At 57.8% G+C, this 114,479-nt stretch carries 110 protein-coding genes (2 of these 110 cut by a window edge); 62 read left to right on the plus strand and 48 right to left on the minus strand.

Annotation, left to right across the window (positions count from 1 at the left end; translation table 11 throughout):
- The 3 genes from LA5095_RS12425 to dnaQ all read left to right on the plus strand — a co-directional run.
- On the plus strand, positions 1–71 hold the 3' portion of the coding sequence (locus tag LA5095_RS12425) for a shikimate dehydrogenase (RefSeq protein ID WP_186009626.1). It extends 778 nt beyond the left edge of the window; 71 of the gene's 849 nt are visible here — the last part of the coding sequence; its start codon lies off the left edge, out of view; its stop codon occupies positions 69–71.
- Complete coding sequence (gene coaE, locus LA5095_RS12430) at positions 68–655, plus strand: dephospho-CoA kinase (RefSeq protein ID WP_055115279.1); 588 nt, start codon at positions 68–70, stop codon at positions 653–655. Before LA5095_RS12425 ends, coaE begins: the two co-directional genes overlap by 4 nt.
- Positions 656–744: 89 nt before the next feature.
- Entirely contained in the window at positions 745–1,458 is a 714-nt protein-coding gene (dnaQ, locus tag LA5095_RS12435) for a DNA polymerase III subunit epsilon (protein WP_055115685.1), read from the plus strand.
- A 3-nt stretch (positions 1,459–1,461) separates the two neighbouring features.
- Here dnaQ and LA5095_RS12440 read toward each other — a convergent pair whose 3' ends face one another.
- Together LA5095_RS12440 and LA5095_RS12445 are read right to left on the minus strand one after the other, a co-directional pair.
- Positions 1,462–2,349 carry an aminoglycoside phosphotransferase family protein gene (locus LA5095_RS12440; protein ID WP_055115281.1) on the minus strand — a complete coding sequence of 296 codons (888 nt, stop codon included), beginning with the start codon at positions 2,347–2,349 and terminating at the stop codon, positions 1,462–1,464.
- 21 nt (positions 2,350–2,370) lie between these two features.
- Positions 2,371–3,357 carry a 2-hydroxyacid dehydrogenase gene (locus LA5095_RS12445; protein WP_029060688.1) on the minus strand — a complete coding sequence of 329 codons (987 nt, stop codon included), beginning with the start codon at positions 3,355–3,357 and terminating at the stop codon, positions 2,371–2,373.
- Positions 3,358–3,604: 247 nt separating this feature from the next.
- Between LA5095_RS12445 and LA5095_RS12450 the strand changes: the two genes are divergently transcribed.
- The 3 genes from LA5095_RS12450 (at position 3,605) to LA5095_RS12460 (ending at position 5,407) form a co-directional block, all read left to right on the plus strand.
- Positions 3,605–4,144: an SH3 domain-containing protein gene (locus tag LA5095_RS12450; RefSeq protein WP_055115283.1), complete on the plus strand. Its 540-nt coding sequence runs from the start codon at positions 3,605–3,607 to the stop codon at positions 4,142–4,144.
- Between the two features lie 182 nt (positions 4,145–4,326).
- Positions 4,327–4,713, plus strand: coding sequence for a RidA family protein (locus LA5095_RS12455; protein ID WP_055115285.1), 387 nt, complete (start codon positions 4,327–4,329; stop codon positions 4,711–4,713).
- Between the two features lie 4 nt (positions 4,714–4,717).
- Positions 4,718–5,407, plus strand: a complete 690-nt coding sequence (locus LA5095_RS12460) for an alpha/beta fold hydrolase (protein ID WP_055115287.1) — start codon at positions 4,718–4,720, stop codon at positions 5,405–5,407.
- A 148-nt stretch (positions 5,408–5,555) separates the two neighbouring features.
- On the opposite strand, the gene fabI is transcribed toward LA5095_RS12460, so the two are convergent.
- The 3 genes from fabI to fabA all read right to left on the minus strand — a co-directional run bounded on the left by fabI (position 5,556) and on the right by fabA (position 8,242).
- Positions 5,556–6,368, minus strand: a complete 813-nt coding sequence (gene fabI, locus LA5095_RS12465; protein WP_055115289.1) for an enoyl-ACP reductase FabI — start codon at positions 6,366–6,368, stop codon at positions 5,556–5,558.
- Positions 6,369–6,378: 10 nt separating this feature from the next.
- Positions 6,379–7,602, minus strand: coding sequence for a beta-ketoacyl-ACP synthase I (gene fabB, locus LA5095_RS12470; protein ID WP_055115291.1), 1,224 nt, complete (start codon positions 7,600–7,602; stop codon positions 6,379–6,381).
- A 133-nt stretch (positions 7,603–7,735) separates the two neighbouring features.
- Positions 7,736–8,242 (minus strand): 3-hydroxyacyl-[acyl-carrier-protein] dehydratase FabA, encoded by a 507-nt coding sequence (fabA, locus tag LA5095_RS12475; protein ID WP_029060682.1) that lies wholly within the window; start codon positions 8,240–8,242, stop codon positions 7,736–7,738.
- Between the two features lie 338 nt (positions 8,243–8,580).
- Here fabA and irrA point away from each other — a divergent pair, with 338 nt between their 5' ends.
- Entirely contained in the window at positions 8,581–9,012 is a 432-nt protein-coding gene (gene irrA / locus LA5095_RS12480; protein WP_055115293.1) for an iron response transcriptional regulator IrrA, read from the plus strand.
- Here the strand turns inward: irrA and LA5095_RS12485 are convergent, their stop codons facing one another.
- Both LA5095_RS12485 and nth read right to left on the minus strand, forming a co-directional pair.
- Positions 9,013–9,561 carry a GNAT family N-acetyltransferase gene (locus LA5095_RS12485; RefSeq protein WP_082442513.1) on the minus strand — a complete coding sequence of 183 codons (549 nt, stop codon included), beginning with the start codon at positions 9,559–9,561 and terminating at the stop codon, positions 9,013–9,015. It abuts the gene before it with no gap.
- Complete coding sequence (nth, locus tag LA5095_RS12490; RefSeq protein ID WP_082442514.1) at positions 9,558–10,373, minus strand: endonuclease III; 816 nt, start codon at positions 10,371–10,373, stop codon at positions 9,558–9,560. The genes LA5095_RS12485 and nth overlap by 4 nt, the downstream gene beginning before the upstream one ends.
- A 22-nt stretch (positions 10,374–10,395) precedes the next feature.
- Between nth and LA5095_RS12495 the strand changes: the two genes are divergently transcribed.
- On the plus strand, positions 10,396–10,911 hold the full coding sequence (locus tag LA5095_RS12495) for a DUF2244 domain-containing protein (RefSeq protein WP_055115295.1): 516 nt from the start codon (positions 10,396–10,398) through the stop codon (positions 10,909–10,911).
- Positions 10,912–10,913: 2 nt separating this feature from the next.
- On the opposite strand, the gene LA5095_RS12500 is transcribed toward LA5095_RS12495, so the two are convergent.
- Together LA5095_RS12500 and mutS are read right to left on the minus strand one after the other, a co-directional pair.
- Complete coding sequence (locus tag LA5095_RS12500; RefSeq protein WP_208992654.1) at positions 10,914–12,059, minus strand: MFS transporter; 1,146 nt, start codon at positions 12,057–12,059, stop codon at positions 10,914–10,916.
- Between the two features lie 127 nt (positions 12,060–12,186).
- Positions 12,187–14,907 (minus strand): DNA mismatch repair protein MutS, encoded by a 2,721-nt coding sequence (gene mutS / locus LA5095_RS12505; protein WP_055115688.1) that lies wholly within the window; start codon positions 14,905–14,907, stop codon positions 12,187–12,189.
- A 135-nt stretch (positions 14,908–15,042) separates the two neighbouring features.
- Here mutS and LA5095_RS12510 point away from each other — a divergent pair, with 135 nt between their 5' ends.
- Positions 15,043–17,325 carry an NADP-dependent malic enzyme gene (locus tag LA5095_RS12510; protein WP_055115690.1) on the plus strand — a complete coding sequence of 761 codons (2,283 nt, stop codon included), beginning with the start codon at positions 15,043–15,045 and terminating at the stop codon, positions 17,323–17,325.
- 81 nt (positions 17,326–17,406) lie between these two features.
- Here the strand turns inward: LA5095_RS12510 and LA5095_RS12515 are convergent, their stop codons facing one another.
- Complete coding sequence (locus LA5095_RS12515) at positions 17,407–18,183, minus strand: alpha/beta fold hydrolase (RefSeq protein ID WP_055115299.1); 777 nt, start codon at positions 18,181–18,183, stop codon at positions 17,407–17,409.
- Positions 18,184–18,334: 151 nt separating this feature from the next.
- Here LA5095_RS12515 and LA5095_RS12520 point away from each other — a divergent pair, with 151 nt between their 5' ends.
- Complete coding sequence (locus LA5095_RS12520; RefSeq protein ID WP_082442515.1) at positions 18,335–18,979, plus strand: phosphoribosylanthranilate isomerase; 645 nt, start codon at positions 18,335–18,337, stop codon at positions 18,977–18,979.
- Between the two features lie 41 nt (positions 18,980–19,020).
- Positions 19,021–20,226 carry a tryptophan synthase subunit beta gene (trpB, locus tag LA5095_RS12525; protein ID WP_144435977.1) on the plus strand — a complete coding sequence of 402 codons (1,206 nt, stop codon included), beginning with the start codon at positions 19,021–19,023 and terminating at the stop codon, positions 20,224–20,226.
- Positions 20,227–20,262: 36 nt separating this feature from the next.
- Here trpB and LA5095_RS12530 read toward each other — a convergent pair whose 3' ends face one another.
- Entirely contained in the window at positions 20,263–20,499 is a 237-nt protein-coding gene (locus LA5095_RS12530; protein WP_055115304.1) for a hypothetical protein, read from the minus strand.
- 255 nt (positions 20,500–20,754) lie between these two features.
- Here LA5095_RS12530 and LA5095_RS32705 point away from each other — a divergent pair, with 255 nt between their 5' ends.
- From LA5095_RS32705 to LA5095_RS12555, 5 genes are all read left to right on the plus strand, one after another.
- Positions 20,755–20,925, plus strand: a complete 171-nt coding sequence (locus LA5095_RS32705) for a hypothetical protein (RefSeq protein ID WP_156958551.1) — start codon at positions 20,755–20,757, stop codon at positions 20,923–20,925.
- Positions 20,926–21,096: 171 nt separating this feature from the next.
- Positions 21,097–21,930, plus strand: a complete 834-nt coding sequence (gene trpA, locus LA5095_RS12540) for a tryptophan synthase subunit alpha (RefSeq protein ID WP_055115308.1) — start codon at positions 21,097–21,099, stop codon at positions 21,928–21,930.
- Between the two features lie 82 nt (positions 21,931–22,012).
- The gene (gene accD / locus LA5095_RS12545; RefSeq protein ID WP_055115310.1) at positions 22,013–22,987 is read left to right on the plus strand and encodes an acetyl-CoA carboxylase, carboxyltransferase subunit beta; all 975 of its coding nucleotides are present in this window, start codon (positions 22,013–22,015) and stop codon (positions 22,985–22,987) included.
- A gap of 254 nt (positions 22,988–23,241) precedes the next feature.
- Entirely contained in the window at positions 23,242–24,558 is a 1,317-nt protein-coding gene (locus LA5095_RS12550; protein WP_055115692.1) for a bifunctional folylpolyglutamate synthase/dihydrofolate synthase, read from the plus strand.
- Between the two features lie 40 nt (positions 24,559–24,598).
- Entirely contained in the window at positions 24,599–25,855 is a 1,257-nt protein-coding gene (locus LA5095_RS12555; protein ID WP_055115312.1) for a hypothetical protein, read from the plus strand.
- A gap of 138 nt (positions 25,856–25,993) precedes the next feature.
- Here the strand turns inward: LA5095_RS12555 and LA5095_RS12560 are convergent, their stop codons facing one another.
- The gene (locus LA5095_RS12560) at positions 25,994–26,911 is read right to left on the minus strand and encodes a methylated-DNA--[protein]-cysteine S-methyltransferase (RefSeq protein ID WP_055115314.1); all 918 of its coding nucleotides are present in this window, start codon (positions 26,909–26,911) and stop codon (positions 25,994–25,996) included.
- A gap of 81 nt (positions 26,912–26,992) precedes the next feature.
- Positions 26,993–27,436 carry an Lrp/AsnC family transcriptional regulator gene (locus LA5095_RS12565; protein WP_055115315.1) on the minus strand — a complete coding sequence of 148 codons (444 nt, stop codon included), beginning with the start codon at positions 27,434–27,436 and terminating at the stop codon, positions 26,993–26,995.
- Between the two features lie 126 nt (positions 27,437–27,562).
- Here LA5095_RS12565 and rocF point away from each other — a divergent pair, with 126 nt between their 5' ends.
- Together rocF and ocd are read left to right on the plus strand one after the other, a co-directional pair.
- Positions 27,563–28,504 carry an arginase gene (gene rocF, locus LA5095_RS12570; protein WP_055115694.1) on the plus strand — a complete coding sequence of 314 codons (942 nt, stop codon included), beginning with the start codon at positions 27,563–27,565 and terminating at the stop codon, positions 28,502–28,504.
- Positions 28,505–28,619: 115 nt separating this feature from the next.
- Positions 28,620–29,705: an ornithine cyclodeaminase gene (gene ocd, locus LA5095_RS12575; RefSeq protein WP_055115316.1), complete on the plus strand. Its 1,086-nt coding sequence runs from the start codon at positions 28,620–28,622 to the stop codon at positions 29,703–29,705.
- Between the two features lie 162 nt (positions 29,706–29,867).
- Here ocd and pyrF read toward each other — a convergent pair whose 3' ends face one another.
- Positions 29,868–30,596, minus strand: a complete 729-nt coding sequence (gene pyrF / locus LA5095_RS12580; protein ID WP_055115318.1) for an orotidine-5'-phosphate decarboxylase — start codon at positions 30,594–30,596, stop codon at positions 29,868–29,870.
- A gap of 69 nt (positions 30,597–30,665) precedes the next feature.
- Positions 30,666–31,514: an SDR family NAD(P)-dependent oxidoreductase gene (locus LA5095_RS12585; RefSeq protein ID WP_055115320.1), complete on the minus strand. Its 849-nt coding sequence runs from the start codon at positions 31,512–31,514 to the stop codon at positions 30,666–30,668.
- A gap of 316 nt (positions 31,515–31,830) precedes the next feature.
- On the opposite strand from LA5095_RS12585, the gene hisB reads away from it, so the two are divergent.
- Genes hisB through coaA form a run of 8 tightly spaced genes read left to right on the plus strand, consistent with a single transcriptional unit; the run spans position 31,831 to position 36,797 of the window.
- Complete coding sequence (hisB, locus tag LA5095_RS12590) at positions 31,831–32,424, plus strand: imidazoleglycerol-phosphate dehydratase HisB (protein WP_055115322.1); 594 nt, start codon at positions 31,831–31,833, stop codon at positions 32,422–32,424.
- Between the two features lie 14 nt (positions 32,425–32,438).
- Positions 32,439–32,960: a DUF2628 domain-containing protein gene (locus LA5095_RS12595; protein WP_055115324.1), complete on the plus strand. Its 522-nt coding sequence runs from the start codon at positions 32,439–32,441 to the stop codon at positions 32,958–32,960.
- Complete coding sequence (hisH, locus tag LA5095_RS12600) at positions 32,957–33,610, plus strand: imidazole glycerol phosphate synthase subunit HisH (protein WP_055115325.1); 654 nt, start codon at positions 32,957–32,959, stop codon at positions 33,608–33,610. Before LA5095_RS12595 ends, hisH begins: the two co-directional genes overlap by 4 nt.
- Positions 33,611–33,632: 22 nt before the next feature.
- A complete protein-coding gene (locus LA5095_RS12605) occupies positions 33,633–33,920 on the plus strand; it encodes a DUF1330 domain-containing protein (RefSeq protein ID WP_055115327.1) in 288 nt (95 codons plus the stop codon).
- Between the two features lie 5 nt (positions 33,921–33,925).
- Entirely contained in the window at positions 33,926–34,669 is a 744-nt protein-coding gene (gene hisA / locus LA5095_RS12610; protein ID WP_029063379.1) for a 1-(5-phosphoribosyl)-5-[(5-phosphoribosylamino)methylideneamino]imidazole-4-carboxamide isomerase, read from the plus strand.
- Entirely contained in the window at positions 34,666–35,445 is a 780-nt protein-coding gene (gene hisF, locus LA5095_RS12615; RefSeq protein WP_055115330.1) for an imidazole glycerol phosphate synthase subunit HisF, read from the plus strand. The genes hisA and hisF overlap by 4 nt, the downstream gene beginning before the upstream one ends.
- A 22-nt stretch (positions 35,446–35,467) precedes the next feature.
- On the plus strand, positions 35,468–35,791 hold the full coding sequence (locus LA5095_RS12620; protein ID WP_055115331.1) for a phosphoribosyl-ATP diphosphatase: 324 nt from the start codon (positions 35,468–35,470) through the stop codon (positions 35,789–35,791).
- Positions 35,792–35,831: 40 nt separating this feature from the next.
- A complete protein-coding gene (coaA, locus tag LA5095_RS12625) occupies positions 35,832–36,797 on the plus strand; it encodes a type I pantothenate kinase (RefSeq protein WP_029063382.1) in 966 nt (321 codons plus the stop codon).
- A gap of 81 nt (positions 36,798–36,878) precedes the next feature.
- Here the strand turns inward: coaA and LA5095_RS12630 are convergent, their stop codons facing one another.
- The 4 genes from LA5095_RS12630 to LA5095_RS12645 all read right to left on the minus strand — a co-directional run bounded on the left by LA5095_RS12630 (position 36,879) and on the right by LA5095_RS12645 (position 42,682).
- Positions 36,879–38,570, minus strand: a complete 1,692-nt coding sequence (locus LA5095_RS12630) for a methyl-accepting chemotaxis protein (RefSeq protein WP_055115333.1) — start codon at positions 38,568–38,570, stop codon at positions 36,879–36,881.
- 201 nt (positions 38,571–38,771) lie between these two features.
- Positions 38,772–40,598 carry a VHL beta domain-containing protein gene (locus LA5095_RS12635; RefSeq protein ID WP_055115335.1) on the minus strand — a complete coding sequence of 609 codons (1,827 nt, stop codon included), beginning with the start codon at positions 40,596–40,598 and terminating at the stop codon, positions 38,772–38,774.
- A gap of 102 nt (positions 40,599–40,700) precedes the next feature.
- Positions 40,701–41,258, minus strand: a complete 558-nt coding sequence (locus LA5095_RS12640; RefSeq protein WP_029063385.1) for an ActR/PrrA/RegA family redox response regulator transcription factor — start codon at positions 41,256–41,258, stop codon at positions 40,701–40,703.
- Positions 41,259–41,356: 98 nt separating this feature from the next.
- Positions 41,357–42,682: an ActS/PrrB/RegB family redox-sensitive histidine kinase gene (locus LA5095_RS12645; protein WP_055115698.1), complete on the minus strand. Its 1,326-nt coding sequence runs from the start codon at positions 42,680–42,682 to the stop codon at positions 41,357–41,359.
- A 236-nt stretch (positions 42,683–42,918) separates the two neighbouring features.
- Between LA5095_RS12645 and secB the strand changes: the two genes are divergently transcribed.
- The gene (gene secB, locus LA5095_RS12650; protein ID WP_055115337.1) at positions 42,919–43,428 is read left to right on the plus strand and encodes a protein-export chaperone SecB; all 510 of its coding nucleotides are present in this window, start codon (positions 42,919–42,921) and stop codon (positions 43,426–43,428) included.
- A gap of 89 nt (positions 43,429–43,517) precedes the next feature.
- Here the strand turns inward: secB and LA5095_RS12655 are convergent, their stop codons facing one another.
- Genes LA5095_RS12655 through hrcA form a run of 4 tightly spaced genes read right to left on the minus strand, consistent with a single transcriptional unit; the run spans position 43,518 to position 46,156 of the window.
- On the minus strand, positions 43,518–43,925 hold the full coding sequence (locus tag LA5095_RS12655; RefSeq protein WP_055115339.1) for a carboxymuconolactone decarboxylase family protein: 408 nt from the start codon (positions 43,923–43,925) through the stop codon (positions 43,518–43,520).
- Between the two features lie 55 nt (positions 43,926–43,980).
- On the minus strand, positions 43,981–44,784 hold the full coding sequence (locus LA5095_RS12660) for a HesA/MoeB/ThiF family protein (RefSeq protein WP_055115341.1): 804 nt from the start codon (positions 44,782–44,784) through the stop codon (positions 43,981–43,983).
- 19 nt (positions 44,785–44,803) lie between these two features.
- A complete protein-coding gene (locus LA5095_RS33515; protein WP_082442517.1) occupies positions 44,804–45,061 on the minus strand; it encodes a CPCC family cysteine-rich protein in 258 nt (85 codons plus the stop codon).
- A gap of 12 nt (positions 45,062–45,073) precedes the next feature.
- Complete coding sequence (gene hrcA, locus LA5095_RS12665; protein WP_055115343.1) at positions 45,074–46,156, minus strand: heat-inducible transcriptional repressor HrcA; 1,083 nt, start codon at positions 46,154–46,156, stop codon at positions 45,074–45,076.
- Between the two features lie 166 nt (positions 46,157–46,322).
- On the opposite strand from hrcA, the gene rph reads away from it, so the two are divergent.
- The 7 genes from rph (at position 46,323) to LA5095_RS12705 (ending at position 52,934) form a co-directional block, all read left to right on the plus strand.
- On the plus strand, positions 46,323–47,036 hold the full coding sequence (rph, locus tag LA5095_RS12670; RefSeq protein ID WP_055115345.1) for a ribonuclease PH: 714 nt from the start codon (positions 46,323–46,325) through the stop codon (positions 47,034–47,036).
- Positions 47,037–47,048: 12 nt separating this feature from the next.
- Positions 47,049–47,687 carry an RdgB/HAM1 family non-canonical purine NTP pyrophosphatase gene (gene rdgB, locus LA5095_RS12675; protein WP_055115347.1) on the plus strand — a complete coding sequence of 213 codons (639 nt, stop codon included), beginning with the start codon at positions 47,049–47,051 and terminating at the stop codon, positions 47,685–47,687.
- A 5-nt stretch (positions 47,688–47,692) separates the two neighbouring features.
- Positions 47,693–48,856, plus strand: a complete 1,164-nt coding sequence (gene hemW, locus LA5095_RS12680; protein WP_104703159.1) for a radical SAM family heme chaperone HemW — start codon at positions 47,693–47,695, stop codon at positions 48,854–48,856.
- Between the two features lie 279 nt (positions 48,857–49,135).
- Positions 49,136–50,707, plus strand: a complete 1,572-nt coding sequence (locus tag LA5095_RS12685) for a polyhydroxyalkanoate depolymerase (protein ID WP_055115351.1) — start codon at positions 49,136–49,138, stop codon at positions 50,705–50,707.
- A gap of 278 nt (positions 50,708–50,985) precedes the next feature.
- Positions 50,986–51,414 carry a DUF2852 domain-containing protein gene (locus tag LA5095_RS12690; RefSeq protein WP_055115700.1) on the plus strand — a complete coding sequence of 143 codons (429 nt, stop codon included), beginning with the start codon at positions 50,986–50,988 and terminating at the stop codon, positions 51,412–51,414.
- A gap of 131 nt (positions 51,415–51,545) precedes the next feature.
- Positions 51,546–52,283 (plus strand): M48 family metallopeptidase, encoded by a 738-nt coding sequence (locus tag LA5095_RS12695; RefSeq protein WP_055115353.1) that lies wholly within the window; start codon positions 51,546–51,548, stop codon positions 52,281–52,283.
- Between the two features lie 216 nt (positions 52,284–52,499).
- Complete coding sequence (locus LA5095_RS12705; RefSeq protein ID WP_055115357.1) at positions 52,500–52,934, plus strand: hypothetical protein; 435 nt, start codon at positions 52,500–52,502, stop codon at positions 52,932–52,934.
- A 34-nt stretch (positions 52,935–52,968) separates the two neighbouring features.
- Here the strand turns inward: LA5095_RS12705 and LA5095_RS12710 are convergent, their stop codons facing one another.
- The 10 genes from LA5095_RS12710 to LA5095_RS12755 all read right to left on the minus strand — a co-directional run bounded on the left by LA5095_RS12710 (position 52,969) and on the right by LA5095_RS12755 (position 68,192).
- Positions 52,969–55,245 (minus strand): transglycosylase domain-containing protein, encoded by a 2,277-nt coding sequence (locus tag LA5095_RS12710; protein WP_055115360.1) that lies wholly within the window; start codon positions 55,243–55,245, stop codon positions 52,969–52,971.
- Positions 55,246–55,411: 166 nt separating this feature from the next.
- A complete protein-coding gene (gene olsB / locus LA5095_RS12715) occupies positions 55,412–56,350 on the minus strand; it encodes a l-ornithine N(alpha)-acyltransferase (protein WP_082442536.1) in 939 nt (312 codons plus the stop codon).
- 315 nt (positions 56,351–56,665) lie between these two features.
- Positions 56,666–59,080, minus strand: a complete 2,415-nt coding sequence (locus LA5095_RS12720) for a PAS domain-containing hybrid sensor histidine kinase/response regulator (protein WP_208992657.1) — start codon at positions 59,078–59,080, stop codon at positions 56,666–56,668.
- A 335-nt stretch (positions 59,081–59,415) separates the two neighbouring features.
- Entirely contained in the window at positions 59,416–60,495 is a 1,080-nt protein-coding gene (trpS, locus tag LA5095_RS12725; RefSeq protein WP_055115361.1) for a tryptophan--tRNA ligase, read from the minus strand.
- Between the two features lie 120 nt (positions 60,496–60,615).
- Positions 60,616–62,178, minus strand: coding sequence for a murein biosynthesis integral membrane protein MurJ (murJ, locus tag LA5095_RS12730; protein ID WP_055115363.1), 1,563 nt, complete (start codon positions 62,176–62,178; stop codon positions 60,616–60,618).
- Positions 62,179–62,210: 32 nt separating this feature from the next.
- Positions 62,211–65,045 carry a [protein-PII] uridylyltransferase gene (locus LA5095_RS12735; protein WP_055115364.1) on the minus strand — a complete coding sequence of 945 codons (2,835 nt, stop codon included), beginning with the start codon at positions 65,043–65,045 and terminating at the stop codon, positions 62,211–62,213.
- Between the two features lie 243 nt (positions 65,046–65,288).
- Positions 65,289–65,660 carry a helix-turn-helix domain-containing protein gene (locus tag LA5095_RS12740; protein ID WP_055115366.1) on the minus strand — a complete coding sequence of 124 codons (372 nt, stop codon included), beginning with the start codon at positions 65,658–65,660 and terminating at the stop codon, positions 65,289–65,291.
- 4 nt (positions 65,661–65,664) lie between these two features.
- Positions 65,665–66,234 carry a Smr/MutS family protein gene (locus tag LA5095_RS12745; protein WP_055115368.1) on the minus strand — a complete coding sequence of 190 codons (570 nt, stop codon included), beginning with the start codon at positions 66,232–66,234 and terminating at the stop codon, positions 65,665–65,667.
- Positions 66,235–66,237: 3 nt separating this feature from the next.
- Complete coding sequence (gene mltA, locus LA5095_RS12750; RefSeq protein WP_208992658.1) at positions 66,238–67,467, minus strand: murein transglycosylase A; 1,230 nt, start codon at positions 67,465–67,467, stop codon at positions 66,238–66,240.
- Between the two features lie 2 nt (positions 67,468–67,469).
- Complete coding sequence (locus LA5095_RS12755) at positions 67,470–68,192, minus strand: Tim44/TimA family putative adaptor protein (protein WP_055115370.1); 723 nt, start codon at positions 68,190–68,192, stop codon at positions 67,470–67,472.
- Between the two features lie 238 nt (positions 68,193–68,430).
- Between LA5095_RS12755 and LA5095_RS12760 the strand changes: the two genes are divergently transcribed.
- The 3 genes from LA5095_RS12760 to polA all read left to right on the plus strand — a co-directional run bounded on the left by LA5095_RS12760 (position 68,431) and on the right by polA (position 74,320).
- Positions 68,431–68,961, plus strand: a complete 531-nt coding sequence (locus tag LA5095_RS12760) for an FxsA family protein (RefSeq protein WP_173937330.1) — start codon at positions 68,431–68,433, stop codon at positions 68,959–68,961.
- Positions 68,962–69,077: 116 nt separating this feature from the next.
- Positions 69,078–70,109 (plus strand): acyltransferase family protein, encoded by a 1,032-nt coding sequence (locus tag LA5095_RS12765; RefSeq protein ID WP_055115708.1) that lies wholly within the window; start codon positions 69,078–69,080, stop codon positions 70,107–70,109.
- 1,235 nt (positions 70,110–71,344) lie between these two features.
- Entirely contained in the window at positions 71,345–74,320 is a 2,976-nt protein-coding gene (polA, locus tag LA5095_RS12775; protein WP_055115375.1) for a DNA polymerase I, read from the plus strand.
- Positions 74,321–74,343: 23 nt separating this feature from the next.
- Here the strand turns inward: polA and LA5095_RS12780 are convergent, their stop codons facing one another.
- Entirely contained in the window at positions 74,344–75,417 is a 1,074-nt protein-coding gene (locus tag LA5095_RS12780; RefSeq protein ID WP_055115376.1) for a linear amide C-N hydrolase, read from the minus strand.
- A gap of 81 nt (positions 75,418–75,498) precedes the next feature.
- Between LA5095_RS12780 and LA5095_RS12785 the strand changes: the two genes are divergently transcribed.
- Entirely contained in the window at positions 75,499–76,290 is a 792-nt protein-coding gene (locus LA5095_RS12785; RefSeq protein WP_055115378.1) for a LytTR family DNA-binding domain-containing protein, read from the plus strand.
- A 16-nt stretch (positions 76,291–76,306) separates the two neighbouring features.
- Here the strand turns inward: LA5095_RS12785 and LA5095_RS12790 are convergent, their stop codons facing one another.
- On the minus strand, positions 76,307–77,128 hold the full coding sequence (locus LA5095_RS12790) for a cyclase family protein (RefSeq protein WP_055115380.1): 822 nt from the start codon (positions 77,126–77,128) through the stop codon (positions 76,307–76,309).
- A 137-nt stretch (positions 77,129–77,265) separates the two neighbouring features.
- Positions 77,266–78,174, minus strand: a complete 909-nt coding sequence (locus tag LA5095_RS12795) for a LysR family transcriptional regulator (protein WP_055115382.1) — start codon at positions 78,172–78,174, stop codon at positions 77,266–77,268.
- A gap of 172 nt (positions 78,175–78,346) precedes the next feature.
- Between LA5095_RS12795 and LA5095_RS12800 the strand changes: the two genes are divergently transcribed.
- From LA5095_RS12800 to LA5095_RS12840, 9 genes are all read left to right on the plus strand, one after another.
- Positions 78,347–79,381: an L-histidine N(alpha)-methyltransferase gene (locus LA5095_RS12800; protein WP_108875751.1), complete on the plus strand. Its 1,035-nt coding sequence runs from the start codon at positions 78,347–78,349 to the stop codon at positions 79,379–79,381.
- A gap of 7 nt (positions 79,382–79,388) precedes the next feature.
- Entirely contained in the window at positions 79,389–80,537 is a 1,149-nt protein-coding gene (locus LA5095_RS12805; protein WP_055115386.1) for an MFS transporter, read from the plus strand.
- A 111-nt stretch (positions 80,538–80,648) separates the two neighbouring features.
- A complete protein-coding gene (locus tag LA5095_RS12810) occupies positions 80,649–80,879 on the plus strand; it encodes a hypothetical protein (RefSeq protein ID WP_055115388.1) in 231 nt (76 codons plus the stop codon).
- A 169-nt stretch (positions 80,880–81,048) separates the two neighbouring features.
- Complete coding sequence (locus LA5095_RS12815; protein WP_055115390.1) at positions 81,049–82,575, plus strand: YifB family Mg chelatase-like AAA ATPase; 1,527 nt, start codon at positions 81,049–81,051, stop codon at positions 82,573–82,575.
- A gap of 119 nt (positions 82,576–82,694) precedes the next feature.
- Positions 82,695–83,678, plus strand: a complete 984-nt coding sequence (locus tag LA5095_RS12820) for an ADP-ribosylglycohydrolase family protein (protein WP_055115392.1) — start codon at positions 82,695–82,697, stop codon at positions 83,676–83,678.
- 117 nt (positions 83,679–83,795) lie between these two features.
- Entirely contained in the window at positions 83,796–84,113 is a 318-nt protein-coding gene (locus LA5095_RS12825) for a heavy metal-binding domain-containing protein (RefSeq protein ID WP_055115394.1), read from the plus strand.
- Between the two features lie 8 nt (positions 84,114–84,121).
- Positions 84,122–84,724, plus strand: a complete 603-nt coding sequence (locus LA5095_RS12830; RefSeq protein WP_055115396.1) for a GNAT family N-acetyltransferase — start codon at positions 84,122–84,124, stop codon at positions 84,722–84,724.
- 108 nt (positions 84,725–84,832) lie between these two features.
- Positions 84,833–86,581, plus strand: coding sequence for a sigma-54-dependent Fis family transcriptional regulator (locus tag LA5095_RS12835; RefSeq protein ID WP_055115710.1), 1,749 nt, complete (start codon positions 84,833–84,835; stop codon positions 86,579–86,581).
- Between the two features lie 171 nt (positions 86,582–86,752).
- Positions 86,753–88,552 (plus strand): NAD(P)/FAD-dependent oxidoreductase, encoded by a 1,800-nt coding sequence (locus LA5095_RS12840; protein WP_055115398.1) that lies wholly within the window; start codon positions 86,753–86,755, stop codon positions 88,550–88,552.
- A gap of 126 nt (positions 88,553–88,678) precedes the next feature.
- Here the strand turns inward: LA5095_RS12840 and cysK are convergent, their stop codons facing one another.
- The 3 genes from cysK to dut form a co-directional block, all read right to left on the minus strand.
- On the minus strand, positions 88,679–89,638 hold the full coding sequence (gene cysK, locus LA5095_RS12845; RefSeq protein ID WP_055115400.1) for a cysteine synthase A: 960 nt from the start codon (positions 89,636–89,638) through the stop codon (positions 88,679–88,681).
- A gap of 106 nt (positions 89,639–89,744) precedes the next feature.
- A complete protein-coding gene (locus LA5095_RS12850) occupies positions 89,745–90,404 on the minus strand; it encodes an HAD family hydrolase (protein WP_055115402.1) in 660 nt (219 codons plus the stop codon).
- Between the two features lie 15 nt (positions 90,405–90,419).
- On the minus strand, positions 90,420–90,869 hold the full coding sequence (gene dut / locus LA5095_RS12855; RefSeq protein ID WP_055115712.1) for a dUTP diphosphatase: 450 nt from the start codon (positions 90,867–90,869) through the stop codon (positions 90,420–90,422).
- Positions 90,870–91,043: 174 nt separating this feature from the next.
- Here dut and LA5095_RS12860 point away from each other — a divergent pair, with 174 nt between their 5' ends.
- The 3 genes from LA5095_RS12860 (at position 91,044) to LA5095_RS12870 (ending at position 93,033) form a co-directional block, all read left to right on the plus strand.
- A complete protein-coding gene (locus LA5095_RS12860; RefSeq protein ID WP_051644919.1) occupies positions 91,044–91,463 on the plus strand; it encodes a hypothetical protein in 420 nt (139 codons plus the stop codon).
- Positions 91,464–91,483: 20 nt separating this feature from the next.
- Positions 91,484–92,065: an OmpA family protein gene (locus tag LA5095_RS12865; RefSeq protein WP_055115404.1), complete on the plus strand. Its 582-nt coding sequence runs from the start codon at positions 91,484–91,486 to the stop codon at positions 92,063–92,065.
- A 170-nt stretch (positions 92,066–92,235) separates the two neighbouring features.
- Positions 92,236–93,033: a DODA-type extradiol aromatic ring-opening family dioxygenase gene (locus tag LA5095_RS12870; protein ID WP_055115406.1), complete on the plus strand. Its 798-nt coding sequence runs from the start codon at positions 92,236–92,238 to the stop codon at positions 93,031–93,033.
- 192 nt (positions 93,034–93,225) lie between these two features.
- On the opposite strand, the gene coaBC is transcribed toward LA5095_RS12870, so the two are convergent.
- Together coaBC and LA5095_RS12880 are read right to left on the minus strand one after the other, a co-directional pair.
- Positions 93,226–94,449: a bifunctional phosphopantothenoylcysteine decarboxylase/phosphopantothenate--cysteine ligase CoaBC gene (coaBC, locus tag LA5095_RS12875; protein WP_055115408.1), complete on the minus strand. Its 1,224-nt coding sequence runs from the start codon at positions 94,447–94,449 to the stop codon at positions 93,226–93,228.
- Positions 94,450–94,490: 41 nt separating this feature from the next.
- Entirely contained in the window at positions 94,491–95,714 is a 1,224-nt protein-coding gene (locus tag LA5095_RS12880) for a penicillin-binding protein activator (RefSeq protein WP_055115410.1), read from the minus strand.
- A gap of 175 nt (positions 95,715–95,889) precedes the next feature.
- Here LA5095_RS12880 and rsmI point away from each other — a divergent pair, with 175 nt between their 5' ends.
- From rsmI to gshB, 3 genes are all read left to right on the plus strand, one after another.
- Positions 95,890–96,804 carry a 16S rRNA (cytidine(1402)-2'-O)-methyltransferase gene (gene rsmI / locus LA5095_RS12885; RefSeq protein WP_055115412.1) on the plus strand — a complete coding sequence of 305 codons (915 nt, stop codon included), beginning with the start codon at positions 95,890–95,892 and terminating at the stop codon, positions 96,802–96,804.
- 2 nt (positions 96,805–96,806) lie between these two features.
- Positions 96,807–97,193 (plus strand): YraN family protein, encoded by a 387-nt coding sequence (locus LA5095_RS12890; protein WP_055115414.1) that lies wholly within the window; start codon positions 96,807–96,809, stop codon positions 97,191–97,193.
- A gap of 293 nt (positions 97,194–97,486) precedes the next feature.
- Positions 97,487–98,431 carry a glutathione synthase gene (gshB, locus tag LA5095_RS12895; protein WP_055115416.1) on the plus strand — a complete coding sequence of 315 codons (945 nt, stop codon included), beginning with the start codon at positions 97,487–97,489 and terminating at the stop codon, positions 98,429–98,431.
- A 520-nt stretch (positions 98,432–98,951) separates the two neighbouring features.
- On the opposite strand, the gene hppD is transcribed toward gshB, so the two are convergent.
- Complete coding sequence (gene hppD, locus LA5095_RS12900) at positions 98,952–100,064, minus strand: 4-hydroxyphenylpyruvate dioxygenase (protein ID WP_055115417.1); 1,113 nt, start codon at positions 100,062–100,064, stop codon at positions 98,952–98,954.
- Positions 100,065–100,193: 129 nt separating this feature from the next.
- Here hppD and LA5095_RS12905 point away from each other — a divergent pair, with 129 nt between their 5' ends.
- Positions 100,194–100,664 (plus strand): Lrp/AsnC family transcriptional regulator, encoded by a 471-nt coding sequence (locus tag LA5095_RS12905; RefSeq protein ID WP_055115419.1) that lies wholly within the window; start codon positions 100,194–100,196, stop codon positions 100,662–100,664.
- A gap of 97 nt (positions 100,665–100,761) precedes the next feature.
- Here LA5095_RS12905 and LA5095_RS12910 read toward each other — a convergent pair whose 3' ends face one another.
- Entirely contained in the window at positions 100,762–101,286 is a 525-nt protein-coding gene (locus LA5095_RS12910; RefSeq protein WP_055115420.1) for a hypothetical protein, read from the minus strand.
- A gap of 138 nt (positions 101,287–101,424) precedes the next feature.
- On the opposite strand from LA5095_RS12910, the gene LA5095_RS12915 reads away from it, so the two are divergent.
- Positions 101,425–102,186: a tellurite resistance TerB family protein gene (locus tag LA5095_RS12915; RefSeq protein ID WP_055115422.1), complete on the plus strand. Its 762-nt coding sequence runs from the start codon at positions 101,425–101,427 to the stop codon at positions 102,184–102,186.
- 120 nt (positions 102,187–102,306) lie between these two features.
- On the opposite strand, the gene LA5095_RS12920 is transcribed toward LA5095_RS12915, so the two are convergent.
- Positions 102,307–103,428 (minus strand): citrate synthase/methylcitrate synthase, encoded by a 1,122-nt coding sequence (locus LA5095_RS12920; RefSeq protein WP_055115424.1) that lies wholly within the window; start codon positions 103,426–103,428, stop codon positions 102,307–102,309.
- Positions 103,429–103,507: 79 nt separating this feature from the next.
- Between LA5095_RS12920 and LA5095_RS12925 the strand changes: the two genes are divergently transcribed.
- The 3 genes from LA5095_RS12925 to LA5095_RS12935 all read left to right on the plus strand — a co-directional run bounded on the left by LA5095_RS12925 (position 103,508) and on the right by LA5095_RS12935 (position 107,034).
- Positions 103,508–104,677 carry a citrate/2-methylcitrate synthase gene (locus LA5095_RS12925; protein WP_055115426.1) on the plus strand — a complete coding sequence of 390 codons (1,170 nt, stop codon included), beginning with the start codon at positions 103,508–103,510 and terminating at the stop codon, positions 104,675–104,677.
- 210 nt (positions 104,678–104,887) lie between these two features.
- Entirely contained in the window at positions 104,888–105,982 is a 1,095-nt protein-coding gene (gene rsgA / locus LA5095_RS12930) for a ribosome small subunit-dependent GTPase A (protein ID WP_055115427.1), read from the plus strand.
- A gap of 158 nt (positions 105,983–106,140) precedes the next feature.
- Complete coding sequence (locus LA5095_RS12935) at positions 106,141–107,034, plus strand: AEC family transporter (RefSeq protein ID WP_208992660.1); 894 nt, start codon at positions 106,141–106,143, stop codon at positions 107,032–107,034.
- A 122-nt stretch (positions 107,035–107,156) separates the two neighbouring features.
- Here the strand turns inward: LA5095_RS12935 and LA5095_RS12940 are convergent, their stop codons facing one another.
- The 4 genes from LA5095_RS12940 to LA5095_RS12955 form a co-directional block, all read right to left on the minus strand.
- Positions 107,157–107,990: an isocitrate lyase/PEP mutase family protein gene (locus tag LA5095_RS12940; protein WP_055115429.1), complete on the minus strand. Its 834-nt coding sequence runs from the start codon at positions 107,988–107,990 to the stop codon at positions 107,157–107,159.
- Positions 107,991–108,226: 236 nt separating this feature from the next.
- Positions 108,227–108,691, minus strand: coding sequence for a DUF1203 domain-containing protein (locus LA5095_RS12945; protein WP_055115431.1), 465 nt, complete (start codon positions 108,689–108,691; stop codon positions 108,227–108,229).
- A 74-nt stretch (positions 108,692–108,765) separates the two neighbouring features.
- Positions 108,766–109,935 (minus strand): hypothetical protein, encoded by a 1,170-nt coding sequence (locus LA5095_RS12950; RefSeq protein ID WP_055115433.1) that lies wholly within the window; start codon positions 109,933–109,935, stop codon positions 108,766–108,768.
- A gap of 67 nt (positions 109,936–110,002) precedes the next feature.
- Positions 110,003–110,410 (minus strand): GNAT family N-acetyltransferase, encoded by a 408-nt coding sequence (locus LA5095_RS12955; RefSeq protein ID WP_055115435.1) that lies wholly within the window; start codon positions 110,408–110,410, stop codon positions 110,003–110,005.
- 168 nt (positions 110,411–110,578) lie between these two features.
- On the opposite strand from LA5095_RS12955, the gene LA5095_RS12960 reads away from it, so the two are divergent.
- The 4 genes from LA5095_RS12960 to modC all read left to right on the plus strand — a co-directional run.
- The gene (locus LA5095_RS12960) at positions 110,579–112,192 is read left to right on the plus strand and encodes a GMC family oxidoreductase (RefSeq protein WP_055115437.1); all 1,614 of its coding nucleotides are present in this window, start codon (positions 110,579–110,581) and stop codon (positions 112,190–112,192) included.
- Positions 112,193–112,256: 64 nt separating this feature from the next.
- Complete coding sequence (gene modA / locus LA5095_RS12965; RefSeq protein WP_055115439.1) at positions 112,257–113,018, plus strand: molybdate ABC transporter substrate-binding protein; 762 nt, start codon at positions 112,257–112,259, stop codon at positions 113,016–113,018.
- 46 nt (positions 113,019–113,064) lie between these two features.
- Entirely contained in the window at positions 113,065–113,772 is a 708-nt protein-coding gene (gene modB / locus LA5095_RS12970) for a molybdate ABC transporter permease subunit (RefSeq protein WP_055115441.1), read from the plus strand.
- On the plus strand, positions 113,765–114,479 hold the 5' portion of the coding sequence (modC, locus tag LA5095_RS12975; RefSeq protein WP_055115442.1) for a molybdenum ABC transporter ATP-binding protein. It continues 371 nt past the right edge of the window; only the first 715 of its 1,086 coding nucleotides appear in the window; its start codon is at positions 113,765–113,767; the stop codon falls past the right edge of the window. Before modB ends, modC begins: the two co-directional genes overlap by 8 nt.

The following is a 114,479-nucleotide window of genomic DNA, read 5'->3' on the forward strand; positions in this document are numbered from 1 at the left end:
TTGGCGTCAGGCCGGAAGTCACAGATGACTTGCGCGCATTGGTATTGAAGGATCTTGGGGTGAACGTATGATCCGGATTGGTCTGACAGGGTCCATCGGCATGGGTAAATCGACAACCGCGAAGATGTTCGCTGAACGCGGTGTCCCGGTTCATGATGCCGACGCCTGCGTTCATGCGCTTTACGAAGGCCGTGGCGTGCCTCTGATTGGCGATGCATTTCCCGGCACCATCGTTGATGGCAAGGTTGATCGGGCGTTGCTGTCGAAACAGGTCCTCGGCAATCCTGAAGCCATGAAACGTCTCGAAGACATTGTCCACCCCCTGGTGCACGAAGAAGAACAGGTGTTTCTTGACCTCGCCAGGATGGACGGCCATTCCGCTGTTCTGATGGACATTCCCCTTCTGTTTGAGACCGGGGCTGAGACAAGGGTCGATGTCGTTGTCGTGGTATCCGCCGATGCGGATATCCAGCGCGATCGTGTTCTTGCCCGGGACGGCATGACCGAGGAGCGCTTTCAGGCGATCCTGGGGACACAGGTGCCCGATGCCGAAAAGCGCGATCGCGCCGACTTTCTGATCGATACGGGTCAGGGATTGGCGATTGCCGGGCAACGGGTTGACGAAATTCTGCAGGAGTTGGGCGTCGTAGCCTGAAATTTTCCCGAACACCGGGGAAAACCAACTGTCGCTCTTGCGTCGGGCTGGCCACGCTGCACACTAGGGTCAAAGTGAAAAGGCAAACAATGCGCGAGATCTCCTTCGACACGGAAACGACAGGACTTAATCCCCGAGGTGGTGACCGGTTGGTGGAGATTGGCGGTGTGGAGCTTCTCAATCACATTCCGACCGGCAACTCCTATCACGTCTATATCAATCCCCAGCGCGACATGCCGGCAGAAGCCTTCCGCGTGCATGGTCTTTCTGAGGAGTTTCTGTCAGACAAGCCTTTGTTCGCGCATGTTGCCGACGAGTTTCTGGAATTCGTGGGTGATGCGACGCTCGTCATTCACAACGCTGCGTTCGATATGGGCTTTATCAACGAAGAACTGAAGAAAGCAGGTCGACGCACCATTCCGAACACCCAGGTGCTCGACACGCTGGAAATTGCCCGTCGAAAACACCCGACCGGCCCGAACTCCCTCGATGCCCTGTGCTCCCGCTATGGCATCGACAATTCCAGGCGCGTCAAGCACGGCGCCCTGCTCGACGCTGAAATCCTCGCGGAAGTCTATCTGGAACTCATCGGTGGTCGTCAGACCGCGCTTGGTCTGATGCCGGAAGAAGAGCAGGCTGTTTCCTCAAATGGCGCCACTGTTTCCGGAGAACTCGGCAAATTCAACGCAAAGCCACGCCCTGTTCCACTCGCCTCGCGATTGACCGATGATGAATATGCGGCACACAAGGCTTTTGTCGAGGGCATGGGTGAAAGCGCGATTTGGCAAAAATATAATCGATAGCTGCTAGTCAGCCATCAACCACCGGACCATTTCGAAATGCCGTTCGCTGTAGCTGCTGTCGAATGCCCAGGCCATGGCCTGTCCGATCGTCCACAGCCGGGCGCGCTCGCGATCCAACTCCAGTTCTTCCGAAAGCCGATCGAGCCGGTACATGGCGGCCTCTTTGGAATGGCCGAATTCAAAACTCCGCACGATCGGACTGAGGGCAAAGGCCGGATCTCCGACTAGGGGTTTCGGATCTATTGCCAGCCAGGCCTCCCGCGACGAAGACAGCACGTTGTGCCCGTGGAGATCCTGATGGAGCAGGACCTCTCCGTTGTCATCCGCTGTGAGGTCCTTCAAGGCTGCGCGCGCGACGTCAACAAGGTAGTGATCGCACGGTTTTCCGGCCGATTCCCAGTCACCTTCAAGCGCTTCAAGCCACAAGGCAGCTTCACCGGCAAGAGTTCGGAAGGGCTTGCCGGCAGGGACCAGCAATCGGCGGAGCAGATCCGCCATGACACCGATCTTGTCCGGCTCCGGATCGTCGGCAAGAAACCGTCCCGGATCGCAAGTCTCCAGCAACAGCGCACCAATGTCCGGCGCGTGGTCCAGCAGCCTCACAGCGCCATTGCCGTCCCAATGCTTGAGGGCATCGGCTTCGCATTCGGATTCCCGGTGCTGGAATTGAAGCTTCAGAACAACGGCTTCGTCATTCCGCCGCGCCGGCACCACATAGGATACACACCCGCCGGAATACGGGCGGCCGATACACGTCAGATCGAACGTCTGGCAGGCGGCCTCAAAAATATCAGGAAGCGCTTCGAGCCATGACGCACCCGCTTCCTTCTTATTGAGCCATAAAAGGCTGTCGGGAACCTGAAACGGGGCGCTTGATCGCGAATTCGCCACGGAATGTTCCGAAGAAGACCGTCAAAGCATGGATGGAAGGACGCGGTCCGGCGGACGGTGGCCATCCATGAAGGTCTTGATGTTGATAATGACTTTCTCGCCCATCTCTATGCGCCCTTCGATTGTCGCAGAACCCATATGCGGTAGCAGCACGACATTTTCCAGCTTGGCAAGCTTCGGATTGACGGCAGGTTCGTGTTCGAAGACGTCGAGACCGGCTCCGGCAAGGTCACCTGCCTCAAGCATCCGGATCAACGCGTTTTCGTCGATGACTTCACCACGGGCGGTGTTGACCACGTAGGCATCCTTCTTGAGGAGCTTCAGGCGGCGGGCAGACAGGAGGTGGAAGGTCGCGGGCGTATGTGGACAATGAACCGAAACCACGTCCATGCGTGCCAGCATCTGGTCGAGGCTTTCCCAGTAGGTCGCTTCCAGCTCTTCCTCGATCTCGTCGGCAACCCGGCGGCGGTTGTGGTAGTGGATCGACATGCCGAATGCCTTTGCACGGCGGGCGACTGCCTGGCCGATCCGGCCCATGCCGATGATGCCGAGCCGTTTTCCCCAGATCCGGTGGCCAAGCATCCAGGTTGGAGACCATCCGGCCCACTCCCCGCTTTCCAGAGCGCTGATACCTGTGGCAAGTCGACGCGGGACGGACAGCATCAGCGCCATGGTCATGTCCGCCGTGTCTTCGGTCAGCACACCCGGTGTATTCGTGACGTTGATTCCCCGGTTGTTGGCTGTCACCACGTCGATGTTGTCGACACCGTTGCCGAAGTTAGCGATCAGTTTCAGGTTTTCACCGGCCTGCGACAGCACCGACGAATCGATTCGGTCGGTCACCGTTGGCACGAGAACATCGGCGGTTCTGACAGCTTCCACCAGCTCTGCCTGGCTGAAGGGCCTGTCATTTTCATTGAGACGCGTTTCAAAAAGTTCACGCATCCGGGTTTCGACCACCTCCGGAAGCTTCCGGGTCACAACAACGACAGGCTTCTTTTTCGCCATACCTACTGCCTTTCGCGCTTCGTTGGGGATTTGTTAACCACAACGGATTCACTTTGATGCTGCGCGTCGCGCGAGCGCATGAGACCTTACCCTTTTCCTTACCAGATGGTTCGGCAGAAACAAGAGATCGCTTTCAATCGCCGCGCATTGCCCACGAGCCAAATTCGGCAAGGTGGTTTTCACGCAGTTTTTTCGGTACAGCTTTGACGCAACTCAACGATCAAGAACAATTGGACAACCGGACAATATGACCCGTTCGAATCCAGGCCTTCGCCTTCTACTGTGTGTGCTGACAATTTTCCTGGCAATCAGCTGGAATGCTGTCCCTGCTGACGCACAAGGTACGACAACCGGGACCTCCGGACTTCCCGTTCCGCGATTTGTCAGCCTGAAATCGGATCGTGTCAACGTCCGTGTCGGTCCGTCCCGTGAACATGCCGTCGCCTGGACATTCGTTCAGTCGGGCCTTCCTGTCGAAATCATCCAGGAATTCGAGAACTGGCGGCGTATCCGCGATTGGGAAGGCAAGGTTGGCTGGGTATTCCATTCCCTGCTGTCCGGCCGCCGGACCGCGCTGGTCACACCCTGGGAGAAGGCCAACAGGACACCGTTGCGCGCGCGCTCGAAATCCGATGCGGATATCGTTGCGGAACTTGAACCGTTTGTTCTCACTTCAGTCACCGAATGTGCCGGCGGCTGGTGCCGCGTCAATGGCGAGCAATATGACGGCTGGCTGGACCAGACCCGCCTTTTCGGCGTTTATCCGGACGAAGTCGTGGAGGATTGAGCACTCGCTTGGACCGCCAGCAGGTGCTCCCCTGATCTTTTCGTTTCCAGAGCAGCAGCCAACTGTTCAATTGTGTCGGCCCCGGCGGCGGACACCCCTTCGGTGAACGGCATTGTTGGCGTGCGATCCGATTATCGCCTAAGTTGCCTGAAAAACCACAACCGCAATCTCGGAGGGCAAGAATGCCTGATGCCATTGTTCCGTCGGTCTTGAACAGTTACGTGCGCGACTGGAACATGTCTCCCGGACTGGAGCACGACGGTTTCGTGTTCATGACTGGTTTCACCGGTTCAAATGAAAATGGCCATCTGTCCAGTGATCCGCGCGAGCAGTTCGAGCATGCTTTCGAGAAAGTCCGCCTTGTGCTCGAGGAGGCTGGCCTGGGATTTGAGCACATTGTTGAAATGACGAGCTACCATGTCGGCTTGCGCGAACATCTGGAGCTTTTCAAGGAGGTGCGTGCCGCAACCGTTAGCGAGCCTTACCCTGCTTGGACGGCAATAGAAGTCGCGGGTTTCGTGCGAGACGGAGCGGTTGTCGAGCTACGCTGTATTGCGCGCCGTACGTGATCAGATGAACATCAAGGGACCGATTCTTTGCGTCGCCGGATTCGGAGACAACAGTTCAATGTTCGCCCCGCTGGTCGATGCACGTCGGTCCGGGGATCCGCAGATTCTTCCGCTCGACCTGCCAGGCTTTGGTGCCGAGCCTTTGAGGGAAACGTCAATTGCGACGCTGGCACAACACCTTGCTGCCGAGGCGCGCAGGTTCGGTGCACGTTCCGTTATCGCGCACTCCGTTGCGTCGATCATTGCAGCCGAAGCGGCACATCTCTCGGACAGCACAATTGACACTATCGTATCCCTTGAGGGTAACTTGACGGCGGAAGACGCCTATTTCTCAGGCACGGCAGCCGACTACGATGACGCGGTTTCCTTTCGCGTTGCGTTTCTTGAGCGCCTTCATGAGATGGCGAAGCCCAACCGTATCATTGAAGGCTATGCTGAAAGGGTCTCGCGAGCGGACCCAGGCGCATTATGGTCTCTGGGGCGCGATGCGCGACAATACTCGCAAACCAGTCATCCCGGCGAGCGACTTCGGTCTGCGGGAAATGTTCTTTATGTTTTGAACCCTGCGAATTGTCCGGAAAATTCGCTGAATTGGCTGAAGACTTCCGGGTTGACCAAAGTGGAATTGGATGGCGCCTCGCATTGGCCAACCATCGATCAGCCAAGCAAGGTTCTTTTGGCGTTGCGATCCTGAACCTTCAGTTCCTCGAGCCGCGGCACGGGCAAGACCGTTGAGGGTTATGGCAGGACATCGAGGTTATCGCGACTCTTTGGAGACAGGCCGGCATCAACGAAAAAGGCGGCCATGAGCCGCCTTTGAACCGTTTGTTTTGCTTGGGAACTCAGTCCACCTTGGTTTCCTGAGCCTTCAGTTGCTCGAGTCGCGGCATGGACATGATGTTGTAGCCGCTGTCGACGAAGTGCACTTCGCCGGTCACGCCACCGGACAGATCGGACAGAAGGTAGAGCCCGGTGCCACCGATCTCGTCGAGCGATACCGTCCGGCAAAGTGGTGAATTGCGTTTCTGGAAGTTGAACATGAGACGCGCGTCAGAAACACCCGACCCGGCAAGCGTGCGCACGGGACCGGCCGAAATCGCATTGACGCGGATATTCTGCTCGCCATAGTCGACCGCAAGATACCGTACGGAAGATTCAAGCGCGGCCTTGGCAACACCCATGACATTGTAGTTCGGCATCACTCTGGTGGAGCCGCCATATGTCAGCGTGATGATCGAGCCACCGTCCGGCATGATGTCTGCCGCTCGCTTGGCAATTTCCGTGAAGGAAAAGCACGAGATCAGCATCGTGCGGGAGAAGTTCTCCCGGGTGGTGTCCGCATATTTGCCGCGCAATTCCGACTTGTCGGAAAAAGCGACGGCATGAACCAGGAAATCGATGCTGCCCCAGGTTTCCTTCAGGACGTCAAACACCGCATCTACCGAATTGATATCCTCGACGTCGCACGGGAGCAGAATATCCGATCCCACGGATTCGGCCAGCGGTTTGGTGCGCTTTCCGAAGGCTTCACCCTGATAGGTGAAGGCGAGCTCCGCCCCGTGATCGGCAAGTGTCTTCGCGATGCCCCAGGCGATGGAGTGATCGTTGGCAACACCCATGATCAGGCCGCGTTTGCCCTTCATAAGATTAGACATGTCGGTCTCCTCAGCCGTGGTAGCGTGACAGCGCGAGCGAGGCATTGGTGCCTCCGAACCCGAAGCTGTTGGAGAGCACGGTATCCAATCCGGCATTGTCGACACGTTCCGTGACGATTTCGTCCTTGCTGAGTGCCGGATCGAGTTCGTTGATGTTTGCTGATGCCGTCATGAAATCGTTTTGCAGCATGAGCAGGCAGTAGATCGCCTCCTGCACACCGGTTGCTCCAAGGCTGTGTCCGGTCAGGGATTTTGTGGAAGACGCAGGCGGCTGATTGTCGCCAAACACACGGCGGATCGCTTCGATTTCACCGATATCACCGACCGGTGTCGAAGTGCCATGCGTGTTGATGTAATCGACCTTGCGATCTCCCAGGGTTTCGATGGCAAGTCGCATGCAGCGCTCTCCGCCCTCGCCGGAGGGAGCCACCATGTCATACCCGTCGGAGTTGGCCGCGTAGCCCGTGACCTCGGCATAGATTTTCGCGCCGCGAGCCTTGGCGCGTTCCAGTTCTTCCAGGACGACCACGCCGCCACCGCCGGCAATGACAAACCCGTCACGGGTCGAATCATAGGCGCGCGAAGCGGTCTGTGGTGTGTCGTTGTATTTGGAAGACATCGCGCCCATGGCGTCGAACAGGCAGGAAAGGGTCCAGTCCAGTTCCTCGCCACCGCCTGCAAACATCACATCCTGTTTGCCGAACTGGATCTGTTCGGTTGCGGCACCGATACAGTGTGCGGACGTGGAGCATGCGGACGTGATGGAATAATTGATCCCCTTGATCTTGAATGGGGTCGCCAGGCAGGCCGAATTGGTCGAGCTCATGCCACGCGTGACCATGAACGGCCCCATGCGCTTGGGAGCCCCTTTTTCAAGAACGATCTGGTGCGCCTGAAACAGGTTCTTGGTGGAAGGTCCGCCAGATCCCATGATCAGGCCGGTCCGCGTATTGGAGACGTCGCTATCTTCCAGTCCGCTGTCGGCGATCGCCTGTTGCATGGAAATGTAATTGTAGGCCGCACCATCGCCCATGAAGCGAAGCTGGCGCTTGTCGACCAGCGACGGTATGTCGATATCCGGCATGCCGTGAACCTGGCTGCGGAAGCCGTGTTCGGCATAGTCCGGCGCAAAGCTGATACCGGATTTGCCTTCACGAAGGTTGGCAAGCACTTCCTGTGCATTTGATCCGATGGAGGATACGATACCCATACCGGTGACGACAACGCGTCTCATTGCGGTCTCCTATTTGTTCAAGGTGCAAATGGCCCGGTCACTGCTCAAGCCTTCTTGCCCTTACATAATACGCAAACCGGCGCCCCCAATGAAAAAGAGAAACGCCGGTCGAATTTGATCGATGAAATTTGCTTCAGCTCTTCGCCAGGCCGACACGCAAATCCGTTGCCTTGTAGATCTGTTCGCCGTCAGCCTTCAGCCAGCCGTCAGCAATACCCAGAACCAGGCGCCCCTTCATGATCCGTTTGAAGTCAACGCCGTATTCCACGAGTTTGACGTCCGGTGTGACCATGCCCTTGAATTTGATCTCGCCGGTTGAAAGCGCCATGCCCTTGCCCGGAAGGCCGAGCCAGCCAAGGAAAAAACCGGTCAGCTGCCAGAGCGCATCCAGACCGAGACAGCCCGGCATGACCGGGTTGCCCTGAAAGTGACACGGGAAAAACCAAAGATCCGGCTTGATGTCGAATTCCGCGCGCGCATACCCCTTGTCGTATTCGCCGCCCGTCTCGGACAACTCCGTTATCCGGTCGAACATCAGCATCGGCGGGAGTGGCAGCTGGGCATTGCCGGGGCCAAAGAGCTCGCCGCGGCCGCAGGCGAGTAGAGCTTCGTAGTCGTAGCTGGAGCGGCGCTCGGTCATTCAGGATCCGTTTTCTTGCTTCCTACCCATTATCCCTAGGTGGAACGGGTTAGTTTTTCGTTCTGTTTGCGGCGCCTTCCTACCACAGGGGAACCATGACCGAAAGATGTCACATGAGCCAAATTTCAGGGATTTACAGGCTATTTGGCGAGATTCGAATGAAAGATCAGACCGATTGTCTTCGCGCCGTCAGCTTGCACGTCGCGGTAAAAACTTGCATTTTAGGCACAAGAAATGGCAGAACTAGCCGAAGACCTGCGGAAAAAGTTCCTTAACGAAGGTGGGATAGTGTGAAAACGGCCATCCGAAACAAGGACTTAGATTTGGACAGATTTGGAATGACGACGCACAGGGAATTGGAAACGGCCGGCAAGGATGTGACCGGCATGCTGCGAACAGCGGGCTTGCGGCCGACGCGCCAGCGTGTGTCCCTGGCAGAATTGCTTTATTCCAAGGGTGATCGCCACATTTCAGCGGAACTTCTTCATGAGGAAGCGGTCGGGGCCGACGTCCCGGTTTCGCTGGCGACGGTCTACAACACGTTGCACCAGTTCACAGAAGCAGGCTTGTTGCGCGAAGTCGCGATCGACGGCAACAAGACCTATTTCGACACAAATGTTTCCGATCACCATCACTTCTTCATCGAAGGTGAGAACCGCGTGATCGATATTCCAGGTGAAGGCGTTGGTATCGGCAAGCTTCCCGAAGCCCCTGAAGGCATGGAAGTCGTGCGCGTCGATGTCGTCGTGCGCGTGCGCGAGAAGCTCTGATTACTCAGCGGCCGAAAGGTCCCGTTTCACATCATAGATAAAATAGTCGGACGTATCGTCATACGCCGCCAGGTAAATCTGACCTTTTGAAACAAATCCGATTTTCAAAAGAAGACTGGCGGATCTGACATTCTCTGTGTGGGTGATTGCGCACAGGCGCGGCAGATCCATGTTCTGCGCAACATACGCCAAAACCGCTCGGGCAGCTTCAGCCGCATACCCCTTGCCGCGGCTGTCCTGCAGAAAGGCGTAGCCAAGGTCGGGGTGGTCCAGCTCATCGCGAACGACAAGGCCGCAAGCGCCGATCGGTCTGCCCGTTTCCTTCAGTTCCACCAGCCACAGACCGACCCCGTGATCCGCAAAATGCACGAGCGTTTTGCCTTCGATGTAGCCGACTGCATCTTCGTCCGAACGAATGCCCCGATCGGCTATGAAGCGATGGTAATCCGGCTCGTTCATCAGCGTTCTGTAAAAGACGGCATCATCCGGCGTCGGTAGGCGAAAGGTCAGACGCGTGCTTTCCGGAAACGGTTCTGCGGTAACAGTCAAGCGATCTTATCCTTTTCAATCAACGCTCTGGTCCGCACAGCGATTTCGGGGATCGCGTCGAATTTTTCTTTTTCCCGGCTCTTGCAGAGATCGTAGATCACGCAACGCCTGCATTCCGGCTTGCGTGCCTTGCAGATATAGCGTCCATGCAGGATCAACCAGTGATGGGCATGCAGGGAATATTCCGCCGGAACAGCCTTCTCCATGGCCTTTTCGACGTCGAGCGGGGTCTTTCCAGGAGCGATTCCAATCCGGTTACCGAGGCGGAACAGGTGCGTATCGACCGCGATCGTCGGATGACCAAAATAGATATTCAGCACAACATTGGCGGTTTTCCGACCGACGCCTGGCAATTCTTCGAGCGCTTCGCGATTTTCCGGAACCTCTCCGCCGTGTTCGCGAAGCAGTTGTTCGGACAGGAGGACGACGTTTTTCGCCTTGTTCTTGTAAAGACCGATCGTCCGGATCTCTTCCCGGACCCTGTCCTCGCCAAGAGCCAGCATTTTTTCAGGTGTATCCGCAATCTCGAAGAGGTTCTTCGTTGCCCGGTTGACACCGACATCCGTTGCCTGGGCCGACAAGACAACCGCGACCAGCAGTGTGAAGGCATTGACATAGTCGAGTTCGCCTTCCGGTTCGGGGTTGTCAGCGTGAAATCTCTGAAAGATGGCGAACGTCTCGGCCTTGCTGTACCGGGACCGTTTCAGCACCTTGCCGGGATTGTCGACGGACGGCGTTGTTTTTCCCGCCTGTTTCCGTTTCGCAGTCTGCCTGGGTGATTTGCTTTTGGCTGAGCTCTTTGCTTGGGTCATGAACTCTCTATAATCAAACCTCATGAGTGAGAACAATCCGAAACCAGAGATTAGTGACCGGTCGAAGGATATGGACAGTCCTTTTTTCTCGGCTGTTTTGACACCGTACAGGTCCTTGGGCCCGAACGGTTTCATGATCCTGATGCTTTGTTTCGGCGCGGTCAGCTTTGCCGCGGGCATCCTGTTCTGGAGCATAGGTGCCTGGCCGGTCTTCGGATTCTTCGGTCTCGACATCGCCCTGCTCTGGTTCGCGTTCCGGATGAACTACCGGTCCGCGAAAACCTATGAAGAGGTTGTTGTGTCCCGTAACGACCTGATCATTCGCAAGGTCGGGCCGGGCAAACGCTTCCAGGAATTCAGGTTCAACCCGTTCTGGGTCAGGCTTTCGATTGAGCGCGTCGAAGACGAAGGCGTCGTGAAAATCACGCTGACGAGCCGGGGTGAGTCGGTCGATCTCGGCAATTTTCTCAATCCGGACGACCGGACAAGCTTTGCCGGCGCCATGGCAAATGCACTCGCCGTGGCGAAGGCGGGCTGACCTCAGGTAGTCTCCTGGGCTGTACCGGGTTGAATTCGCAATGTTGCCATCAGCACGATGAGTGCAACGACAGAGGAGCAGGCGGCGACATAGAGCACCGTCTTGAAGTCGGTCGCACTTGCAATGATGCCCATGGAAACACTGCCGATCATGCCACCCAGAAACAGGCTGTTCATGTAAATGGCGGTTGCCCGACCGGGGCGGTCTGGCGCGAAACTTTGCACGAAGCTGATCGAAACGCCTGCAAACAGGCCGTAATAGACACCTTCCATCACGGAAACGGCAATTACATGCCAGAGTTCGGTGACCTGGGTGAACAGCAGCATGCTTGTCGCGGCAAGAACCGAGGCAAGCACAAGAACCTGACGGATACCGATGCGTTCGGCCAGGCGCACGGACCCGAAGATCACGAACACCTCCACCAGGCATTTGACCGATAGGGACAGTCCGGGCGTGGATCCGGGAAGGCCGGTTTCCTGAACGAAAAACAGCGGCATGGCAGAAACGAACAGCGTGTTGGTGACGACGAAGCCGAGACATGTCAGCCCGGCGATCAGAAGGCCCCAGTTGACGGGCTCGTCCTTGCTTTTGACTTTCGGCTTGCTGTTCGATCTGAAATCGGCCGGTATCGATAGCCACGCAAGCACCAGGAACACAAGGCCGACGACAAACGCGCAGAAAAAGGTGACCGAAAAGCCGTATTGGGCAACCAGGGTAAAGGAGGCCGCGGGTCCGATCATCCAGGCAAGGGATACGGTCATGCGAAGCCATGAATTGATCCGCGCTACATCCAGATCGTTGCGTTCGGCGTAGATGCGGCCATAGGTGAAAATCGTGCCCGATCCCATGTTCGCCAGACCCATCAGCGGCGCGACGAGCAGCACCAGCATCAGGAGGCTTGAAACCTGTGTCAGCAATGCTGTCAGGACAATGAACGCGCAGATGGAGATGAGCAGCAACCGTTTTACCAGAAAACCGTGATCCAGCTGCTCGCCAGCCCAGCGGTTGGCAACCAGGGTGAGCGGCATCACCAGCCCGGTATAGAGCCCCACCTGCCATGGCTTCGACCCGAGCCCCTCGACGATGAAAAAGCTCATCAGCGGTATGAGCGCAGATGCACCAAGGCTTTTGGTGAACTGCAGCAGCATTATCAACAGCACCTGTCGCGGGAGCTGCGCAGAAGAAAACATGATCGGAATGGCCGCTTTAAGAGGAGGCTTTGGAAGCGGTGTCAACCTAATCCGACTTTCCGGTCAGGTCACGTAAAAAGCGCAATCAGCCGTCACCACCCGCCTGAAGCGTCTTGAGCTGGTACAACGCTTCAAGGGCTTCCCTTGGTGTCATGTCGTCGGGAGCAAGTTCCGTCAGGGCTTCGCTGACAGGGTTCGGTTTTGCCGGATCGGCGGCGCCGCCGGGAGGCTTTGTTGTGATATTGGCAAAAAGCGGTAACTCGTCGATCAGGCTTTCCGCGGGCGAGCGCCGGTCCTGTTCCTCGAGTTGGCCGAGAACCTGCTTCGAACGCTCGACGACCATTGCAGGAAGACCTGCGAGCTTGGCGACCTGGATACCATAGGACCGGTCGGCTGCCCCGGGGACAATTTCATGAAGAAAAATGACGTCGCCGTTCCATTCCTTGACGGATACGGTGGCGTTTGAAAGCCGATCGAGCTTGGCCGAAAGCGCCGTCAATTCGTGATAGTGCGTCGCAAAGAGCGCCCGGGACTTGTTGACTTCGTGCAGGTGTTCGATCGTCGCCCAGGCGATCGACAAACCATCGAATGTCGCCGTGCCGCGGCCGATTTCATCCAGAATGACCAGTGATCGGTCGCCTGCCTGATTGAGAATGGCGGCGGTCTCGACCATTTCGACCATGAATGTGGAGCGGCCACGTGCCAGATCGTCGGCGGCTCCGACACGCGAAAATAGCCGGTCCACCACGCCGATATGGGCTTCAAGTGCGGGAACGAAGGACCCCATCTGGGCAAGGACGGCAATCAGCGCGTTTTGCCGCAGGAAGGTCGACTTACCTGCCATGTTGGGGCCGGTGATGAGCCAGATATGGCCAATTTCCTCCGACGCATCCGGTCCGAGGTTGGCATCATTCGCGACAAAACTCTCCCCACCGGTTTTCCTGAGCGCCAGCTCGACGACCGGGTGACGACCACCCTTGATTTCGAAAGCCCGGCTGTCGTCGATCACGGGCCTGGAATAGTTTTCCTCCTGCGCGAGTTTTGCCAGCGCTGCGGACACATCCAGAATGCTCAGACCATGGGCCGCCGCCTTGATTGCATCGCCTGTCTCGATGATCGCCTGACCAAGCTGATCGAAGATTTCCAGTTCGATGGCCAGTGCCCGTTCGCCGGCGCTGGCAATCTTCGATTCAAGATCGGCCAGTTCCGTGGTTGTGAACCGCATGGCACCCGCCATTGTCTGCCGGTGAATGAACCTTGCCGGATCGGCGGTCAGCTTTTCCGTTTGGGCGGTTGGAGCCTCGATGAACCAGCCAAGCACGTTGTTGTGCTTGATCTTCAGGGACCTGAGGCCGAGTTCTTCCGAGTATTCCGCCTGCAGTTTGGCAATCACCTTGCGGCTTTCGTCACGCAGCGAACGCAGTTCGTCGAGATCGGAATTGTATCCGGTTGCAACAAAGCCACCATCCCGTTTCAGAAGAGGCGGTTCTTCCTTGATCGCGGCGACAAGTTGCGTGCCCAGTTCATGTGGTGCCTGTTCCAGGCTCGCACGGGCAGCGGCAATTTCTGCCGGAATGTCTCCATTCCGGGTCTGGTCGAGTACGGCGCGCGCGGCAGCAAGACCCTGTGCGACACTGAGAATATCGCGTGGTCCTCCGCGGTTGAGGGCAATCCTGGAAAGCGCGCGAGCCATGTCTGGTGCGCCTTTTAACGTCTGGCGCAATCCTTCACGCTTGATTTCATTGGTGAGGAAAAACGCAACCGAATCGTGCCGGTGATGAATGGCATCGACATTGACCAGCGGCCCGGCGAGGCGGCTCGCCAGCAGACGGGATCCGCCTCCGGTCACGGTCCGGTCGATAGTGGCCAGCAGTGACCCTTGCCTTTCGCCGGAAAGCGTGCGGGCCAGCTCGAGATTGGCGCGGGTCGCCGGATCGATCAGCATGCGTCCGGCGCCCGCCTCGCGCATTGGGGGATCGAGCGGTGGGCGTTCGCCCAGTTGCGTGCGTTCGATATAGGACAATATTCCGGCGGCTGCCGACAGTTCCGCCCGGCTGAATGTGCCGAAGCCGTCAAGGGTTTTCACGCCAAAATAATGGGCCAGCCGGTCGCTGGCCGTCGAACTGTCGAAAAAGGCGCGCGGGACGGGTGACAGGGAGCCGCCGGATTGTTCGGCGACGAGCCGGAGGTCGCTTTCCTGCAGCAGCGAGTCGGCAAGGATCAGTTCGCGGGGTGACACTTGCGCCAGATCGGCGGCCAGTCTTTGCTGATCGGTTTCAGACAGTTGAAACGAACCGGTGGACATGTCGATCCAGGCAAGCCCGAAGACGGCATCACCCGATAGCGAACCGCCTTTGAGGCGGGTCAGCGCCATCAGGTAATTGTTGGTGCCGGCGTCCAGAAGGCGTTCTTCGGTCAGAGTTCCGGGCGTCACCAGCCGGACCACGTCACGGCGCACGACGGATTTGGAGCCGCGTTTCTTTGCTTCCGCAGGATCCTCGGTCTGTTCGCAAACCGAAACCCGGTGTCCCTTGGCAATCAGTTTCTGGAGATAGTCGTCGGCCGCATGCACGGGCACGCCGCACATCGGGATGTCGTCTCCCTGGTGTTTGCCGCGCTTGGTGAGCGTGATGCCGAGCGATTGTGAGGCAATTTCCGCGTCTTCGAAAAACAGCTCGTAGAAATCACCCATCCGGTAGAACAGGAGACTGTCCGGATTGGCGGTCTTTATCTCGATATACTGGGCCATCATCGGCGTCACTTTTTGATCGGCCGGGGCTGTTTTCTGCGCGTTCTGTCCACTCATGACAAATACGTACCAAACCTCGCCCGCCATTCCACAAAAGGGTTATGCCTTCTTGGCTTGAGGCTTCATTTTCCAGGGGATAAGGTCGGTGTCCCGCCTCGATAAGAAGTGCGACCAGGAGGAAACACCCGCGCCATGTCCACCGATAAGACTTCGCCAAAAACCAGTGTCAGCTTTACGGATCAGGAAGCTCTTCAGTTTCACCAACAGGGCCGGCCCGGCAAGCTCGAGGTCACACCGACCAAGCCGATGGCCACGCAGCGCGATCTGTCACTGGCCTATTCGCCAGGTGTGGCGGTACCTGTCTTGGCGATAGCGGATGATCCGAGCCGGGCATATGACTACACCACCAAGGGCAATCTGGTTGCCGTGATCTCCAACGGTTCCGCCATTCTGGGTCTGGGCAATCTTGGCGCGCTCGCCTCCAAACCCGTGATGGAAGGCAAGGCGGTTCTGTTCAAACGTTTCGCCGACGTGGATTCAATAGATCTTGAAGTCGAGACCCAGGACGTTGAGGAGTTCATCAATTCCGTGCGCTACCTCGGTCCCTCTTTCGGTGGCATCAATCTGGAAGACATCAAGGCGCCCGACTGTTTCATCATCGAACAGCGTTTGCGCGAATTGATGGATATTCCGGTCTTTCACGACGATCAGCACGGTACGGCGATCATCGCGGCGGCGGGACTTTTTAATGCGCTGCACCTCACGGGGAGAGACCTGAAGACAACGAAGGTCGTGTGCAACGGCGCCGGGGCGGCAGGCATTGCCTGTATCGAACTTGTCAAGGCAATGGGGGTTCCCCATGACAACGTCACGCTATGCGATACCAAGGGTGTTATCTACAAGGGCCGTGCCGAGGGTATGAACCAATGGAAATCGGCGCATGCGATCGAGACGTCCGACCGGTCACTGTATGATGCAATGAAGGGTGCGGATGTTTTCCTGGGTGTTTCGGTCAAGGGCGCTCTGACATCGGACATGCTGCGCGTCATGGCGCCAAACCCGATTATCTTTGCGATGGCCAATCCGGACCCGGAAATCACGCCGGAGGATGCCGCGGCCGTTCGTGATGATGCAATTGTTGCCACCGGCCGGTCCGACTATCCGAACCAGGTCAACAATGTGCTCGGGTTTCCCTATATATTCCGCGGCGCGCTCGACGTTCACGCGACAACAATCAACGACGAGATGAAAGTTGCATGCGCTCACGCATTGGCGGAGCTTGCGCGCGAGGAAGTGCCCGACGAGGTGGCTGCCGCCTATCGCGGCAACCGTCCGAAATTCGGTCCGGAATATATCATCCCCGTTCCGTTCGATCCCCGGTTGATCCACGCCATCCCGCCAGCCGTCGCACAGGCCGCAATGGATTCAGGCGTCGCCAGACGCCCGATCGTCGACATGGAGGCCTACAAGCACCAGCTTTCAGCACGGCGCGACCCGATTGCCGGAACGTTGCAGCGGATTTTCACCAAGGTCCGCCAGCAGCCCAAGCGCGTCGTCTTCGCCGAAGGTGAGGAAGAGCCGGTCATCCGTGCGGCTGTCGCATTCGCTTCGCAGGGCCTTGGCGAAGCGATTCTCATCGGCCGGGAGGACGAGATCAATTCCATGGCTGATCAGGCGGGTGTCGATATCGATCGCCCCGGTGTTTCCATCCAGAATGCCCGTCTCTCGGATCGGAATGAGGACTATGCGCAATATCTTTATGGCCGCCTTCAGCGCAAGGGTTACCTGCTGCGCGATTGCCAGCGCATGGTCAACAACGACCGGAATTACTGGGGGGCCATCATGGTGGCCCGCGGAGACGCTGATGCCATGGTGACCGGTCTTACGCGGAACTATTCGGTCGCGCTCGATACGGTCAAGGCAACCATCGATCCGAAACCCGGGCACCGGGTCATCGGCGTGTCGTTGGCTCTTGTCCGGGGCAAAACCGTTCTGATCGCCGACACGGCGGTGATCGATATGCCGAATTCGGAAGAACTCGCCGACATCGCGGAAGAAGCTGCCCATGTCGCGCGCAAGCTCGGCTATGAGCCGCGTATCGCAATGCTGGCCTATTCCACCTTCGGTCATCCGCGCGGGGAGCGGTCTGAAAAAGTCATCGAGGCGGTCAAGATCCTCGACCGCCGGCGGGTGGATTTCGAATATGACGGGGACATGGCTGCCGACGTTGCCCTGAACATGGACCGGATGGCTGCTTACCCGTTCTGCCGTCTTTCAGGTCCGGCGAACGTCCTGGTCATGCCGGCGTTCCACTCCGCTTCGATTTCCACAAAGATGCTCCAGGAACTGGGTGGGGCCACCGTCATCGGCCCACTTCTGACCGGCTTCGACAAGTCGATCCAGATCTTGCCGATCGGAGCCAAGGACAGCGACATCGTCAATATGGCGGCAATTGCGGCGTTCAACGTGTCCTGACTCGCTTATCGGCAAGTCATTTACGAAAAGATCATCCCCGCCGGTGCGGGGATGACAGGATGCATGTGCGTGACAGGTCAGTCAGCCTTGAGTAATCTCGGCCAGTCTGTCCGGTAAAGGTTGCTGTTCTGTCCAGGCACGCAGTGTTTCGGCAAAGAGCTCATTGTCGTTTGCGATCCAGCCGTGTCCCAGGCCGGGGACGAGCCGGGAAGTGCAATTCGGCATGGCAGCCTGAAATGCCGACAGCGAAGCGAGAATGGCCGGATGCTCCTTTTCGCCTGCGACCACCAGGGTTCGTGTTGCAACGTGCGAAAGCTCCGGCGATGCATCGAAATCGAGCGCCAGAGATCCGATTTTCCGCATCGTTCTGGAAGATGCATTCGAGCGTCCGGAAGCCTGGCTGATCAGCTTTGTATCCGATACGCCCATGGATCGGGCCATCTTCTCGCGGTTCCTCTTGGAATTCATCATCCAGGTCGAAGCATGCATGATCGCTCGGATAAACACCGAGGCCGGAATAGGATTGTGTTGAAAACCGCTGAAGATGGCACTTTCCACGAGATGTGGATGGCGAACCAACAACCGGAAGCCGACATAAGAGCCCAAGGACAGTCCGGCGAGATGAACGCGCTTGGGATCAAGGCTTTCGATCAACTCGGCAACCCGGTCACTGGCATCGTCAAAATCGGTGAAGGGTACACCTTCCGATTTTCCGTGACCTGGTAAGTCCGGACATATGCAATTGAACCCGGAAAGAAGTTCTGCGGACCGTGTCCAGATTCGCCCGTCGAACCCCGCTGCGTGGAGAAGAACGATCGACTTCTGCTCGTTCGATCCGGAGTGCCGGTAGTGAAGCATTCAATTTGCCTTCAAGCTCTGAAATGCGGAATTACGGATAATTGCCACCTGGTTGATCGGGATGTTTGCGCCTGACTTGGCACCGGGTCGACGCAATAAGCCGGAAATCCCCTTTTGACAAACTCTTCTGCACCGGCGATACCTCGATCCCATGTCTGATATTCAAGTCAAAATCTGCGGTCTGTCGACAGAAGAAACCATGGAAGCCGCGCTCGATGCCGGGGCGGACATGGTCGGGCTGATGTTTTTTCCGAAAAGCCCCCGCCATGTCTCGTTGAGCAAGGCCTGCAAGTTGGCGGATATGGCGCGCGGCAAAGCAGAGATCGTGGCAGTAACCGTGAATATGGACCCGGACGGATTGTCGCGGATCAGGGAGCTCGTAAACCCGGATATGATCCAGTTTCACGGCTCGGAAGCGCCGGAAGCGCTTGCCGCGGCAAAGGTGATGCAGGGCACCAAGGTCATGAAGGCCCTGTCGGTTGGCGAACGGGAAGATCTGGAACGCGCCCGGTACTACTCTATTGTAGCGGATTGGATCCTGTTTGATGCCAAGCCACCCAAGGACTCGGAGCTACCTGGCGGCAATGGTGTGTCCTATGACTGGACACTCCTGAAAGATCTTGACCTGGAAAAGCCTTTCCTGCTTTCAGGAGGCCTGGATCCGGCGAACGTCGGCGATGCTATTCGGCAAAGCGGCGTGAAGGCGGTTGATGTATCTTCCGGTGTCGAGCGGGACAAGGGCGTCAAGGACAGTGAACGAATTCGCGCTTTTGTGGCGGCGGCCAAAAGCGCCTGATTTCCGGACTTGCCGGTTTAAGGAGTAAACGCGTGAACGATATGGCGAACAGTATCCGGACAGGTCCGGATGATCGCGGGCATTTCGGAATATTCGGCGGCCGTTATGTCGCCGAGACGCTGATGCCGTTGATTCTTGATCTGGAACAGCAGTACGAGAATGCCAAGAACGATCCGGCATTTCATGCCGAGATCGAGACGCTGAACACCCACTACACGGGCAGGCCCTCACCGCTGTATTTTGCAGAACGGCTGACGGAAGAACTCGGCGGCGCAAAAATCTATTTCAAGCGCGACGAGTTGAACCATACCGGATCGCACAAGATCAACAACTGTCTCGGCCAGATCCTGCTTGCCAAACGCATGGGCAAGACCCGCATCATCGCTGAAACCGGCGCGGGACAGCACGGTGTGGCCACGGCAACCGTCTGTGCCCGTTTCGGCTTGCCTTGCGTGGTCTACATGGGTGCCACCGATGTCGAGCGTCAAAAGCCGAACGTCTTTCGCATGAAGCTGTTGGGTGCCGAAATCGTTCCCGTGACTGCCGGTGCCGGCACGCTCAAGGATGCCATGAACGAGGCATTGCGTGACTGGGTGACGAATGTCGAGGATACGTATTATCTGATCGGAACGGCAGCCGGCCCGCACCCCTATCCGGAAATGGTCCGCGACTTCCAGTCTGTGATCGGCAAGGAATTGCGGGAACAGATGATGGAAGCCGAAGGCCGTCTTCCTGATGCGCTGGTTGCTGCGGTCGGTGGCGGCTCCAACGCGATCGGACTGTTCCATCCATTCCTCGATGACGCTGATGTCAGGATCTACGGTGTCGAGGCAGGCGGGCGTGGTCTTTCCGGCGAGGAGCATTGCGCATCACTGACGGCCGGCAAGCCGGGTGTCTTGCATGGGAACCGCACCTATCTTCTGCAGGATGATGACGGGCAGATCTTTGAAGGTCACTCGATTTCGGCAGGCCTGGATTATCCCGGCATCGGTCCGGAACATTCCTGGCTCAAGGAGATTGGCCGTGTGGAATATGTACCTGTCATGGATGATGAGGCGCTGGACGCTTTCCAGATGTTGACCCGCGTCGAGGGCATAATTCCGGCACTCGAACCTGCCCATGCGCTTGCCCATGTCGTCAAGCTGGCGCCACAGATGGACAAGGACCAGATCCTGGTGATGAACCTGTGTGGACGCGGTGACAAGGATGTTTTCGCGGTTGGCCAGATGCTGGGCTTCGACATGTAGCTGTTCGCCTGCAGAATTGCATTCAAAAGCCGTGCGTCAGGGACGCGCGGCTTTTTTTCTGATCGGCTTTTGCCTCAGCAATACTTCAAGCAGATCCTGTCTGCCGCGCGCATCCAGGTTCGCCGCCTGTTTCAGCAAGGCCGGATCGGTTCCGTCGTCCGGTTGCCTGTTTTCTGTATTCCTCTGTGAAGCGGTAATGTTCAAGCTCCTGACATGCCGCCAGATCAATTCATGCAACGGTCTGGGCGCAGGTTCGAAAAGCGAATGGGCCACTTGCAGCTCCTTTCTTGATTGTGCGGGAATCAATATAGGCGCACTTTGTGCACTTTTAAACCGCCAATTCTGCATTTTTGCCCAACGAGACATGCAGTTTTTACGGCAGATTTGATCAATCAGGCAGACAGATATTCCAGAACAGCATTGCTGCAATGCATTCCTGTCGGTTGTTTGCAGTGCAGCAATGACTATCTTGGAGGCCGGACAAGGACGGAAAGAAGTTCCGTCTGGTCAACAGGAAGGAAAATTGAGATGAACTTCGATCTTCTGACAGGTTTTGTCCGCGACATCCGCTCAGCTCGCCGCGTTGCGAACGAGTTTGAACGCCTGAACCGGATGAACACTCAAGAACTTGCCCGGCTTGGCCTGGATCGCACCCAGATCTCCAGCTACGCATTCAACAAGCACTTCAATCAGCTCTAGTTCAAGGAACCTGTCCGGACGCCCGGGTTGTCGCCGGAAGGACGATTGTCGCTCGGGCATCTTGCCGGATTGGTACGTTCTTGATTGACATCCGCTTGCCCGCTCCCCTACATCGCACTGGGTTCAAACTGAGTAACGGGGCCGCGCAATGCGCGGCAAGGGTGAAGCTGCATGACGGAAACGCGTATCGATCGCCGCTTTAAGGCCTGTGCCGATGCAGGCAGGCCTGCCTTGGTCACCTTCATCACTGCGGGCGATCCCGATCTGGAAACATCCCAGGCGGTCCTGAACGCGCTACCCGAAGCCGGCGCCGACGTCATCGAACTGGGCATGCCGTTCTCCGATCCAATGGCAGAAGGAATCCCGATCCAGCTTGGCAACCAGCGCGCGCTTGCCGCGGGCCATACCATGGACAAGACCCTGCAAATGGTGCGCAGGTTCCGGGAACAGGATGACGATACCCCGATCATTTTGATGGGTTACTACAATCCGATCTATGTCCGCGATCCGGAGAAATTCGTGAAAATTGCCCGGGATGCAGGCGTTGATGGCTTCATCATTGTCGACATCCCTGCCGAGGCAGACGACGAGCTTTGCATTCCGGCGCTGGAGGCGGGATTGAATTTTATCCGCCTAGCCACTCCCACCACCGACGACAAGCGGTTGCCTGCTGTTCTGGCCAATACCTCCGGATTCGTTTATTACGTTTCAGTCACCGGTATCACCGGCGCCAACATCGCAGACACGGGACGCGTGACCCAGGCGGTCAACCGCATCAAGAGCCACACGGATCTGCCTGTCGCTGTCGGTTTTGGCGTGAAGACGGCTGACCAGGCGGCAGTCATCGGCAAGGATGCCGACGGGGTCGTCGTCGGTTCGGTTCTCGTGAATGCCATTCGTGACAGCCTGGACGAGGCAGGCAAGGCAACAGACAGGACCGTCAATGCGGTTTCGGCCGTTGTCCGGGATCTGGCTTCCGGCTGCGCAAGAGCCCGTTCGAACTGAACCGGGTTGTTTGAATTGAACGATTTCAGGTGGACCCCATATCTCCGCCTAGTCATTACTCGAGTAAACGGACGCGTTTGACGTGAACTGGATCAACTCTATCGTACGCCCCAAGATCCGCGACCTTTGGAAAAAGCGCGAAGTTCCGGAAAATCTCTGGATCAAGGATCCGGAAACCGGTGAGATGGTGTTCCATCGCGATCTGGAGGCCAATCTCTGGGTGGTACCCAATTCCGGCCATCACATGCGCATGCCTGCGCGCAAGCGTGTCGAAACCTTTTTCGATGACGGCAACTATTCAGACGTCAAGACACCCGAAGTTCAGGCGGATCCCCACAAGTTCAGGGACTCCAAGCGATACACGGATCGGCTGAAGGAAGCGCGCGCGAAGTCCGGCGAGGAAGAAGCCATTCTGGTTGCCCAGGGCAAAGTCAACGGCATGGACATGACCATTGCCGTGCAGAACTTTGACTTCGTTGCAGGGTCGCTGGGCATGGCAGCCGGGGAAGCTATTCTTGCAGGCATGATGAAAGCGGTGGAAGACAAGACGCCTTTCATCATGTTCGCGGCCTCCGGCGGTGCCCGCATGCAGGAAGGCATTCTGTCCCTGATGCAGATGCCGCGCACAACGGTTGGCGTTCAGATGCTGCGCGAGGCCGGACTGCCCTATATTGTCGTCCTGACCAATCCGACCACCGGGGGCGTATCCGCATCCTATGCGATGCTGGGCGACGTCCATATTGCCGAACCGGGTGCGCAAATTGGCTTCGCCGGACGGCGCGTCATCGAACAGACAGTTCGCGAAAAGTTGCCCGAGGATTTCCAGACGGCTGAATATCTGCTCGATCACGGCATGATCGACATGGTTGTTCCGCGGCTGGAGCTGAAGGAAACGATCGCCCGGATATGCGGCATTCTGCTGAAGCGCGAAGTTGAGCTGCCGAAGCTTGAAGCGCCCGTGACAGAAGAAGTTGAAGACGAATCCATCGCCGAAGACCCGGCCGAAGAAGCCGAATCCGATGACAAGGACGCCAAGGAAGCGGAACCGGCGAGCTGATAGTCGGACAGTTTTCCCGCTGGATTTTCCCGAAAATGTCGCGAAAGCGGCATATCCCGACAATTCCGCCCGGTTCGCTTGTCAAGCGGCTGGCCATCCCCTAAACGCGTAATTGGATCAAGGAACACCCAGTCTGTCTGGACTGGATGTTCCGAAGCCGGCTGGCTTCGAGGAGACAGCGCATCTTTTCGTCTTTCAAGAGGCAGACGGATGCGGAAGCGAAACACGGGACAGAGGACCCTTCGGAGGGCGCCTTGGATCAGATAACGAAAATCCTGGACAGATTGCTTGCACTGCATCCAAAGGAGATTGATCTCTCCCTGGGACGCATGCACCGGCTGCTGGCAGCGCTGGGCAATCCTGAAAACCGGCTTCCTCCGGTTGTCCATGTTGCCGGCACCAATGGCAAGGGATCGGTGACGGCGACCATGCGCGCGATCCTCGAAGCCTCCGGTAAACGCTGCCATGTCTATACCTCGCCGCACCTTGTATCCTTCAATGAGCGCATCCGGCTTGGAACGGACGGCAGCTTCGTTACCGATCCTGTGCTATACGACGCGCTTCATCGATGTGAAGAAGCCAATGCCGGTGAGGAAATCACCTTCTTCGAAATCACCACGGCGGCGGCTTTGCTGATTTTCGCCGAACACCCGGCGGATATTCTGCTTCTGGAGGTCGGTCTTGGCGGGCGCCTTGATGCGACAAATGTCATCGATCAACCTGTCGTGACGGTCATCACACCCGTTTCCATGGACCACGAGAAGTTTCTCGGTGACGATCTTGCGGTGATCGCAGCGGAAAAGGCGGGTATCATCAAGCAAGGTGTTCCTGTGGTCTCCGCCGCGCAGCCGGAAGAAGCGTTTCCCGCAATTGTCCGCCAGGCGGCGCGGAAACGCGCTGCTCTCAAGGTCTTTGGACAGGATTTTGTCGCACAACACGATCAGGGCCGTATGGCGTTTCAGGACGACGACGGGCTGATCGACCTGCCGCTTCCGGTGCTGGGCGGAGGTCACCAGTTTGCCAACGCCGGCCTCGCGATTGCCGCACTCAAGGCGGCTGGCTTGCTGCCGGACGAAACCACGATTACCGAAGGCTTGAAGTCGGTGAACTGGCCTGGACGGCTGCAGCCGGTCATGCACGGATATCTGCTGGATTTGTGTCCGGAAGGCGCAGAGGTCTGGATCGACGGCGGTCACAACCCCGGTGCGGGCGTATCGGTCGCGCAGTTCATGGGCGAACAGGAAGAACGATCACCTCGGCCGCTCTATCTTGTCGCGGGCATGCTGACGACCAAGGATCCCGTCGGGTATTTCCTCCCGTTTCATGGCCTTGTGCGTCATGTCGGGACCGTGCCGATATCCACGACCACGACCGCCAGATCACCGGAAGACCTTGCGGACCTTGCACGCTGTGCCGGATTGGAAGCAACACCGTTTCCTTCACTGGACGCGGCGCTGGCAGATGTGGCAGCCTGTGCCGAAAAGGATGGCGAGCCGCCCAGGATCCTGATCTGCGGTTCGCTCTATCTTGCCGGTGAAGCCTTGGCACGGAACGGAACAGCTCCGGACTGATGTATCACCGGGACCCCCATGGAGGCCTGTTGGGATGCATATGTCTTTCAAATTTTCTGCTGGAGCAACTGCTCTTCTGCTCGGCGTGCTACTCACCGGTGCCCCCGCGCTGTCATTGTCAGAGCAGTACGAAACGCCGCCCGAACAGGATCCGGCAGTTGTGCTCGAGGGCAAGGAAAATGGTCCGGGCTATGCGGTCCTGTCGCCAGTGCGCAGTGATGGTTTCCTGCGTATCTATCAGTTGCAGACCGATCAGGGTGTTGAACAGATAGAGGGCGACGGCCTTCTGAAACTCCGGCTTTCGGAGATCAGGGTCCTGATCGCGCTCGAAAGCCTCAAGAACGATGCAAGCTTCGTGGACGGCCTCAAACAGGCCGCGATGAAACCGGTCGATTTTGTCGAAAGCACAGTCACTGACCCGGTCGGCACCGCGAAAAGCACGGTATCCGGTGTTGGCCGCATGTTCGGCAGGTTGACCAAGGGCGTCGAAGCGGCGGTCTCCGGGAAAGGCGGTTCACCGGCTGAACTGGCCAAATCGATCACCGGGCAGGCCCGCGCTGAACGGGAACTGGCGGTTGAACTGGGAGCGGACCCCTACACCTTCTACGCGCCTCTGTCCAAGAAGCTCAATGAAACAGCGAGCGTGACCACCGCTGGAAACTGGACAGTGACCGCAATTACCGCCCTTTTGCCCGGCGGGATGATTGTGTCTGCCGCGCGCCAGGCGGACAATTTCCGCACATTGATCGTCGACAGCACGCCGGCAGAGCTTGCGGAGCGAACAGCAGGAACTTTGCGCGCCGCCGGCGTTGCGGAGCAAACGATATCCCGGATCGCGAAAAATCCATTCTACACGGCCTCGGAAAAGGCAGTCATTGCCTATCAGCTGCAGGCCATGCCGACCGTGCAGGATCTGGACTTGATCGCTGCCAAGGCAGCCGACGCGGAAAGCCGTGACATCGCGTATTTTCAACTCCGCCGGGTCGTGCTCCTCGAAACCTACAACCGGACAATCTCCGGACTTGGCCAGATCAGGGAACTCAACGGTATCCCGGTCGCAATTCGTAAAGACGGACTTGCCGCTGTCGTCCTGCCACTCGACATGGTCGCCTGGACCCAGACCGTTGCACAAACCTTCTCGTCGATGCACGAAGGCATGGCCGGTTTGCCGTTCCCGCCTACGGGGGTCGATTTCCTGATCACCGGTGACCTGACGCCCATGGCTGCCGAACGGCTCACCGCATTCGGCTGGGAAATCACCGGCAATTACCCGATACCGGAAGGGCCAGTGCACTAGACACGTTTGCTTTGTCATTCAGGTGAAGACGGGGATCCGGCAAAGGCAGGCCTTGGGAACTGGATCCCGGTTTTGGCGAAAGACGCCAAACCGGGATGACAACCAACTCCCTGAGACTTTGAAATGTCTTTTGTCCTCTCAAACACACTCCAGAACCGGCCCGGACAATCCGGATTCCCAACCGAGGATGGCGCGTTTGCGGGTGAGGCCCCAGTGGTAACCTCCGATCTGACCGCCTTTGGCCAGGACCCGGTGACACGGCACCACGAAGGAAATCGGATTGCGCCCGACTGCTGATCCGACAGCGCGCGAAGCCTTGGGGTTTCCGATCGAGGCGGCAACATCGGAATAGGTGGTTGCCTGACCCATCGGAATCTTCAGCAGGGTCTGCCACACCCTGATTTCGAAATCCGTCCCGATCATGACCACGTTGAGCGGCTGATCTTCACACCATTTGTCGGGATCGAACACGCGTTGTGCATATGAAGAAGTGGCGTCCTGATCATGGGAATAGATTGCCGCCGGCCAGCGCTCGCACATGTCCTCCAGGGCGCTCTGCTCTTCGCCCGGATCCGCAAACCCGAGACCTGCAAGTCCCTTGTCCGTTGCCAGGATCAGCACCTGGCCGAAAGGAGACGGGTGAAAGCCATAGACAATCTGGACTCCTTCGCCGCGAGCCCGGTAGTCGCCAGGCGTCATGGCTTCATGGGTGATGAACAGATCGTGCAGGCGGGACGAGCCGGACAGACCGACTTCGTAGGACGCATCCAGAACGCTCGCGGAGTCCCGCAGGAGCGCCTTGGCATGGTCCAGCGTGATGGCCTGCAGAAACTGCTTTGGCGTCAGCCCCGCCCAGCGCGAAAACACTCTCTGCAGCTGGATGGGCTGAAGCCTTGCTTCCTTTGCCAGTTGTTCGAGCGTCGGCTGCTCGCGCCAGTCCTCGGTGATCCTCTTCAGGGTCTGCCGGACGACGGCATAGTTTTCGGCCGCCTCTTCGCCTACGGAAATCGGTTCGGGTCCGGGGGTGAGGCTGGAAAGATCGATTGCCTTGGTCATTTCAAACTCGTCGCTTGATCAGTTTAGAAGCGATTTTAGGTGACGTAGCAAGGAAGCGCGACCCGTTTTGCGAGGGCCGGCCTATTGGCTGGGCAGAACGGCTGGGCCCTTGCGGGTGTTCAGGAGCAGATTGGTCTCCGATCCGGTAATGCCCTCGATCAGGCGAATGCGGTTGAGTGCATCGTCGAAGGCAGCGAGATCTCTTGTCGCAACATCCAGGACAAGATCCCATTTGCCGTTTGTCGAATGGATTGCCCGGACCTCTGTCATGGCGCTCAAGGACCGGATAACAGGATCCGTGTTATGACCGGCAACCACCAGAAGGGTTATCGCCCTGATTGGCAGATCACGCCAGTCGTCGCGCAGAACGGCCGTAAATCCCAGAATCTCTCCGGTAACCTGCAGCTTTTCCATGCGTGCGCGGACTGTTGCCCGAGACACTTTCAGATCACCTGCCAAATCGGACACGGATCGTCGCCCATCATGTCGCAACAGAGAAATTAATCGAAGATCCAGATCATCCATTTTATCAACTTGATTAGTTTTGCCTTCCAATATGATAAATTATGCTGCTCTTTTGCGCAAGTCACGGGATTTACTCCGCCGCTCCGTATCCGCACAATTCTCGGATTGAGGCATTTGGAGGACAAAGTGATCGTGTCCAGGAAACAGATTGTGCTGGTCGGGGCGCCTGTTGACGACGGAGCAGGCCAGAAGGGCTGCCTGATGGGCCCGGACGCGATCCGGACCGCAGGCCTGCTGGAACAACTCGAGGCGCTGGGCCACGTGGTCGCCGATCATGGCAACCTGACGCCGTCGAAGGCCTTTGAGGTCGCCTCTCCCAATCCTGTTCTGAAAAACTTCCGGTCCTATGCCGGTTGGACCCGCGCACTTCATGCAAAGTCCTGGGAACTCGGTTTGCAGTCGGTGCTTCCCATCTATCTGGGCGGGGATCACGCGATGGCGGCCGGTACCGTTTCCGGCCAGGCGCGGGCAGCAGCGGAACTTGATCGTCCGTTATTCGTTCTCTGGCTGGATGCCCACTCCGATTTTCACACGCTCGACAGCACCGACAGCGGCAATTTGCATGGGACTCCCCTGGCCTTTGCCTGCGGCCTTCCGGGTTTCGATGAGTTGCTCGGCGCTCCGCTGGAGCACACGGTGTGCCCGGGGAACGTGGAAATTCTTGGTGTCCGGTCGATCGATGCAGCCGAGCGCGAAATGCTGCTCAGCCACGGCGTCGGCGTCAGTGACATGCGCCGCGTCGACGAGGACGGCATTGCGTCGTCGCTGAAACCGTTCCTGGATCGGGTCCGCGCGGCGAACGGTCTTCTTCACGTCAGCCTCGATGTGGATTTTCTGGATCCCGAGATCGCGCCTGCGGTCGGAACCACCGTTCCGGGCGGTGCAACATTCCGCGAGGCGCATCTGGTCATGGAGATGCTTCATGACAGTGGTCTTGTGACGTCTCTCGATCTTGTCGAACTCAATCCGTTTCTGGATGACCGAGGCAAGACCGCCCGCTTGATGGTTGACCTGACGGGCAGCCTGTTCGGGCGCCGTGTCTTTGATCGGCCGACACGAAGCTTCTAGAGCATCCTGCGTTCGGAAGAACACACAAGGATGCTCTATCACTTTGGAATCGATCAACTTTTTGATGTTCAACCGGTTCCGGTTGCAAATCCGTTGATCTGGAGGAAAAGATAAGATGATTGCCGCAAACCACAATCCGAAGCCGTCGGAACTGGCCTTTGTTCCCTTTGTCAGCGTCGACGACATGATGCGCAACATTCGCACCATTGGCGTGGAAAAGGCGATAGTCGGCATCGCCGAATACATCGAGCAGGATTTTCTGCGCTGGGAAAGTTTCGACAAGAAGCCGCGTATCCCGGCGCACGCGCCCCAGGGCGTAATCGAGCTGATGCCCACCAGTGACGGTGAGACCTTCGGCTTCAAATACGTCAACGGTCATCCGCAGAACGTCCGTGAAGGGTTGCAGACCGTGACCGGTTTCGGAGTTCTGTCGGAACTGTCCACCGGATACCCGGTTCTCTTCACCGAGATGACGATACTGACCGCCCTGCGTACAGCGGCAACCTCGGCATTGGCGGCCAAGTACCTGGCACCCGCGGGATCGACGACAATGGCGATCATCGGCAACGGTGCCCAATCCGACTTCCAGAGCCTTGCTTTCAAGGAAATGCTCGGCATTACGGAGATCCGCGCCTACGACATCGATCCGGAGGCCAGCATTCGTCTTGCGCGGAACCTTGCCGATTCCGGCCTGAATGTCACCATCTGCAAGACGCCGGAAGATGCCATCGAAGGAGCACAGGTCGTCACAACGGTCACGGCGGACAAGAAATACGCCACGATCCTGACAGACAACATGGTTGGCTCAGGTATCCATATCAATGCAATCGGTGGCGATTGCCCGGGCAAGACGGAGCTGCACAAGGACATCCTTCTGCGGTCGGACATTTTTGTCGAGTTGCCCGAGCAGACCAGAATCGAAGGCGAACTGCAGCAGCTGCCGGAAGATCACCCGGTAACCGAACTCTGGCAGGTCTATGCCGGCAAGGCGCCGGGCCGTACATCGGATGAGCAGATCACGCTGTTCGACAGTGTCGGCTTCGCCATCGAGGATTTTGCCGCGCTCCGCTACATCCGTGATCTTCTTCCAAGAACGGGACATTTCGAAAAGCTCGACCTGCTGGCGGATCCTGACGATCCGCGCGACCTCTACGGCATGGTGTTGCGCTCAGGTGCGGTCGACGACAATCAAGCGGCATGAGATCAAAAAGACCGCGAAAACCAGACTGGCCACCGCGACTGCGGTGGCTTTTTTCTTTTATGCGCGCCGTTTCTGCACGGTGGGAATTCATAGCGCGGGACCGGATACTCCTGTCTCCTGCACAAACGAATGGAGACTTGGTCTCGCCCGGTGAATTTCCGTTTAGCTCAGTGCTGCTTCGATCTCCGCGACGACTGCATCCGCGGCGGAGCCGGGGTCTCCGGCCTGGCTGATCGGCCGCCCGACCACCAGATAATCGCTGCCGGCCCGGATGGCGTCTTCCGGCGTCATGACACGGCGCTGGTCTCCCGCAGCGCTGCCCGCCGGGCGGATACCGGGCGTGACTATCACCAGGTCATCGCCAAGGATCGAACGCATGTTCGAGGCTTCCGTTGCCGCGCAGACAATGCCGCCCATCCCCGCTTCGCGCGCGTCCCGAGTGCGGGCCTCGACCACATCTGCCAAAGGCCCCCGGTAACCGGCCGCCACCAGATCTTCTTCATCCATGGACGTCAGCACTGTTACACCGAGCAGGCAGAGTCCGGGATTGCCTTCTTCCATCAGTCCGCGAACAGCTGCGCGCATGGTCTTCGGATAGCCATGCAACGTCATGAAGGCCACGCCCATCTTGGCAACATTGCGGACAGCCTTGGTAATCGTGTTGTCGATGTCGTGAAGCTTGACGTCGAGAAAGATCTTCTTGCCGTCCGCAGCCAGGTCCCGCGCAAACTCGAGCCCGCCGGCAAACTGCAATTCCATGCCGATCTTGTAGACGCCGACCTTGCCTTCGGTTCGACTGACAAGCGTTTCCGCTTCCTTGAGTGTCGGGACGTCAACAGGCAGCATCAATCGGTCAAGCGCGGTGTTCGGGGCGAACGGGCTGGTCGGCATGGAGCGGGCTCCTTTCAGGATATTGGGAAAGCGCCCCGTCCATAACATTCCGGTTGCCGAATGACCAGACTACGACTTTCCGGTTTTCTCGAATTCCGCGAAGGCCTCCTTGTAGTCCGCATGCCAGCGGGACAAGGGTGGCCGGTTTTCGATGATATCGCCGATTGCCCATTCGGCCCGGCGTTTGTCCCGCACGCTGTCGACATCATTGTCCGGACAAAGGATATAGAACTCTCCATTCGACATCCGGTCGATGAAATAGTCGACAGTCTGGTCGCTGGTCCACGCCGAAGCCGGCTTTTCGGGAAGCCATGATGCAATCATGCCGGTGTAGGTGAAGCCCGGTACGAACAGATGTACGGAAATCGGCGCACCCGCTTCCCGCAACTCATGTGCAAGCTGTTCGCTGAGCACCTTCACGGCTGCCTTGGTCACGTTGTAGCCCGGGTTTCCGGGTGGAGTTGTGATTCCCTGTTTGGAACCCGTGTTGATGATGACGGCTGGGCGTCCGGCATCGATCATTCGTTGCGTAAAAGACTGGACACCTCTGAGAACACCAAAGAAGTTGACGTCCATCATCCGTGTCCAGGCATCGAAATTCTCCCAGGTGCTGGAAGGCACGCTGATTCCGGCATTGTTCATCAGGACGGCGACCTGTCCCGTCTGAAACGCGATGTCTGCAAGGTGTTCGACTTGAACCTTGTCGCTGACGTCGGTAGGCACGGCAAGAACGGTCGCATTGGGCCCGGCAATCTTGCGCACCTCCTCCACCGCAGCATCCAGGTGATCACCTGAGAGGTCGGCGAGAAGGACACCGAGGCCCGCCTCGGCAAATCGAAGGGCGGCCGCAAGACCGACACCGCTTGCGGCTCCGGTCACAACTGCAAGACCACCTTCAGCCACTGCTTTTTGATACATGAAAACTGCCCCCTGGAACGGTTTAGAGACCGATTTGCGCCGTCTGGTCGCCAATGAAGGTAGCGTCGTCGAATTTCCTTTGGTTGTCGAGAAACTCTTATGCGTCCGACCTTGTCAGGCCGCGCAAGGTATCCATTCCATTGGTGGCCGCGGCCCAAATGACATGCGGATAGCGCCAATTTCCCGACATTGACGCGTCGGTAAGGCCTGGTGCGATCCGGAGTTCACCATAAAGCCCGGCAAGTGCCTATTTCATTAGACGGTTCAGGCTGCTACAACACCGCCGGTTTGTCAGTTTCAGCAAGGGCAGCATCTTATGCGAACAGCGAATGTATCGCGCGACACCAGGGAAACCCGCATTTCGGTCGAGATCGATCTCGATGGAACGGGCAACTATGACGTCCAGACCGGTGTCGGTTTTTTCGATCATATGCTGGAACAATTGTCGCGCCATTCGCTGATAGACATGAAAATCCGCGCCGAGGGCGACACTCATATCGACTTTCATCATACGGTCGAAGACACCGGCATTGCACTTGGCCAGGCGATTTCCAAGGCGTTGGGTGACATGGCGGGCATCACCCGCTACGCAGATACCCACCTTGCGATGGACGAAGCGCTGACCCGCTGCGCGCTTGACGTCTCCGGCCGGCCGTTTCTGGTCTGGGACGTCACCTTCGACCGGGACAAGGTTGGCGACCTCGACACCGAACTCTTCGAGGAATTTTTCCGCGCATTCGCCATGAATGCAGGGATCACCCTTCATATCGCCAATCTTTACGGCTCCAATTGCCACCATATAGCGGAGACCTGCTTCAAGGCCGTCGCGCGGGCTATGCGCAAGGCCATCGAGATCGATCCGCGTCAGGCGGACCGGGTTCCGACCACAAAGGGCCAGCTAGGCGGCTAAGGACCGATTGGAATATGAGTACGTATGTTGTCATGGCACCGCCGGAGTTCGGGGATCTGGCCGGTGATCCGCGTGAGAGCGACCGGTTGCTGTTCGTCCCGGACCGGTTTTCCTTTCTGGCCTTTATCTTTGCAATCATCTGGATGCTCGTGCATCGCATGTGGCTTGTGCTGCTTGGCTATCTTGCCCTTACCCTCGCGATAGAACTGCTGTCGGGCGCGCTCGGCGGTGAAGCGGCCGGGGTCGCGGCCCTGACGATTTCGCTCCTGTTCGGATTCGAGGCACAGGCATTGCGCCGCTGGTCGCTGGAGCGCAAGGGCTGGCGCATGATCGGCATCGTGGACGCAGCAAATCCGGGCGAAGCCGAACTTCGATTTCTGAACAAGGAAGCCTCCCTGATGGCGTCGGCTGACAAGCCGGAAGAACCGGAAGAACCGGAAGAGCCGAAGCCGCGCCCGGTTCGGGCTCCGATCGTCCCGCGGGTTGGCAGCGAGCGTGTGGTAGGTCTGACCCTCGGTCCGGAGACCCGTCAATGACAATTGCAATTATCGACTACGGTTCGGGCAATCTGCGCTCGGCGGAAAAGGCATTCGAGCGCGCGGCTCGCGCCCATGCACATCTACCCGACGTGATCGTTACGTCCGATCCTGACCGGGTACGAAAGGCCGACCGCATTGTGCTTCCGGGTGTAGGTGCCTTTGCCGATTGCAAACGGGGCCTGTGGGCGGTCGACGGCATGCCGGAAGCCCTTGAGGAATGCGTCCGCCGGCAAGGCAAACCGTTTTTCGGCATCTGTGTCGGCATGCAGCTGATGGCCGAACGTGGCCTCGAATTCGAAACGGTCGAGGGGCTTGGCTGGGTAGAAGGCGACGTATCGGAAATGAAGCCGGCGGATCCGTCGCTCAAGATACCGCATATGGGCTGGAACACGATTGATGCGGAGCAGGAGAGTCATCCTGTGTTCAAGGGCCTGGAAACCGGACCCGATGGATTGCACGCCTATTTTGTGCACTCCTATCACTTTGCCTGCGCACGCGATGAAAATCGTCTGGCAACCTTCGGGTATGCCGGAACATTCACCGCGATGGTGGCGAAGGACAACATGATCGGCACTCAGTTCCATCCTGAGAAAAGTCAGCGACTGGGTCTTGGCCTGATCGCGAATTTCCTGGATTGGACACCGTAACAGCGAACCTGGGAGAAGGCGCGTGAGCAAGGGATACTGGATTGCACGGGTGGACGTTAACGACCCGGAAAACTACCCGCAATATGTCGAAACGGCCAAACCGGCCTTTGAAAGGTTTGGGGCCAATTTCCTCGCTCGCGGTGGCAAGACCAATGCCATTGAAGGCCCGGGCAGGGCACGAAATGTCGTCATTGAATTTCCCAGCTTCCAACACGCGGTGGATTGTTATAACTCGCCGGAATATCAGGAAGCGGTGAAGATCCGCCAGAAGGTTGCCGATGGCGAGATCGTCATCGTGGAAGGAATGTAACGAGAATGATCCTATTTCCCGCCATCGATCTCAAGGATGGCCAGTGCGTGCGCCTGAAACTTGGCGACATGGACCAGGCGACCGTCTTCAACGACGATCCCGGTGCCCAGGCCAGGTCGTTCGAAAACCAGGGTTTTGAATGGCTGCACGTGGTCGACCTCAACGGGGCGTTTGCCGGTGAAAGTGTCAACGGCGCTGCCGTGGACAGCATTCTTTCATCGACGGGCAATCCCGTTCAGCTCGGAGGCGGGATCAGGACGCTTGACCATATCGAAACCTGGCTTGGAAAGGGCGTCACTCGCGTCATTCTCGGAACGGTCGCCGTGCGCGATCCGGAACTGGTGAAGGAAGCCTGCAGGAAATTTCCGGGCAAGGTGGCCGTCGGCATCGACGCAAAGGGCGGCCACGTGGCCGTCGAAGGCTGGGCGGAAACTTCCGAACTGACGGCGGTCGACCTGGCAAGGCAGTTCGAGGATGCCGGCGTGTCGGCAATCATTTATACGGACATCGACCGGGACGGGGTTTTGAAGGGGCTGAATATTCCCTCGACACTGGAACTGGCACGATCAGTCTCGATTCCGGTGATCGCCTCGGGCGGCCTTGCATCCATCGATGATATTCACCGGTTGCTGGAACCGGACTGTGCCATCCTGGAAGGCGCGATCTCAGGCCGGGCGCTCTATGACGGGCGGCTCGACGCGAAAGAGGCGATGGACCTGATCCTGACGGCCCGGAGAAAAGCATCATGACCCTGAAAGCCCGTGTCATTCCGTGCCTCGACGTGAAGGATGGCCGCGTCGTCAAAGGCGTCAATTTTGTCGACCTGGTCGATGCCGGTGACCCGGTCGAGGCGGCCAAGGCCTACGATGCGGCTGGCGCAGATGAGCTCTGTTTTCTCGATATCACCGCCAGCCACGAAGGCCGCGACACGATTTACGATGTCGTCAGGCGGACGGCTGAAGCCTGTTTCATGCCGGTGACCGTTGGCGGCGGTGTCCGGACGGTCGAAGACATCCGCAAGCTTCTGATAGCAGGGGCGGACAAGGTTTCCATCAATACGGCGGCGGTCAGGAACCCCGACTTTGTACGTGAGGCCGCTGAAAAATTCGGCGCACAGTGTATCGTCGTTTCCATTGACGCCAAGCAGGTCAACGCGCCTGGAGAGCCTGAAAGATTCGAGATCTTCACGCATGGCGGACGCAATCCCACCGGGATCGATGCCATAGGATTTGCCAGGAAGGTTGTTGAACTGGGGGCTGGCGAGTTGCTTGTGACTTCCATGGATCGTGACGGCACCAAGTCTGGCTACAATATCGCGCTCACCAGGGCGATTGCAGATGCCGTTCCGGTGCCCGTGATCGCGTCGGGTGGTGTTGGCAATCTCGATCACATGGTGGAAGGTGTTCGTGATGGTCACGCGACAGCCGTGCTGGCAGCGTCCATATTCCATTTCGGCGAGTACACGATCCAGGAAACCAAGAAATACATGGACGACGCGGGCGTGCCAATGCGTCTTGACGCCTGATTTCCGGCAAGGACCTAGCCAAATGACCAAGTTCACTCTGGACGATCTGGATGCCATAGTTGCTGCGCGTGCGAAGAGCGATGACGAAAAGTCCTACACGCGCAAGCTCGTGAACAGGGGCGTAGCCAAATGCGCCCAAAAACTGGGGGAAGAAGCGGTCGAGGCAGCGATTGCGGCTGTTCAGGAAGATCGGGAGGAGTTGACGGCGGAAGCCGCCGATGTGCTTTATCATTTGTTGGTGGTTCTGAACGTATCCAATGTTTCGCTGAATGATGTGATGGCGGAGCTCGGACGGCGTACGGGACAGACCGGACTTGAAGAAAAGGCCTCCCGGCCTCAGGAGTAACAGTCAATTCGCTAGGCACCGCAGCGGGAACTGCGAAACGATGGATCAGAAAGTCGCAACGGCCCTGGACATGGACTTGTCCCCTTACCGGGTGTTCACCGAGCGCCAGTGGTCCCGTTTGCGCGCAGACACGCCGATGACGCTTGACGAGCATGAGGTCGAACAGCTTCAGGGTCTCAACGCCCCGGTCTCCATCGAACAGGTCGAGACGATTTACCTGCCCCTCTCCCGCCTGCTCGCCTTTTATGCCGAGGCTACCGTCAGCATCCATCAGGCGACGCAGAATTTCCTTGGCCACAGGGACGGCAAGACCCCCTTTATCATCGGTGTTGCCGGGTCGGTTTCTGTTGGAAAGTCAACGACATCACGCGTCTTGCGAGAACTCCTCACCCGCTGGCCTGCAAGCCCGAAGGTGGACCTGCTCACCACAGACGGCTTTCTCTTTCCGAACGCGATCCTGGAAGCGGAAGGACTGATGTCCAAAAAAGGGTTCCCGGAGAGTTTCGACCGGACGCGGCTGTTGAAATTCCTGTCTGACATCAAGGCCGGCAGGCGCAATGTTCGGGCACCTGTCTATTCGCACTTTTATTATGACGTCATGCCGGGCCATACGATCACCGTCGACAAGCCCGATATCCTGATTGTCGAGGGTCTGAATGTCTTGCAGACCCGGGAACTGCCCAGGGACGGCCGGGCTGTGCCGTTCGTGTCCGATTTCTTCGATTTCTCGGTCTATATCGATGCCGATGAAGATCTGCTTCGCAAATGGTACGTCGATCGCTTCATGCGCCTCAGGGAGACAGCCTTCCGCGATCCCGGATCCTATTTTCACAAGTTTTCGCGGATCACCGACGAAGAAGCCGTAGAAACCGGAAACCGGATCTGGACCGAGATCAACCTGGTTAATCTGCGGGAAAATATCCTTCCGACCCGCCCGCGTGCCGATCTGATCCTCTCAAAGAACGCCAGTCACCGAATTTCGAAGGTCGCCCTGCGCAAGATCTGACCGCGCCAGCGCCACTAACGAAACCGGCCTCTCACCGTTGGAGAGGCCGTTCCGGAACATCGGTGATTTCTTCCTGGTGCGTCAGGCAGCAGACCTCCGGCGAACTTCATCCAGGAAGGTGGCAACCTGTCCCCGCAACTGGACCGCGTTTTCCGTCAACTCCTGCGCCGATGCGTCGACCTTGTCCGCGGTGTCGCGGGTGTTTTCAGCGGCGGACGCAACACTTTCGATATTGGTTGTCACCTCGACCGTGCTGCGCGATGCCTCGGTCGCATTTGTCGCGATTTCCTGGGTCGCCGCGCCCTGTTCGTCGATTGACGCGGCGATTGAAGACGCGATCTCGTTCATGTTGGTGATGATTTCCGTCACGGAGGAGATCGCGCTCGCCGCGTGACCTGTTTCTTCCTGGATTGCGGAAATCTGGCTGGAGATCTCTTCGGTCGCCTTGGATGTCTGGTTCGCCAGCTCCTTGACTTCGGCAGCAACGACGGCAAATCCCTTGCCCGCCTCACCAGCGCGCGCGGCCTCTATGGTTGCGTTGAGCGCAAGCAGATTGGTTTGTTCGGCAATTGCCTGGATGAGCGTCACGACTTCGCCGATCCGGCTAGCAGATTCCGACAATCCACTCATGCGCTGGTTTGTCGATTCAGCTTCTCCGGCGGCCTTGGCCGCGATTTCGCTGGAAGACTGAACCTGCCTTCGGATCTCGTTGACGGAAGCGGAAAGTTCTTCTGCTGCTGCCGCAACGGTTTCGACATTGTGCGCTGCTTGCGAGGACGCGTTGGAAACCAGGCCGCTCTGCTCGGTTGTTTGTGCGGCAACGCCCGTCATGTCGGATGAGGCCGTCTGGAGATTTTTCACGGATCCGTCGATGATGTTCAGCATTTCCATGATCTGACGATCGAATTCACCACTTAGCCCCTGGATCTCCGCACCTTTGCGGGCTGCGTCCTCCTGAGATTCGTTTTGCTGTTCTTCCAATGCGCGTCTTTTGGTTTCGTTTTGAACGAAAACTTCCATCGCCGAAGCCATCTGGCCGATTTCGTCGCCGCGATCCACGCCCTGTATCTCGATATTGGTGTTGCCTTCGGCAAGAGAGCTCATGTCGGCGGTCAGGGAACGCAACGGGCGCACAAGGCTTCGGATCGAAAAAAGTGCGATGGTACCGGCTATGACGGCACCAAAGAAGGTCAGGGCGATGATGACAACTGCCTGGTTCCAGAACGCGGCTTCCAGATCGTCAATATAGACCCCGGTTCCGATCATCCATTTCCAGGGACCAAACCCGACAGCGTAGCCCCATTTTTCGATCGGAATGTCGCTTCCTGCACGTGGCCACAGGTACTGAAGGCTCCCGCCTCCCGCATCTGCAAGCTTGACGAGTTCCGGGATGATCTGGACGCCGTTCGCGTCCTTGAGTCCTGAAAGATCCTTGCCGATCAGGCTGGCCTTCGCATGTGAAATGGTAACCGACTGGTTGTCGAAGACGAAAAGATAGTTTTTGCCATCCTCGAACCGCATTGCCGAAATGGCTTCGATTGCGCGTTGCTGGGCCTCTTCCGGCGTCAAGGTACCCGCTTTTTCCATTTCGTGGTAGCGCGCGGCTATGTTCCTGGCCGTATTGGAGATGTCCTCGATCTTTACAAGGCGCTCTTGAAGCATCGCCTCTTTCAGCGACGTGAGCGATATCCCCGCCAATGCGACTGTGAAGATCGCAATGACAAAGACCGGCGTGCAGATTTTCCAGGCCAGAGGCCAACGTGTAAATGACATGCTAAGCTACCTAAAGTTAAACTTTGAACTAGATTAGACTTCAGGCGTTAACGAATGCTGCATTGCAAATGTAGTTTTGAAATTTTAGAAATTCAGAAAATAATGACAAGATTGACGATAAATACACGTCTTGCGAGCATTCGCTCAGCATCTGCATCCAATGTGAGAATGTTTCGCTAGAAAAGCAACCAGCTTCACGCCTTACCTGCGAGCGCAAAAAACATCACGCAAGCCGGGACGCGTCCAGGTCGCATTCTGGAGTTGGCCCTTGAGAATGTGTCCCTGGCCCTCGTAATGAAATGTGTTGGCACTGCCGAAGCGCTCCAGTGTCACCGCCCCGTACCCCATTTCAGCAACTGTCGCGGTCTGCCCATCCGGTGAAAACACCACATTCAGGTCGATGCCGGCCGTGCACAGGTAGTCGGCCACATTGGTACGTGCCGCCTGCTGTTGGAAATTCGGTTGATTGTCTCCGCCGACGCTACCAGGAGGAACAGGCCCGTTCGGAATGCCGTTGCCGAACTGGTCACCCTGAAAACCGCCCTGACCACCGTTGGAGCCACCGAAACCGCCGGCATTGGTGTTGCCGAACGTTCCCGAGCCGCCGATAACGACTTCCCGATAGGGAGACTGGGTCACATAGATGCCGCGGCACTCACCGTTCGCCCCGCGAACGGTCCAGGCATGCGACACATAGGTTTGTTGTTCCAGTATCTGGCCGGCCTCGAGCCGCGCATAGGGGCGCTCACCGCCGCGATAGTCGACCCAGTGGACCTCGACGGGTTGGCGGCCCGAGTTGCGGAACACGATTTGCCCTGGCTGGACCGCTTCGACAGAACGCACGCGGCCGAGTTCACTGCAGGACAGATCCGAACCGGGATCTTCACCGAAGGCGCCATCGCCGACAATCTGCTGCGGCAACGAACAGGTCGCCACGAACAGACGGATCGGATTGGCGCTGCCGCCGAGAGACACCGGATAAGGCTGAAGACCTTCCACGGCGATCGAGAGTTCCGATTGCCGGATCATGGCTTCCCAAAGCGGATCGGTCATTTCGATATTGACTTCGGGAAGTGAGATACCGGCTTCATTGGCATTCGACGATCCGAACGCGTTGAATGTGGCGGAATAGTCTCCGGCCGTCACGCGGATCGCCTGCGGCATGCCTTCCTGCAATCCGGCCGGCGCTTGTTGAAAGGTAATCTTCGCAAACCCGGATTGGGTCGTGCAATCGGCCCGGAAGTCCCTGTTGTCGGTCTGCGGAACAGTGTGCTGCAATGTCGAGATCGATCCGGGCTGACCGCCGGGTTCCGACCCCCATTCCCTGCCATCAGCCGGTGAAACGAGTATCGCCTGGGTGTTCCCGGCGCCCCCGGAAAGGCTTTCACGGACAGTCGTTTCAAAATCGCCTGTTGAACCCGGTGTTCCGGCAGGATTGTTCGGATCAGATGCCGAGATCGGAGTGTCGACCTGTTCAAGCGGTTGCAGCCCTCCCGATTCAGAGGAGGGGCTGACTTCGGCAACGGCCTGTTCGTCACTCTGCCCGGATTGCTGAACAGAGGGCGTGGACGTTTGCGATGCGCCGGTATCTGCCGGTGCATTGGCCACCGGTCCGGCCGAAACGCCTGAAGACGTTCCGACGATACGCGCGGTTGCGCCGGGTTTGCCGTCGCTTGAGACGTCCACGACGAGCGTGCTGCCGCTGCAAAGATCCGCGTCGCGGTGCAGGATACGGCTGTTTTCCAGTGTCACTTCCAGCTTAACGTCGCATGGCGGCAGCTTGTTGTTGCTGCCCATCGTGTCGATCACGACCCCCTTGTCGTCCCGGCTGATGATCGGTCTGTATTGCTTGTTGACAGCGATGGACCGAATTCCAGGTTCGGAAGGTTCCACGTTGACCCGAACGGTTTCGGGAACCGACTGGGCGAGCGCGCTTGTACCACAGGTCAGGAAAATGACGCTGCAAGCCGCAAGAAGGCGGGATTTGGTGACGGGCGTATCAAAACTGCAAGCAGCAACAAGCCGCATGAATGATCTCCATAGGAGCGCAAAGGAATTACCAACAAGGAATACTTAGGCAAAGTGGCGCCGAAAGGGCAACCCTGCAAACGGTTTCAACACAGTTCGCAGTCAACGCGGCGCGCGTTTTGCGAGTATGCGCTGCAAAGTCCGGCGATGCATGTTGAGGCGGCGGGCTGTTTCTGAAACATTCCGGTCGCACAGTTCGTAAACGCGTTGAATATGTTCCCAGCGAACCCGGTCCGCCGACATCGGGTTTTCGGGAGGCTGTGCCTTGTCTTCCGGTTTGCGTGCAAGCGCCGCCACGATGTCGTCAGGGTCAGCGGGTTTTGCCAGATAGTCGATGGCGCCGAGCTTCACCGCAGTCACGGCGGTGGCGATATTGCCGTATCCGGTGAGAACGATTGCGCGTGCGTCCGGGCGTTTCTGCCGGATTTTTTCAATCACATCGAGACCGTTGCCATCTTCCAGGCGCATATCCACGATCGCATAGGCCGGTGCCGCGCGAGATATTTTTATGGCAGCATCCTGAACACCGTCTGCCGTTTCGGTTAGGAACCCGCGTTTTTCCATCGCCCGCGCCAGGCGTTGCTGAAACGGTTTGTCGTCGTCAACAATGAGGAGACTCATGTCTCCGGATCCGTTCAAAGAAGTCATTTGGTCCGTCATGGCTCGTTACCGTTTATTCTTACGTCTTCTTGTGCAGGTCGGATGGGTTTGTTGAACATTAACCTGCCAGTTGATGCTCATTTGTTGCCGTTATGGGGCTAAAATGACGTTTCGTCCACTCCAACGCTGCGTTCAAATGTCGAGCGCGGCCAGCTGACGCGCACATGCGCTCCGCTGTCCGGTGGTGCCTGGTTCTCAAGAAGAAGCTTTGCTCCTGTGCGTTCCAGCAGTGTCTTGGCAATGAAAATGCCCAACCCGAGCCCTCCGCCGGTGCTGCCCTGCGGTGACTTGCCGCCCCGGACCGAGACATATGGATCGCCTATCTTGCCCAGAATATCGACGGAGAATCCGGGACCGTCGTCCCTTATCGAAATCGACAGGGTGGTATCGTCCCACGTCGCCGACACGTCCACCCTGGATTTCGCGAAGTCGACAGCGTTTTCGACAAGATTGCCCAGACCGTAGCGGATCGCTGCATTCCGCGTTCCGACCGGCTCCGCACTTTCGCCGTTCTGGGTCGAATGGATCGCGACCCCGGTGCCGCGATGCGGATCGATCACGTCTTCCAGCAATTGTGCGACGGGCATGCGCTGGTAGGTCTGGTCTTCCTCGCTCGAAAGGCTGTTGAGCTGTTTCAGGATTTCCCGGCATCTTTCGGCTTGCGACCGGATCAGCGCGACATCCTCACCCCGGTGATCACCCGTTTCAAATTCACCGTTCAGTTCCTTGGCAACGAGGTAGATGGTTGCCAGCGGTGTGCCAAGCTCGTGCGCTGCCGCGGTCGCCAGCCCGTCCAACGCGTTGAGGTGCTGTTCGCGTGCGAGGACGAGTTCAGTTGCGGTGAGCGCGTCGGCCAGCTGCCGGGCCTCTTCCGCGACCCGGAACGCATAGACCGCCATGAAGCCGAGCGTCAGCACCAGGGCAATCCAGATCCCGACCGAATAGATGACGGGCAACCTGAAATCCTCGGAATCGGGCCACGGCAAGGGGAAATGAAATACAGCCAGAAAACTGGCGCAAACTGTCGCCAGAACACCGAGAACGACCGTATAGCGCGAGGAAAGGCCCGTCGCGGATACCATCACAGGCGCCATCAGCAGAAAGGCAAACGGATTGCCCAGACCGCCGGTGAGCAACAAAAGCCCACTCATCTGCAATATGTCGTAAGCGAGCTGAAGCGTGGCCGCCCTCTCGGACAGGCGCATGGCAGATGGCCAGCGGATTTTCAGGAAGATGTTCAGCCATGCCGACATCGCCACCATGGCGAATGCAGGGCCAGCAGGCAGTGAATACCCGAGGCCGACATATACGACAAGGAGTGCCGCTGACTGGCCACCAACCGCGAGCCAGCGAAGCCGGACAAGCGTGTCGAGTTTCAGCCGGCGATGCGGCAGCGTGATATTGGGCGCGGGTTGGTCCGTCATAGGCATCTTTTTGAAGCGGATTCCCGCCGCTGACAAGGCCATAGCCCTTGTGCGCATCGTTTTGAGATGTTAGCCAGCCAGCAGACAAGGTTGTCCGGATCACACGGTCTGGCGGCCCGCCAGAAGGATTACAGAGCCAGGCGGGATTGGATTGATGCATTCAATCGGTTGATCCGACCCCTTCTCGCTCTGGCTTCTTCTTCTCAGATCAATAACGCAAAACGGAATGAAACAAGATGACCGACACGAATGACGGCGGCGTGCAGCCGCAGACGGAGGGTGCCGCAGCGCCGGGAATGCATATCCTGGGTCAGTACATCAAGGATCTGTCGTTTGAAAACCCGAATGCACCGCGCTCGCTTGCCCAGAACGAGAATCAGGAGCAGCCGAAACTGGACATCAACGTGAATGTTGGTGCTCAGCAGATGGGTGACGACCAGTTTGAAGTTGTCCTCACGCTGACCGCAAAGGCTGAACGTCCGGATATGGTCATGTTCAACGTCGAACTGATCTATGCAGGCATCTTCAGGATCACCGGTGTGCCCCAGGAACACATGCATCCATTCGTCATGATCGAATGCCCGCGCATGATTTTCCCGTTCGCGCGCAACATCCTCTCGGAAGCGACACGTAACGGCGGCTTCCCGCCGCTGATGCTCGACCCGATCGATTTCGCGCAGTTGTATCGCCAGAACATGGCTCAGCAGGCAGCGAAGCAGGGCGAAGACGCACCGAAGCCTAACTGAGCTTGTTGAATGTCATGAATTCAAACCCGCGCCGGACAATGTCTGGTGCGGGTTTTTTTCGCAAGCGCATGCACTGACTGATCAGGCCCTCAGGCGACCTCGAATTCGGGATCGACTGGCACTTGCAATGACGTGACAAGGGTGTTTGTCATGGCTGCCAATCCGATTATCTGCAGCAATTCACCGTGCTCCTCGTCGCTCATGCCTTTTGCACGCGCTGCAGCGGTATGGGAATGGACGCAATAGCTGCAGCCATTGGCAGCCGACACAGCGATGTAGATCATCTCGCGGAACTTGGGATCGAGCACTCCCGGCACTGCCATCACGGATTTTACCTGCTGCCAGGTCCGTTCAAGTCCTTTGGGATCATTTGCCAGTGCCCGCCAGACGTTGTTTATGAAATCCGAGCCGCGTGTTTGCCGGATATCTTCGAAAACAGCTTTGACTGCAGGTATTTCTTCCGCTTCTGCATCCGATATCAGTTTCACGGTTGCCATGGCTGTCTCCTCGCATCGATTGCTGATTTGTACCCGTCAAGGGAAGCCGGACCCGTCAGGCCTCTTCCAGAAGCTCCGCCCAGCTTTTCGGGTCGTTTCCGTTCAGGGGGTTCTTCGCCGACCGCTTGTAGCGGATTGTTTCCATCCGGAAGCTCCGCGCATCGAACATGATCATCCGGCCGACCAGTCCTTCGCCAATGCCAGTGAGTTCCTTGATCACTTCCATGGCCTGCATGGCACCGATTATACCGGTCAGAGCGCCCAGGACGCCCGCTTGTGCGCAGGTCGGAAGCAGTCCCTCGCGGGGTTTTTGGGGGAACAGGCACCGGTAGGTCGGGTTGGGGTCGCCGTCTGTGTTGGTGTCAAACGGCCTCAAGGTGGTGATCGAACCGTCGAACTGGCCGACAGCCGCTGTCACGAGAGGTTTTCTTGCAAAGAAGCAGGCGTCTGACACCAGGTAACGCGTATCGAAATTGTCAGAACCGTCAACCACCAGATCATGGCCGGAAATCAGCGCCAGGGCATTGTGGCCGGCGATCCGTGTCGGGTACGGCTCGACCTTGACGTTGGGGTTGAGGCGCGCGATCGCTTCTGCGGCACTTGCCACTTTCGGCTCGCCCAGCCGGTCCGTATCGTGAATGACCTGGCGCTGAAGATTGGATAGCGACACCGTATCGTCGTCGACGATACCGAGTGTACCGACACCGGCCGCAGAGAGATACTGCAGGACGGGAGCTCCCAGACCACCCGCTCCAATGACAAGGACGCGGGCATTCTTGAGTTTCTGTTGTCCCGCGCCGCCGATGTCCTGCATGACGATGTGACGGGCGTAACGTTCAAGTTCTGCAGCAGACAGCATGATTGCGTCGATCCATTGATCAGTTGTTTTCCGGAAATTCCGTGAAATGGGGCATTCGTACTTGTTCTAGAAAGCGAGGCTCACAGGCACCGATGGCAGAAAAGGTACGCCTGGCTTCATCTGGGGACGGGACGTTTGCTCCGCCAGCAAATTCGGGGTTGGCATTCTGGACGGGGTCAGCTTCCCAAAAGCAGACAGGACAAATCTCGTAACTGTCATCGCCTTCAGGACCAATCGTATTGTATCCGCAACACTTGCAAGCCGTCTGTCGATTCATTCCTTGTTGGCCCTACTTCAGAATCTTGCTGACCAGACGAGCCGTATAGTCGACCATCGGAATAACCCGGGCATAGTTCAGGCGTGTCGGGCCGATCACACCGAGGACGCCGACGATACGCTGGTTGCTGTCCCGGTAGGGAGAAATCACCAGCGAAGATCCGGAAAGCGAAAAGAGATTGTTCTCCGAACCTATGAAGATGCGTACGCCGTCGCCATTTTCGGCTAGGCCGAGCAGCTGGATCAGATCCCTTTTGTTTTCCAGATCGTCAAAGAGCAACCGGATACGCTCCAGGTCCTCCACCGCGTCAAGGTCGGTCAGGAGGTTCGAGCGACCGCGCACAATCAACGTTCCCGGGTCGCTCGCGCTGTCGCCGCCCCAGACGGCAAGACCCGCGTTGATGACTTTCTGGCTGAGCTGGTCGAGTTCCGCCTGGTCCGCGTCGCGAACCTGTTCCAGTTCCGTTTTGATGTCAGAAAGCGTCCGTCCCTGGATCTGGGCGTTGAGGTAGTTGGTCGCCTCGATAAGTGCCGAGGACGGCAGGTTTGACGGCAATTCGACGACCCTGTTTTCGACGGACCCGTCTTCGCTGACAAGTATGACGAGCGCTTTCTGCGGTTCGATGCGGACGAATTCGATATGTTTGAGCCGCGTATCGTTCTTGTGTGTCAGCACCACGCCGGCGCCCATGGTAAGGCCTGACAGCATCTGACTGGCTTCGGTCAGCACCTGTTCGGTCGAATTCGCCTCGTTCGAGGCGCGAACCTGGATATCGATCTGCCGGCGTTCTTCTTCGGTCAGATCCCCGACCTCGAGCAATGCGTCGACAAAGAACCGCAGGCCGATTTCGGTGGGCAGCCGCCCGGCACTCGTGTGCGGCGAATGCAGCAGGCCCAGGTGTTCAAGGTCCGACATGACATTGCGCACGGATGCCGGCGAAAGCGACATGGCAAGATTGCGCGACACATTTCGTGAACCCACGGGGTCACCGGTTTCCAGATAGCTTTCGACGATCGAGCGGAAAATCTCGCGGGATCTCTTGTCGAGGTCGCTGAGGCTCAAGGCGTGTTCTCCGAATACAATGACCAATTTCAGACAGGTTTTTTCGTCTTACACCCAAGATATAGGCGCAAAATGGGTCCGAGGTGAAGCAGGCCCTTTACCTTGCACAAATATGAGGTCTAAAAGGCGCATGAGATTTGAAGGAAACAGCCGTTTCCGATGATGTTTGCATCGCAAGCGAAGGTCGAAAGGAATTTTCATGCGTCCGTCAAAACGCGCAGTCGATGAGCTCCGGGCGGTTACCCTGGAGCGCAGTGTGTCAAAACACGCGGAGGGATCTTGCCTGGTCAAGTTCGGCGATACCCACGTGCTTTGCACAGCCAGCCTCGAAGAACGCGTACCGCCCTGGCTCCGCGGGCAGAACCGGGGTTGGGTGACCGCGGAATACGGCATGCTGCCACGCGCGACCGGTGACCGCATGCGCCGCGAAGCGAGCGCGGGCAAACAATCCGGCAGAACTCAGGAAATCCAGCGCCTGATCGGCCGGTCGTTGCGCGCAGTCGTAAATCTGGAAGCGCTTGGCGAAGTGCAGATCTCCGTCGATTGCGACGTGATCCAGGCAGATGGCGGCACGCGCACGGCGTCCATAACCGGCGCCTGGGTGGCGTTGCGCGATTGCGTTGAATGGATGCGCGCCCGGGACATGGTGACCGGCGACGTTCTGACGGATCACATCGCTGCAATTTCCTGCGGAATTTACGAGGGCGCTCCTGTACTCGATCTGGACTACGCCGAAGACAGTACTGCGGAAACGGATGCGAATTTCGTCATGACCGGGTCCGGCGGAATTGTTGAAATCCAGGGGACAGCCGAAGGTGCGCCTTTTTCCGAAGAGGAATTCGGGCAACTGCTCGGCTTGGCGAAGGCAGGAATCAATCGTCTCGTAGATCTGCAGAAAATGGCAATTCTCTAAGGAGACCGAGCGATGAGCCACCGTAAACTCGAACCGGGAAAACTTGTTGTCGCCAGTCACAACAAGGGGAAAATCAGGGAGATCAACGAGTTGCTCCGTCCGTACGGGTTTGAGGTCGTCTCCGCCGCAGATCTTGATTTGCCTGAACCGGAAGAAAACGGGCTCACGTTTGAAGACAATGCCGCGATCAAGGCGGTTGCTGCGGCCGAGGCCGCCGGACTGCCGTCTCTTGCTGACGACAGCGGATTTTGCGTCGAGGCTCTTGGCGGCGATCCCGGTATTTATTCTGCGCGCTGGGCGGGTCCTGAAAAGGACTTTGCCATGGCCATGCGGACGATCGAGGAGAAGCTCAGCACGCTGAATGCCGATACCCGCGAAAAACGCCGCGGCTCCTTCGTTGCCGTGCTGTGCCTCGCCTGGCCGGACGGGCACAGGGAATTCTTCCGCGGAGAAGTCGATGGCGACGTGATCTGGCCGCCGCGCGGAACAATGGGTTTCGGATATGATCCCATGTTCAAACCGGATGGCCGCGATCGGACATTCGGTGAAATGACGTCGGACGAAAAGCACGGCATGTCCGCAGACACCCCACCCTTGTCGCACCGCGCCCGCGCTTTCAAGGCGTTTGCGGAAGGGTGTCTGGAAGGATAACCGAATTGACTGTTCAAGGGACATCCGACGCTGGATTCGGAATCTACATTCATTGGCCGTTCTGTGCTGCCAAATGCCCTTATTGCGATTTCAATTCACACGTTCGCCATCAGCCGGTTGATCAGGAACGCTTCGCGGCTGCCTTTGAACGGGAACTGTCCTATTTCGCCGACCTGACGCGCAACAAATCCGTCCAGTCGATCTTTCTGGGGGGTGGCACGCCCTCGTTGATGGATCCGGCGACGGTCGATCGATTGCTGAAGGCGGTGTCGGACCGGTGGTCCCTCGACGAAAATGTGGAAATAACGCTGGAGGCGAACCCGACCTCGGTCGAGGCGAACCGGTTCAAAGGCTATCGGGCTGCTGGCGTGAACCGGGTTTCGCTTGGCGTGCAGTCCTTGCACGATACCGATCTGAAGCTTCTCGGGCGTTTGCATGATGCAGCGACAGCGCGATCCGCAATCGAGATCGCCCGGGAAACATTTCCCCGACTTTCCTTTGACCTGATCTACGCACGTCCGGGGCAGACACCGTCCGACTGGGCGCTGGAACTTGAACAGGCAATCTCGCTCGCCGCGGACCATCTGTCGCTGTATCAGCTCACCATCGAGGAAGGGACCCCGTTCTTTGCGCTGCACAAGGCGGGAAAGCTCAAGACACCCGATCCGGAGTTGGGTGCGGAGTTTTTTGAGATGACTCAGGAGGTGACTGAACAGGCAGGCCTTCCGGCTTACGAAGTCTCCAACCACGCCCGCCCCGGGGCGGAATGCCGGCACAATCTGGTTTACTGGCGCTACGGCGACTACGTCGGGATCGGTCCGGGGGCACATGGACGGCTGACAGTCGGCGCAAACCGTATGGCGACAGCCACCGAACGTCATCCGGAGACCTGGTTGGAAAATGTCGAAAATCTGGGTCAGGGTCTGATTGAAAATGCCGGTCTCAACGAGGAGGAGCAGGGTGACGAGTTCCTTCTCATGGGACTTCGGCTCACGGAAGGAATCGACCTGCTGCGCTATCGTAGTTTTTCCCACAGGTCGGTCGATCCGCGTCGTATCAAGGCGCTTCTGGAACATGGAATGATCGAAGAAATCGGGGAAAACCGTGTTCGGGCCACCCGCGAGGGTTTTTTCGTGCTGGACGCAGTGGTTGCGGATCTCGCCGCCTGACCAAGAATTCTTGCAGTTGCAATTAATTCTACCAATTTGATTTAAATGCTCTATCTGCCTTGTGCGCTGCAAATAATTTTGGCGCCAAAATGAGTTTGGCAGTCTCCTGGTGGGCTTAAGCCCTGAATCTTATAGCAAATAGCAGTATTGCAGGTGACTGCCATGCTGGTTATTGTGCTGCGATGCAATAGATGGTGCAATAACAAGCGAGCTGCGAAATAATGTTTCCAAACTGCGCCAGGGGCAGGCAGCGGCATCGCGAACAAAGGAGACGCGCCTTTGCCATTTTATCACCTTTATGAGCTGAATCATGCAGCCTTGGCTCCGTTCAGGGCTGCCGCTGACATGACCCGGCTGTGTTTTCAAAACCCTTTAAACCCCTGGACCCACACAAGTTTCGGGCGTCAGATCGCTGCTGGATGTGAAGTGCTCGAACGCACCACCCGCCGCTACGGAAAACCGGAATTCGGTTTGAAGGAAACGTCCGTTGGCGGTGTTCGTGTCCCGGTTCGCGAGAACGTTGTCTGGAGCAGGCCCTTTTGCGATCTGATCCATTTTGAACGCGGCGTTACATCGCACCGCAACGATCCGAAGATCCTGATCGTTTCGCCGATGTCCGGTCACTATGCGACATTGCTGCGCGGCACAGTGGAAGCCCTGATGCCGGATGCGGACGTCTACATCACTGATTGGATAGATGCGCGCATGGTGCCGATCCAGGACGGCAAGTTCGATCTGGACGATTACATCGACTACATCGTGTCGATGTTGCACTTCCTTGGACCGGATGCGCACGTGCTCGGCGTTTGTCAACCGTCGGTTCCCGTACTGGCTGCTGTTGCGGTCATGGAGGATCGCGAGGATCCTTATGTACCGTCGACGATGACGCTCATGGGCGGTCCGATTGATACGCGGGTCGCGCCAACTGCGGTGAACGATCTTGCCGTGTCGAAAGGCATCGAATGGTTCAAGAACAACGTCGTCATGAAGGTGCCGTTCCCGCATGCCGGATTTATGCGTGACGTCTATCCCGGGTTCCTGCAGTTGTCCGGCTTCATGAGCATGAACCTTGACCGCCACGTGACAGCGCATCGGGACTTCTTCCAGCACCTTGTCGAAGGCGATGGTGACAGCGCTGAAAAACACCGCGAATTTTACGATGAATATCTGGCGGTTATGGACCTGACGGCTGAATTCTATTTGCAGACCGTCGAAACCGTTTTCATCCGGCACGCGCTGCCGGAAGGTACCATGGAACACAACGGCAGGATCGTCGACTGCAGCAAGATCACCCGGACAGCGCTGTTGACGGTCGAGGGCGAGAAGGACGACATCACCGGCAGGGGACAGACCCGGGCAGCTCATGCCCTTTGCACAAGTTTGCCTGACGATATGAAAGCGCATTACGAACAGCCGAATGTCGGCCACTACGGCGTATTCAACGGATCACGCTGGCGCTCCGAGATTGCACCGCGCGTGATGGATTTCATCAGGTCGAACCGTGCGGGCGCTCCGAAGAAAGCTCCCCCGAAGTCACCGGCGAAGGTGGCGTCCGCCGAGAAGACAAAACCGGCGACCAAACCGAAGACAAAGACTGCTCCTGCGGGACCGCTTGCGAAAATCCTGCTGGCAAAGCCTGACGGTGCCGCAGACAATCTCAAGGAGATCAGCGGCGTTGGACCGAAGCTGGAATCCGCACTCAATGAAGCCGGTATTTTCCACTTCTGGCAGATTGCCTCGTTGACAGGCGACCAGATTGAGGCGCTTGACAGCAAGCTTGATTTCCGCGGACGGATAGAGCGAGACAAATGGATCGAACAGGCACGTCAACTCTCTGAAGCTGTAAGCTGATCAAACTGGATAAAAAGGCGCCGGCAGGCGCCTTTTTCTTGTCCGGAAATCGCTGTTGCCGGAAAAATCTGAAATTTCTTCAGCGTCGCTGATGGGTAATTGCAGATCCGTAATGATTTATCGTTTCTTCAATAAAGACAAAGACTTGCAATTGAATGTCAGGATGCATCCTTGAAACCGCATGCGCGGCATGCACGTGTGTTGATCATCACAAATCCTTGAAGCGTCACGCCTGAATGCCCACCTCAGTATCGTGGATGTCTTAAATGGATAGGATGATGACGACGACCAAAAGTTGCATGATTAAACCTGCCTGGACGCCTGCGACCATTGGCCTGATGGTCCTGGGTTTCGTGGTATTCTGGCCGCTTGGCCTTGCCATGCTCGCCTATATTTTGTGGGGCGACCGTTTCGAATGCATGGCTCGTGACGCAAAGGAACAATGGCGGGGGAGCCCGCTGAAGGGAGCATTCGATCAGATGTCAAGCACGACCGGTTATGCACGGACAGGAAACGTGGCGTTCGACGACTACCGCGAACGTGAAATAAAGCGTTTGGAAGAAGAGCGCGCGAAGCTCGATGCAATGCGGGCAGATTTCGACGATTTCCTGCGTGAACTCCGTCGTGCACGTGACCTGGAAGAATTCGATCGCTTCATGGCCAACCGGGGCCGGACGAATGGCGGCAGCGAGGCTGCTCCTTCGTAAGTCCTCCCTCCCGGACCCGTCACCGGGCGGCCTGACCGAAGGCGGCGCTGAAACAGCGCCGCCTTCGTCATTTTTACAATCGGAAAAAATTATCTAGACTCGGGCCAAGTGATTCGAACGGATCTCGCTCCATGCTTCTGCGCCGCAGCAAAAAACAGTTGCCTGACCACATTGATATTCAAACGGAATCGAAGGCGGTTCGTATCCGCCTGCGCGCCAATCCACGTGCGCAACGCTATCTGTTGAGTCTCCCGGCGGACAGTTCCGGACCCGTTCTGACGGTTCCCAGGGGAGGCGACCTGTCGCGTGCCGAGCGCTTCGCTCACCAGCACATCGACTGGCTTGTCGAAAGGCTTCAGGATCGTCCCGACCATATTTCCCTTGGGCCAGGTGACATTGTTCCCTTGCGCGGTGTGGATCACGTCATTCTTTCGACCGGAAAGCTGCGCGGTCTGGTCTCCCTGGGCGTCACTGAGTTTGGTGCCCCGGCCCTGCTGGTTCCGGGCGCGGACGACCATGTTCCTCGCAAGGTGACGAACTGGCTGAAACAGGAGGCCCGCAAGGACCTTGACGAACGATCAAGATATCATGCCGACAAGATAGGAAAGAAGGTCGCGGCGATCAGCATTCGCGATACCAAAAGCCGCTGGGGATCCTGCGCTTCCAATGGTCGGCTGTCGTTTTCGTGGAGATTGATCCTGGCACCCCCTGAAATCCTTGATTATGTGGCTGCCCACGAAGTGGCCCATTTGAAGGAAATGAACCATTCCGACCGCTTCTGGCGCCTGTGCGAACAACTGGCGCCGCAAACTCCGACGGCACGTGTCTGGCTCAAGGAAAACGGCCTCCGTCTCCATGGTTTCGGTTAGCCCCGCTGGAAGATGAAGAACCTGGTTCGCGTGCGGCCTGATCCCTGACAGGCGCGGACCGCGACATGCAACAGGCTTCGGTTTTGCATCGGTATGGCGTCGTCAGGCGACACCGCCCTCATTCCGGGGATCAATGGATCCTGTAGCGGAGAAAAGAATGGGCAACTCACCGAAGATATGTTTCCCTGAGGGCTCGGGACCGACAGGAGGCTGAGCATGGGAAATTTTGCGCGTGGAACGGGCAGCCTCATGGGTCTGGTTGTTCTTGCTGGTCTGATGATCCCTCTGTCCGATAAGGCAATGGCCGACAGCTGCTGGGACCACAACGGCTCCCTCATGCGTCTTCAGGCTCAGGGCAATCAACGCTGGCTTTCCTACGAAATTCCTCGGGACGTGCTTCGGCCAGCCGGCGTGCAGCGCGGCACGCTGCTCTTCAATGGCGTGAAGAACGGCAACTGGTACTCGGGAACGGCGCGGGTCTTTTCAAAATTCTGCCCGGGTTCACCGCTGGAGTACTCTGTAGAAGGGCCTGTACGCGGAGACCAGCTCCAGGTCACGGTCAGTGGATCGCGTGAAGTTTTCAATCAATGCCGCCCGACCGGCCAATATACGTCGGACACACTGGTCTTTACGTTCAGTCACGATTGCTAGAACTCGGTTTGACCGCTTTGCTGTCACAGGATGCCTAGCCACCACCGAAAATGTTTCGAAGCAGACCGAGCGGACCGCGGCGCTCGCCACCACCACCATTGCCGCCATTGCCGCCGACCGGTGCCGGGGGAACAGGATTGCGTCCCGAACCGACAGAGGCGGGTGGAAGCGGCTGGCCTTGCGGTTTTCGCGGTGCGGCGACATTGACCGGCAGGTTTGGAACACCTGGCAGGTCCGCCACCGGTAATCCCTGATGGGCGACGTCCATGACCGCCTTCCAGGTAGCGGCAGGCAGCGTTCCGCCGGTTGCCTTTTTCGTCGGCGAATTGTTGTCGTTGCCGAACCAGACCGCCGTGGTGAGGTTGCCGGTGTATCCGATGAACCAGGCGTCCCGGAAATCCTGACTGGTGCCGGTTTTTCCGCCCGCCGGACGACCGCTGTCCAGCCGCGCCTTGCGTCCGGTTCCGGTCAGCAGCGTTTCGGACATCATCAGGTTCATGTTGCCGACATCCCGTCGCTGGACCACCCTGCCTCGACCGTTTCCGGACCTTGAATAGAGCGTTTTGCCGTCAACAGTCTTGATCCGGCGAATGATATGCGGCAGCACGCCGTAGCCGCCATTGGAAAACGGAACATAAGCGGCCGCGATTTCAAGTGGCGTTACTTCCGATGTTCCAAGCGCAAGCGACAGGTTCCTGTTCAGGTCGGAGGTGACACCGAGCCGCTTGGCCGTATCGGCGACCGTCCCTGCGCCGACTTCATGTGCAAGCCGCGCTGCCACCGTGTTGATCGAAAGGCTCAACGAACGTGTCAGGGTGACCGGTCCGTAGTGTTCCTTGGTGTAGTTCTTGGGGGACCAGCCTCCAATCGTAATAGGCTGATCCTGTCGAACGGTTTGCGGGGTCATGCCGTTTTCGAGCGCTGCCAGATAGACGAACGGCTTGAACGCAGAACCGGGTTGACGTTTGGCATAGGCGGCACGGTTGAACTGACTTTTTGCATAGTCCGCGCCACCGACCATCGCCTTGATCGCCCCTGCCGTGTCGAGGGTCACGATTGCGCCTTGCGATACCCCCAGTGTCTGCCGGTTGGCCTTGAGTGCCGCGCGCAGGGCACTTTCTGCTGCCTGCTGCATGGCCGGATCGATTGTCGTGTCGACGATGATGTCGCCTTCGATCGAACCAACGAAATGCGGCAACACGTCCATGACGTAGTCGGCGACGTAGTTTTCACTGGCCGTCGTGTGGCGGCGAATGGCCTTGGCGGGTGCTGCAATGGCATTTTTGGCTTCACCGGAATTGATGTAGCCTTCCTCATGCATCGCTGCGAGAACAAGCTGTGCCCTGTCTTCGGCAAGGTCCGGATTGCGTGCAGGAGAGTAACGCGACGGCGCTTTGAGCAGGCCGGCAATTGTTGCGGCTTCCGCCACGGTCAGAAGTCGCGCCGACTTGCCGAAGTAACGGCGCGCCGCTGCATCCACGCCATAGGCGCCGGACCCGAGATAAACCCGGTTCAGGTACATTTCGAGGATCTCGTCCTTCGAATATTCCGCCTCCAGCCAGAAGGCGAGTACCAGTTCCTGTATTTTCCGCTTGATCGTTCGGTCAGGTTCCAGAAACAGGTTCTTGGCAAGCTGTTGTGTCAGGGTCGAGCCGCCCTGTGACACCCTCCCCGATGTGAAGTTTGCATAGGCAGCACGCGCAAGACCGATCGGGTCAATGCCGAAGTGAGAGCGGAAGCGCCTGTCTTCAATGGAAATCACGGCGTTCGGCAGGTAAGGCGGCAACTGCTCCAGCCGCACGGCCTCTCCACCGGTATCGCCACGGTTTGCGAGAAGGTCGCCGTTGAGCGAGACGATCTTTACATTTGGCGGCCGCGCCGGAACCTGCCACTCGGATGTCGGCGGAAGGTAGGCGGCATAGTAGCCGATGACGCAGACGACGGCGATTACGCTCCAGATACCCAGTACCGCGCTCCAGTAGACGCCACGCTTGAACAGACGTGCGACTCCTGCCGGAATACGGAAACCGGCCTTGCGTTTCCTGCTGCGCCGTTTCGCGCCGGACCTGCCGCCCTGGCGTTTACGCGCATTGCCTCTGGATTTGGCGCTTTGCGACTTTGCGGTTTTTTTCGCGGACGTTTTTTTCCTCGGGCCTGATCCGCCAGGCTTTCGGGTTTTTGATTTCGCGCCGGATTTCGATGAAGGCGCAGAGGCACGGTCCTGCGGGCCGAGGCGCAGGTCCAGCAGGCTGCTGCTGTCTTCTCCGAATGTCGGTTCAATCCGTGGCCGGCGTTTCGCCCGTGGCGCCATTGATCATCCGTCCCGTCGTTTATTCCGGCAAATGCCGGATCCCCGGTGGTGATCTTAGATTGCGGCAATTTAAGGGGGCGTTAAGGCTTGAGCCGGTTTGACAGCACAAACAAGCCGACTTTGAACCTGCAGTTCGACCGGATTGTCGTTCAGATTGTTTTCAGCTTCAACTGCTGTATCGGCTTGCATCTGCGCCGTAATAGTTGACGTAGCGCGTGTTGAGCTCGGAAACAGGCATGATGATCAGGATATCCGTGGTGCCGAACTGATGATCAACCACCGCCCCGTCACCGACAAAGGCCCCAAGGCGCAGATACCCCTTCACCAGCGGCGGCAGTGCGCGTAGGGCCGCCCTGGAATTTATCTTGTCCGCCGGCAGCCTGTTCATCTCCACATACCGGTCTTCGACAGCCCTCACACGCCATTCTTCTGGTGCGCGGGCATTGTGATGGAGGAACGACAATTGTTCTGCAATCGCATCGGGGCTTGTGCCCTCCATTGAGGCACAGCCGACCATGACATCGATCTTGTGGCGCAGCACATAGGACCAGATGCCGTGCCAGAGCAGTTCGACTGTTTTCTTGTTGCGGTAGGGCTGCAGGACACAGGAGCGCCCCAGTTCCATAAACCGCTTTCCCTGATTTGCCTCGATTATGCTTTGAATGTCGTATTCGCCCGCTGTGTAGAAGCCGCTGTGCTGATCGGCAATCTCCTGCCGCAGGATCCGGTAGGTTCCGACGATTTCCGGTTTCAGGCGTCCGAGTTTGTTGCGCTTGAGCGACGCGTGGTCGACGACAAGAAGGTGGTCGCAGTAGGCATCGAACGGATCCGCATCTCGGCGTGTGGCCAGCGTGTGGGCATCCGCGATAGCCGACATTTCTTCGTAGAAAACGCCGAAGCGCAGCCGCTGGGCCTTCTTGACTTCCTTGAAGTTCCTGGCCAGGCGGACTTCAAGAGACCCTATGCGTCCGAGCGTTTCACCGGTCTTGACCGGCGTCCGGACTGGATGGCCCGGGCGAACGGTTTTTGTAACTGTGGCGTTGGTGCGCATCGCCGGTGTGAACCTTCTCACAAGTTTTCTCGGAGAAAACAGCCCTTGCCGCATCATGGACATTCCACCCTTTTGCATTCCTTCCTGGGCACTCTGTGAGGGTTCACGGGTTGAAACCTGTTTCACCTTTCTTTTTGCCTTTGCCGAAGTAGAAACTCCGACGGCGCTCAGAGTGCTTTGGCCCTGCCGTAGAACACATTTTTCCGACAACTGGATGACACTGGGCTTGGTTCCAGATGTCTGCGACTCCGCAGCTTAGCTTAGTCTTGAAAAATTGTGAAATGCGGCGAACCACTTACCTCGAAAGAGATAGCGCAATTTGAGGTTGCCGTGCGGATTTCGGGTACTAAAGACACGGTATTCTGCAATCTAGCCGTGGCCAATCGCCACCAGCGTATCCGTGATTGCCTCAACCGACAGCGGTTTCGTCAGATAGCCCGCCGCCCCCATTTCAATAGCCCTGTCTCGCGCGTCCTGCATGACATCTGCCGTCACGATGATCACAGGAACGGGAGGCCGTCCATTCGCCCGCTCGTCTTCGCGGATCTTCGTGATGGCATCGAAGCCGTCGAGTCCGGGCATGTGAAGATCCATCAGGATGGCGTCGAACGTTTCGGCAGAGGCCTCTTCAACGGCCTTTTCACCATCAATCACCATGACCGGAATATGCCCGAGTTTGCGCAGCATCGCTTCGCTGAGCAACCTGTTGATGTCGTTGTCTTCGGCAACAAGCAGCCGGAGCGGCCTTGCGGGAGCCTTTGCGCGTCTGGCCGCGCTGCCGCCGTAGGCCGCATTGGCACCGACGTCCCAGGCAAGTTCGTCGATCGTGCCACCGAGCAACCCCGAAAGGATCTGGATCAGGGTCTCGATACGAACCGGGCGGATCAGGTAGGCTGCGTAGCCGGCAGAACGCAAATGGTTTAGGCGGTCGCGTTCGGATGGGGAAATCAGTACGACGGCCGGCGCCTCGCACCCGGCGAGCCGTGCAGAGGCAAGCCAGCCGCCGCTGTCCGACAAGGCGGCATTGTCAACGACAATAAGGTCTGCTTCGGCGAGAGCTTGTTCCAGGTCGGTGCTTCCGGGCACGGTGATGGAGACAATCGCATCGTGATATTCCAGTCTCCTGATCAGCAGCTGGCACTCGATCCGGCTGTCGCTGACAAAGACGATCTTCTGATCCGCAAGGCTGGCAAGCCGGGGATCGGCATTCGCAGACAAATCTTCGGGTATGGGCAGGGAGACTCTGAAATGGCCGCCGCCATCCACCGAGGGCCTGGCGGAAATCGAGCCACCCATGAGTCCTGCCAGGCGCTGGGCAATCGCAAGCCCGAGACCGGTTCCGCCGAATTTTCTTGCCGGACCGTGGTCGACTTGCTCGAATTCCCTGAAAAGGCGTTCAACCTCTGCCTCATCGAAACCGATGCCGGTGTCCCGCACAACAATGTCGAGGAAGCTGCCCCCGGAGTCGTTCTGCCGGCCCGTCAGCTCGACGGCGACGCCACCTTCATCCGTGAACTTGACGCCATTGCCGATCAGGTTGAACAGGATCTGCCGTACTCTTGTGGCGTCAAGTGTAATCTCCTCCGGCAGAAGCGGGTCCACCATTGTGCCGATTTCAAGCCCCTTCGCGTGGGCCTTCGGCGCGAGCAGTTCAACGACGCTCTCTGCCAGGGCCCCGGCCTTGACGGGCGCAGCCTGTATGTCGAGCTTGCCTGCCTCAACCTTGGAAAAATCGAGAACTTCGTCAATCAGGAGCAGCAGCGTTTCGCCGGATGTCTCCAGGGCCTCGATATAGGCGCCTTGCTCCTTTGTCAGCCTGGTATCTCTCAGCAGGGACGCCATGCCGAGAATACCATTGAGAGGCGTTCGGATCTCATGGCTGACAGTCGCCAGAAAACGGGATTTCGCCTCGTTTGAACTTTCCGCCGAATGGCGAGCGGCGAGCAGTTCCTCTTCAATCATCCGTCGTTCGGTCACGTCACGCAGTACGGTCTGGATCAGTTGCCTGTCTGAGGCGGTGTCCCGGACAGGAATGTCGATCCGGGAAAACCAGCGTGGTCCCTGAGCAGTGCGTATGTGAAGGTCCTGGAAGCCCATCCGTCCGTTTTGAACCTCCAAAGAGGACGTCAGTGGAACAAGCGGGTCGTCCCGGTTGATCAGCGGCAACTCCATGGCATTGCCGGGAACCAGGTCATGGGTCTTTCCGAATACGTCTTCGGCTGCCGAATTCACATAGGTCATCACACCGTCGGCGTCGCGCCGGATCACCACGTCGCCGAGTGTCGCCAGAATGCTTGCATGGCGCTCGTCGGATTCGCCAAGTTCCCAGGCCTTGTCCTCGAGTTCCTCGATACCGGCCATCAACCGACGGATCTTGTTGTCCTTGACCTGCAGTGCTTCGGCAGAACGATGCATGTCATCCGCGAGCATTCGCCAAACGGCGAGCCCGCCGGCAAAGAACGCAAGTCCGGCGCCGAGGAAACGGTTGAGTCCGTCAGTGGCAACCAGGAACATTGCGGCGCCGAGACCGATGATCAGTCCGGCAACGGCCAGATGCTGCAAGACTTTCCTGGGGGCGGAAACCGGCCGGTCGGTTGCTCTGCGGCCTTCGCCAACCTCGGGCCCGGGCAAGTCGGCGCCCGGATTGTCCATATCGGAAGCCCGGGTATTCTGGACAGGGGACGCGCTCGTCGGATCGTCGGTGTGGGAATCCGCCGGACGCTTCTCGTCATCTGATTCATGTCTGGCGGCACGATCGCCGTTCTGGCTGACCAAATTCGTCACTCTCTGCAGGGTTCAATCGGGCAGAGAGTGCCGCTTAAACTTTTAGAAACCGTTTCATTGAGGATTTTGTGAGCGATCGGACAACCGATGCATTCATGGTGCGATCAGGGCGCTGTGCAGTGTTTGAAGCAAGCACCGCCCGTCAAGAAAAGCTACGGCGTCCAGAGGGCAATAAGGTTTCTGCCTTCCCGCGCAACGACCATCGGCACCGGCAATCCCACATTGAGGAGGACCGCAGGGGCTGTCGCGAAAGAAAAGTCGCAAACAAGGTGTTCGAACGCAGCTCCAAGATGCGCTCCGCCCTGCCGAATGACTTCAGGGCGAAACGCTGTTGCTTATCTGACGTCCAGAAATCCGATGATCCGCCGCACATCTTTCAGAACCGGTTCGGCGATGGCGGACGCTTTTTCTGCACCGTCCTTGAGGACGGAATCGATCTGTACCTTGTCATCCATCAGCCGGCGCATCTCGTCCGTCATCGGTGACAGTTTTGCAACCGCAAGCTCGGAAAGCGCCGGTTTGAAGGCAGAGAACTGTTGGCCTCCGAAGTCCTTCAGCACGTCTTCCTTGGACAAGCCGCCAAGTGCCGCGTAGATGCCGACAAGGTTGTCGGCTTCCGGCCGGTCAGCAAGGCCCTCCACTGCGCTCGGCAGCGCATCCGGATCGGTCTTTGCTTTCCGGATTTTCTTCGCGATCGTGTCGGAATCGTCGGTCAGGTTGATGCGTGAGAGATCCGAGGGGTCGGATTTCGACATCTTTTTAGTGCCATCGCGCAGCGACATGATCCGCGTGGCAGGACCGGCGATCATCGGTTCGGTCAGCGGAAAGTAGAGTTGCTCGGGCAGTTCGGGTGACGGTGTCGGGTTAGGGACGCCGATGCCGAGTTCCTTGATCCGTTCGCCGAAATCATTGTTGAATTTCGCGGCGATATCACGGGTCAATTCAAGATGCTGCTTCTGGTCGTCGCCAACCGGCACATGCGTTGCGCGGTAGGCAAGGATGTCCGCTGCCATCAGGTTCGGGTAGGCAAACAGGCCGACGGAAGCGTTTTCCTTGTTCTTTCCGGCTTTTTCCTTGAACTGCGTCATACGGCTGAGCCAGCCCATCCGCGCCACGCAATTGAAGATCCAGGCAAGTTCCGCGTGTTCCCGCACCTGCGACTGGTTGAAAATGATCGACTTGGTCGGGTCGATGCCGGCAGCCATGTAGGCAGCCGTCACTTCCCGCGTCGCTTCACTCAGTTCAACCGGGTCAGGAAAACCGGCGGTGATCGCGTGGCTGTCAACGACGCAGAAAATGGTTGGCATCTGGTCCTGCAGAGGAACCCAGCGCGAAACCGCGCCCAGATAGTTGCCAAGATGGAGGTTGCCGGTCGGCTGAACGCCGGAAAAGACACGGGGCTGGAACGCCGTCATTCTGAATCCCTTTATTGGTGCGGCCGGTTGGAAGGGCGCTGTGAATCTTTGGGCGCGCCGGGTGTAGTCTCCGCACCGTGTGTATGCAAGCGGTAAAGATGAAGAAATCGCGTTTCGTCGTCAGGTGTTGCGCCGCGTCAACGCCTTGAGCATGCCCATGAGATCAGCCCCCCGGCTGACCTGAGCGAAAAACATGAAGGTGACGATCCCGGTCAGTACCAGGATGGCAAGGCTTGCTGCGCGAACGATCAGCCAGCGGTCGCTCAGGTAAGGCGCCAGAAAGAGGGCGGCAAAGTGGATGGTCAAGCCCATAAGCAGGCTGGCGATCAGCACCAGCACCAGCCTCTTCAGGAGCTTGTAGTCCGGCACGAAGTGACCGCGCTTCCACAGGACAACAATCAGCAGTCCGGTATTCACCCAGCCCGCAATCGTCGTGGCCAGCGCGATCCCCACATGTTTGAAGACCGGAAACAGCGCAATCGACAGGCAGACATTGACCGCCATGCCGACCGCGGCGAACTTCATCGGCGTCTTGGTGTCCTCCCGCGCGAAGTAACCGGGCGAAAACACCTTGTTCAGCACGAAGGCGGGCAGCCCGAATGAAAAGGCCATCAGCGCAGCAGAAGTTCCATCAACGGCAGCAGCATCAAACCGTACACGCTGAAACAGAACGGAGACAATCTCGTGCGGAACGACCGCAAGTGCCACCGCGGCCGGGAGCGTCAGAACGAGCGAGACCTCGAGCGCGCGGTTGAGGCTTCTCTGATAGGCGTCGAATTCTCCGGACCGCAGCTGGCGCGTGAGGCTTGGCAACAAAACGACGCCGATTGCAATTCCGATCACGCCGAGCGGAAGCTGATAGAGGCGGTCTGCGAAATAGAGCATCGCATTCGCGCCGTCCTGAAGGGACGCGATGATCGTGCCGACGGCTATATTCAGTTGGGTAACGCCTCCCGCAATGATCCCGGGGACGCCGAGCACGAGAAGTCTCTTCGCCGACTTTGTGTAGCGGGGACGGAAGACCGGTATCCGGAATCCCAGTCGCTTCAGGTCTGTGACGACGACTGTCAACTGGACGATCCCGCCAACGGTTACCCCCGCGCTCAAGATGATTCCGAGCGTGACGTTGTCCTCGACACGCAACAGCAGCACCGTTCCGAGCACGATACTCATCACGACATTCAGCATCACCGGCGCCAATGCGGCTGCGGCAAAACGCTGGTAGGTGTTCAGGATACCGGCGATGAAGGCCAGCATCGACATGAAGACGAGATACGGAAAGGCGATCCGCGCCATCAGCACCGTCAGGTCGAACTTGTCGGGGGCTGCGCTGAAACCCGGCGCAAGTCCCCAGACCACAGCAGGCATGAAAATCTGTGCAATGGCCGTCAGAACCAGGAGGCAGAACAGCAGGGCTGAACCGATTTCACCTGCAAATTGCCGTGCTCCGCCTTCGCCTTCTTCTTCGACCGCCCGTCCGAACAACGGAATGAATGCCGAGTTGAAAGCGCCTTCCGCGAACAGGCGGCGGAACAGGTTGGGCAGGCGGAATGCGACCGCGAAGGCGTCAGCGACAGGGCCGGTTCCGACCGCCGCGGCCAGCAGCACGTCCCGCACGAAACCGAGCAGCCGGCTCAGCATTGTCGCGCCGCCGACTGTTGTGAAATTGCGGACGAGACTCATTCAGGAAGGGCTCCGTGGGCAAATACGGTCATTCACGATGCCTGACGGTGAACTTTACGGGAAACCGGGGCGGCAGGGTCGAGTTCTACATGTCCCCCGACAGCGGCAGCAAGACGTTCTCGAATGATTTCCTGACGGCCGATATTGGAAATCTTCTGCCCTGTCAGATCGGTGACGTAAAAGACATCGACCACCTTTTCCCCGAAGGTCGAGATATGTGCCGAGCCTATGTTCAGATTGAGCGTCGCGATCGAGCGCGTGAGGTCGTAAAGCAGTCCCGGCCGGTCCAGGCCGGTGATTTCAAGCACGGTGTAGTCGTTGGACAGTGAGTTGTTGACCAGTATTTCGGTTGCAACCTTGAATGCTTTTACCCGGCCTTTCATGGCGTTTTTCCGGGACACCGGTTCAGGCAGGCGCTCTTCACCGCGCAACGTCTTGTGGATCAACTGGGTGATCCGCTCGCCCCGGCGGTGTTCGTCCACGTTGTCAGGCAATTCCCGTCCGATGAAGATCGTGTCGAGTGCAAATCCGTCTGTCGTGGTGTCGATCTGCGCGTCAACGATGTTGGCACCGGTCGAAAAACATGCCCCCGCGATGATGGAAAGCAGTCGCGGATGGTCCGGCGCCATGATGTTCAGCTCCGTCACACCCTCGAAAGCGCGCGGAATGACCTCAAAGGCGAGGCGTTTCTTGTCCTTGTCGGCCTTGTGCAGAAGTTCGGCATGGGTCAGCAGCCGCTCCGGTTCGGTCCGCAGCCAGTATGCTGGATAGTGGCGCTTGAGATAGGCGTTTCTGTCTTTCTGGGACCAGTGGTCGAGCTTGGCTACCAGGTCCTGCTTGGCGAGCTCGATGGTCTGGTTGTGTGACATCTTCGAGTGGCCGCCGGAAAGGTGGGGCTCGGTCGCGTAGAACAGCGTTCTGAGCAACTGTCCCTTCCAGCCGTTGAAGACCCCCGGACCAACTGCGCGAATGTCCGCGACGGTCAGGATCAGCAGCAGTTTCAGCCGCTCCAGGGACTGGACGGTATTGGCGAAGTCGGTGATGGTTTTGCGGTCGTTGAGGTCGCGCGACTGGGCAATGGTGCTCATGTCCAGGTGATGTTCGATCAGCCACGCAACTGTTTCCGTCTCGGCTTCCTTCAATCCGAACCGGGGACATATCTTGCGGGCAACCTTTGCGCCCGCGATGGAATGGTCTTCCGGGCGTCCCTTTGCGATATCGTGCAGGAACATCGCCACATAAAGCACCTTGCGGTTCTGCAGCGTCAGGATCAATTCAGTGGAGAGCGGGTGATCTTCGCCGGAGTTGCCGCGTTCGATTTCGGACAGAACGCCGATCGAGCGGATCAGATGCTCGTCAACCGTGTAGTGATGATACATGCTGAACTGCATCATCGCGACAACCTTGCCGAAATCCGGCACAAACCGGCCGAGGACACCGGTTTCATTCATTTTGCGAAGTGTTTTTTCAGGCTTGTTTCGAGAGGTTAGCACCGAAAGAAACAGCCGGTTGGCTTCCGGATCGTTCTTCAGGTCGCTGTCGATCAGCTTGAGCGAATGCCGGATCAGCCGCGTCAGCTGCGGGTGCATGTTGTAGTCGTGCTTGTCGGCGAGCTGGAACACCCTGAGGATATTCGCCGGATCGGTTTTGAAGATCGTATCGGTGGTGACGTTGAGGCGGTTGTTCTCCACGACAAACCCGGGACCACCCTTGACCGGTTTTGCCACGCTGCTCATCCGCCCGCTGCGCAGACGCCGCATCATGCCGGAAATACCCTTGCCGCGTGGCTCCTTGACGTGCTCTTCCTCAAGGGCTGCGCAGATGATGCGCGTCAGGTCACCGACATCCTTTGCGACCAGGAAGTAGTGCTTCATGAATCGCTCGACATCGCGCATTCCCGGATGCTGGGTGTAGCTGAGCCGGATGGCGATTTCGCGCTGAAACTCGAATGCGAGCCGCTCTTCCGGACGTCCGGTGAGAAAATGCAGATGACAGCGGACCGCCCAGAGGAAGTCCTCGGATTTTGCAAAGCGCGCATATTCGGAGCGGGTAAGAACCCCTTTCTTGACGAGGTCTGCCTGCCTGTCTACCCGATAGTGGTATTTTGCGATCCAGAACAGTGTGTTGAGGTCGCGCAGCCCACCCTTGCCTTCCTTGATGTTGGGTTCGACAAGATAACGGGATGTGCCTTGCCGGCGATGCCGCTCGTCCCGCTCTTGAAGCTTTGCCGCGATGAATTCCGAACTGGTCCCGCTGACAACTTCGGTATCGAACCGCGTCGCCATTTCTTCAAAAAGAGGCTTGTCGCCCCAAATGTAACGGGCTTCCAGGATGGCGGTCCGGATGGTCATGTCCGATCTGGCAAGCCGGATGCACTCGTCAATGTTGCGGGTCGCGTGCCCGACCTTGAATCCCAGATCCCAGAGCATGTAGAGGATGTATTCAACGACCTGCTCACCCCAGGGAGTTTGCTTGTAAGGCAGGATGAACAGGAGATCGATGTCCGATCCCGGGGCCAGTGTTCCGCGCCCGTAACCGCCGACCGCGGCAACGGACATGCGCTCGGCGGCGGACGGGTTCTTGACGCGGTAAACGTGTTGAACGGCGAAATCGTAAATCACGCGGATCAGCTCATCCTGGATACAGGAAAGACGCGAGGCGCAAAGCAGGCCGCCGCCGTCTTCGTCCAGTTTTTTCTGCACGGCGGCGCGCGAAGATTTCACTTCCGTTTTCAACATGCTCAGCACAGCCGACCTGATTTTGCTGTCCGATCCGTCGCCGTCACTAGCAACCGTGAGTGCTTTCAGGCGGGACCGCAGGTCCACTACGTCGATCAGTTCGGCAAGGTCATCCTGGCTGGGTTGCATGAGTGATTCAGGGTCCGTTTTACTGGCCGGCGATGCGGCTCGCTATCCGAATGCAAGCTTATATAGGGATCACACGATAAGGACACGTAAATCTGGGGTCGGTGCATGGAACACCGGAACACGCTCGTTCGGATTTACTTGATCCGGTACCGACATGTTCGCATACGAGCCTGACGCCAGGCTCGAGAAGCCGGGAACGCGCAAGAAATCCGGATACTGACCGGTCCGTCCATGTCAGTCTGATCAGACGTCATCCTTGGCAGCCGAAACCCTGAGCTGGTGCAGCAGGGCCGCCAGCGAGTCTTCCGACAGGACACTGATCTTGATTGACAACTGGTTGGCAAGCTCCGTCGCTTTCGGGTGCATGCCGGCTGTGTCTATGGTGATCCTTGGATCCGACAGTTCCGCCAGGCGCTGGATTTCCTCTGCTTCATCCCAGATCACGTTGAAATAGGTGATGATCCTTTGCACGAGGAACCAGGTCGGTTTGCCTCGTTTGCCATGTTCAAGCGCGGAAAGATACGCGCTGGAAACCGAGAGTGCGGCGGCCATCTCCTTCAGCGACACGTCGCGCTTTGCCCTGAGTTCCCGAATTTTTGCCCCAAGCGGTGTCACGGTCCTACCTTCTTTTTCGTATCCGGACGTAGAGCGCCCCTGCTCCACCGTGGCTGGCATGTGCTTCTTCATACCCCAGCACTACCGAACGAACGTCCGGCATGGACAGCCACTGAGGGACCATTCTGCGCAAAATCCCGCGTTCGTCCATATACGCTCTTTCGGGACCGCCCCCTTTGCCCGTAATAACCAGCACGACCTTGTGCCCGCGGGCCTGAGCTTGATAGAGAAATCCCAGCAATCGATCGTGAGCCTGATACTGCGTCAGTCCGTGTAAATCGACGCGGGCATCGATCGCCGTCACACCGCGGACGATTTTTCTTCTGTACCGGGTCTCGAGCTGGTTCAGGGGTAAAACAGAAGGTGTCTTTCTGGTCGGATCGGGTGCCTTGATCGCTGTTGCGGTCTTGGGACTTTTCGCCGTCTTCGGCGGTTCAGCCTCCAGTGTTCGTGCCAGTTCTTCCTCAAGATCCTGGGCCCGCTCGGGATGGAGCGGTGTCAGCGTTTTCGCAACCTTGCCCCAAAGCTCCCGGTCTTCAGGAGACAGACTGCCCTTTTTCCCCCGTCTCGCCATGGATCAGTCTGCCGCCGCCTTTGTTTCCTGACGCCCCGGATGTGGCAGGAGGACGGTGAATTGTGCTGCGTGGCGGATACGTCCGGCGATATCTCCGGACAGGTTTCCCGATCCCACGAAAATATCGCCACGCGCCTTGCCCTTGATCGCCGAGCCGGTATCGTCTGCGACCATCAGTCTGGAAAAAGACCTGCCTTCAGCATCCAAATCCGGCAAATCCGTCTGAAGAAAAACGAGCGCGCCATAGGGAGTGTGGTCAGGATCGATCGCGAGGCTGCGTCCGGGAACAAGCGGCAGCCCGGCGGCGCCGATGGGTCCTTCGGACGGTAGCGTGTCGGTGACCTCGCGAAAGAAAATATAGGACCGGTTCTCTCTGAAAAGGGCGTCTCGCTTGTCCGGGTTATTCACGAGCCAGGAACGCAGACCCGTCATGGTGAAGTCTTCAGGTGTTCCCTTGCCGCGCTTGACCAGCAGCCGTCCGATTCCCGTGTAGGGATGGCCGGTCTTGCCCGCATAGCCGACGCGCATCACTGAGCCGTCGGTCATTCGGAGCCGCGCCGATCCCTGTACGTGAATGAAATAGGCATCAATCGGGTCGGCAAGCCAGGCCAGTTCCAGGCCTTCGCCGTCGAGCGCACCGTCCATGATTGCTGGCCTGTCGGGCATTTCTTCAAAACGGCTGTTTGCACGGCGTCCATGACTGAGATGAGTTGGCCAGTCATCCGGTTTGTTTTCCGGCGTGATCGCCTCAAGTCCCGCAGGTTTCCCGAGAAGCGGAACGTCAAAGCCATCGGTTTTTTTGCGGGAGGCGGCCACTTCGGGTTCGAAATATCCGGTAACGAAACCGGGCACGGTCACGCGGTAAGGCCTGAAATTCGTTTCCAAGAACCGGCGTGCCTCTGTTTCTGTGTTGATTGGTTCGCGATTTGCGCTCAGACAAAGGCTGCGGATCTCGTCGAGACCGTAGTTCATCGGCAGTGTCGGATCCCTTGGGTCTTCATGCCTGGAACAAAACCGCAGAAAACCGTTCAGCGCCGCCAGGTGGTCGTCTTGATGCCAACCTGTCAGGTCCGAATAGGCAGTTTCCTCAAGATGATCGGGAATCTTTGGGCTTTGAGGCATGGCCGATCCGGCTCCCGCAAAGAAAAGCGGCGCGGCCAGAACCGCGCCCTTCAAGCTTAAGCAGACCAGAGGCAAGACAATCACCCCTGTCAGCCGATCCATCCACGTCATCGTCACTCGGCGGATTCGGTCGCAACCAGTTTCCAGTTGGGATCGCGGGACATCGTGTCGCGCGCGAAGGTCCAGATATCGACCACTTCGGTCACCTTGGCCGGATCCCCGTCGACAACCTCGCCTTCCTTGTCGCGGGTTGCGGAAATCAACTGGCTGTGGATCTTGACGGTGACCTGAGCCGTGGAGTTCTTCAGCGCTGCCTCGACGATTTCAGCCTTGTCGATGCCGACAAAGGTTGATTCGATTGTTTCGCCGCGTTTTTCCCGGTCCTCGATCGCGCCGACAAAGCCTTCGTAGACGTCGCTGGACAGAAGATTCTTGAGAGCCTTCTTGTCGCCGTCCGCGAACGCCATCACGATCATTTCGTAGGCGGCGCGTGCGCCCTGCAGAAATTCCTGGGGTTCGAAACTCCGGTCCACTGAAAGAATCTGTTTCAATGCGCTGTTGAGAGCGGACCCTTCCGGCGCAACCTTGTCGATCACCACATCGCCACCTTGAGCCGATTCCTGCGACATTTCTGCCGGTTGGTCGGTCTGGTTCGGAAGCGGGATGACGTTGTCCTGGCCGTTGGTCTGCTCATTCGGCTGCTCCGGTTTGGAGTAGGGATCGAAAGGCGGGCGCTCATTTCCGGTACGTTTGCCCAGGACAGATCTCAGTCTGAACAGAATAAAAACCGCTAGTCCCAACAGGAGGAGGTTTAGTGGGTCGAAAATTTCATTCATCTTACGTTCCGGCTACCCTTTGGAGGCACATCAAGCCGCCTCTTGCATGTTCAGCTGCGTGCTGCCCGCGTTCAGTGTCTGCTACCTACCTATTTAGGGGCTTCTTGAACCAGCATCCAGACCCGGGGGCAAGTCTGAAATTTTTGCAATGATTATCTTTCCTGCGCGCGCCTGCTCGCATTTTTGTGAGCGAATGTCTAGGTTATATCCAAATAACTTATCAGACCATGGAGGTCCCGTGGGACTTTATATCATTGCCGCCATCATTTTGCTGCCCCTGATTGAGATTGCTGTCTTTATCTGGGTGGGTGGTCTGATTGGCGTATTGCCGACAATTCTGCTGACAATCATCACTGCTCTTGCCGGCACGGTCATGCTGCGCCAGCAGGGACTGTCGTTGCTCACCCGCATGCAGAGCGAACTGGACGCCGGTCGCGCCCCCGGAAGCGAGGTCATGCAAGGCGCGATGATCGTTCTTGCCAGTATTTTCCTTCTGATTCCGGGGTTTGTAACCGACGCAATCGGTTTGCTTTTGTTCATCCCTCCGGTGCGGCAGGCGCTTGCAAACTTCATCATTGCCCGCTCCAACGTCGTGATCGTGCAGGGTGGCCAGACTGGACAGGGTGGCGGAAGACCCGACGATCATGTGGTCGATCTGGACCAGCAGGACTGGTCAGAGAAGCAGGATGGTTCGTCCGAGGGTTCGTCCGGCAGCGATCGGCCCAGAATCAGTCCGTGGCAGGATGGCTCGAATGACGCGAAGCCTTAACCCTGTTTGAAAGTCACTAAAACGTGACACCGGCTGTATGCGTAAAATTTACCAGTGCAGGTTAGGTCTGTGCCTTGGTCTGCGGTGAAAACCGCTTGGAACGGAAGGTGCAAACCATGGGTGCTGGGCGCGTTGACTGGGTCGATACGGCCAAGGGCATCTGCATCATCTTCGTCGTGATGATGCATTCGGTGCTGGGCGTTGAGGCCGCGGCCGGCGAAACCGGTTGGATGCATGTCGTCGTCGCCTTTGCGGCACCTTTCCGGATGCCGGACTTTTTCCTGATCTCCGGCCTGTTCCTGTCCAATGTCATCGCGCGTGACTGGAAACTCTATCTTGATCGCAAGGTCGTTCACTTCGCCTATTTTTACGTGCTCTGGATGACGATTCAGTTCGCGGTCAAGGCCCCGGTCTTCATGGGGGACATGGGCGCCATGGGAACTCTGGAGTTCTATCTCCTGAGCTTTGTTCAGCCCTTCGGCACCCTCTGGTTCATCTACATGCTGCCGGTCTTCTTCGTGGTCTGCAAGCTGGCCCATGACAACCGCATTCCCTGGCAGGTGATGCTGGCATTCGGCGCTGTTCTTCAGGTCGCACCGATCCATACCGGCTGGCTTCTTGTCGATGAATTCGCCTCGCGTTTCGTCTATTTCTATGCCGGTTACATCTTCGCACCACAGATCTTCAGGCTTGCCGCCTGGGCGCGTGAACGTATCGGCGTCAGCCTTGCCTATCTGGTCGGCTGGGGCCTGGTAAACGGCGGTCTGGTTTATTTCGGCTGGGCCCATCTGCCGGTTATCGCGCTTGCTCTCGGTGCGGCGGGTGCAGGTGCAATCATCCTGACCAGCGCGCTGATCGTCAACTCGGGCCAGCTCGGCCTCCTGCGCCATTTCGGCGCGAATTCCATCGTCATCTATCTGGCCTTCTTCTTCCCGATGGGCGTTACCCGCGTGATCCTTTTGAAACTTGGATTTCTTGACATCGGCACCGTTTCGCTGATCGTCACGATCGTTGCTTCCGTCAGTCCGATGATCCTGTTCTGGATGATTCGGAAAACAAACCTCGGCTGGTTCCTGTTCAAGCGACCCGAATGGGCCCATCTCACCGGGACCTTTGGCAGGAAAAGACAGCCGCAGGCTGCTGAGTAAGTCGAGGAAAAAGTACGTCTGAGGTTTTTTTGACCAGTAAAGTGAATCGGCCCTTTTACTTGCAAAGCAACTAATCAAATGATGCCAGTTTTTCACTGTTGTTGTTCGAGGGGCGGTGAATTTATTTCCGATGAAGGAAATAAGTTAAGTACAAGAACGCTGATATGCTTATAATTGTTCCTGTAATCGAGGCATATGCTAGCGGCAGTATGAGGAAGAGGGAACATGTGCAAAAAAGCCAAATGAATATGACAACTATCGCATGGAAGAACTTTTGATCAGTAATTTCCTGATCTAGAAAATAGTTGATGATTTTTTTAAAAACCGGGCTTGGTAAATCTTGCATCAATACACCTCAAAAATTCTTCTTCTTAAGATCCTTCTGAATAGTGCTGATTGCAATAATAATTCCTATTTCACCGTGTGCTACAAAAAGTTACGCCCAGAAGTGCAATCGCGATTGACTTCTCGCATCTAAAGATTCGGGTCAAAGCATAAGCCACGGACGGTGGAAAAATTATTCACAAATGTACGTGTAGCTATTTGAGGCGGGGGAAACCATCGAAACGTTTCGACAGATATATGAAAAGTGACACCCAAAGTGTGAAATAAATCAGCCGCACGAACTGAACAATTATTTCAATGCCTTCACGCAAAACAATCAGGCGGAAAAGCTGTTCTTGCACAATTAAGGTTAAACTGATGTATCCGGCAATTGCCACATACTTCCAAACTGGAAATTTGATCCAGTCCTTAATTTTCGTATCATATATTGAAAAAACCAGTGCTGACGAAATACAATATACAAGTATACAAAAAGATAAATCTTAAATTCTAACGAGGCTGATACTCGTTTCTTTTCGATGAACAAGAAAAATATAGTTACGAATACAAAAGGTAATAATGTAAACTGCAATAAGGAGTAATTTCCAGCTGAAAAAATACATGAAGAAATTTATGAAAAAAACTCGATTCAACCCTCAATCCTCTTGAGCACGATAGACGCAAAGGAAGGGAAAGAATGGAAAAATACTCTAGAAATCCGCGAAAGATAGAGCGTTGGCCTCTGCAGTTTGAAAGACTCAAGTCCTGATTTTCCGTAAGACGGCCTCATAATTCTGCTACGTTCGCCAGATCCGCCTTTGCTTTGCTACTTGCTGTACTAGAAATTCGAGGGTGGGCGATGTCGGCTGAGAGGGCGCACTTTTCCCTTTCCTCAGGCACGCGGTCCGGGCATGATCCGCGCCATGTCGACGCAAGATTCAATCCCCGCTCTCACCGCTGACGACCATCTCATTCTGGTCGACGGCTCCACTTTCATCTTCCGTGCCTACCATGCGCTGCCGCCATTGACGCGCAAGCCCGACGGACTGCCGGTCGGCGCGGTTTCCGGTTTCTGCAACATGCTCTGGAAGCTGCTGCAGGAAGGCCTGACGCCGGAAGAAGGGGATGAGCCGACCCACTTCGCGGTGATTTTCGATCATTCCTCCAAAACGTTCCGGAACACAATCTATCCGGAATACAAGGCGAACCGTCCGGATCCGCCCGAGGATCTGGTGCCGCAATTCGGACTGATCCGTGAGGCGACCCGTGCCTTTTCGGTCCCCTGTGTCGAGCAGGAAGGGTTCGAGGCCGATGACCTGATCGCAACCTATGCCCGCCAGGCGGCGGAACAGGGTGCGAAAGTGACGATCGTTTCGGGCGACAAGGACCTGATGCAGCTGATCGGTCCGAAAGTCGGGATGATCGACACGATGAAGAACAAGGTCTTCGGCGAACCGGAAGTTTTTGAGAAATTCGGCGTCGGTCCGGACAAGGTCATCGAAGTGCAGTCGCTCGCCGGCGACAGCGTTGACAATGTCCCCGGCGTTCCGGGTATCGGCCTGAAGACGGCAGCCCTCCTGATCAACGAGTTCGGGGATCTTGAAACGCTGCTTGCCCAGGCTGAAACCATCAAGCAGAACAAGCGCCGGGAAAACCTGATCGAATTCGCTGATCAGGCGCGTGTTTCAAGGGAACTTGTGACGTTGAAGCAGGACGTTCCGGTCGAGATTCCCGTCGCGAGCCTGACGGTGACAGATGTCGACGGTGCGAAGGCGGTCGGGTTTCTGAAGGCCATGGGTTTTAGCACGCTCACCAAGCGTGTCGCTGAAGAGACCGGCGCCGAAGTTGACGCCGTTGAACCAGCCGATTTCCAGGTGCCGGGTTGGGATGTGCCCGATCACAAGGGCCGCATGGCCGAGCGCACGGAAACCGCGTCCGGTGCGGCCGCGGCTGCCGGTGAGGGCGCCGGCACCGAAGGCATGATGGTACCGCAGACCGTCGCCGAGGCGCGCGCTGAAACCATCAGGGCGATTGCGATTGACTCAAGCGCCTATGAAACCGTCACAAGCGTCGAGCGGTTGCAGGAATGGTGCGACGCTGCCATCGAAAAGGGCTATGTCGCCTTCGACACCGAAACCACGTCGCTTGATGCCATGCAGGCCGATCTCGTCGGGCTGTCGCTGTCGACCGAACCGGGACAGGCCTGCTACGTGCCACTCGCCCATGTCGATGGTGAAGGCGACCTTCTGGGTGGCGGCGGTTTGCTTGCCGATCAGATTCCGCTCAAGGATGCCATGGAAGTCCTGAAGCCGATGCTGGAAGACCGCTCGGTTCTGAAAATCGCGCAGAACCTCAAGTACGACTGGCTGGTGATGACCCGCTACGGCATCGATATCGCCCCTTATGACGATACGATGCTGCTGTCCTACACGGTCGACGCGGGCAAGGGCGGCAACGGCATGGACGAGCTTTCCGAACGCTGGCTCGGCCACAAACCGATCCCCTTCAAGGAAGTCTGCGGTTCCGGTAAATCGATGATCACTTTCGACAAGGTGGCGATCGACAAGGCGACGGCCTATGCCGCCGAGGATGCGGATGTCACCCTGCGGCTGTGGCAGATCCTGAAACCGCGTCTTGCCAGCGACCATATGGCAACCGTCTACGAAACCCTGGAACGGCCGATGGTGCCGGTTCTGGCGCGCATGGAAAAGCGCGGCATTTCCGTTGACAGGCAGATGCTGTCACGGCTTTCCGGTGATTTTGCCCAAGGCATGGCCGGACTGGAATCTGAGATCTACGAACTGGCGGGTGAAACCTTCAATATCGGATCACCCAAGCAGCTGGGTGAAATTCTGTTCGGCAAGATGGGCATTCCCGGCGGCAAGAAAACCAAGACCGGCGCCTGGTCAACCTCGGCCCAGGTGCTGGAGGACCTGGCCGCGGAAGGTCATGAACTGCCGTCGAAAATCGTCGCATGGCGTCAACTTTCCAAGCTGAAGTCGACCTATTCCGATGCGCTTCCCGGCTACATCAATCCCGAGACAGGCAGGGTTCATACCTCTTATGCGCTCGCCGCGACGACGACGGGCCGCCTGTCCTCCTCCGAGCCGAACCTGCAGAACATTCCGGTCAGGACGGAAGCGGGCCGCAAGATCCGGCAGGCCTTCATCGCGGAAAAGGGTCACAAGCTCGTTAGCGCCGATTACAGCCAGATCGAGCTGCGCGTGCTCGCTCACATGGCCGATATACCGCAGCTGAAGAAAGCATTCGAGGATGGGCTGGACATTCATGCCATGACGGCAAGCGAAATGTTCGGAACGCCGATCGAGGGCATGGACCCCATGGTCCGCCGTCAGGCCAAGGCGATCAATTTCGGCATTATCTACGGCATTTCCGCGTTCGGGCTTGCCAATCAGCTCGGCATCTCGCGCGGAGAGGCCGGCGATTACATCAAGACCTATTTCGAACGCTTCCCGGGCATCAAGGACTATATGGAGACCATCAAGAAACAGGTTCATGCGGATGGCTTCGTCACCACGATATTCGGACGCAAGGCCCATTACCCCGAGGTGAATACAAAGAACCCCAACCATCGTGCGTTCTATGAACGGGCAGCGATCAACGCTCCGATCCAGGGCTCCGCCGCCGACATACTCCGTCGCGCCATGGTGCGCATGGAGGAGCGGCTCTCGGACGCGAAGCTGGACGCGCAGATGCTGTTGCAGGTTCACGACGAACTTATCTTCGAAGTGCCGGATGCCCAGGTCGACGCAACACTGCCCGTCATCCGGGACGTCATGGAAAACGCCTGTGATCCGGCCCTGAAACTGACGGTCCCGCTGCAGGTCGACGCCCGCGCCGCCGGCAACTGGGACGAGGCGCATTAGGTCAGTTCCCGCGCGAGATCTGGTCAGTTCCTGCAGGCAATTGAGTCGAGCAGTCCCGCCGACAGGTTTGCCACAATCTCGGGCTTGCCGAGATGGGCGGTGCTTTTCATTGAAAGCAGGACGTCGCTCATGCTGTCGGTCAGCTCCGCGCGCTCGATCGGGGAAAGGTCGGTCGACGAAAAGGTGTCCCGGCCTGATCTCAGGCTGACACCAAGCGGCCGCTCGAGACAGGTGAAATCCAGGAGTGCTAGATCGAGGCGGAGCATCTCCCCGCCATTCGCAAGGCGCAAATTGACATGCAGTGAGGCCGGATCGAAGACGATCTGCCAGCGTGTCGACGGATTGGCCAGATCCTCCAGAACGTTGAAGGCCTGCGCGGACGTGAAGATGGAGTTCGTCTGGGTGACTGCTGCTGCGCGCCTGAACCGGTCGAGACTCCCCGCACTCTCCGGTGTGCTGTTCGTACCAACGGACGTCCGGATATGCTGAAGCGCTTTTTCATAGGTCGTGTTTGTCAGTGCCGGGACTGGAACGTCATTGCCCCTGTGCACGGTGAGTCCGGTTGCTGTTGGCGTCACAATAGCGGCGGATCCACTCGCATCGAACAGGAAATAGTGAATGGGAACAAGACCCTGAACAGTAATCAAGTTCAGTTGTGACAAGGCCTCTTCGACCGAGGCCGATGTGTCGAGAAGTCTTTGGATGAATTCCAGTTCGGAAACGACCGGAGCGCCGCTGTTCCCCGAATAGACAGCTTCGCTGTTCCACATGAGCGTGATGACGAGGCCTTTGGTGTTCATCCCGGCCGCCGGCATGCCGGGTCCGATCTGATTGACGGTGACACTGCCGAAACGTGAAACCCAGCGGGCCGCTGTTCCGTCCATGGCGGAGCGCTTTGAGGCGTCCGGCGGGTTGATCAGCACAAATCCAGCATCCGTTGCTTCAAAATCGAAATTGTAGGCAAGGAGAGGGTTTGTTTGATTTGTGAACGCCACCGTCGAGCAGGCGATTGCTGCAGAAACGGAAAAAAACGTAAAGACACAGATACCCAGACGCAGGGCAGATGGCCAGTTGTGAAACGATCGGATGCCTCGCATGGTTTCCTCGCGGCAGATGGATTAAACTGAGGAGACCATGAGTGTCATAAACACCTGTCAATCCAAGGAGTGTTTCGCCAGGTGCAGAAATATTTCGCCAAGAACACTGCCGCAATCCGTTTTCTGCATGCGGGTGTCGCGCCATTCAGTTCAAGAAACGGACTTGCCCTTCTGGCAGCGTTGTCGGTTCTTGCTGGCGTGATCGGCCCCTTCGGGACTTACGCCGACCTTCCGATCATGACCCGATTGGTCTACTGGACGGTCATGGTGCTTGGCACGGCATCGGTCGGACACGCCGCGGCAACGTCCCTTGAACGGCTTTTCGGCAGAACCCGTTGGCCGGCATTGGTTCAACAGGGGATGATTTCCATCCTCGTCGCCGTTCCCGTCAGCCTGAGTGTCGTGTTGATCAGCACGGGGCTTGGATTTGGTAGTTTCAGCGGAAACATGGTGTCGCTCTATCTGCAATGCGCCGCGGTCACGGGGTTTGTCATGATTGTGAGCAACCTGCTGCCGTCGGCGGTTAAATCTGAACCGGCGTCTTCGCTGCCGGAAGTCCCGGCACTGCTCGTGAAGTTGCCCTTGGCGAAACGTGGCCGAATTCTGCGACTGAGGGCTCAGGATCATTATGTCGAAGTCGTCACGGAAAGCGGCAGCACGCTTTTGGCGATGCGGTTCAGGGATGCCATTGCTCAGGCAGCTCCCGAACCCGGTCTGCAAATTCACCGTTCGCACTGGGTCGCGCTGCATGCGGTGGCCGGGCGTTGCCGAATGGACAAGCGCTCCGGCCTCCGCCTTTCAGACGGAAGTATTGTTCCCGTTGGCAGGTCCTTTCAAGCGGCGGTCAAAAGGGTCGTTTCAACCGGATCCTGAACGGAGCCCTTCTGGCTCAGACCATCGCCATGACCCGGGACGGGCCGCCAGTCCCACCGCGGAATTTCGGAGCACCGACGATGAGGGTTGCGCCGCTGGCCGGGAGCAAGTCGAGATTGGCGATGCACTCGATACCCCAGCGGTTGCTGGGTAACCAGGCATAGTGAACGGCAAAATCCTGGGATTTGCCGTAGTCGAGCGATAGCGTATCGACGGCCATACCGACAACATTTGCGTCTTCCATCAGCATTTGCGCTGCTTCCAGATGAAATCCGGGGAAGTGCATGACGCCGTCCGCGTCGGCATTGCGGAACTTGTCCGTCGGCACCTGAACACCCCAGCCGGAGTTCATGGCGACACAGGCCCCTTCGGGGATGTCGCCATTGGCGGCAATCCAGGCCTTGAGGTCGTCCGGCGTCACTTGCGCATCCGCACTCTCCGTGGCCTTTGACTTGATGTCGACAATGCACAGCGGGGCCACCAGCTTTTCGACCGGGATTTCGGCGACCGATTGCCCGTCTTCAGAGAAGTGCAACGGCGCGTCCATATGAGTGCCGGTATGCTCATTGATGCTCAAGTTATAGAGATTGAAACCGTTTTTGGCGAAGTCGAAGATCTTCTCCTTGAAGAACTGCTGATCGCCGCCATAGGTCGGAAAGGTCTCGTAGAGCTCGTGGGTCATGTCCGTGACCTTTGAGGGAGCCTGCGCCATTGCCGGCATTGCACCACTCGCTGCGACGGACGCCGCAACACCGGCACCAACCGCTGTTGCCTTGAAAAAATCCCGCCGCGACAGCATTCGGTTCTTCACGGAATTGATGACGCATAAATCACACATGACAGCTCCTTCCAACGTTTACCCGCAAGAATGCTGCCCTGTGCCCCGTAAAAATACCAGTCAAAAAATACGGGCCTTCAGACCGTGATCTGGATCATGCTTGAAAGGAAGCGCCGGTATTGCCACCTGTGCGGGCTTCACACGACCCGCAAATCAGGCTGGTTCTTGCCGGCGAGCGCGGAGCGGGGCGCAATGGCGTTCTTGAGCAGTTCGCTGAGGTGTTCTTCCAGATAATCGACGATCGGCGACTGTGCCTTGGACGGCGTATAAATCGCCAGTTGCGTGGCGGGAAGCGCAGGAAAACCGTCCTGTTCCTTGAGCAGCGTGAAGCCTTCCTGAATTGCTCCGGACGGCAGACAGCAGATACCGGCACCGGAAGTCACGGCCACCTGGGCGGCGGCGACACTCGTCGTCGTGATCCGTTCGTACCATTGGCGTCCGGCACTGGCGAGTGCGCGAAAAGTGAGTTCACGGAACGGACAGGGTTCCGGAAAGAGGATCAGCGGCAGTGGATCGCTCAGGGAGCAGTCTTCGCTGACGGCCCAGTGAAGCTGCTCCTCGACAACGCCCGCGGGTTCCGGTTTTGCCGGTGTGACCAGCGCGATGGCAAGGTTGATCTCGTTGTTGGAGAGCATGTCGTGCAATGTGGCACTGTCGGCGACCGTCATCTCAAGTTTGACGTTGGGATGAATGCGGACAAAATTGCAGAAGATCGACTGAAGCTGCCCGGTTGCGAACCATTCCGGCAAGCCGACATGAACGGTTCCTGTGAGTTCGGGAGCTGACAGCCTCAACCGGGCTTCTTCGTGCGATTTCAGTATTTCCGTCGCGTGCTGAAAAAGAATTCGACCCGCCGGCGTCAGGTTCATCGTGCGCGCGGTCCGCTCGATCAATGGTTTGCCGACCCGCTCTTCCAGACGTCGGAGTTGGGTGCTTACGCAAGGCTGGGTGCGGTTCAGCTTGCTGCCGGCATGGGTCACGTTGCCGGCTTCCGCTACAGCAACGAAGGCTTCCAGCAATTCGATATTAAAACGGCCGATGGTCATTGTCTGTCATCCCGCCTTAACGCCGGCCGGCAGACACCCGCCAGCCTCTTTTCTTGGACAAGTCCGTGACCGGGAGCATAACGTTCTATTATGAGGTTCTTCAATTATAAATTTTATATATGGGGCAATATCACGTAATCCGGGAATTCCTCTTGTCAAAACGGGTATCGCCATGACTCTCGCGTTTACAGTCGACCAGCCAGATCTTGAAATTGAGGTATCGCCCGCGGGCTCTTTGCAATCCAGAGTGCACCGGGCCATCGCATCCCACACGGAATTCAGTCTCGACCGCATCGTTACGCAGGACAATCGGGTCAAATACACCAACAAGGGCCGGGACCTTGAGACGACGGGGCATCTGGATGAGGTGTTCCGGTTGATGCGCGAGCTGAACGAGACCGGCGTGGGTTCCGACACGCTGGGGCGCCTGCAGGCCGATGGCCAATCCTTCAAGGATGCTCTCAGTCGGAGTTGCGCGCAGATTGCCTCGGAATTCGGTGACAAGCCGCTGATCTATGTCGAATTGGGGCCCGAGCCGGTGAAAACAGGTTTTATCCTGAAAACACTCCAGAAGCTTGGCGTTGTAATTGAGCGGTACATTGCCGTTGATATCAATCCGATGTCGGTTGCTCACATGCGGACTGCTCTCGAAGAGGCGTTGCCCGGAGTACCCCTGCAGTTCGTGACCTGTTCATTCGATGAGTTCCGCCTGAGCGAGGTGGTCGAAGACAACGCGCCGCCGGCTGTCATTACCATGCTGGGATTTCAGGAAGGCAACGACGACCCTTTTGTTGTCAACGAATGGCTCCGGGACATTGCCAGACCCGGCGATCTGCTCTTGTCGGAGAGCCAGCTCTACACGAAACACTTCACCGAAAAGATACCCTACTTCTATGCCCATCCGGCAATGCAGCGGTTTTCCAGAATTGCCTTCGAGCAGTCGGTTGATCGCGCTCTTCCGACGCTGAACCGGTTCTTTCTCCTGCCCGTGCCGTTTCAGGAGAATGAAACGACGCATGTCGCCATATTGGGAGAGGAATTTTCAAGTACAATCAATGGAAGAAACTTGCACGTGTCCAACTTCTGCCTGAAACTCACTCTTGAACAATATCGCCTCTACAGGGAGCATGGCGGATTTTTCAGGATTACCGGCGAGACCTTTACCGATGACGAGACACTTCACTTCCAGCTCTCCCGCCGGGCATGAAAATGGGATGAAAACCCGCGGCCTTACGGTTGCGGGGCTGGCGATCGTCGCGGCGACCTATGGCCTGGCCAGGTACTGCTTCGGCTTGTTTCTTCCCGAGTTCCGCCAGGAATTCAATCTGTCGACTGAAACCATCGGCCTCATTGCAGGGCTGTCCTATGCCGGCTACCTCATGGCAACCTTTCTCGGGTCCGGCCTGTCGACCCTGTTCGGCCCGAGATTGCCAATTATGCTTGGCGGTCTGGCCGCCGCGTCCGGAATGGCGACGATCGCCGTGGCCCCGGATGCCGTGACACTCGCCTTCGGCGTGTTTCTTGCCGGCACGAGTCCGGGACTGGCATATCCGCCGTTTTCCGACGTGATTGTCAGGCACACCGAACCAAGCCGCCAGAACACAATTTATGCCTGGATCAATTCCGGTACGGGGTTCGGCGTCGCCTTTGCCGGCCCGCTGGCATTGTTTGCCGGCGAGGACTGGCGCCTGGCATGGCTCCTGTTCGCGGGTCTGGCACTCGCGATAACGATTTGCAATTTCTGGACGCTGCCGCGGCACAGTCCGAGGATCGCCAATGCCCGCGCGGCAATTTCCCCGCGTTTTCTTTTGCAGAGCGCTGCCAGGCCGCTCTTTGTTGCCGCATTCCTGTTCGGCATATTCTCCGCGGTCTACTGGACATATGCCGTTGAGCTCCTGTGGGAGCTTTCCGGCAATTCGAGGGACGCCATCGTTTTCTGGATTGTTCTTGGCATGGCAGGCGTTACCGGCTGTTTCGCGGGAGGTTTGGTGAATCGCTGGGGGCTGCGACAGACGTATCGGGTCCTGGCGCTGATCGTCGGCGCTGCCGTTGCAACCTTGCCGTTCCTGATCGGCGTCCGGCACGGGATTTACTTTTCTGCCGCGTTTTTCGGATCCGGTTTTATCGTGATGACGGCCCTCTTCGGAATGTGGAGCATGCGGATTTTCAGGGACGCTCCCTCGATCGGGTTCGGACTGACCTTTTTCCTGATTTCCCTCGGCCAGGGTGTGGGCCCTGTAGCCGGCGGGTTCGCAATACCCCTGCTGGGTCACTCGATGCTGTTCGTCGTGTCGGGCCTGATGTGCTGCGCTCTTGCGTTGATCAGGCCCAGAGAACGAGAAGTTGCAGTCGGGAACGCATAACACCGAATTATGGTGGCGTAGGCCCACATAACTGCAATGTGCTGGTCTTTGCGGAAAATAGCGGGCAACATGCTGGCACGCTATGATTGTAAAAACTGATGTGACGCGCCCATGATCGTTCCCAAGACGTCGAATGATGATTTGCTGCTGGATGCCGAACTTTGCCGCGCAATGTTCGAGAAGGATCCGGACAAGATGATTGAGCTTGTTTCGGAGTGGCTGGAGTCGAATGGCCTGACCACAAGTGAGGATTTTCAGGTACCGCAATATCTGGAGCAGGTTCTCGCAGGTGCCGGCGGATATCCCGGTACCGGTCGCACATTACGTATTTACGCTTCCTGAGAAACGGAAATATCTGCGCATTTTGTGCAACATCATGTGCTCGGTTTGTTGCCGAACGGTTGACCGTATCCTCGGGCGGCGGTCAAACGGGGCTCGTTCTATATTTGTTCTTGATTCTCCCGCATTCCTGTGTTTCGCTCAAACCACATCTCAGGGTAGAGGGCAGGGTATGGTCAGCCGGGTAACAACGGTCGCTTTTCAGGGTATCGATGCTGTCCCGGTCGACGTGCAGGTGCATGTCGGCCCCGGCATGGTCGCGTTCACGATCGTCGGTCTGCCGGACAAGGCGGTTGCCGAAAGCCGCGAGCGCGTCAGGGCGGCGCTGTCCGCCTCCGGGCTCGCCCTGCCTGCCAAACGCGTAACGGTCAATCTTGCACCCGCCGACCTGCCGAAGGAAGGCTCGCACTACGATCTGCCGATCGCACTTGGCGTGATGGCGGCGATTGGTGCCATACCGGGCGAATATCTGGATGGATATGCGGTTCTGGGCGAGCTCGGCCTTGATGGCACACTGGCGCCGGTCGCCGGTGTCCTTCCCGCCGCGATGGGTGCGAACGGCCTTGGAAAGGGGCTGATCTGCCCCGAAGCGAGTGGCGGCGAGGCGGCCTGGGCGGATCCGGAAATGGATATTCTTGCCCCCCGCTCCCTGATCCAGCTTGCCAATCATTTCAAGGGAACGCAGATGCTCTCGCGTCCCGCTGCCAGGCTTCAGGGCAACCCCGCAGCCTTGCCGGATCTTGCCGAAGTCAAGGGACAGGAGACGGCCCGGCGTGCACTGGAAATCGCGGCCGCCGGTGGACACAACCTGCTGATGACGGGACCGCCGGGATCCGGAAAATCGATGCTGGCAAGCCGCCTGCCGTCCATCCTGCCGCCGCTCACCCCGCGCGAGCTGCTCGAAGTCTCGATGATCGCCTCGCTTGCCGGCGAGCTGGCTGAAGGCAAGTTGACCGACCGGCGGCCGTTCCGTTCTCCACATCACTCCGCGTCCATGGCGGCCCTCATCGGCGGTGGATTGCGGGCCAGGCCCGGCGAGGTATCTCTATCGCACAACGGGGTGTTGTTCCTCGACGAACTGCCGGAATTCAACCCGCAGGTGCTCGACAGCCTGCGCCAGCCCCTGGAGACGGGAGAGGCGGTGATCGCACGCGCCAATCACCGGGTGACCTATCCCGCGCGCATCCAGTTGGTGGCGGCAATGAATCCCTGCCGTTGCGGTCATGCAGGAGAGCCGGGACATGTGTGTCGCCGGGGTGAGCGCTGCGTCACGGAATACCAGACCCGTGTTTCCGGACCGTTTCTTGACCGGATCGACCTCCGGATCGAGGTTCCTGCGGTCACCGCGGCTGATCTGATCGGCCCGGCCGAAGCCGAACCGTCCGCGGCCGTCGCTGCCCGCGTTGCCGAAGCGCGCCGCATCCAGGAAAAACGGTTTTTCGATCTGGGTGTTGCCTGCCGGACAAATGCCCAGGCACCTGCCTCGGTTGTCGAGACCATGGCGCAGCCGGATGAGCTGGGCCTGGCATTCTTGCGAGATGCCGCTGAAAAGCTCCAGCTGAGTGCACGCGGTTATCACCGCGTCCTGAAGCTGGCGCGCACGCTCGCTGATCTTGACGGCAAGGACATGGTTGGTCGCATACACCTGGCGGAGGCATTGAGTTATCGCGGCCGGGACGCTTCGCGGCGGGCAGCTTGAGGAAGCGCGGCACCACATTCCTTCAATCGGGGTATCTTGCCGAACGGCATGTCCGGACGGAGGCGGCAAGCCCTGGATCTTCTGGTCTCGAGAGGCACCAGTAGACGGAGGAAAGGCAATTGCTGATCATTTCCAATGAAATGATGGATCGCGCGTATGGCTGCCTGTTTGGGCAGCTCGCAGGCGATTCTCTCGGCTCGCTCGTTGAATTCAAGGATGCGCTGGAAATCGCAGACCTTTATCCTTGCGGCGTGAGGGATCTGAAGGATGGCGGTACCTGGAACCTGTTGGCAGGTCAGCCGACTGACGATAGCGAAATGGCCTTGGCGCTCGCGCGCGCAATTGCGGCAAGGCAAGGGTTTGAAGAAAGCAGCGTCGCGGAAGCCTACATTCGCTGGTGGAAGTCTGAACCCTTCGATATTGGAATAACGACTTCAAGCGGGCTCTCTGCATTGTCGATCGGGCAATCGGCAAAATCAGATAGTCAGTCCAATGGCGCACTCATGCGCGTCAGCCCGGTTGGAATATATGCAGCTGGCAATCCGGCGCTCGCGGCCAAAGTTGCAGCGCGCGATGCAGCGCTAACACACCCGCACCCAATTTGCCAATCCGCCAGTTCTGCCTATGCAGCTGCAATTGCGAGCGGAATTGGAGGCGATGATCCGGCAACGATGTGGCAGACAGCCTGGGATTACGCGCATCACAGCCCGGAAACGGCACAAGGATCGAAAGCTGTCCGCGAACGTCTGATTTTGGCGAAATCCGAACCTCCCTATGAATTCTACGATCAGATGGGTTGGGTTCTCACGGCGTTGCAGAATGCCTTCTTTCATCTGCTTTCAAACAAGTCTCTGGAAGAAGCAGTGATCTGGACGGTTGGGAGTGGAGGTGACACCGATACAAATGCAGCTGTCTGTGGTGCATTGCTTGGCGCAGCTCAGGGTGGATCAGCAGTTCCCGATCGATGGTGCGATACGATAGCGGCTTGTCGGCCAACAATCGAATCTGGTGCAGCCCACCCCCGACCGCCGGAATATTGGCCAACGGATGCTGGGAAACTGACCGAAGCTCTCCTGCTGGTTTCATTGCAGACAAGCTCCTAGGAATCGACCAGGAAGGATGCGGAAAATTGTCGAAGTTTTATCGGCAATCCAATTTCCTTGCATTGCCAGACGCTTCCCCCCATGTCTCACCGTGTTATTGTTGCAAGGAGATAGCGTATGCTGGTGACCACCACGAACACCGTCCAGGGCAAGGAACTGGATTACAAGGGACTGGTAACGGGTGAGGCAATTCTTGGTGCCAACCTGTTCAAGGATCTGTTCGCCGGTATCCGGGATATCGTCGGCGGACGTTCGGGTGCCTATGAGGAAGAGCTTGCCAAGGCACGCGAGATAGCCGTCAACGAAATGTGCCAGCAGGCCCAGGCAATGGGCGCGAACGCGGTTATCGGTGTCGATCTCGACTATGAGACTGTTGGTCAGAACGGTTCGATGCTGATGGTCAGCGCAACCGGCACGGCAGTCTGGATCCGGTAGGCGTCAAAATGGTCGCCGGTTTCACCGTGCAATCAGGTTTTCCGGAAGATCAGCGATCGATTGCTGCCTCACTCTTCTGGTCGGCGTTTCGCGGAAAACTGGAAAAGGTCATGGGACCGGAACCGAAAGCGCTCGGTTTTCTGGAAAGCGTGCTGGATCCGGCTTATGCCCTGAGTGCTGTTGCAACGGACGGCACCTTGCTGGGTCTTGCGGGCTACAAGACGGAAGAAGGCTCTTTTGCCGGCGGGTCGCTGGGCGATCTGTGTACCGCTTATGGGCGTTTCGGCGGAGTTTGGCGCGGTCTTCTGCTGAATATCCTGGAGCGGGATACGGAACCGGGACTGCTGTTGATGGACGGCATCTTCGTAAGTGAGCACGCGCAAGGACGGGGCATCGGCAGCGCGCTTTTGAAAGCCATCATCCAGAAAGCCGCGGACGAGGGATTGAAACGCGTCAGGCTCGATGTCATCGACACGAATGATAGAGCGAGAGCGCTCTATGAGCGCATGGGATTCGAGGCCGTTTCGAAAGAAGAAACAGGTCCGTTCAAACATGTGTTTGGATTTGCCGCTGCAACACGCATGGAAACAATCATCCCGCACAACAACTGACCATGTCGCAGGCCTTCTTTCATCAACTGAAGGGACGGCACTTTCGCACATGTTGTGCCCGGGCAAGCACTCGCGCTATCGTGTGACGCTATGCCGAGGGAGGATGGCATGCGCGATACCGAACATGTCAGCGAAATCGACCGGGTCCTGAAAGGACAGGAGACCGGCAGGGATGAACTTGTGTCCGAAAGTTGGCGGCGCTGCGTCCAGACCTACGGCATGGACCCGACGCGACCGGAACCGGCCCATATCGTTACGGAGCAGCAGCTCAGGGAACATCAGGAGCAATCGGAGCGGTTGATCGCAACCGCCCGCTCGGGCCTGCGAACCCTTTTCAAGCAGGTTGCGGGACAAAACTACGTGCTTCTTCTGGCAGATGCCAAGGGCATCTGTGTCGACTTCTTCGGCGATCCCCGGTTTGAGGAAGACCTGCGCAGGGCCGGATTGTACCTCGGCTCCGACTGGTCCGAAGACCTGGCGGGCACTTGCGGGGTCGGGTCCTGCATCGTGACCGGCGAGGCGGTGACCATACACCAGGGCGATCATTTCGGATTGTCCCACACACCGCTTTCTTGCACGTCGGCGCCGATCTTCGATACGGGCGGAAACCTGGCCGCCGTCCTGGATGTGTCTCTCCTGCGCTCACCAAGTCCCAAGTCGACGCAGAACCTTGCGATGAACCTTGTCAAGGCATCAGCGCGCCGCGTTGAAATGGCCAATCTCATGGCAATGACACGCAGGGAGTGGGTCCTGCGGTTTTCCACGTCTGCAGAATTTCTGGAAGTTGATCCCGAAGCAGCTGTCGCGCTTGACGACAGCGGTCACATCACGGGCATGACCCATGGGGCGCTGGAATGTCTCGCCCCGTCAGGTGCTGCCGAATTGATAGGAACCAGAATAGACCAGCACATGGACCTGAATATTGATGATCTGCCGGACCTCATGCGGGGCAGGCCTCCCGAAGAACGTGTTCTGCGCCTGCGAGACGGGCGTGGCCTTTATGGGCACGCGATCGCTCCCCAGTCGGCGCGTGTCTCTCGTCCGCAGGCCATTGGCGCCCTGTCCGGACCCTTGCGAAATTTTGGCGGCCCGGACCCTGCGCTCGCCCAGATCGCCGCCAAGGTGGACCGGCTGGCACCGACCCAGGTTCCTCTCCTGCTGGTAGGCGAAACCGGCACGGGCAAGGAATACCTTGCAAGGGCGGTTCATGTCCTCGGACCATCAAACCGCGCCTTTCACACTTTGTGTTGCTCCGCGCTCCGGAAGGAAAAGGTCGACGGGATCGCGGAGGGCGGAGCGGGAACGCTGTTCCTGCGTGGCATTGAGGATCTGGATGATGAAGGACAGGCCCTCATCCTCGCATTACTCGAAACACGAAATGATCTGCGGATCATAGCCTCGGCGCGCCGGGAGGCTGCTGATAGCGGCACTTTCGAGGCGATCAGACCCGAGCTTTACTTCAGGTTGGCGGGGTCGGTCATCTCCATTCCACCGCTCCGGCACCGCAAGGATTTTGACTGGCTTGTCGATCGGCTGCTTCGACGCTCTCCGAAGGATGTTCGGCTGTCACCGGCAGCCCGGGCTGAACTCGGCAGCCGGCAATGGCCCGGAAACATCCGGGAACTTGCAACGGCATTGGAAATTGCAATGGCTCTTGTGGAGGGGTCGGTTATCGACCTTCCGGATCTGCCGCCGCCTTCCGGCTCAATTCATTCGAAAACCGACCCGGATGACGATCTTGAGGCGTTGCTCGATGCCTGCAGCTGGAACATGTCATTGGTCGCCAGACGGCTCGGGGTCAATCGGTCAACCATTCTGCGCCGAATGCGCAAGGCTGGACTATCTGGCAAACGCTGATCGGGCCGGTCGCAAACACATTCCGGATCGTATCCCTGTGTTGCACGGTGTTGCGCGCGCAACAGGAATGGACATTTCTTCGGCTTTACTTATTCAATCGGCGTCGCAGAGATAGCGAAACTGCTGTCTCTTCTGCAATTCTCCCAGACAGGATTACATGGGAGGAATAGAATGCTCGACACACCCTTGGTTCATCAGACCGAAACCTTTCTCAAGTCATTCGGAAAGGCACTGCAAGACAATAATGTAGACGAAGCCGTGAACATGTTTCAGGACGATTGCTACTGGCGGGATCTTGTAGCCTTCACCTGGAACATCAAGACCGTTGAAGGCAAGGATCAGGTCAGGGACATGCTGACGCGGCAGCTGGCAACGATCGCGCCAGCCAACTGGACGATTGCGGAGGGTGAAGTACCAACCGAGGAAGGTGGTGTTGTAACGGCCTGGATCCAGTTTGAAACGAAGCAGGCCCGATGCTTCGGCCTGATCCGACTGAAGGACAACAAGATCTGGACCTTGTTGACCACCATGGTCGAGATCAAGGGCCATGAGGAGCCAAAAGGCTTTCAGCGGCCCCTCGGCGCCAAACATGGCGCCGGCAAGAACAGGCCGACCTGGAAAGAGGAGCGCGAACGGGAAAATGCCGAATTGGGCTACACGGAACAGCCCTATTGCGTGATCATCGGTGGCGGTCAGGGCGGGATCGCACTCGGCGCCAGGCTGCGACAACTGGGTGTTCCAACCATCATAGTCGAGAAAAATGAGCGGCCAGGAGACAGCTGGCGAAACCGCTACAAGTCTCTCTGTCTTCACGATCCGGTCTGGTACGACCACCTGCCCTACATCAAGTTTCCGGAAAACTGGCCGGTCTTCAGCCCGAAGGACAAGATCGGCGACTGGCTCGAAATGTACACCAGGGTCATGGAGCTGAACTACTGGACCAGGTCGATCGCCAAATCGGCAAGCTATGATGAGGCAACCGGGGAATGGACAATTGTTGTCGACCGGGACGGCGAGGAAGTCACCTTGCGCCCAAAACAGCTGGTGATGGCGACAGGCATGTCGGGCAAGGCGAACGTTCCGGCTTTTCCGGGCATGGAAAAATTCAGGGGCGACCAGCATCATTCCTCAAAACATCCCGGACCGGATGCGTATCGCGGCAAGAAAGCCGTTGTCGTCGGCTCGAACAATTCCGCGCACGACATCTGCGCGGCGCTCTGGGAAAACGACGTCGACGTCACGATGGTCCAGCGTTCGTCGACACACATCGTCCGCTCTGACACGCTGATGGACGTGGGACTTGGGGCGCTTTATTCCGAGGAAGCCGTCCGGTCCGGAATGACGACAGAAAAGGCGGATCTGATCTTTGCATCCCTGCCCTATCGCATTCTCCACGAATTCCAGATACCGGCTTACGCGGAGATGAAAAAGCGGGATGCGGATTTCTACGACGGGCTTGAAAAGGCCGGGTTCTGGCTGGACTGGGGCGACGATGAAAGCGGTCTCTTCATGAAATATCTGCGCCGTGGATCCGGCTACTACATCGACATCGGTGCCAGCCAGCTCATAATTGACGGTGAAATAAAGCTGAAGCGGGGCCAGGTCACCGAAATTGTTGAAGACGGAGTGATCCTCGACGACGGCACCAGGCTGGAAGCGGATGTCATTGTCTATGCCACCGGCTACGGCTCGATGAATGGTTGGGTCGCCGATCTCATGGACCAGGATACGGCGGACAAGGTCGGCAAGGTCTGGGGGTTGGGGTCGGACACGACCAAGGATCCCGGACCCTGGGAAGGCGAACAGCGCAACATGTGGAAGCCGACCCAGCAGGACGCTCTCTGGTTCCACGGGGGCAATCTGCACCAGTCACGTCACTACTCCCAGTTTCTCTCCCTGCAGCTGAAAGCACGCATGGAAGGCCTCGAGACGCCGGTTTATGGACTGCAGGACGTCCATCACCTTTCGTGACGTCCTCAAACCGTATCTTGGCGTAATCAATGGCAAAAACGGGGACGAAGGTCCCCGTTTACATATGGTCCTCATGACGGCGGGAAAAGCGCGATGGTTACTCTCCGTCGGTCGCAACAGTCATCATTAGAGACCTTCAAACAAGGCTGTCGACAAATAGCGTTCCGCAAAGGACGGAATGATAACGACAATGGACTTTCCCTCCATGCCGTCTCGCTGGCCAACCCGGATGGCGGCAGTCAGCGCCGCCCCGGAGGATATGCCGACGGGCAAACCTTCCATCTTTGCGACTTCCCGGGCCATGGCAAAGGCATCTTCGTTGGAGACCGTAGCGACTTCGTCATAGACCCCGGTGTCCAGAACGCCGGGTACAAAGCCCGCGCCGATGCCCTGGATTTTGTGGGGCCCGGGCTCGCCACCGGACAGGATCGGGCTGTCCGTCGGCTCGACGGCGACCACATGCATGTCCGGTTTCCGCTGTTTCAGAACCTGGGAAACACCTGTGATCGTGCCTCCTGTGCCTATTCCGGACACGAAGACGTCGATAGCGCCGTCGGTATCGTTCCAGATCTCCTCCGCTGTCGTGTTGCGATGGATTTCAGGATTTGCCGGATTTTCAAACTGTTGCGGTATCACCGCCCCGTCGATCTCGTTGACGAGTTCCTCGGCGCGTGCAATAGCGCCCTTCATGCCCTTGGCACCATCGGTCAGCTCCAGTTCGGCGCCGAGGATCTTGAGCATCTTCCGACGCTCGACAGACATTGTTTCGGGCATGACCAGGATGAGGCGATAGCCCTTTGCCGCTGCAACGAAGGCAAGCGCGATGCCGGTATTGCCGGAGGTCGGTTCTACCAGCGTAGACTTTCCCGGTGCAATGCGACCATCCCGTTCCATTGCCTCGATCATGGCGACGCCGATCCGGTCCTTGACACTGGCGATGGGGTTGAAGAATTCAAGCTTGGCAAGCAGGCTGCCCTTTACACCATGGGCCTTGGCCAGACGGTCCAACCGCACGATCGGCGTATCGCCAATGGTTTCGGTAATCGAAGCATAGATCTTTCCGCGACCGCTGGTTTTCATCGTCATGGCACTTCTCCCTGGCTTGACCGACCTCTTAGATGGTGTCCGTCCTAATAGGTTTTAAAGGACCCGTCATCCCTGGAGGCGAGAAACCCCTTGTTCCGCCACCTTTTCACGCGCCGGAAACAAGTAGGCCGGGCAGGTCCGACATGCGTTCGAACAGGATGGCACCGGCCTCGCGCAATGCGTCGCGGTCACAGACCGGATCATCGACATAGGCATAGACGCGCATTCCTGCAGCGTTCGCAGCCATCACGCCCGGGAGGCTGTCTTCGACGACAACGCATGTCTCGGGCGTGTGTCCCATGGACCTTGCCGCCAGCAAGAATATGTCGGGTGCCGGTTTTCCTTTCGCGCAATCCTGCGCGGAATAGAGCTTGTCTTTCAGGCGCTCCAGAAGGCCAGCACTGCCGAGCGTCGAGTGCATTTTCTCGTATTTGCCCGATGAACCGACACAATATGGAATTCCGCGCTGGTCGAGCATGTCCATGACTTTCGCGACCCCCGGCACTTGAGAAACGCCAGATTTGAAACTCTCAAGGTCACGGGCGCGAAGCTGAACCAGCCAATCGGAAGGAAGCTTCCGGCCAAGCTCCTGTTCAACCGTCTCCTGTACCGCTTCCAGTGTCCGCCCCATGAAGCGCTTCTGGCATTCCGGACCGGTCATCGGACAACCGTATTCGGTCAAGAGTGCGGCCATGGTCCGGTTTGTCAGGCGTTCGGTATCCACCAGAACACCGTCACAGTCGAAAATGACCAGATGTGGTGTCATTGGAATGGCTGTTCCTCAATTGCGGCCGGTCGAACCGAAACCACCCACACCACGCTCGGTGTCGGACAGGACCGCGACTTCGGTGATCTCGGCCTGAAGCACCGGAGCGATTACCATCTGTGCGATTCGCTCTCCGCGCGTAATCTCGAAAGGAGCATCTCCCAGATTGATCAGGATAACCTTGACCTCGCCACGATAATCCGCGTCGATCGTGCCTGGTGTGTTGAGGACCGTAACGCCGTGTTTGGCCGCGAGACCGGACCGTGGACGAACCTGGGCTTCGAATCCGGCCGGCAGCGCCATGGAAAGACCGGTTGGTACCAGTGCACGTTGTCCCGGGGCGAGAATCACGGGGTCGTCGACTGCTGCGAGAAGGTCGAGACCGGCTGCCAGTTCCGACTGGTAGGCGGGCAGGGGCAGGTCCTTGCCATGTTCGAGGCGTTTCAGTTGCAGGGTCGCGTGCATTCTTTTGTCCAGAGTTGGAAGGCCAATCGCTGCGTGATATTCGGCACCTCCTGTCAAGATTGGCAAGGGTGTTTTTTTGTTTCGCAGAAAATTCAGCTAACGCCTTGAAGTTTAGAGAATCTCCTGAAACACTCTGCCCCGAAGTAATGTTGCCTTGGTTGGGAGATTTGCAACATGAGACGTTTGATTTTCGCATTCACGACAGGTGTTTTGTTGGCAACCGCCCCGGCGGCATTTGCGCAGACGGTGGGGTTCGCCGAGGCGATCAAGATCCTGTCTGCAAGTTGCGGCAAGGACATTAACGCATACTGCAAGACCGCGACGCTGGCCAACAATGGTATCGGCAAGTGCCTGGACCAGAACCAGGCCAAGGTCTCCCAGAAGTGCAACGCGGACCGTGCCGTGGTCGCTACCCTCATTCAGGAGCGGCTCGCGGCACAGGCAGCCGCGCCCAAGATCTGTCAGCGTGACGCCGCGCAATACTGCAAAGGCGTCAAGCCCGGTGCCGGACACGTTCTGCGTTGCCTCCTGAAGGCACAGCCTTCTGTCGGCAAAAAATGTAACACCGCCATCGATCTGGCTGGATACCGCTAAGAAATCCCGGGAGAAAATTTATGAAGAAGATCCTTTTCGCCGGTATCTCGGCTGCTCTGCTTGCTGTCTCCGTTTCCGGTGCCGCCGCCCAGACGAAGCTCAACCGGAACGAAATCATCAACTCGCTTCAGGGCGCCCAGCAGAAGGTCGATGTCAGCGCCGACGAGCTGCAGAAGGCTGCCTTTGAGAACATCCAGAAATATCCTGGAGCCAACTCGCCCGGAAATCTGCCGTTGTGGGACAAGCTTGCGTCTTTGCGTCAGTTCAACGTGGAAATCACCTTCGACCTGAATTCGGCGCGCATTCGTCCGGAGTCCTATGAAACGGTCGGCGTGATCGCAGATGCACTGCATACGCCCTATCTGCAGGGTCAGACCTTCTTCATTGTCGGGCACACCGATGCGACCGGTCCGCGTGACTACAATCTGGAACTCTCCATCAAGCGCGCGCAGTCGGTCCGCGAAGCACTCGTGACCACGTTCCAGGTTCCGGGGAAATATCTGCAGGCCGTCGGCCTTGGCGAAGAGCAGCTGAGAGATCCGTCCAAACCGGATTCCGGCATCAATCGCCGTGTTCAATTGATCAACGTCGGCTACCGCTAAACCCGGTTTCCGCGCGATTCATGACCGCTCCCGGACATTTGGGAGCGGTTTTTCTTTGCGATTGTTCCTGAATCGGGAACAGGCCTTCTTCAAAAACGAACCTTCCGATCGCCCCGGAGCTCTCTATCTTCAGGTAAGTTTAAAAGTCAATTGCATGAAGGAGAGCCTGTATGTCCGAGGCTCAAAAGCCCATATCCCCTGTCTTTTTTGCCCACGGTGCCCCGACACTGGCAATAGAGGACACATCGGCAAGCCGATTCCTGAAATCCTTTGCGGACAGCAGGAGCTGGCCGGATGCCATATTGATCCTGTCTGCCCATTGGGAAACCGAGGGGTTGAAACTCTCGGCCCCGGGTCCGCTGCGTACCTACCATGATTTCCGCGGGTTTCCGCCCGAGCTCCATGAAATGTCCTATCCGGCCAGAGCCGACGAAGACCGGGTTGACGAAACGGCGAGACTGCTTGAGGACGCCGGGTATGAAGTCGAACTCGATGGCGACCGGGGCCTGGATCATGGTGCCTGGGTGCCCCTGTCCCTTGCATTTCCCCGGGCGAACATTCCGGTTACCGCGCTGTCGCTTCCCGATGGAAGCACGCCGGAAACCGTCTACGAGCTGGGCAGAACGGTTGCGCCTCTGAAGGAAACAGGTGTCCTGATTGCCGGTTCCGGAAGCACGACGCATAATCTGGGGGATATCAGGCCTCAGGGCTCGGATGCCCCGGACTGGGCAAGGAATTTTGATCGCTGGCTCGACGACGGTTTGAAGGCCGGATCGATTGACTATTTCAGGGATCTGGAGGCCGTCCCGGACTTCCGGCGAAATCATCCGACCGAGGAGCACCTCTTGCCGCTGTTTTTTGCCTTCGGTGCTGCCGGCCAGGAGGCCCGCGCCGAACTTCTGCACCGCAGCTATGAATACGGGTCTATCAGCATGAGCTACTTCCGCTTCGCGGCCGAGGCAGCCTGAAAGGCTGTTAAGGATCTGACTGGCAATGGCTTGTCGCGGCGCGGGAATTGCGAAATGCCTTACCCGTATTCGGGATTTGGGGTTTCCGGGCCCCGGCAGTTGACCTCAAGCGGGTTCGTCCTCGCTTCCAGGCAGGTATCCTGTGTTCGCTGATGCTGGAATGGGTGGATCGTCTCACATCGCGACGGCCGATCATTCATCCAGCGCTGCCGCCGCCCGGGCGACAATCTGCCGGGCGACCTCAGCCTTGTCCATCTCGGGCCAGTCTTCCACGCCATCCCGGCTGACGAGGCGCACCGTATTGGCATCACCACCCATGATTCCCGTTTCCGGGCTGACATCGTTGGCGATGATCCAGTCGGCGTTTTTCCGCTCCAGCTTCGAGCGGGCATTGTCAATCAGGTTCTGTGTTTCAGCGGCAAAGCCGATCAGCAGTTTAGGGCGCAGACTTTCGTGATGTCCGACCGTTGCCAGAATATCGGGATTCTCGACGAGCCCGAGCGCCGGTGGCTTGCCGCTTCCGTCTTTCTTGATCTTCTGCGCACCTTCGGACGCGACTCGCCAATCGGCCACTGCGGCTGCCATGATCGCTATATCGGCAGGAAGGCATGATTTGACGGCAGAAAGCATGTCTGCCGCCGACTCAACACGAATTGTGTCGATATTGTCGGGATCTGCCAGGTCAACCGGACCGGACACCAGCGTCACGCGCGCACCTGCTTCATAGGCAGCCACCGCCAGAGCGTGGCCCTGCTTGCCCGATGAACGGTTCGCGATATAGCGCACAGGATCGATGGGCTCGTGGGTCGGGCCGGAAGTGATCAGGACATGCTTGCCGGCCAGCGGAAGACGGTTCTGCCTGATTTCCTCATCGCGCAAAACCGCCGAGGCAGCGGCTACGATCTCCAGGGGGTCACTCATCCGGCCGACACCGGCTTCACCCTTTTCTGCCATCTCGCCTCTCGCAGGTCCAACGAACCTGATGCCGCGTTCTTGCAGGATGGTGATGTTGCGTGTCGTCGCAGCGTTGTGCCACATCTTTGGATTCATCGCTGGTGCGACAAGAACGGGTTTGTCCGTCGCCAGCAGCACGGCTGTGGCAAGATCGTCGGCAATACCGTGAGCCGTCTTGGCCATCAGGTTTGCCGTTGCCGGCGCAATCAGGACGAGGTCATGGTCCCGCGCCAGTCGGATGTGGCCGACATCGTGTTCGGCCTCCCGGTCGAACAGGCTTGTGAAGACTTTCTCGGCTGAAAGCGCACCTACGGCAAGCGGAGTGATGAACTCCTGAGCGCCTGCGGTCATGACCGGGATAACACGCGCACCACGTTCCTTGAGCCGCCGGATGAGATCAAGCGACTTGTAGGCGGCAATTCCGCCGCTGATGATCAACACGATCTGCTTGCCGTTGAGCATGGAGGCTAGAGCCCTTTAGAAGAATACAGACCGAAGATGTATCAGAAACCGGTACGGAAATCCCTGGGCGCCGGTGAAATCACTTCGGTGCCCCGCCCGGTAATCTGATATACCGCGAGCCCACGTTCGTTTAATCCGTTCGACTTGAATCGGAACAGGCCGTCGATCCCGATAAATCCGTCGCGGTTCGTCATGATGCTCTGCTGGAAGCGTTGCGGACCAGCGGAGCGGATCAGGCCGGCGGCAAGTGTAACGCCGTCATAGACAAGACTGGCATTGCGAGGCGGGGTCGCTCCGTACGTGCTCTGATAGCGTCTTGCAAATCCCTGGAACCCCTTGTCTTCAGGGCCGGCAAACCACGCGCCCGCCAGCACGGAGTTGTTCTTGACCTGCGCTGAATCCCACTGCCCGGATCCCAGGATCTTTATGTTCCCGAGATTTGCACCCTGGCTGACGAGAGTTTGCATGACAAGAGGAGGAACGCCGCCGCCGGCCGGTACGAACAAGGCATCGATGTTGTTCGTGACGGACTTCAGTGCAGCGGTCTTGGCAACCAGATCCGACGTGTCCGAGCCCGACATCTTGTAACGTTGGATGGTCGCGATCCTGCCTGCACCCTTTCCGACTTCCTGTCGGAAGGCGGCTTCAACGACAGCCCCGTAGGAACCATCCGGTATGAGTGCGGCGTAGGAGCGTTTCTGCTGACTGTTGGCATAGCCGATGATCCGCTTGACATCGGATTCGGGAAGAAAACTCAGAAGATAGACACCGCGTGCCGCGACGGACGTGTCGGTTGAAAACGCGATGACCGGGACACCAGTGGCCCGTGCTGCGGCTGCAGCGCCGGAAACTGCCGGTGCGAAGACAGGTCCAAGGATCAGTTCGGCGCCTTCCGAGATTGCCGACTGAGCGGCACTTCGCCCGCCTTCGGCCGTCCCGCCGGTGTCCTTCACCAGAAGCTGGACGTCCGCATTCGGAAAATTCTGCAGTGCAAGCGCGGCGGCGTTTTTGAAAACGGTGCCGATGGATGCATTGCCACCACTGGCGGCCAGGGGCAACAGCAGACCGACCCGCACACTGCCGGTCCCGATGACCTCACCTGTCGTCTGGGGCTGGGCGGTAGGTTGCACCTGGTCGCCCGGCAGCGAGCCGAGTGAAGATCCGAGGCAGCCTGAAAGCGCGAATGCGCTGCTGCAGGCAAGCGCCGTCTTCAAAAACTGCCGTCTCTGTTGCTGTCCGGTTTTGCCCCGCATCGCACTTGCCATTGTTATTTTTTCACCTCTGGCAAGACTTACGTATTCGCTCGTGTCATGTCCAGTTTTTGGGCGACGTCAGCGGCATATCCCGATGATCAGCAGTGGATTTACCTTGCATCGGCAGCGTCCTGCGGTTAGCGCAGTGACAAGGACCTCTATCCGGCAAGCAAATCTTGGAGCCCATATGGAGAGCGATTCACCAGCTGCAGTTGCGGACAGGAACCGTTACAGCCTCGCCGAACACGCTTTCAGCGCACCTAATCTTGAGCCGGCGCTTTATATTGTTTCGACGCCGATCGGCAATCTCGGTGACATCACCGTCCGCGCTCTGCAAACCCTGGCGGCGAGCAGCTTCATTGCCTGCGAGGACACGCGCGTCACTGCGACCCTGACCCAGAAGTTCGGCTTGAAGACCCAATTGGTTGCCTATCACGAACACAATGCCGACAAGCAGAGGCCGAAGATCCTGGCCGAACTTGAGGCCGGCAGGGCTGTGGCCCTTGCTTCCGATGCGGGAACACCCCTTGTTTCCGATCCAGGCTATCGGCTTGTTCGGGCAGTTCTGGACGCGGGCCACCGGGTCATTCCGATTCCGGGTGCGTCCGCACCTCTCGCCGGGCTCGTCGCATCGGGTCTGCCGAGTGACACGGTGCTCTTTGCCGGGTTTCTGCCGCAAAAGGGCGGCCCGAAAACCAGGCGGCTGGAAGAGCTGGCAAGGGTGCCCGGAACGCTGATTTTTTTCGAATCCCCGCATCGCACCGGTGCGACACTGGTGCTGATGGCAACGGTACTGGGTAGCAGTCGGGAAGCCGTGGTCGCACGTGAGCTGACCAAGCGGTTCGAGACGTTTGAGCGCGGCTCGCTGTCCGAACTCGCCGACCGATTCAAAGAGATGCAGGTGAAGGGTGAGATCGTTATCCTGGTGGGTCCGCCCGACGAGCGGCCCGAAGCCGACGCTTCTGACCTGGACGCGCTGCTGCTTGAAGCGCTGAAGGAGATGCCGGTCAGTGCTGCTGCCAAGAAAGCTGCAAAGGCAACGGGGCTGGACCGGAAGGACGTCTACCAGCGCGCGCTCGACCTGAAAGCCGGAGACGGCTGAGCATGCCGGGGCAGAAGAAAAACTCCCTGGAGCAGCGCCGCCGGTCCCATGCCCGGGGCCTGTCCGCAGAAGCCTGGGCGGCCTGGTACCTGCGCCTCACCGGCTGGCGCATCCTGAAGCACCGTTACAAGACCGGGGCAGGCGAGATCGACCTGATTGCGAAACGACGCAAGACCGTTGCTTTCGTCGAGGTCAAGGCCAGGAAGACCCGGAGTGCGGCGCTGGAAGCCGTCACGCCTGCCAGCCAGAAACGAATTACCCGGGCCGCGAAAATCTTTGTTTCCGAACATCCCAAGGCGGGGTTCTTCACGCTCCGCTTCGACGTCATCGTCATCCGGCCCTGGGCCTTGCCCGAGCGGATCGAAAATGCATTCGAGGCTTGGGACTAGGTCGGAAAACAGCCTGGGCGCATCCTTCTCGCGGCCATTGACCGATCGGGGGCCCTCCTCGACCTGCCTTCTTGATAACGGGTCGAGGCCGGTACAGAAATTTCAGCTGTTCATTGGAATTCTAGCAAATACACCGGGCGCGCACCCACTGGACAAAGCGGCATCGCGACCGCATATCTGGACCGACTGATCTGAAATCCCAGGAGATCGGCAGTTACGCGGTCCTGTTCGATCGCATGGCCGCACGTTGATCTTCTTCAAAGCGCTGTCGCGCACCCGCCGGGAGTTGCCTCATGGCTCTGAAAGTAGCGGTCCAGATGGACCATATCTCGACAATCAACATTGCCGGAGACAGCGCCTTTGCGATGATGCTCGAAGCGCAGTCCCGTGGCCACGAACTGTATCACTATACGCCCGACCGCCTCGCTCTGCGTGGCGATGAGGTCTTCTGTGCGCTGGAACCGGTCGAGGTGCGCGACCAAAAAGGCAGCCATTTCACGCTCGGCAGCAGGACCCGCACGGACATGCGCGAGATGGACGTGGTGCTGATGCGCCAGGACCCGCCTTTCGATCTTTCCTATATCGCGGCGACCCACATTCTGGAAAAGATTCACCCGGCAACGCTTGTCGTGAACAATCCGGCGGAGGTTCGCAATGCGCCGGAAAAGCTGTTTGTCACCGACTTTCCCGATCTCATGCCGCCGACCCTGATTACCAAGGATCGGGCTGAGATCGATCTCTTCCGGGAAGAATACGGCGACATCGTCATGAAGCCGCTCTTCGGTCACGGCGGTGCGGCCGTCTTCCGCATTACAAAAGACGATCTGAATTACGGGTCGCTCTATGATTTCTTCGATGTCACGTTCCGCGAGCCCTGGGTGATCCAGCAGTTTCTGCCGAACGTGAAGCATGGCGACAAGCGCATCCTGCTCGTCGACGGCGAATTTGCCGGTGCGGTCAACCGGGTTCCTGCAGAAGGGGACCTGCGCTCCAACATGGTGCGCGGCGGAGCACCGACCGACAGCGACCTGACCGAGCGCGAGCGCGAGATATGCGCACGCCTCGGACCTTCGCTGAAGGAAAAGGGTCTCATTCTGGTCGGGATCGATGTCATCGACGGTATGCTGACCGAAATCAACGTCACCGCTCCGACAGGCATTCGCGCCATTCGGAACCTCGGTGGACCAGACGTCGCTGCGATGGTCTGGGACGTTCTGGAGGGCAAGGTGCGGGCCTGATTTCGACCGCGCGCATTGTTGATATTTCGGCCAGACACAAAAAAACCTCCGCGCGAACGCGGAGGTGAAAGTTAGTGTGCTTAGACAATGCAACAGAGGGCCTACACGGCAGCCTCTGTCAGTAAAACCCACCGAGGCCATTGTTCTTCCACGGAAAATCAAAAAAAAATCGAAAAAAGCACGGAAACTTTCCAGTCAAGGAGAAAACATCAACAAAATCAGATAGTTAAAAATTTTGAAGAAATGAATCTTTTTTGAAAAAATTAAAAAATACAATTACTTAGGCAACAAAAAGTTGTGCCGGAGTCCGAACGCCAGAGAGTGCGAATGTCCGACCCTCTTACCTTTGTTTGAGGGTTTTTGGTCACGTTCGTCACGAGGGGCTGCCGTCTGTCTCTCGGGACGGCGCCGAGCGATTTCCAGAGGCGACAGAGGCGATGGGTTACCCGTAACGAGGGACCGATTGGCTGCTTTCCCTGAACTGCCAACCGGAACCCCGTGCCTTGAACCATCGCGGACCTTATTCCGCGGCTTCCGTATTCAGGACGCCACGGCGGATCTGGTCTTCCTCGATCGACTCGAACAGGGCGCGGAAATTGCCCTCACCGAAGCCTTCGTCACCCTTTCGCTGGATGAACTCGAAAAAGATGGGTCCGATCACGGTCTTTGAGAAAATCTGCAGCAGAATTTTTGTCATGCCACCGTCGATAACCCCCTCGCCGTCGATCAGGATACCGTGCTCTTTCATGCGTTCGAGCGGCTCGTCATGGCCCTGCACGCGGTCCTTTGACATTTCGTAGTAGGTTTCCGGCGGGCCCGGCATGAACTTGAGTTCGTTGGCCGCCAGCCTGTCTGTGCTGTCATAGATATTGTCGGTCCCGACCGCGATGTGCTGGATGCCCTCGCCCCCGTACTTCTTCAGGTATTCCTCGATCTGGCTGGTGTCATCCTTCGACTCGTTCAGCGGAATGCGGATTTTGCCGCAGGGGCTGGTAATCGCGCGGCTGACGAGTCCGGTAATGCGGCCGTCAATGTCGAAGAAATGGATCTGCTTGAAGTTGAAGAGGTCGCGGTAAAAGTCCCACCACTTGTCCATGTTGCCGCGATAGACGTTATGGGTCAGATGGTCGAGATAATAGAAGCCGACACCTTCCGGCTTCGGATCGGTTGCATCCAGCCAGTCGAACTCATCCGAATAGGCCGATCCCTTGTCGCCATAGGTATCGACGAAATAAAGCAGCGAACCGCCGATACCGACAATGGCCGGGACGTCCAGCGTCTTGTCGTTCCCTTCATAGGGTGTCGCGCCATTTGCGACCGCGTGGTCGAACGCGTGTTTCGCGTTCACGACCCGCCAGGCCATGGCAGGTGCGCACGGCCCGTGTTCGTCGACGAATTTCATGCCATGGCTGCCGCTTTCGGCGTTCAGTACATAGGTTATGTCACCCTGGCGATAGAGGGTGATGTTCTTCGTCCTGTGTCTTGCAACGGGTTGATACCCCATCCTGCGAAACAGGGCGTCCAGCTTTTCCGGTTCGCGATGCGCGAATTCAACGAATTCGAATCCGTCGGTCCCGGCCGGATTCTGCGCGGTGATCTGGGCTGGCGGTGCATCGTGCGGAAACGGTCCCATGACTGGTTCTCCTTCGAAAGGTCTGTTGTTGCCACAAAGAATGCCCCGGATGACGCGCAGGGTGTGTGCAATCCACGTGATTGCGCGTAGTATCTTGCACGTTCCGTGTGAAAATATTGGGATATATGCATGACTGTTGCGCTTGATGGCTATGACGTGAAACTTCTCGCCGCATTGCAGGACAATGCCGCTCTGACCAACGCGGAGCTTGGCGACGTGATCAGCCTGTCGGCCAGCCAGGTTTCCCGCCGCCGTCAGAAACTGGAGGAAACAGGGGTGATCCGCCGCTACCGCGCCGCACTCGACCCTGAAGCCCTGGGTCTGACGGTGACGGCCTATATTGGCGTGACGCTCGGCGCGCACAGCAAGGAAAATGCCCGGAAATTCCGGAACGTCGTGATTGCCATGCCGGAAGTCCAGGAAGCACACACCCTGACCGGCGATGTCGACTACATGCTGAAAATCGTTGTGCCCGACCTCAAAACCCTGAGCCGCATCATCAACGACGACCTCCTTCCACAAGAGGCGGTCCACCATGTGCGCTCGTCGATTGCAATGGAAACGCTGAAGGACGACAATTTGTTGCCACTGGGTCGTTAAAGTATGAATGCGGCCCTGCAGGGAACGAAACAACCATCTGCGACGCTTCAAGGCCGGTACGGCGCGCGTGTCAAATGCGAGTGCTTCGAATTCGGTCCTAAAGACCGAAAAGCTTGATCAGGTCCGACCAGAAGTCCTTGCGCAGGCCCGGCAGGTCTGGTGCGGCGTTGCCCTGAACATCTGCAAGACAGACGTCGGAGTAACCGTTTTCGGCGGAAAGCAGACATCCGGTTTCGGGAATGCCTTCGTCGTGGCGGTAGAGACGGGTCCCCGTGTGTGATTTGAAAATCAGGTCAGGGCTTTCGAGTTCACCCACGGTTCTGAAAACATAAGTCGGGTACTGCGTGCCGCGAGCAATGCCGCGGTCCTGAACCACGTGCACAACGACCTGGTTGTCTGGGTCACCGGACTCATGAAACAAAACCAGGTTTCCGGTCGAACTTTCACCGTCAGCGGACAGAATCCTGAGAAACGTGTTTTTTAGCTCATCATCTTGGATCTCCGAATAGGCATCCGGGGACCCGTTGCTGGATAACGCTCGCACGGTGTCTCCGCTGCACAGCAGCGCGATCAGAGCCATGTGAGCTGCCAATGCTCTTGCACGTACTTTTCTGCTGACCATTTATTCGGAAATTCCAAATCGGGGGGTGTTCTTGTTTCTGTACCCAAATGTAACGCAAACTTGCGCACCCCGCAGAAAATACCATCTGATAGGGAAAGTGTGATTTGCCCCGCGCGGGGCCGTTCAAGGGAGCAATTGATGTTTGACGCTAAATCCTTGCTGGATCAGTTCCTGGGCAGTCAGTCCGGAGGCCCTTCCGGCAGTCAATATGGTGGCCGGGGCGGTGCAGCCGCGCAGCGCAGTGGGTCGGGTGACCTGATGTCGCAGGGCAAGGATTTTCTGTCGTCCCAGGGCGGAGGCCTCGCGCTTGGCGGGCTCGCCGGACTGATGCTTGGTTCCAAGTCCGGACGGAAGATCGGCAAGAAAGCCGTCACCTATGGTGGTCTCGCGCTTGTTGCCGGTCTGGCTTACAAGGCCTACCAGGGCCACAAGGCCAATCAGCAGAACGCGCCGCGACCACAATATCCCCAGGACGAGCCGATCCCCCTGGAGGCTCCGCGCGGCACGGCCTTCGACCCGGCAGAGCAACCGGGCGGCGAGAACGAATTTGCCGTCGCTCTGCTGTCGGCAATGATCGCGGCTGCAAAAGCGGATGGCCACATCGACAGGGAAGAACAGGATACGATCTTCGCCAAGATCGACGAAGCCGGTCTCGACAGCGAGGCAAAGGCATTCCTGATGGATGAGCTCCGCTCACCACTTGATCTCGACAAGATCGTCGCCAGTGCGACCTGTCCGGAATCGGCTGCCGAAATCTATGCGGCTTCCCGTCTGGCCATCGATCCGGACCATCCCGCTGAAAGGGCCTATCTGCAGATGCTCGCCGCGCGTCTCGGCCTGGAACCCGGCCTCATCGATGAGATCGAACTGGCGGTCCGTGAAGCGGAAATGGCGGAATAGTCAGACAACCAGCTCGGCTATTGCGCGTTGGAAAATGGTCGTCCCGGCCTTGATCCGGATTCATTGAAAAACAGGGATATAAGGCCCCGGCTCAAGGCCGGGGCAGCAATGACAAGCGCGCTACGTCAGAGGCTCGCTTTCGCTTGGCATCGGTCCGACATAATGCGACGCCGGACGAATGAGTTTGCCGGTTTGCTGCTGCTCCAGAACGTGGGCGCACCAGCCCGGCGTCCGCCCGGTCGCAAAAAGCGGCGTGAACAGCGCACGGTCGATCCCGATCGCGTCCAGAAGAACTGCCGTGTAAAACTCGACATTCGTGTCCAGCGGCCGGTACGGCTTGGCCCTTTTCAATGCGGCAAGAGCTGCCAGTTCGATCTCTTCGGCAAGTTTTACCTTCGGATTGTCTGGTCCGAGAAGTTTCAGACCGGCTTTCAATACATCCGCGCGGGGGTCCCGTGTCCGGTAGATACGGTGCCCGAATCCCATCAGCCGTTCCTTTCTTTCAAGCGCGCCGGTGATCCAGTCATCTGCATTGTCCGGACTTCCGATCGCGTCGATCATGTCGAGTACCGGCCCGGGGGCGCCGCCATGCAGCGGCCCGCTGAGAGCTCCCATGGCGCCCAGAACGGCCTGTTTCATGTCGGACTGCGTCGATCCGATCACGCGCGCCGTAAAGGTGGAGGCATTGAGGCCGTGATCGAGGATCGTCACCAGATATCTGTCAAGCGCGCGTGCGTGCGCTTCCGGAGGTGTTTCGCCTGTCAGCATGCGCAGGAGGTCGGTTGCCACGGGCAGCGTGCTGTCCGGTGCCAGCGATCTCGTTCCAGACGCGATCCGGTGGGCAGCGGCCAGAAAAACCGGTAAGGCGCCGCCAATGGCAATTGCTTCCGGCAATCCCCTGTTCAAGGGCAGTGCAGCCAGGCCAAGCTGCATGCGCTCATAGACGGACAGCGAATCCGGCGCGCTTTCCAGGAGCGGCACCACGGCAAAAGCGGCAATTCTCGCTTCTCCAAACGCGTATTTTACGGATCTTGCCTCTGCTACGCCAAGGCCCTGCCAAAGATGCGCAACGGCGTCTTCAAAGGAGACCTTGCCGGCGAGATCTTCAATCGTCCTGCCACGAAGAACTAGCACGCCATTCTGTCCGTCGACGTCACTGAGGCTCGTTGTGGCGGCAACGACCCCTTCAAGGCCGGCGACAGGATCCTGGGTCATTTGAGCCGGATTTGGCACTTCGGTCATGGTCAGCTCCTATTGTTCAGTTACCGTTTGATATGCCATCAACATTGCATTGATCAATGTTGACAATTAGAATCAATATATGAGCACACCTATCTACCTTTCCGCCCGCGAAGCAGCAGCCGAGCTTGGTGTCCAGCCGGCAACACTATATGCCTATGTCAGCCGCGGACTGATTTCCTCCGTCGCCGGACCGGGCAAGAAGCGACGCTACGATGCTACGGATGTCCGAAGGCTGAAGGGCCGCAGGGCTGCCGAGGACCACGCGGGTGCCCGGCCGCTGACTGGTGATCCGGTTCTTGAAACCGAGCTGACGCTGATCGCCGAAGACGGGCCCGTCTATCGTGGCCGGTCCGCATTGGATCTTGCCGAGACATCGACACTTGAAACCGTTGCAACGCTGCTATGGGCATCCGGTGAAGACCCGTTTGCCGGCAATGTCCCGCAAAAACCACCTGCGATGCCCGAAGGGCTCCCCGCGCTGGACAGGCTTATGATGGCGCTTGCCGCCTGGCCACTTCAGGACAAGGCGGCCTTCACGCTTGCACCCAGACTTCTGCAGACGAAAGGTGCGGCCCTTCTGCGATATTCGGTCGCCGCACTGTTGGGCAAGGAGCCTGTGGCTATTCCGATCCACACCCAAATTGCAAACGCCTATGGCGCGTCGTCGTCGGCAAAAAACCTGATCCGGGCCGCTCTCGTGCTGTGCGCGGATCATGAACTCAACACCAGTGCGTTCACCGCGCGATGCGCGGCCTCCACGCGCGCTCCACTTCATGCGGCGCTGCTGTCAGGCCTCGGTGCTTTTGCCGGCCCGCGACACGGGGCCGCGCCGGATCGCGCCACAGCCTGGCTGGCGGAAATCCAACCCGAAACCGACATTGAGGAAATGCTTGCCGACAGGCTGGCGCGCGGAGAGACGCTTCCGGGATTCGGTCATTCGGTTTATCAGGGCCGGGATCCGCGTGCCGTTTGCCTGCTCGACATTCTGTGCCGGACTGAAGGCAGTGATCCCTTTGTCGAGCGCCTGCCGGGGCTGATAAAGGCAGCGGATGATCTCTTCGGCTTGCCACCGAATATCGACCTGGCTCTCGCCGTGATCCAGAAAACCTACGATCTGCCGAAAGATGCCGGCAAGATCATTTTCTGCGCCGGGCGCATGACCGGCTGGATAGCCCATGCGCTGGAGCAATATGCGTCTCATGAAAAGATCCGGCCCCGCGCGGCCTATGTAGGGGAGCGACCGGAATAGTCGTGCGCGGATGACACAACTGGCTGTGCCTATCTTGAAAACTCCGTTGCAAGCCACTAGCTTCGTTTTGCGCCCGCAGCGGCGCGATCAATGGAGATTGGATGTTAGAGCTTGCCTGAGCCGGCTCTCTGAATTGCAGAGAGCCGCAAATACATGAACCGGCGTCCGTCTGGGCGCCCGATGACGTGTGTTTAAGTCTCGAGACATCCCATGACACGAAATTATCAGAAATTCTTTCCTCCCGGCACGCAACGTGGAGGAACAGACCGGCAACTCTCCCCTTTGGAGGAACTCGGCTGGCAACCTCACTTTGCGCAACAGATCAGTTCGGACGAACTTGTCGGAACACCTCCCGTCCGTGTTGTTGAAGTGCATCGCAACGGGCTTCACGTTATTGGCTCGGCGGTCGACGAAGTCGTTCCACCGCGTGCGGATGCGACGGTTGGGGACTGGATCTTGCTGGATCCCGGGCATGTGCCTTCAAGCCGTGTGCTGGAGCGCAAGAGCCTGCTGAAGCGCCGCGCACCGGGAACGGATCGGCAGGTCCAGTTGATCGCCGCGAATATCGAAACGGCATTCATCGTTTCATCCTGCAATCAGGATTTCAATATCGCGAGGCTGGAACGCTATGTAGCAGTCTGCTTCGAGGCAGAGATTGACCCGGTCATCCTCCTGACGAAGTCCGACCTTGTTTCAGACCCGCAGGCATTTGCCGACGAAGCTGCTGCCATTTCAAAGCTGGCGCCCGTCATCACTCTCGATGCGCGTGGCGATCAACCGAAATCCAAACTGGCTGATTGGTGCAAGCCTGGTAAAACGGTCGCGTTTCTCGGCTCGTCGGGTGTTGGCAAATCGACTTTGGCAAATGCCCTTTCCGGAACACGGTCCATCGCGACGCAGGCGATCCGGGAAGACGATGCTAAGGGCCGTCATACGACGACACGTCGGCAACTGCACCTGGTGTCGGGAGGCTGCCTCGTTCTGGATACGCCCGGCATGCGCGAGCTGCAGCTCATGGATGCCGCCTCCGGCATCGAGGATCTGTTTGCGGATCTCAACGAGTTGTCGGCAAATTGCAGGTTCAAGGACTGCAGGCACGAAACTGAACCGGGGTGTGCGGTCCAAAATGCAATCCAGTCCGGTGATCTGGACGGTGCCAGATTGCAAAGATGGCGGAAGCTGAAGGCTGAAGAGGCTTTCAATTCTGCGAGCCTTGCCGAGCGGCGATCCAAAGACAAGGCGTTCGGCAAGATGGTTCGCCGGGTCGTGAAAGCCAAGGAAAACCGGAACAGACGAACCGAGTAAGTCACTCTGAACTTTCAGGACAGCAGGGGGTGGAACCCGGAACAAAGCGCGCATTAATGCGCTGGTTATCCCGGGTTCGCATCCAGCGTGGTTGTGAATCTACATGTATCCCGGCTTAAATGTCTTGAACTGAACATCATTGAATTGGGGTGCGAAACGTGTCGGGTATTGCCGAACATGTCGTCAACATCATGTTGCCTGTGCTGCTATGCGTTCTGCTCGGCTATGCACTCGCCTATTTCAAGGCACCATTTGACCGCAAACTCTTCGGTTCGCTTGTCTCGAATGTCGGCTATCCTGCGCTGATCCTGTCTCATCTGGCGAAGGAACATATTCAGCTTGAGACCTTTCTGACCGTTCTGGCGGCAGCAGTGGGCATGATTGCGATCTTCGGTGTCATTGGCTTGATCGTGATGAAATTGTTGCGCATCCCGCTCAGGGCCTATCTGCCGCCGATGATGCTGTCGAATGTCGGCAATATCGGCCTGCCGGTTTCAACGCTCGCTTTCGGCCCGGAAGGTGCGGCCGTTGCGATCGGTTTCATCGTTGTCGTACTGACCGCAATTTTCACCATCGGTATCGCGATACCGATGGGACGTCCCGATTTCAGGGCACTTGTGCGCCAGCCCGTTATCTATGCGGTCATCTTCGCCCTGGTCTTGCTTGCAACCGAATGGAAAATTCCGGAGCCCGTGGACCAGAGTCTCGAAATTCTGGGGGGGCTTGCCATTCCGATCATGTTGCTGACGCTCGGACACAGCCTCGAGACATTGAAGTTCGGCGGCGTCACGCGCGCCGTGATTCTATCAGTCACCCATATCGGGGTTTCGGCAATCGCAGCCCTCGCGATTACGCAGGTTCTGACCCTGGATGCCAAAATTGAAAGCGTGATCATACTGTTGTGCTTCATGCCCCCGTCGGTCGCAACCTACCTGGCCATCTCACAACATCAGCCTGATGAGGCCGATGGCGTTGCCGGGTTCATTTTCGTGTCCACCTGTCTGACACTTGTGACCCTGCCGATCGTTCTGACCTATTGGGCAACCGGTTAGGGCTCCGGTCAACGGATTGAGACAATTGACCGGAATCCAGGAGCACGCAACGCATGTGAACGACAAGCGTGTCGCCACGCTGCCATTTCAGAGGACTCTGGCTGTGCGTAGTCTCCTTTTGCTCAGGGTCGGGCTTTCATGAAGGCTTCGAAGTCACTCATTCCCTGCGCCCGGTCAAAACATCCGAAAGCGCCGCCGTCTTTCATATCCTCGGCGGCTGCAACGAAGGCTCCGAGCGCAATCCGGGCAAGACCTGCACCGATTGAAACACGGGCGACCCCCATATCCGCCAGCTCTTTCCGGGTCAGGTGGAAATTCTTGCGTCCGGCGAGTACATTCATCGGTGCCTTGACGGCGGCAAGAACGGCGGAAATCTGGTCTTTTTCCTTGAGCTGGGGCGCATAGACGCAATCTGCACCGGCTTCGACAAATGCGTTCAGTCGCTTGATGGTCTCGTCCAGCTCATGTTGGGTCTTGACCGGTCCTTCGCTGCGGGCCGTCAGAACGAAATCCGTCGCAAGCCTGTTCTTCGAGTCCACCGCAGCCTTTATCCGTTCGACCGCTTCTTCAAGCGGATAAATTGGGTCCTGCGGGTTGGTCGTGTAGTCCTCGATCGAGCAGCCGGCAAGGCCAACCTCAATCGCGCCTTTTACCGTTTCCACGACGTCTTCAGGGCTGTGGCCGAACCCGTTTTCCAGATCACCGTTCACGGGTAAGCTCGTTGCGCTGATGATGTCGGCCGCGTGGCCAAGTGCGTCGTCACGGCTGATAAGACCTTCGGCATCGCGCACACCCTGCGTCCAGGCATATCCTGCGCTGGAGGTTGCCAGGGCATCGAAGCGCATGCCGTCGAGAACACGTGCTGAACCGATGTCAAAGGGGTTGGGCATCAAAAACGCCCGTCCGTTTTCATGAAGGGCTTTGAATGCGGCGCGGCGGCTGGCTGCGGTCAGCATGATACGCTTCTCCCAAAGGTTGTTGAAACAAGATTATATTATCTAGAGTTTATTTCCGATGTCATCCCTTTCCGGCAACGCTTTCAAAACTTGAATGCGGATGCCAGACCCAGTTTATCCAAAAATCAGGTACCGGTTGGGCAGGCAGAACCGGACGCCAGGGCTGTCGACAAACGAAAATGGGAGGCACCGTTTCCAGGTCGCCTCCCGTGATACTGAGCGCAAACTATGGCGGTTTAACCGACAGAGCGCGTAACCTTTGCGGCAAAACAACCGCGGCGGGCATAGTGCAGGTGCAGGTAGTCGACTTTTGGATCAGCAAAAAAAGTCGCAATCAGATCCTGGACGTCGCTGCCCTCGATAACGTCTGCATCGACCATTTCATGAGTTTTGTCGAAAGCCCGCACGGAAAGAAACCTGCTGGCAATGCAGGCCGGGACCGAGCCTGGCAGGGGATGATCCTCGACGGCCCCGTCCTTGACAAAAACAGCGTGACGGGACCGGTACGGAGTATCGCCAGGCTGATGTTCGAAGTTCAGGAGAAAGACACGTTCTCCTTCCGCGGCATCGGCAAGCGAGACGCGGCAGGGAAAGGCACCGTCTGAAAGGTGCACCTGAACGTTTCGGGCAGCAAGATCCTCGTCAGACATGCTGTAAAGGTGGGCGAACGAGCCTGCCGGCAGGGGGTGTACCTGAAACATGGATGGATCTCCTCAATAGATGTTGAGCGACCCTAGTGTCCGGGTCACCTGCAGGCGACCCGATTTGCGAGCGATCAGGTTTCGGATATCTGCTGACGATGCCAGCCGACCAGCAGGATCATGCCCATGATGATGAGATAAGGCAGGTAGAAGCGTGTCTCGTAATGCGGGAAAACGAGATATTTGGCGCAGATTGATGCGAAAACCGCATAAAGCAGAACACGGGACCTTTGGTCCATCCTGTCCGGCACGACGCATTTTGCAAAAAACAGAATGAGTGCGAAAAGCAACGCGATCCATGAGAAGCCCATCAAGGATCTGACCGTCGAACGCATGAGCATCTCCAGATAGGTCCCGATCGAAAACGCCGGTTTGAAATCCTTGAGGGTCGGCGCGTATTCGATATGCGTGAACCACATGTGGATCCACCAGCCGGGATGGTCCGAACCGCGGGTGATCCACAGATAGGTTACCAGACAAGCCGCAAAGCAGCAGGCCTGAATCCAGCGCCCCGGCCCGTATATCGCGGCAAACACGAAGAAGACGCCGATGAAGGCGAGATGATCAGGCCGTGTGAGGAAGGCAGCGACAAGGGTCAGTGCAGCTGGAATATCCAGCTTCTCCACGTAGAAGAACGCTGCCAGGACCAGGAAGAATGTTGCATAGAGATCGGGCGTGATGAGCAGCGCGGCATAGCCGAAAGCCGACAGCATCAGGAAAGCAGCAACGACGGGCCCGTACATCAGCGTTCCGGTCCGCGCGAGCCATGCCAGCAACACCACGCCGATGGCGAGTGCCGACATCATTGAAATCATCCGGAGCGCTTCGACGGGACCTGCAAGATCTGCAAGCAGTCTGGCGGTCTCGACATAAAGGACCTTCAGACGGTAAAAACCGAGCATTGTGTGAAAGGCTTCCGCGTCCCTTGCCTGGCGTACCCTGTAGGGCCGGTCCTCGGTCAACGTTATGAATTCGCCTTCCGTGACATTGTCTCTCACCAGGGAATAGGATTGCCGGTGCAGCGCAGTCACGTCGTCAGTGTCACCTTCCAGGACAACCGCCGTATAGGCGAACATGTCCCAGTTGGAGACCGGAAAAATCTGAACGACGGCCGCCGTCATCAGGACAAAGACGCCGAGAACACAGGCGCCTATCCAGCTGCGCAGAGGCCGGTAAACCCTGCACACGGCATGGAAAACCGTCAGGAAAATTCCTTCCAGATTACGCTGTGCAAAATTGGACATGCCTGAAGCCTCGCTGACGGGTCGCGTTCAGTTGTCGCAAGGTCTCGTAAGAATTGCGTAAACGAGGTCACCTGCCGCGTCGCGCCATGCCGACAGAGCGTGGTGCGGTTTCACGAAAGCCGAACTGCTCATAGAGGTGATTTGCCGGAACATCCGCAATCAGACTGACATAAACCGAGGGTGGCAGCCTTGTTTCGATGAAAGCGGTCAGTGCACTCATGATCTCCTTGCCAAGACCCCGGCCCTGGTAGTCCGGATGAACGACTACATCGGTGACTTGTACAAAGCAGCCACCGTCACCCACCAGACGTCCCATGCCGATTGGCTGGTTCTTGTCGAAAAGCATCACTGAATGGAGGTTGTTTTTCAGCCCGATATCCGCCGCGTCCCTGTCGTATGAGCTCAATCCACTTGCGGCGCGCAGGCTGAGATAGGTGTCTGTATCTGGCGTTTGCCCGGTCAATCTGATTGTCATGTCGGTTTGGCTGTCCCTGAATGAGTCGGATGGTCACTGTTTTGTTGCGGCCGGGTTGAAGCGACTACACCGAATTCAGTTCGTTTTCGATGTCTGTTTCTACAAGTGGATAGCTTGACCGCACGGTTCTCTCGTGCCTCCATCGCGCAAACAAGGTTTGGAGGACTGATGCGCGATCTCGGCTCATGGGATTATGTGATTGTCGGCGCCGGGACGGCTGGGTGCGTTTTGGCGAACCGGTTGTCGGAAGACCCGGACGTAAAGGTGCTGCTGCTCGAGGCCGGCAAGAAAGACAACTATATCTGGATCCACATCCCTGTCGGATATCTGCATTGTATCGGCAATCCGCGTGTGGATTGGGGGTTCAAGACCGCACCGACGTCGGGTCTCAACGGTCGCTCGTTGCTCTATCCGCGCGGCAAGGTTTTGGGCGGCTGCTCATCGATCAACGGCATGATCTACATGCGCGGTCAGGCATGGGACTACGATCACTGGCGCCAACTCGGACTTGCAGGGTGGGCGTGGGACGATGTCCTGCCCTATTTCCGCAAATCGGAGGATCACTACGCCTGGGACGACGAGTCTCACGCTCAGGGTGGAAATCTGCGTGTCGAAGAGCAAAGGATGACCTGGGAGCTGCTGGACGCGTTTCGCGTCGCGTGCGAACAGAACGGCATTCCGAAGACGAAAGATTTTAACGGCGGGGACAATTTCGGATCCGCCTACTTTCAGGTGACACAGAAATCCGGTGTCCGTTGGAATGGTGCCAAGGCGTTTCTGCGCCCCGCCGGTGATCGCCCCAACCTCAATGTGTTGACCGAAGCCCATGTGGACCGGCTGGAATTCGAAAATGGAACCGTAACAGGTCTCAAGCTGGAAGTCGGTGGCGAGGCCGCCACCGTGAAGATAGATGGCGAGTTGATCCTGTCGGCCGGCGCGATCGGGTCTCCCCAAATTCTGGAACTGTCAGGCATCGGAAATCCGGAAATTCTGAAAAAGGCCGGTATCGAGCCACGCCACGAAAACCGCAGCATCGGTGAAAACCTTCAGGATCACCTGCAACTGAGACCGGTCTTCAAGGTCCGGAATGCGTTGACGATGAACGAACTCGCCGGGTCCTGGGCCGGCAAGGCGAAGATCGGTCTTGAATACATTTTCAAAAGGTCCGGACCGATGGCTATGGCACCGAGCCAGTTGGGTGTCTTTGCCAAGACCGATCCGTCCTTTGAAACGGCCAACGTCCAATATCATGTGCAGCCCTTGTCGTTGCCGAAATTCGGTGAGCCGTTGCACAGTTTCCCGGCAATGACCGCAAGCGTTTGCAATCTGCGTCCTGAAAGCCGGGGCCATGTCCATATCGCGTCACCGGAAAAAACCGCTCAGCCGGAAATCCAGCCCAACTATCTTTCCGCCGAAGCGGACAAACGGGTCGCGGCTGATGCCATTCGATTGACCCGCCGGATCATGGCAGCTCCGGCCATGCAACCCTATCAACCCGAGGAATATCTGCCTGGTCCGGACTTCACCAGCGAGGATGACCTGGTAAGCGCAGCGGGCAATATCGGCACCACGATTTTCCACCCCGTAAGCACATGCCGTATGGGTGTCGACGAAGCGTCCGTGGTCGACGAGCGTCTGAGGCTCCGGGGATTCGGCAATATTCGGGTCGTCGATGCATCGGTCATGCCGACAATAACGTCCGGAAACACCAATGCACCGACGGTCATGATCGCTGAAAAGGGATCTGACATGATCCGCGAAGACAGGCGCGCGAGCGCCTAACGCCTTATAGAAGTCAGTTTCTTGATGGACTGGCTGTTTGACCGATTGCAGATCCGGAGTGTGAATGTTCCCTCGCCTGTTTCTTGTCATTGGCTTTCTGTTGGCGACGCTCACTCAGCCGTTGGCAGGATCGAGCCTGACGGTGTTCGCGGCTGCCAGCATGCGCGAAGCCATGGAACGGATTGGACAGGTTTACGAGGTCGAGACCGGCAACAGTGTGATTTTCTCCTTCGCAGGAACGGGAATACTGGCCAGGCAGGTTGAAGCTGGCGCGCCGGCCGACCTGTTCATTTCCGCCGATGACGCGTGGATGAATTACGTCATCGAACGGGACGCTGTTGTCCCCGGAACGGTTCGGCTGATCGCATCGAATGAACTTGTCCTGATCGGGGCAAAGGGAACGGAACGCCTTGATTTGAGCGAGACCCGGATCACCGGCGCGCTGGACGGTGGGCGCATGGCGATCGCCGATACGGAAACCGTACCGGCCGGTCGGTATGGCAAGGCGGCGCTTGAAAGTCTTGGTCTCTGGAAAGCTGTTTCGGCCCGACTGGCGCCAATGGAAAACGTCAGGATTGCCCTTGCTTCCGTGGCCCGAGGGGACACACCGCTCGGTCTTGTCTACCGCACCGATGCTGCAATTGAGCCGGAAGTCGCGGTCGTGGCGGAACTGCCTGCGGAAAGCTATCCGGAGATCCGGTATCTTGCCGCCTTGACCGAAGGACGTCCGGATCCGGCTGCCGAGGCCTTTCTCGACTTTCTCTCCGGTCAAGAGGCACGAGAAATCTTGCAATCTCTGGGGTTTGTGACCGATAAGGTGGAATAGACCGCACAAGCACTGGCGGTCGGATTGACCAGCAGACCGGGCGAACGTGGACTTTTTCAATCTTCAACCCGACGAATGGCAGGCTCTGACCCTGACCTTGAGAGTCGCCGCAGCCGCGCTTCTGGTGACACTGCCCCTTGCGATTCTGGTTGCCTACATTCTGGCCCGCTACCGGTTTCCGGGGCATGGTTTCGTCAATGCCCTGGTGCATTTGCCGCTTGTTCTTCCACCTGTTGTCACCGGATACGTTCTGCTGCTGACATTCGGGCGAAAGGGGCCGGTCGGTGTTTTTCTGGACAATCTCTTCGGGATCAGCTTTGCGTTCAACTGGACCGGTGCCGCACTCGCTGCAAGTGTCATGTCATTTCCGCTGATCGTGCGCCCGATCCGTCTGTCTTTCGAGGCCGTGGATCCCAAGCTTGAGGACGCCGCCAGGTCGCTCGGTGCACACCGGTTTGTCGGGTTTCTGACCGTGACTCTGCCTCTTGCGCTGCCCGGCATACTGGGTGGTGCGATTCTCGGATTTGCAAAGGCAATGGGGGAATTCGGCGCAACGATTACGTTTGTCTCCAACATCCCGGGGGAAACCCGCACACTGGCGCTTGCTCTCTACACAGCGACCCAGACACCCAGTGGCGATCTTGCAGCCTTCAGGTTGACACTGATAGCCGTTGTCGTCGCCTTTGCGGCATTGATCGCGTCGGAACTGCTTGCGCGCCGTCTGCAGACGCGACTGGGAGGCGGCAATGCTTGAGGTCGACATATCAGGCAAGGTCGGCGCTCTTGAGTTTCAGGCGCAATTTGAAAGCGAAGGCGGGGTAACCTCGCTGTTCGGACAATCCGGTGCAGGCAAGACGACCCTCACCAACATGATCGCGGGGCTTGTCAAACCGGACAGGGGCCGGATCGCGCTCGACGGCACAGTCCTGTTTGATGCCGCCAAGGGGATAAATCTGCCGGTTCAGCGGCGGTGCATCGGTCATGTCTTTCAGGATGCACGCTTGTTTCCGCATTTGAGTGTCAAATCGAACCTCACATATGCGCGCTGGGCAGGCGGCAGGTCCGGCAGTCGAGATTTCAACGAAGTTGTCGAACTGCTGGGATTGTCCACGCTGCTCGGACGCAAGCCGGAGACATTGTCCGGCGGGGAGAAGCAGCGTGTTGCGATTGGTCGCGCGCTTTTGTCAGATCCGCACCTCCTCATCATGGATGAACCGCTGGCAAGTCTCGATCAGGCACGGCGCAACGATATTTTGCCATATCTGGACAGGCTCTGCGTTGATGCAGGTATCCCGATCCTCTATGTCAGCCATTCCATTGAGGAAGTCGCCCGGCTTTCCAGCACGCTGGTGATCCTTTCCGAAGGTCGCACACCCGCCTATGGTCCTGTCGCCGAGATGCTGACGAGAACCGACCTTGGTCGGGCGACAGGTCGTCATGAGGCTGGAGCGCTTGTGCATG

The sequence above is a fragment of the Roseibium album genome (assembly GCF_001404515.1).
GTDB lineage: Bacteria > Pseudomonadota > Alphaproteobacteria > Rhizobiales > Stappiaceae > Roseibium > Roseibium album.

Excerpts from the sequence above, each read along its gene's own strand:
- coaE (WP_055115279.1), top strand. The coding sequence starts at position 68 with ATGATCCGGATTGGTCTGACAGGGTCCATCGGCATGGGTAAATCGACA.
- dnaQ (WP_055115685.1), top strand. The coding sequence starts at position 745 with ATGCGCGAGATCTCCTTCGACACGGAAACGACAGGACTTAATCCCCGA.
- LA5095_RS12445 (WP_029060688.1), bottom strand. The coding sequence starts at position 3,357 with ATGGCGAAAAAGAAGCCTGTCGTTGTTGTGACCCGGAAGCTTCCGGAG.
- LA5095_RS12450 (WP_055115283.1), top strand. The coding sequence starts at position 3,605 with ATGACCCGTTCGAATCCAGGCCTTCGCCTTCTACTGTGTGTGCTGACA.
- LA5095_RS12455 (WP_055115285.1), top strand. The coding sequence starts at position 4,327 with ATGCCTGATGCCATTGTTCCGTCGGTCTTGAACAGTTACGTGCGCGAC.
- LA5095_RS12460 (WP_055115287.1), top strand. The coding sequence starts at position 4,718 with ATGAACATCAAGGGACCGATTCTTTGCGTCGCCGGATTCGGAGACAAC.
- fabI (WP_055115289.1), bottom strand. The coding sequence starts at position 6,368 with ATGTCTAATCTTATGAAGGGCAAACGCGGCCTGATCATGGGTGTTGCC.
- fabB (WP_055115291.1), bottom strand. The coding sequence starts at position 7,602 with ATGAGACGCGTTGTCGTCACCGGTATGGGTATCGTATCCTCCATCGGA.
- fabA (WP_029060682.1), bottom strand. The coding sequence starts at position 8,242 with ATGACCGAGCGCCGCTCCAGCTACGACTACGAAGCTCTACTCGCCTGC.
- irrA (WP_055115293.1), top strand. The coding sequence starts at position 8,581 with ATGACGACGCACAGGGAATTGGAAACGGCCGGCAAGGATGTGACCGGC.
- nth (WP_082442514.1), bottom strand. The coding sequence starts at position 10,373 with ATGACCCAAGCAAAGAGCTCAGCCAAAAGCAAATCACCCAGGCAGACT.
- LA5095_RS12495 (WP_055115295.1), top strand. The coding sequence starts at position 10,396 with ATGAGTGAGAACAATCCGAAACCAGAGATTAGTGACCGGTCGAAGGAT.
- LA5095_RS12500 (WP_208992654.1), bottom strand. The coding sequence starts at position 12,059 with ATGCTGCTGCAGTTCACCAAAAGCCTTGGTGCATCTGCGCTCATACCG.
- mutS (WP_055115688.1), bottom strand. The coding sequence starts at position 14,907 with ATGAGTGGACAGAACGCGCAGAAAACAGCCCCGGCCGATCAAAAAGTG.
- LA5095_RS12510 (WP_055115690.1), top strand. The coding sequence starts at position 15,043 with ATGTCCACCGATAAGACTTCGCCAAAAACCAGTGTCAGCTTTACGGAT.
- LA5095_RS12515 (WP_055115299.1), bottom strand. The coding sequence starts at position 18,183 with ATGCTTCACTACCGGCACTCCGGATCGAACGAGCAGAAGTCGATCGTT.
- LA5095_RS12520 (WP_082442515.1), top strand. The coding sequence starts at position 18,335 with ATGTCTGATATTCAAGTCAAAATCTGCGGTCTGTCGACAGAAGAAACC.
- trpB (WP_144435977.1), top strand. The coding sequence starts at position 19,021 with ATGGCGAACAGTATCCGGACAGGTCCGGATGATCGCGGGCATTTCGGA.
- LA5095_RS32705 (WP_156958551.1), top strand. The coding sequence starts at position 20,755 with ATGAACTTCGATCTTCTGACAGGTTTTGTCCGCGACATCCGCTCAGCT.
- trpA (WP_055115308.1), top strand. The coding sequence starts at position 21,097 with ATGACGGAAACGCGTATCGATCGCCGCTTTAAGGCCTGTGCCGATGCA.
- LA5095_RS12555 (WP_055115312.1), top strand. The coding sequence starts at position 24,599 with ATGTCTTTCAAATTTTCTGCTGGAGCAACTGCTCTTCTGCTCGGCGTG.
- LA5095_RS12560 (WP_055115314.1), bottom strand. The coding sequence starts at position 26,911 with ATGACCAAGGCAATCGATCTTTCCAGCCTCACCCCCGGACCCGAACCG.
- LA5095_RS12565 (WP_055115315.1), bottom strand. The coding sequence starts at position 27,436 with ATGGATGATCTGGATCTTCGATTAATTTCTCTGTTGCGACATGATGGG.
- ocd (WP_055115316.1), top strand. The coding sequence starts at position 28,620 with ATGATTGCCGCAAACCACAATCCGAAGCCGTCGGAACTGGCCTTTGTT.
- pyrF (WP_055115318.1), bottom strand. The coding sequence starts at position 30,596 with ATGCCGACCAGCCCGTTCGCCCCGAACACCGCGCTTGACCGATTGATG.
- LA5095_RS12585 (WP_055115320.1), bottom strand. The coding sequence starts at position 31,514 with ATGTATCAAAAAGCAGTGGCTGAAGGTGGTCTTGCAGTTGTGACCGGA.
- hisB (WP_055115322.1), top strand. The coding sequence starts at position 31,831 with ATGCGAACAGCGAATGTATCGCGCGACACCAGGGAAACCCGCATTTCG.
- LA5095_RS12595 (WP_055115324.1), top strand. The coding sequence starts at position 32,439 with ATGAGTACGTATGTTGTCATGGCACCGCCGGAGTTCGGGGATCTGGCC.
- hisH (WP_055115325.1), top strand. The coding sequence starts at position 32,957 with ATGACAATTGCAATTATCGACTACGGTTCGGGCAATCTGCGCTCGGCG.
- hisA (WP_029063379.1), top strand. The coding sequence starts at position 33,926 with ATGATCCTATTTCCCGCCATCGATCTCAAGGATGGCCAGTGCGTGCGC.
- hisF (WP_055115330.1), top strand. The coding sequence starts at position 34,666 with ATGACCCTGAAAGCCCGTGTCATTCCGTGCCTCGACGTGAAGGATGGC.
- LA5095_RS12620 (WP_055115331.1), top strand. The coding sequence starts at position 35,468 with ATGACCAAGTTCACTCTGGACGATCTGGATGCCATAGTTGCTGCGCGT.
- coaA (WP_029063382.1), top strand. The coding sequence starts at position 35,832 with ATGGATCAGAAAGTCGCAACGGCCCTGGACATGGACTTGTCCCCTTAC.
- LA5095_RS12630 (WP_055115333.1), bottom strand. The coding sequence starts at position 38,570 with ATGTCATTTACACGTTGGCCTCTGGCCTGGAAAATCTGCACGCCGGTC.
- LA5095_RS12635 (WP_055115335.1), bottom strand. The coding sequence starts at position 40,598 with ATGCGGCTTGTTGCTGCTTGCAGTTTTGATACGCCCGTCACCAAATCC.
- LA5095_RS12640 (WP_029063385.1), bottom strand. The coding sequence starts at position 41,258 with ATGACGGACCAAATGACTTCTTTGAACGGATCCGGAGACATGAGTCTC.
- LA5095_RS12645 (WP_055115698.1), bottom strand. The coding sequence starts at position 42,682 with ATGACGGACCAACCCGCGCCCAATATCACGCTGCCGCATCGCCGGCTG.
- secB (WP_055115337.1), top strand. The coding sequence starts at position 42,919 with ATGACCGACACGAATGACGGCGGCGTGCAGCCGCAGACGGAGGGTGCC.
- LA5095_RS12655 (WP_055115339.1), bottom strand. The coding sequence starts at position 43,925 with ATGGCAACCGTGAAACTGATATCGGATGCAGAAGCGGAAGAAATACCT.
- LA5095_RS12660 (WP_055115341.1), bottom strand. The coding sequence starts at position 44,784 with ATGCTGTCTGCTGCAGAACTTGAACGTTACGCCCGTCACATCGTCATG.
- LA5095_RS33515 (WP_082442517.1), bottom strand. The coding sequence starts at position 45,061 with ATGAATCGACAGACGGCTTGCAAGTGTTGCGGATACAATACGATTGGT.
- rph (WP_055115345.1), top strand. The coding sequence starts at position 46,323 with ATGCGTCCGTCAAAACGCGCAGTCGATGAGCTCCGGGCGGTTACCCTG.
- rdgB (WP_055115347.1), top strand. The coding sequence starts at position 47,049 with ATGAGCCACCGTAAACTCGAACCGGGAAAACTTGTTGTCGCCAGTCAC.
- LA5095_RS12690 (WP_055115700.1), top strand. The coding sequence starts at position 50,986 with ATGACGACGACCAAAAGTTGCATGATTAAACCTGCCTGGACGCCTGCG.
- LA5095_RS12695 (WP_055115353.1), top strand. The coding sequence starts at position 51,546 with ATGCTTCTGCGCCGCAGCAAAAAACAGTTGCCTGACCACATTGATATT.
- LA5095_RS12705 (WP_055115357.1), top strand. The coding sequence starts at position 52,500 with ATGGGAAATTTTGCGCGTGGAACGGGCAGCCTCATGGGTCTGGTTGTT.
- LA5095_RS12710 (WP_055115360.1), bottom strand. The coding sequence starts at position 55,245 with ATGGCGCCACGGGCGAAACGCCGGCCACGGATTGAACCGACATTCGGA.
- olsB (WP_082442536.1), bottom strand. The coding sequence starts at position 56,350 with ATGCGGCAAGGGCTGTTTTCTCCGAGAAAACTTGTGAGAAGGTTCACA.
- trpS (WP_055115361.1), bottom strand. The coding sequence starts at position 60,495 with ATGACGGCGTTCCAGCCCCGTGTCTTTTCCGGCGTTCAGCCGACCGGC.
- murJ (WP_055115363.1), bottom strand. The coding sequence starts at position 62,178 with ATGAGTCTCGTCCGCAATTTCACAACAGTCGGCGGCGCGACAATGCTG.
- LA5095_RS12735 (WP_055115364.1), bottom strand. The coding sequence starts at position 65,045 with ATGCAACCCAGCCAGGATGACCTTGCCGAACTGATCGACGTAGTGGAC.
- LA5095_RS12745 (WP_055115368.1), bottom strand. The coding sequence starts at position 66,234 with ATGGCGAGACGGGGGAAAAAGGGCAGTCTGTCTCCTGAAGACCGGGAG.
- mltA (WP_208992658.1), bottom strand. The coding sequence starts at position 67,467 with ATGACGTGGATGGATCGGCTGACAGGGGTGATTGTCTTGCCTCTGGTC.
- LA5095_RS12755 (WP_055115370.1), bottom strand. The coding sequence starts at position 68,192 with ATGAATGAAATTTTCGACCCACTAAACCTCCTCCTGTTGGGACTAGCG.
- LA5095_RS12765 (WP_055115708.1), top strand. The coding sequence starts at position 69,078 with ATGGGTGCTGGGCGCGTTGACTGGGTCGATACGGCCAAGGGCATCTGC.
- polA (WP_055115375.1), top strand. The coding sequence starts at position 71,345 with ATGATCCGCGCCATGTCGACGCAAGATTCAATCCCCGCTCTCACCGCT.
- LA5095_RS12780 (WP_055115376.1), bottom strand. The coding sequence starts at position 75,417 with ATGCGAGGCATCCGATCGTTTCACAACTGGCCATCTGCCCTGCGTCTG.
- LA5095_RS12790 (WP_055115380.1), bottom strand. The coding sequence starts at position 77,128 with ATGTGTGATTTATGCGTCATCAATTCCGTGAAGAACCGAATGCTGTCG.
- LA5095_RS12795 (WP_055115382.1), bottom strand. The coding sequence starts at position 78,174 with ATGACCATCGGCCGTTTTAATATCGAATTGCTGGAAGCCTTCGTTGCT.
- LA5095_RS12800 (WP_108875751.1), top strand. The coding sequence starts at position 78,347 with ATGACTCTCGCGTTTACAGTCGACCAGCCAGATCTTGAAATTGAGGTA.
- LA5095_RS12805 (WP_055115386.1), top strand. The coding sequence starts at position 79,389 with ATGAAAACCCGCGGCCTTACGGTTGCGGGGCTGGCGATCGTCGCGGCG.
- LA5095_RS12810 (WP_055115388.1), top strand. The coding sequence starts at position 80,649 with ATGATCGTTCCCAAGACGTCGAATGATGATTTGCTGCTGGATGCCGAA.
- LA5095_RS12815 (WP_055115390.1), top strand. The coding sequence starts at position 81,049 with ATGGTCAGCCGGGTAACAACGGTCGCTTTTCAGGGTATCGATGCTGTC.
- LA5095_RS12825 (WP_055115394.1), top strand. The coding sequence starts at position 83,796 with ATGCTGGTGACCACCACGAACACCGTCCAGGGCAAGGAACTGGATTAC.
- LA5095_RS12830 (WP_055115396.1), top strand. The coding sequence starts at position 84,122 with ATGGTCGCCGGTTTCACCGTGCAATCAGGTTTTCCGGAAGATCAGCGA.
- LA5095_RS12835 (WP_055115710.1), top strand. The coding sequence starts at position 84,833 with ATGCGCGATACCGAACATGTCAGCGAAATCGACCGGGTCCTGAAAGGA.
- LA5095_RS12840 (WP_055115398.1), top strand. The coding sequence starts at position 86,753 with ATGCTCGACACACCCTTGGTTCATCAGACCGAAACCTTTCTCAAGTCA.
- cysK (WP_055115400.1), bottom strand. The coding sequence starts at position 89,638 with ATGACGATGAAAACCAGCGGTCGCGGAAAGATCTATGCTTCGATTACC.
- LA5095_RS12850 (WP_055115402.1), bottom strand. The coding sequence starts at position 90,404 with ATGACACCACATCTGGTCATTTTCGACTGTGACGGTGTTCTGGTGGAT.
- dut (WP_055115712.1), bottom strand. The coding sequence starts at position 90,869 with ATGCACGCGACCCTGCAACTGAAACGCCTCGAACATGGCAAGGACCTG.
- LA5095_RS12860 (WP_051644919.1), top strand. The coding sequence starts at position 91,044 with ATGAGACGTTTGATTTTCGCATTCACGACAGGTGTTTTGTTGGCAACC.
- LA5095_RS12865 (WP_055115404.1), top strand. The coding sequence starts at position 91,484 with ATGAAGAAGATCCTTTTCGCCGGTATCTCGGCTGCTCTGCTTGCTGTC.
- LA5095_RS12870 (WP_055115406.1), top strand. The coding sequence starts at position 92,236 with ATGTCCGAGGCTCAAAAGCCCATATCCCCTGTCTTTTTTGCCCACGGT.
- coaBC (WP_055115408.1), bottom strand. The coding sequence starts at position 94,449 with ATGCTCAACGGCAAGCAGATCGTGTTGATCATCAGCGGCGGAATTGCC.
- LA5095_RS12880 (WP_055115410.1), bottom strand. The coding sequence starts at position 95,714 with ATGGCAAGTGCGATGCGGGGCAAAACCGGACAGCAACAGAGACGGCAG.
- rsmI (WP_055115412.1), top strand. The coding sequence starts at position 95,890 with ATGGAGAGCGATTCACCAGCTGCAGTTGCGGACAGGAACCGTTACAGC.
- LA5095_RS12890 (WP_055115414.1), top strand. The coding sequence starts at position 96,807 with ATGCCGGGGCAGAAGAAAAACTCCCTGGAGCAGCGCCGCCGGTCCCAT.
- gshB (WP_055115416.1), top strand. The coding sequence starts at position 97,487 with ATGGCTCTGAAAGTAGCGGTCCAGATGGACCATATCTCGACAATCAAC.
- hppD (WP_055115417.1), bottom strand. The coding sequence starts at position 100,064 with ATGGGACCGTTTCCGCACGATGCACCGCCAGCCCAGATCACCGCGCAG.
- LA5095_RS12905 (WP_055115419.1), top strand. The coding sequence starts at position 100,194 with ATGACTGTTGCGCTTGATGGCTATGACGTGAAACTTCTCGCCGCATTG.
- LA5095_RS12910 (WP_055115420.1), bottom strand. The coding sequence starts at position 101,286 with ATGGTCAGCAGAAAAGTACGTGCAAGAGCATTGGCAGCTCACATGGCT.
- LA5095_RS12915 (WP_055115422.1), top strand. The coding sequence starts at position 101,425 with ATGTTTGACGCTAAATCCTTGCTGGATCAGTTCCTGGGCAGTCAGTCC.
- LA5095_RS12920 (WP_055115424.1), bottom strand. The coding sequence starts at position 103,428 with ATGACCGAAGTGCCAAATCCGGCTCAAATGACCCAGGATCCTGTCGCC.
- LA5095_RS12925 (WP_055115426.1), top strand. The coding sequence starts at position 103,508 with ATGAGCACACCTATCTACCTTTCCGCCCGCGAAGCAGCAGCCGAGCTT.
- rsgA (WP_055115427.1), top strand. The coding sequence starts at position 104,888 with ATGACACGAAATTATCAGAAATTCTTTCCTCCCGGCACGCAACGTGGA.
- LA5095_RS12940 (WP_055115429.1), bottom strand. The coding sequence starts at position 107,990 with ATGCTGACCGCAGCCAGCCGCCGCGCCGCATTCAAAGCCCTTCATGAA.
- LA5095_RS12945 (WP_055115431.1), bottom strand. The coding sequence starts at position 108,691 with ATGTTTCAGGTACACCCCCTGCCGGCAGGCTCGTTCGCCCACCTTTAC.
- LA5095_RS12950 (WP_055115433.1), bottom strand. The coding sequence starts at position 109,935 with ATGTCCAATTTTGCACAGCGTAATCTGGAAGGAATTTTCCTGACGGTT.
- LA5095_RS12955 (WP_055115435.1), bottom strand. The coding sequence starts at position 110,410 with ATGACAATCAGATTGACCGGGCAAACGCCAGATACAGACACCTATCTC.
- LA5095_RS12960 (WP_055115437.1), top strand. The coding sequence starts at position 110,579 with ATGCGCGATCTCGGCTCATGGGATTATGTGATTGTCGGCGCCGGGACG.
- modA (WP_055115439.1), top strand. The coding sequence starts at position 112,257 with ATGTTCCCTCGCCTGTTTCTTGTCATTGGCTTTCTGTTGGCGACGCTC.